Origin of the sequence: Tissierella simiarum (assembly GCF_018917865.1) — a bacterium.
GTDB classification, from domain to species: Bacteria; Bacillota; Clostridia; order Tissierellales; family Tissierellaceae; genus Tissierella_C; species Tissierella_C simiarum.
In genome coordinates, this window is the sequence record NZ_JAHLPM010000005.1 from 1 (window position 1) to 115,343 (window position 115,343).

General features: G+C 29.5%; 106 protein-coding genes and 3 riboswitches (1 of these 109 running past the window's edge). Of the genes, 83 read left to right on the forward strand and 23 right to left on the reverse strand.

The features are described from left to right. The first annotated feature begins 660 nt into the window (after positions 1 to 660). The 4 genes from KQI42_RS07130 to KQI42_RS07145 all read left to right on the forward strand — a co-directional run bounded on the left by KQI42_RS07130 (position 661) and on the right by KQI42_RS07145 (position 2,357). Entirely contained in the window at positions 661 to 1,191 is a 531-nt protein-coding gene (locus tag KQI42_RS07130) for a hypothetical protein (protein ID WP_216518239.1), read from the forward strand. Beyond that, positions 1,166 to 1,399, forward strand: a complete 234-nt coding sequence (locus KQI42_RS07135; protein WP_216518241.1) for a hypothetical protein — start codon at positions 1,166 to 1,168, stop codon at positions 1,397 to 1,399. The genes KQI42_RS07130 and KQI42_RS07135 overlap by 26 nt, the downstream gene beginning before the upstream one ends. Next, positions 1,396 to 1,836, forward strand: coding sequence for a protein-export chaperone SecB (locus KQI42_RS07140; RefSeq protein WP_216518243.1), 441 nt, complete (start codon positions 1,396 to 1,398; stop codon positions 1,834 to 1,836). Before KQI42_RS07135 ends, KQI42_RS07140 begins: the two co-directional genes overlap by 4 nt. A 230-nt stretch (positions 1,837 to 2,066) precedes the next feature. Then, on the forward strand, positions 2,067 to 2,357 hold the full coding sequence (locus KQI42_RS07145) for a hypothetical protein (protein ID WP_216518245.1): 291 nt from the start codon (positions 2,067 to 2,069) through the stop codon (positions 2,355 to 2,357). A 258-nt stretch (positions 2,358 to 2,615) separates the two neighbouring features. Here KQI42_RS07145 and KQI42_RS07150 read toward each other — a convergent pair whose 3' ends face one another. Together KQI42_RS07150 and KQI42_RS21305 are read right to left on the reverse strand one after the other, a co-directional pair. After that, positions 2,616 to 2,942: a tyrosine-type recombinase/integrase gene (locus KQI42_RS07150; RefSeq protein WP_343231671.1), complete on the reverse strand. Its 327-nt coding sequence runs from the start codon at positions 2,940 to 2,942 to the stop codon at positions 2,616 to 2,618. A gap of 619 nt (positions 2,943 to 3,561) precedes the next feature. Continuing rightward, a complete protein-coding gene (locus tag KQI42_RS21305; protein ID WP_281420353.1) occupies positions 3,562 to 3,687 on the reverse strand; it encodes a hypothetical protein in 126 nt (41 codons plus the stop codon). Positions 3,688 to 4,105: 418 nt separating this feature from the next. Here KQI42_RS21305 and KQI42_RS07155 point away from each other — a divergent pair, with 418 nt between their 5' ends. The 6 genes from KQI42_RS07155 (at position 4,106) to KQI42_RS07180 (ending at position 9,941) form a co-directional block, all read left to right on the forward strand. After that, positions 4,106 to 5,083 (forward strand): LCP family protein, encoded by a 978-nt coding sequence (locus KQI42_RS07155; protein ID WP_216518250.1) that lies wholly within the window; start codon positions 4,106 to 4,108, stop codon positions 5,081 to 5,083. Between the two features lie 26 nt (positions 5,084 to 5,109). After that, on the forward strand, positions 5,110 to 6,006 hold the full coding sequence (locus tag KQI42_RS07160) for a GDSL-type esterase/lipase family protein (protein ID WP_216518252.1): 897 nt from the start codon (positions 5,110 to 5,112) through the stop codon (positions 6,004 to 6,006). A gap of 15 nt (positions 6,007 to 6,021) precedes the next feature. Then, on the forward strand, positions 6,022 to 6,513 hold the full coding sequence (locus KQI42_RS07165) for a DUF4358 domain-containing protein (RefSeq protein WP_216518255.1): 492 nt from the start codon (positions 6,022 to 6,024) through the stop codon (positions 6,511 to 6,513). A gap of 186 nt (positions 6,514 to 6,699) precedes the next feature. Beyond that, positions 6,700 to 7,956, forward strand: coding sequence for an MBOAT family O-acyltransferase (locus KQI42_RS07170; protein WP_216518257.1), 1,257 nt, complete (start codon positions 6,700 to 6,702; stop codon positions 7,954 to 7,956). A gap of 18 nt (positions 7,957 to 7,974) precedes the next feature. Next, on the forward strand, positions 7,975 to 9,120 hold the full coding sequence (locus KQI42_RS07175) for a DHHW family protein (RefSeq protein WP_216518259.1): 1,146 nt from the start codon (positions 7,975 to 7,977) through the stop codon (positions 9,118 to 9,120). 95 nt (positions 9,121 to 9,215) lie between these two features. After that, positions 9,216 to 9,941 carry an HAD family hydrolase gene (locus tag KQI42_RS07180; RefSeq protein ID WP_216518261.1) on the forward strand — a complete coding sequence of 242 codons (726 nt, stop codon included), beginning with the start codon at positions 9,216 to 9,218 and terminating at the stop codon, positions 9,939 to 9,941. Between the two features lie 18 nt (positions 9,942 to 9,959). On the opposite strand, the gene KQI42_RS07185 is transcribed toward KQI42_RS07180, so the two are convergent. After that, the gene (locus tag KQI42_RS07185) at positions 9,960 to 10,565 is read right to left on the reverse strand and encodes a DUF502 domain-containing protein (protein ID WP_216518263.1); all 606 of its coding nucleotides are present in this window, start codon (positions 10,563 to 10,565) and stop codon (positions 9,960 to 9,962) included. A gap of 196 nt (positions 10,566 to 10,761) precedes the next feature. On the opposite strand from KQI42_RS07185, the gene KQI42_RS07190 reads away from it, so the two are divergent. The 9 genes from KQI42_RS07190 (at position 10,762) to KQI42_RS07230 (ending at position 20,287) form a co-directional block, all read left to right on the forward strand. Beyond that, on the forward strand, positions 10,762 to 11,829 hold the full coding sequence (locus KQI42_RS07190) for a GerMN domain-containing protein (protein ID WP_216518265.1): 1,068 nt from the start codon (positions 10,762 to 10,764) through the stop codon (positions 11,827 to 11,829). A gap of 324 nt (positions 11,830 to 12,153) precedes the next feature. Continuing rightward, positions 12,154 to 12,756: a tryptophan synthase subunit alpha gene (locus KQI42_RS07195; protein WP_343231672.1), complete on the forward strand. Its 603-nt coding sequence runs from the start codon at positions 12,154 to 12,156 to the stop codon at positions 12,754 to 12,756. 310 nt (positions 12,757 to 13,066) lie between these two features. Then, entirely contained in the window at positions 13,067 to 14,809 is a 1,743-nt protein-coding gene (gene prdR, locus KQI42_RS07200) for a sigma-54 dependent transcriptional regulator PrdR (protein WP_216518269.1), read from the forward strand. A 275-nt stretch (positions 14,810 to 15,084) separates the two neighbouring features. Then, positions 15,085 to 16,365, forward strand: a complete 1,281-nt coding sequence (gene prdC, locus KQI42_RS07205) for a proline reductase-associated electron transfer protein PrdC (RefSeq protein ID WP_343231666.1) — start codon at positions 15,085 to 15,087, stop codon at positions 16,363 to 16,365. An 11-nt stretch (positions 16,366 to 16,376) separates the two neighbouring features. Next, positions 16,377 to 18,263 (forward strand): D-proline reductase (dithiol) proprotein PrdA, encoded by a 1,887-nt coding sequence (gene prdA / locus KQI42_RS07210; protein ID WP_216518274.1) that lies wholly within the window; start codon positions 16,377 to 16,379, stop codon positions 18,261 to 18,263. A gap of 3 nt (positions 18,264 to 18,266) precedes the next feature. Further along, positions 18,267 to 18,521: a CBO2463/CBO2479 domain-containing protein gene (locus tag KQI42_RS07215; RefSeq protein ID WP_216518277.1), complete on the forward strand. Its 255-nt coding sequence runs from the start codon at positions 18,267 to 18,269 to the stop codon at positions 18,519 to 18,521. Between the two features lie 15 nt (positions 18,522 to 18,536). Continuing rightward, positions 18,537 to 18,989, forward strand: coding sequence for a glycine/sarcosine/betaine reductase selenoprotein B family protein (locus tag KQI42_RS21945; RefSeq protein ID WP_216518279.1), 453 nt, complete (start codon positions 18,537 to 18,539; stop codon positions 18,987 to 18,989). Between the two features lie 27 nt (positions 18,990 to 19,016). Next, positions 19,017 to 19,262 (forward strand): hypothetical protein, encoded by a 246-nt coding sequence (locus KQI42_RS21950; protein WP_216518281.1) that lies wholly within the window; start codon positions 19,017 to 19,019, stop codon positions 19,260 to 19,262. A 14-nt stretch (positions 19,263 to 19,276) separates the two neighbouring features. After that, entirely contained in the window at positions 19,277 to 20,287 is a 1,011-nt protein-coding gene (locus tag KQI42_RS07230) for a proline racemase family protein (protein ID WP_216518283.1), read from the forward strand. A gap of 7 nt (positions 20,288 to 20,294) precedes the next feature. On the opposite strand, the gene KQI42_RS07235 is transcribed toward KQI42_RS07230, so the two are convergent. Continuing rightward, on the reverse strand, positions 20,295 to 22,361 hold the full coding sequence (locus KQI42_RS07235) for an ATP-dependent helicase (RefSeq protein WP_216518286.1): 2,067 nt from the start codon (positions 22,359 to 22,361) through the stop codon (positions 20,295 to 20,297). A 251-nt stretch (positions 22,362 to 22,612) separates the two neighbouring features. Here KQI42_RS07235 and KQI42_RS07240 point away from each other — a divergent pair, with 251 nt between their 5' ends. The 21 genes from KQI42_RS07240 to KQI42_RS07340 all read left to right on the forward strand — a co-directional run bounded on the left by KQI42_RS07240 (position 22,613) and on the right by KQI42_RS07340 (position 43,704). Beyond that, the gene (locus KQI42_RS07240; protein WP_246566252.1) at positions 22,613 to 23,818 is read left to right on the forward strand and encodes a S8/S53 family peptidase; all 1,206 of its coding nucleotides are present in this window, start codon (positions 22,613 to 22,615) and stop codon (positions 23,816 to 23,818) included. A gap of 180 nt (positions 23,819 to 23,998) precedes the next feature. Beyond that, positions 23,999 to 24,400, forward strand: a complete 402-nt coding sequence (locus KQI42_RS07245) for a GntR family transcriptional regulator (protein WP_216518290.1) — start codon at positions 23,999 to 24,001, stop codon at positions 24,398 to 24,400. Beyond that, a complete protein-coding gene (locus KQI42_RS07250; protein ID WP_216518293.1) occupies positions 24,384 to 25,280 on the forward strand; it encodes an ABC transporter ATP-binding protein in 897 nt (298 codons plus the stop codon). The genes KQI42_RS07245 and KQI42_RS07250 overlap by 17 nt, the downstream gene beginning before the upstream one ends. Then, a complete protein-coding gene (locus KQI42_RS07255; RefSeq protein ID WP_216518295.1) occupies positions 25,255 to 26,295 on the forward strand; it encodes an ABC transporter permease subunit in 1,041 nt (346 codons plus the stop codon). Before KQI42_RS07250 ends, KQI42_RS07255 begins: the two co-directional genes overlap by 26 nt. A gap of 119 nt (positions 26,296 to 26,414) precedes the next feature. Continuing rightward, on the forward strand, positions 26,415 to 26,972 hold the full coding sequence (locus tag KQI42_RS07260) for a phosphatase PAP2 family protein (RefSeq protein WP_216518297.1): 558 nt from the start codon (positions 26,415 to 26,417) through the stop codon (positions 26,970 to 26,972). A gap of 62 nt (positions 26,973 to 27,034) precedes the next feature. Next, on the forward strand, positions 27,035 to 27,847 hold the full coding sequence (locus tag KQI42_RS07265) for a nitroreductase family protein (RefSeq protein ID WP_216518299.1): 813 nt from the start codon (positions 27,035 to 27,037) through the stop codon (positions 27,845 to 27,847). A gap of 115 nt (positions 27,848 to 27,962) precedes the next feature. Continuing rightward, positions 27,963 to 30,152 carry a heavy metal translocating P-type ATPase gene (locus tag KQI42_RS07270; RefSeq protein WP_216518301.1) on the forward strand — a complete coding sequence of 730 codons (2,190 nt, stop codon included), beginning with the start codon at positions 27,963 to 27,965 and terminating at the stop codon, positions 30,150 to 30,152. 182 nt (positions 30,153 to 30,334) lie between these two features. Further along, positions 30,335 to 31,288: a tetratricopeptide repeat protein gene (locus KQI42_RS07275; RefSeq protein ID WP_216518303.1), complete on the forward strand. Its 954-nt coding sequence runs from the start codon at positions 30,335 to 30,337 to the stop codon at positions 31,286 to 31,288. A 47-nt stretch (positions 31,289 to 31,335) separates the two neighbouring features. Continuing rightward, positions 31,336 to 32,097, forward strand: a complete 762-nt coding sequence (map, locus tag KQI42_RS07280; protein ID WP_216518305.1) for a type I methionyl aminopeptidase — start codon at positions 31,336 to 31,338, stop codon at positions 32,095 to 32,097. Positions 32,098 to 32,230: 133 nt separating this feature from the next. Beyond that, positions 32,231 to 33,520 carry an alkaline phosphatase family protein gene (locus tag KQI42_RS07285; protein ID WP_216518307.1) on the forward strand — a complete coding sequence of 430 codons (1,290 nt, stop codon included), beginning with the start codon at positions 32,231 to 32,233 and terminating at the stop codon, positions 33,518 to 33,520. Positions 33,521 to 33,559: 39 nt separating this feature from the next. Further along, a complete protein-coding gene (locus KQI42_RS07290; RefSeq protein WP_216518309.1) occupies positions 33,560 to 35,137 on the forward strand; it encodes a glycosyl hydrolase family 18 protein in 1,578 nt (525 codons plus the stop codon). After that, positions 35,134 to 35,766 carry a response regulator transcription factor gene (locus tag KQI42_RS07295; protein ID WP_216518312.1) on the forward strand — a complete coding sequence of 211 codons (633 nt, stop codon included), beginning with the start codon at positions 35,134 to 35,136 and terminating at the stop codon, positions 35,764 to 35,766. The genes KQI42_RS07290 and KQI42_RS07295 overlap by 4 nt, the downstream gene beginning before the upstream one ends. Positions 35,767 to 35,918: 152 nt before the next feature. Further along, positions 35,919 to 37,088: a sensor histidine kinase gene (locus KQI42_RS07300; protein ID WP_216518314.1), complete on the forward strand. Its 1,170-nt coding sequence runs from the start codon at positions 35,919 to 35,921 to the stop codon at positions 37,086 to 37,088. A gap of 50 nt (positions 37,089 to 37,138) precedes the next feature. Next, complete coding sequence (locus KQI42_RS07305; protein ID WP_216518316.1) at positions 37,139 to 37,573, forward strand: GNAT family N-acetyltransferase; 435 nt, start codon at positions 37,139 to 37,141, stop codon at positions 37,571 to 37,573. Positions 37,574 to 37,754: 181 nt separating this feature from the next. Beyond that, positions 37,755 to 38,411: a pentapeptide repeat-containing protein gene (locus KQI42_RS07310; protein ID WP_216518318.1), complete on the forward strand. Its 657-nt coding sequence runs from the start codon at positions 37,755 to 37,757 to the stop codon at positions 38,409 to 38,411. 95 nt (positions 38,412 to 38,506) lie between these two features. Then, positions 38,507 to 38,917: a GNAT family N-acetyltransferase gene (locus KQI42_RS07315; protein WP_246566230.1), complete on the forward strand. Its 411-nt coding sequence runs from the start codon at positions 38,507 to 38,509 to the stop codon at positions 38,915 to 38,917. Positions 38,918 to 39,243: 326 nt separating this feature from the next. Next, a complete protein-coding gene (locus tag KQI42_RS07320; RefSeq protein ID WP_216518320.1) occupies positions 39,244 to 39,945 on the forward strand; it encodes a response regulator transcription factor in 702 nt (233 codons plus the stop codon). Beyond that, positions 39,935 to 41,011, forward strand: coding sequence for a sensor histidine kinase (locus KQI42_RS07325; protein WP_216518322.1), 1,077 nt, complete (start codon positions 39,935 to 39,937; stop codon positions 41,009 to 41,011). Before KQI42_RS07320 ends, KQI42_RS07325 begins: the two co-directional genes overlap by 11 nt. A gap of 112 nt (positions 41,012 to 41,123) precedes the next feature. Next, positions 41,124 to 42,104, forward strand: a complete 981-nt coding sequence (locus KQI42_RS07330) for an ABC transporter ATP-binding protein (RefSeq protein ID WP_216518324.1) — start codon at positions 41,124 to 41,126, stop codon at positions 42,102 to 42,104. Next, entirely contained in the window at positions 42,101 to 42,901 is an 801-nt protein-coding gene (locus KQI42_RS07335) for an ABC transporter permease (RefSeq protein ID WP_216518326.1), read from the forward strand. The genes KQI42_RS07330 and KQI42_RS07335 overlap by 4 nt, the downstream gene beginning before the upstream one ends. A 2-nt stretch (positions 42,902 to 42,903) precedes the next feature. Then, positions 42,904 to 43,704 carry an ABC transporter permease gene (locus KQI42_RS07340; protein WP_216518329.1) on the forward strand — a complete coding sequence of 267 codons (801 nt, stop codon included), beginning with the start codon at positions 42,904 to 42,906 and terminating at the stop codon, positions 43,702 to 43,704. 103 nt (positions 43,705 to 43,807) lie between these two features. Here KQI42_RS07340 and KQI42_RS07345 read toward each other — a convergent pair whose 3' ends face one another. Both KQI42_RS07345 and KQI42_RS07350 read right to left on the reverse strand, forming a co-directional pair. Beyond that, on the reverse strand, positions 43,808 to 44,182 hold the full coding sequence (locus KQI42_RS07345) for a DUF1667 domain-containing protein (protein WP_216518330.1): 375 nt from the start codon (positions 44,180 to 44,182) through the stop codon (positions 43,808 to 43,810). A 79-nt stretch (positions 44,183 to 44,261) separates the two neighbouring features. Next, positions 44,262 to 45,563, reverse strand: a complete 1,302-nt coding sequence (locus tag KQI42_RS07350; protein WP_216518331.1) for a Na+/H+ antiporter family protein — start codon at positions 45,561 to 45,563, stop codon at positions 44,262 to 44,264. 442 nt (positions 45,564 to 46,005) lie between these two features. Here KQI42_RS07350 and KQI42_RS07355 point away from each other — a divergent pair, with 442 nt between their 5' ends. The 3 genes from KQI42_RS07355 to KQI42_RS07365 all read left to right on the forward strand — a co-directional run bounded on the left by KQI42_RS07355 (position 46,006) and on the right by KQI42_RS07365 (position 49,611). After that, positions 46,006 to 47,382, forward strand: coding sequence for an MATE family efflux transporter (locus tag KQI42_RS07355; RefSeq protein ID WP_216518333.1), 1,377 nt, complete (start codon positions 46,006 to 46,008; stop codon positions 47,380 to 47,382). 225 nt (positions 47,383 to 47,607) lie between these two features. Beyond that, complete coding sequence (locus KQI42_RS07360; protein ID WP_216518335.1) at positions 47,608 to 48,225, forward strand: GNAT family N-acetyltransferase; 618 nt, start codon at positions 47,608 to 47,610, stop codon at positions 48,223 to 48,225. Positions 48,226 to 48,579: 354 nt separating this feature from the next. Further along, a complete protein-coding gene (locus KQI42_RS07365; RefSeq protein ID WP_216518337.1) occupies positions 48,580 to 49,611 on the forward strand; it encodes a class I SAM-dependent methyltransferase in 1,032 nt (343 codons plus the stop codon). 44 nt (positions 49,612 to 49,655) lie between these two features. On the opposite strand, the gene KQI42_RS07370 is transcribed toward KQI42_RS07365, so the two are convergent. Beyond that, entirely contained in the window at positions 49,656 to 50,213 is a 558-nt protein-coding gene (locus KQI42_RS07370) for a hypothetical protein (RefSeq protein ID WP_216518339.1), read from the reverse strand. A 236-nt stretch (positions 50,214 to 50,449) separates the two neighbouring features. Between KQI42_RS07370 and KQI42_RS07375 the strand changes: the two genes are divergently transcribed. The 3 genes from KQI42_RS07375 to KQI42_RS07385 all read left to right on the forward strand — a co-directional run bounded on the left by KQI42_RS07375 (position 50,450) and on the right by KQI42_RS07385 (position 52,459). After that, complete coding sequence (locus tag KQI42_RS07375) at positions 50,450 to 50,959, forward strand: nitroreductase family protein (protein ID WP_216518341.1); 510 nt, start codon at positions 50,450 to 50,452, stop codon at positions 50,957 to 50,959. 61 nt (positions 50,960 to 51,020) lie between these two features. Further along, positions 51,021 to 51,656 (forward strand): signal peptidase I, encoded by a 636-nt coding sequence (gene lepB / locus KQI42_RS07380; protein ID WP_216518360.1) that lies wholly within the window; start codon positions 51,021 to 51,023, stop codon positions 51,654 to 51,656. A gap of 197 nt (positions 51,657 to 51,853) precedes the next feature. Further along, entirely contained in the window at positions 51,854 to 52,459 is a 606-nt protein-coding gene (locus KQI42_RS07385; RefSeq protein ID WP_246566253.1) for a peptidylprolyl isomerase, read from the forward strand. Positions 52,460 to 52,536: 77 nt separating this feature from the next. On the opposite strand, the gene splB is transcribed toward KQI42_RS07385, so the two are convergent. Beyond that, positions 52,537 to 53,577 carry a spore photoproduct lyase gene (gene splB / locus KQI42_RS07390; protein WP_246566231.1) on the reverse strand — a complete coding sequence of 347 codons (1,041 nt, stop codon included), beginning with the start codon at positions 53,575 to 53,577 and terminating at the stop codon, positions 52,537 to 52,539. Between the two features lie 106 nt (positions 53,578 to 53,683). Further along, positions 53,684 to 55,150, reverse strand: a complete 1,467-nt coding sequence (gene pdxR, locus KQI42_RS07395; protein WP_216518364.1) for a MocR-like pyridoxine biosynthesis transcription factor PdxR — start codon at positions 55,148 to 55,150, stop codon at positions 53,684 to 53,686. Positions 55,151 to 55,312: 162 nt separating this feature from the next. Between pdxR and KQI42_RS07400 the strand changes: the two genes are divergently transcribed. Continuing rightward, positions 55,313 to 56,449 carry an aminotransferase class I/II-fold pyridoxal phosphate-dependent enzyme gene (locus tag KQI42_RS07400; protein ID WP_246566233.1) on the forward strand — a complete coding sequence of 379 codons (1,137 nt, stop codon included), beginning with the start codon at positions 55,313 to 55,315 and terminating at the stop codon, positions 56,447 to 56,449. A gap of 231 nt (positions 56,450 to 56,680) precedes the next feature. Continuing rightward, the gene (locus KQI42_RS07405; protein ID WP_216518366.1) at positions 56,681 to 57,442 is read left to right on the forward strand and encodes a hypothetical protein; all 762 of its coding nucleotides are present in this window, start codon (positions 56,681 to 56,683) and stop codon (positions 57,440 to 57,442) included. Positions 57,443 to 57,544: 102 nt separating this feature from the next. Here the strand turns inward: KQI42_RS07405 and KQI42_RS07410 are convergent, their stop codons facing one another. Together KQI42_RS07410 and KQI42_RS07415 are read right to left on the reverse strand one after the other, a co-directional pair. Then, positions 57,545 to 58,351 carry an ABC transporter permease gene (locus tag KQI42_RS07410; protein ID WP_216518368.1) on the reverse strand — a complete coding sequence of 269 codons (807 nt, stop codon included), beginning with the start codon at positions 58,349 to 58,351 and terminating at the stop codon, positions 57,545 to 57,547. After that, on the reverse strand, positions 58,344 to 59,123 hold the full coding sequence (locus KQI42_RS07415; protein ID WP_216518371.1) for an ABC transporter ATP-binding protein: 780 nt from the start codon (positions 59,121 to 59,123) through the stop codon (positions 58,344 to 58,346). Before KQI42_RS07415 ends, KQI42_RS07410 begins: the two co-directional genes overlap by 8 nt. An 818-nt stretch (positions 59,124 to 59,941) precedes the next feature. On the opposite strand from KQI42_RS07415, the gene KQI42_RS07420 reads away from it, so the two are divergent. The 3 genes from KQI42_RS07420 to abc-f all read left to right on the forward strand — a co-directional run bounded on the left by KQI42_RS07420 (position 59,942) and on the right by abc-f (position 63,341). Beyond that, positions 59,942 to 60,517, forward strand: a complete 576-nt coding sequence (locus tag KQI42_RS07420) for a thymidine kinase (RefSeq protein ID WP_216518373.1) — start codon at positions 59,942 to 59,944, stop codon at positions 60,515 to 60,517. Positions 60,518 to 60,543: 26 nt separating this feature from the next. Further along, entirely contained in the window at positions 60,544 to 61,374 is an 831-nt protein-coding gene (gene nudC / locus KQI42_RS07425) for an NAD(+) diphosphatase (protein WP_216518375.1), read from the forward strand. A gap of 314 nt (positions 61,375 to 61,688) precedes the next feature. Continuing rightward, positions 61,689 to 63,341, forward strand: coding sequence for a ribosomal protection-like ABC-F family protein (abc-f, locus tag KQI42_RS07430; RefSeq protein WP_216518377.1), 1,653 nt, complete (start codon positions 61,689 to 61,691; stop codon positions 63,339 to 63,341). A gap of 101 nt (positions 63,342 to 63,442) precedes the next feature. Here abc-f and KQI42_RS07435 read toward each other — a convergent pair whose 3' ends face one another. From KQI42_RS07435 to rodA (KQI42_RS07460), 6 genes are all read right to left on the reverse strand, one after another. After that, complete coding sequence (locus tag KQI42_RS07435; protein ID WP_216518380.1) at positions 63,443 to 64,678, reverse strand: S41 family peptidase; 1,236 nt, start codon at positions 64,676 to 64,678, stop codon at positions 63,443 to 63,445. 18 nt (positions 64,679 to 64,696) lie between these two features. Further along, the gene (locus KQI42_RS07440) at positions 64,697 to 65,845 is read right to left on the reverse strand and encodes a DUF4097 family beta strand repeat-containing protein (RefSeq protein WP_216518383.1); all 1,149 of its coding nucleotides are present in this window, start codon (positions 65,843 to 65,845) and stop codon (positions 64,697 to 64,699) included. A gap of 10 nt (positions 65,846 to 65,855) precedes the next feature. Further along, positions 65,856 to 66,440 carry a DUF1700 domain-containing protein gene (locus tag KQI42_RS07445; protein ID WP_216518385.1) on the reverse strand — a complete coding sequence of 195 codons (585 nt, stop codon included), beginning with the start codon at positions 66,438 to 66,440 and terminating at the stop codon, positions 65,856 to 65,858. Further along, positions 66,433 to 66,753 (reverse strand): PadR family transcriptional regulator, encoded by a 321-nt coding sequence (locus KQI42_RS07450; RefSeq protein ID WP_216518387.1) that lies wholly within the window; start codon positions 66,751 to 66,753, stop codon positions 66,433 to 66,435. The genes KQI42_RS07445 and KQI42_RS07450 overlap by 8 nt, the downstream gene beginning before the upstream one ends. A 97-nt stretch (positions 66,754 to 66,850) precedes the next feature. Then, the gene (gene rodA, locus KQI42_RS07455; protein WP_216518389.1) at positions 66,851 to 67,957 is read right to left on the reverse strand and encodes a rod shape-determining protein RodA; all 1,107 of its coding nucleotides are present in this window, start codon (positions 67,955 to 67,957) and stop codon (positions 66,851 to 66,853) included. Positions 67,958 to 68,043: 86 nt separating this feature from the next. Next, complete coding sequence (rodA, locus tag KQI42_RS07460; protein WP_216518391.1) at positions 68,044 to 69,150, reverse strand: rod shape-determining protein RodA; 1,107 nt, start codon at positions 69,148 to 69,150, stop codon at positions 68,044 to 68,046. 136 nt (positions 69,151 to 69,286) lie between these two features. Between rodA (KQI42_RS07460) and KQI42_RS07465 the strand changes: the two genes are divergently transcribed. From KQI42_RS07465 to KQI42_RS07545, 17 genes are all read left to right on the forward strand, one after another. Next, entirely contained in the window at positions 69,287 to 70,117 is an 831-nt protein-coding gene (locus tag KQI42_RS07465; protein ID WP_216518393.1) for a deoxyribonuclease IV, read from the forward strand. 260 nt (positions 70,118 to 70,377) lie between these two features. Continuing rightward, positions 70,378 to 72,945 (forward strand): GH39 family glycosyl hydrolase, encoded by a 2,568-nt coding sequence (locus KQI42_RS07470; RefSeq protein WP_246566235.1) that lies wholly within the window; start codon positions 70,378 to 70,380, stop codon positions 72,943 to 72,945. Positions 72,946 to 73,136: 191 nt separating this feature from the next. Continuing rightward, entirely contained in the window at positions 73,137 to 77,171 is a 4,035-nt protein-coding gene (locus tag KQI42_RS07475) for a collagen binding domain-containing protein (protein ID WP_216518395.1), read from the forward strand. Positions 77,172 to 77,271: 100 nt separating this feature from the next. Then, positions 77,272 to 77,970, forward strand: a complete 699-nt coding sequence (locus KQI42_RS07480) for a class D sortase (RefSeq protein ID WP_216518397.1) — start codon at positions 77,272 to 77,274, stop codon at positions 77,968 to 77,970. A gap of 106 nt (positions 77,971 to 78,076) precedes the next feature. Beyond that, positions 78,077 to 78,162, forward strand: a riboswitch (cyclic di-GMP riboswitch). Positions 78,163 to 78,175: 13 nt separating this feature from the next. Beyond that, the gene (locus KQI42_RS07485) at positions 78,176 to 78,976 is read left to right on the forward strand and encodes a transglutaminase-like domain-containing protein (RefSeq protein ID WP_216518399.1); all 801 of its coding nucleotides are present in this window, start codon (positions 78,176 to 78,178) and stop codon (positions 78,974 to 78,976) included. 146 nt (positions 78,977 to 79,122) lie between these two features. After that, the gene (gene queG / locus KQI42_RS07490) at positions 79,123 to 80,253 is read left to right on the forward strand and encodes a tRNA epoxyqueuosine(34) reductase QueG (RefSeq protein WP_216518401.1); all 1,131 of its coding nucleotides are present in this window, start codon (positions 79,123 to 79,125) and stop codon (positions 80,251 to 80,253) included. Between the two features lie 61 nt (positions 80,254 to 80,314). Continuing rightward, positions 80,315 to 81,502: a glycine C-acetyltransferase gene (locus KQI42_RS07495; protein WP_216518403.1), complete on the forward strand. Its 1,188-nt coding sequence runs from the start codon at positions 80,315 to 80,317 to the stop codon at positions 81,500 to 81,502. 86 nt (positions 81,503 to 81,588) lie between these two features. Then, positions 81,589 to 81,870, forward strand: coding sequence for a DUF503 domain-containing protein (locus tag KQI42_RS07500; protein ID WP_216518405.1), 282 nt, complete (start codon positions 81,589 to 81,591; stop codon positions 81,868 to 81,870). 17 nt (positions 81,871 to 81,887) lie between these two features. After that, positions 81,888 to 82,526, forward strand: coding sequence for an endonuclease III (gene nth / locus KQI42_RS07505; RefSeq protein WP_216518614.1), 639 nt, complete (start codon positions 81,888 to 81,890; stop codon positions 82,524 to 82,526). A gap of 21 nt (positions 82,527 to 82,547) precedes the next feature. Beyond that, the gene (locus tag KQI42_RS07510) at positions 82,548 to 84,500 is read left to right on the forward strand and encodes a cell division FtsA domain-containing protein (RefSeq protein ID WP_216518407.1); all 1,953 of its coding nucleotides are present in this window, start codon (positions 82,548 to 82,550) and stop codon (positions 84,498 to 84,500) included. Positions 84,501 to 84,539: 39 nt separating this feature from the next. Further along, on the forward strand, positions 84,540 to 85,874 hold the full coding sequence (locus KQI42_RS07515; RefSeq protein WP_216518410.1) for a VanW family protein: 1,335 nt from the start codon (positions 84,540 to 84,542) through the stop codon (positions 85,872 to 85,874). A 77-nt stretch (positions 85,875 to 85,951) separates the two neighbouring features. Then, entirely contained in the window at positions 85,952 to 86,623 is a 672-nt protein-coding gene (locus KQI42_RS07520; RefSeq protein WP_216518411.1) for a DUF2225 domain-containing protein, read from the forward strand. A 3-nt stretch (positions 86,624 to 86,626) separates the two neighbouring features. Continuing rightward, positions 86,627 to 87,124, forward strand: coding sequence for a methylated-DNA--[protein]-cysteine S-methyltransferase (locus tag KQI42_RS07525; RefSeq protein ID WP_246566237.1), 498 nt, complete (start codon positions 86,627 to 86,629; stop codon positions 87,122 to 87,124). Between the two features lie 56 nt (positions 87,125 to 87,180). Beyond that, a complete protein-coding gene (locus KQI42_RS07530; RefSeq protein WP_216518414.1) occupies positions 87,181 to 88,419 on the forward strand; it encodes a lipase family alpha/beta hydrolase in 1,239 nt (412 codons plus the stop codon). Positions 88,420 to 88,438: 19 nt separating this feature from the next. Continuing rightward, a riboswitch (cobalamin riboswitch) is annotated at positions 88,439 to 88,624 on the forward strand. A 101-nt stretch (positions 88,625 to 88,725) separates the two neighbouring features. Next, on the forward strand, positions 88,726 to 89,682 hold the full coding sequence (locus tag KQI42_RS07535) for an ABC transporter substrate-binding protein (RefSeq protein WP_216518416.1): 957 nt from the start codon (positions 88,726 to 88,728) through the stop codon (positions 89,680 to 89,682). A gap of 14 nt (positions 89,683 to 89,696) precedes the next feature. Continuing rightward, the gene (locus tag KQI42_RS07540) at positions 89,697 to 90,746 is read left to right on the forward strand and encodes a FecCD family ABC transporter permease (RefSeq protein ID WP_216518418.1); all 1,050 of its coding nucleotides are present in this window, start codon (positions 89,697 to 89,699) and stop codon (positions 90,744 to 90,746) included. Positions 90,747 to 90,762: 16 nt separating this feature from the next. Continuing rightward, positions 90,763 to 92,019 (forward strand): ABC transporter ATP-binding protein, encoded by a 1,257-nt coding sequence (locus KQI42_RS07545; protein WP_216518420.1) that lies wholly within the window; start codon positions 90,763 to 90,765, stop codon positions 92,017 to 92,019. 9 nt (positions 92,020 to 92,028) lie between these two features. Here KQI42_RS07545 and KQI42_RS07550 read toward each other — a convergent pair whose 3' ends face one another. After that, positions 92,029 to 92,703, reverse strand: coding sequence for a TetR/AcrR family transcriptional regulator (locus tag KQI42_RS07550; RefSeq protein WP_216518422.1), 675 nt, complete (start codon positions 92,701 to 92,703; stop codon positions 92,029 to 92,031). 149 nt (positions 92,704 to 92,852) lie between these two features. On the opposite strand from KQI42_RS07550, the gene KQI42_RS07555 reads away from it, so the two are divergent. The 14 genes from KQI42_RS07555 (at position 92,853) to KQI42_RS07630 (ending at position 108,864) form a co-directional block, all read left to right on the forward strand. Continuing rightward, positions 92,853 to 93,674 (forward strand): Cof-type HAD-IIB family hydrolase, encoded by an 822-nt coding sequence (locus KQI42_RS07555; RefSeq protein ID WP_216518424.1) that lies wholly within the window; start codon positions 92,853 to 92,855, stop codon positions 93,672 to 93,674. A gap of 19 nt (positions 93,675 to 93,693) precedes the next feature. Continuing rightward, positions 93,694 to 94,161, forward strand: a complete 468-nt coding sequence (locus tag KQI42_RS07560; RefSeq protein WP_216518426.1) for a tRNA (cytidine(34)-2'-O)-methyltransferase — start codon at positions 93,694 to 93,696, stop codon at positions 94,159 to 94,161. Between the two features lie 86 nt (positions 94,162 to 94,247). Further along, a complete protein-coding gene (locus tag KQI42_RS07565) occupies positions 94,248 to 95,852 on the forward strand; it encodes a Na/Pi cotransporter family protein (RefSeq protein WP_216518428.1) in 1,605 nt (534 codons plus the stop codon). Between the two features lie 112 nt (positions 95,853 to 95,964). Further along, positions 95,965 to 96,064: riboswitch (glycine riboswitch) on the forward strand. 443 nt (positions 96,065 to 96,507) lie between these two features. Beyond that, entirely contained in the window at positions 96,508 to 97,452 is a 945-nt protein-coding gene (gene trxB, locus KQI42_RS07570; RefSeq protein WP_246566239.1) for a thioredoxin-disulfide reductase, read from the forward strand. Between the two features lie 23 nt (positions 97,453 to 97,475). Further along, entirely contained in the window at positions 97,476 to 97,793 is a 318-nt protein-coding gene (gene trxA, locus KQI42_RS07575; RefSeq protein WP_216518430.1) for a thioredoxin TrxA, read from the forward strand. 78 nt (positions 97,794 to 97,871) lie between these two features. Beyond that, the gene (locus KQI42_RS07580; RefSeq protein ID WP_216518432.1) at positions 97,872 to 99,158 is read left to right on the forward strand and encodes a glycine/sarcosine/betaine reductase component B subunit; all 1,287 of its coding nucleotides are present in this window, start codon (positions 97,872 to 97,874) and stop codon (positions 99,156 to 99,158) included. A gap of 77 nt (positions 99,159 to 99,235) precedes the next feature. Further along, positions 99,236 to 99,709: a glycine/sarcosine/betaine reductase complex selenoprotein A gene (gene grdA, locus KQI42_RS07590; protein ID WP_246566241.1), complete on the forward strand. Its 474-nt coding sequence runs from the start codon at positions 99,236 to 99,238 to the stop codon at positions 99,707 to 99,709. 46 nt (positions 99,710 to 99,755) lie between these two features. Then, entirely contained in the window at positions 99,756 to 101,072 is a 1,317-nt protein-coding gene (grdB, locus tag KQI42_RS07595; protein ID WP_246566242.1) for a glycine reductase complex selenoprotein B, read from the forward strand. Between the two features lie 92 nt (positions 101,073 to 101,164). After that, entirely contained in the window at positions 101,165 to 102,703 is a 1,539-nt protein-coding gene (gene grdC / locus KQI42_RS07605) for a glycine/sarcosine/betaine reductase complex component C subunit beta (RefSeq protein ID WP_216518440.1), read from the forward strand. Positions 102,704 to 102,713: 10 nt separating this feature from the next. Beyond that, entirely contained in the window at positions 102,714 to 103,901 is a 1,188-nt protein-coding gene (gene grdD, locus KQI42_RS07610) for a glycine/sarcosine/betaine reductase complex component C subunit alpha (RefSeq protein WP_216518442.1), read from the forward strand. A gap of 249 nt (positions 103,902 to 104,150) precedes the next feature. Continuing rightward, positions 104,151 to 105,233: a BMP family lipoprotein gene (locus KQI42_RS07615; RefSeq protein WP_216518444.1), complete on the forward strand. Its 1,083-nt coding sequence runs from the start codon at positions 104,151 to 104,153 to the stop codon at positions 105,231 to 105,233. 101 nt (positions 105,234 to 105,334) lie between these two features. After that, on the forward strand, positions 105,335 to 106,843 hold the full coding sequence (locus tag KQI42_RS07620) for an ABC transporter ATP-binding protein (protein WP_216518620.1): 1,509 nt from the start codon (positions 105,335 to 105,337) through the stop codon (positions 106,841 to 106,843). Beyond that, positions 106,830 to 107,942, forward strand: a complete 1,113-nt coding sequence (locus KQI42_RS07625; RefSeq protein ID WP_216518446.1) for an ABC transporter permease — start codon at positions 106,830 to 106,832, stop codon at positions 107,940 to 107,942. Before KQI42_RS07620 ends, KQI42_RS07625 begins: the two co-directional genes overlap by 14 nt. 28 nt (positions 107,943 to 107,970) lie before the next feature. After that, positions 107,971 to 108,864 (forward strand): ABC transporter permease, encoded by an 894-nt coding sequence (locus KQI42_RS07630; RefSeq protein WP_281420375.1) that lies wholly within the window; start codon positions 107,971 to 107,973, stop codon positions 108,862 to 108,864. Positions 108,865 to 109,600: 736 nt separating this feature from the next. Here KQI42_RS07630 and KQI42_RS07635 read toward each other — a convergent pair. The 5 genes from KQI42_RS07635 to pyrR form a co-directional block, all read right to left on the reverse strand. After that, the gene (locus tag KQI42_RS07635) at positions 109,601 to 109,921 is read right to left on the reverse strand and encodes a hypothetical protein (protein ID WP_216518450.1); all 321 of its coding nucleotides are present in this window, start codon (positions 109,919 to 109,921) and stop codon (positions 109,601 to 109,603) included. A 547-nt stretch (positions 109,922 to 110,468) separates the two neighbouring features. Continuing rightward, the gene (locus KQI42_RS07640) at positions 110,469 to 110,945 is read right to left on the reverse strand and encodes a DUF1097 domain-containing protein (RefSeq protein ID WP_216518622.1); all 477 of its coding nucleotides are present in this window, start codon (positions 110,943 to 110,945) and stop codon (positions 110,469 to 110,471) included. Between the two features lie 101 nt (positions 110,946 to 111,046). Then, on the reverse strand, positions 111,047 to 112,282 hold the full coding sequence (gene preA / locus KQI42_RS07645) for an NAD-dependent dihydropyrimidine dehydrogenase subunit PreA (RefSeq protein ID WP_216518452.1): 1,236 nt from the start codon (positions 112,280 to 112,282) through the stop codon (positions 111,047 to 111,049). Further along, positions 112,282 to 113,550: an NAD(P)-dependent oxidoreductase gene (locus tag KQI42_RS07650; RefSeq protein WP_216518454.1), complete on the reverse strand. Its 1,269-nt coding sequence runs from the start codon at positions 113,548 to 113,550 to the stop codon at positions 112,282 to 112,284. Before KQI42_RS07650 ends, preA begins: the two co-directional genes overlap by 1 nt. A gap of 324 nt (positions 113,551 to 113,874) precedes the next feature. After that, the gene (gene pyrR / locus KQI42_RS07655) at positions 113,875 to 114,423 is read right to left on the reverse strand and encodes a bifunctional pyr operon transcriptional regulator/uracil phosphoribosyltransferase PyrR (RefSeq protein WP_216518456.1); all 549 of its coding nucleotides are present in this window, start codon (positions 114,421 to 114,423) and stop codon (positions 113,875 to 113,877) included. A gap of 506 nt (positions 114,424 to 114,929) precedes the next feature. Here pyrR and rpoN point away from each other — a divergent pair. Next, on the forward strand, positions 114,930 to 115,343 hold the 5' portion of the coding sequence (gene rpoN, locus KQI42_RS07660) for an RNA polymerase factor sigma-54 (protein ID WP_216518458.1). 963 nt of this gene lie beyond the right edge of the window; the window shows 414 of its 1,377 coding nt (coding positions 1-414); the start codon lies at positions 114,930 to 114,932; its stop codon lies off the right edge, out of view.

Sequence of the window (115,343 nt, forward strand, 5' to 3'; positions counted from 1 at the left end):
TTCCAGGTCTTATTAATTTATATTATAGTAACGTTTTTGTCAGACTGGAATATACTTATAGTAGGAGAAAACATCAAGCGACCTTAAATACTAAGAACACGTTTGTTCCTATTTGAAATGTAAAAATAATATTTTCCCTTCTTTCTATAGGAATTGTGTCAATTATTTATGATCACCTCTTTATAAAAAAAGACTAGGATTAATTTCCTAGTTTTTTTATTTTTTGAAACATAAGCGGGTCACAAACGAGACAATCCTGAAGTATTCTTTTAATTAAACATATGTTAATATACTAAATACGGATTATTTTAAAAAAGTTTATACACAGGACCAGAATTAATCTTCTGGTCTTTTATATTTTTTGGAATTTTAAGAGTGGGTGAAAATGTTATGTTTTGTGTAGAAATGTATAGTGCTTTTTGCTAAAAAGTATATTTTATTGCCTTTTTGGTTAAAAAAGTTCCTAAATAAGCTTAAATTTCAACTAAAAGGCTTGCGGAAATTTTGGTAATCTTATAGAATACAATATATATGTTGTGTCTTTTAAGCATAAGTAAGTTTAGATTGGGTATATGTTAAGTATAATTCGTTGTACTTTTTAAACTGCTAAGGAATAGGAAAATAATTAAATGTCAACAATTATAAGAATGGATGATAGCTATGGGGGAACACGTAAGAAAGATAATTGGATTTCATGGAACTAGAAGAGAGTTTGCTGATAGCATTCTTCAATCTGAACGATTTAAAATTTCTAAAGACGATGAAGAATGGTTGGGCCCAGGAGTTTATTTTTTTGAGAACGACATTAAACAAGCATATTATTATTGCATAAAAGCGAAAAAATTTAAATCGTGGGCTATATTAAGGAGTGACATTCAGGCAAATATAATCATGGATTTAACAGATTTAGAGACATTAGAACGTTTTGAAGAAGTGGCAGAAGCAATAAAAAATAGATACTACAAAAGATCTGACGGGAAGCCGAGAAAATTGCTTAATTCTGTTGTTTTAAACATAATATACAAGGCGGAAGAATATGATTTAGTTAGGGCTGTATTTCCAGTGCCTTCTACAAGATGCATACCAAGAACAAATATAATGCCTATGCAAGTACAATTATGTGTTAGAAATTTACAATGTATAAAAACAATTACGGAGGTGGAATATGATGAACAAAAAAGAGTACTTTGATTCAGTTTTAAATTTTATAGACAATTTGTCAGATGAAGAATTTGACGCATTGTTAATTGAATCAGGAATAGAAAAATGTCCATATGAAGATTTTAAGCAAAAATACGAAAGCAAGCCTTATCACCACGATATCAAAGCTACTAGCAGTTTGTCGATTCCTAGTTTGGAAAATTTAAATCTATTCAGTATGGAAGGTGATGCCGCATGATTAATGCTGGACAAGCAACGAGCACTTTAGCATTATATGATATATTGGTTGATAGTGTTGAATTCAAAATGAACGAAGGATGTAAGTATTTAGATGAAGAGAATTTAAGACTTGGTTTCGATTCGAAAACCTACGAATCCGAAGATGGAACTAGTTACAAAATAACCACAACCACTGTAGTTAATGATAAAGAAAACAGAGATATAAATATAAAATTAGTGATGTCTGGATATTTTGGATTTCGGGATGAGGGTGAGCTTAGTGAAGAACAAAGGGATCATTTTATAGAGAAAAACACGTTGGCTATAATATTCCCTTACATAAGAAGTTATATAACTAATTTAACAGCTCAATCAGGAGGCAAACCTATTATAATACCACCAATCAACATAAACATGTTGTTAGAGGATGCACCAGAAGAGGAAGAGGACCAATAATCACAAGAACAAAGGTCCTTTTTTCTTTTTGCTAAAAAATCATTCCGTCATTGTTCCATACAAAGATTATTTTAATCATACCAGTACAATTACTATACTCACCACACAAAACCTTTCTATAAGCCTATACAAGCCTTAAAACGGTATATCAAATATTTTACTATATTTTAGCAGGAATTATTAATTACTTATAGAAATAATAGGTAAATATGGTATTCAGGAGTGGGAAAATGGAAAGTTCAAAAAATAAATTAATAAAACTTAATAAAATAATGCTTGTTGTAACTACATTTATATCAATTGTTTCTTTATCAGTATGTTTCTATTTTCATGCAAAAGCATTTCCTCTTATTTTATTTAGATATCATAAGCAAGAATTTATTTTACTTTTATGTATATTGTTTTTATATTTTTTAGCAAAGATGTTTGAGATGAAGAAAATTAAAAAAGTAATAGCGTTAGGAATAATTTTAAGTGTGATAAATTTAATAGGGTTTAGAATTTTAACTAAAATTATGTAGATTTTTTTGGGGACTATCTGGGGACTATTTGGGGACTAAGTTGTAAAAATGGTCCCCAAAACGACATTAAATACTAAAAAATACTGAAAGACAAAAAGATAAAATGCGTTGAATTCAATATGTGTGTCCAATCTTATAAAATGCAAAAACACATTCATCCTCACTCTTAATCAGTGGGTCCAGGGTTCGAATCCCTGAAGGTGCACCAAAAGATTGAGAACCCTGTAAAATACAAGGTTCTTTTTTTATTTTTGATATTTATTTTATATAATTAAGAATGTCTAAACAGGTCTTTAATTCAATAATTATATTTTTTCTTTGAATTTGATCCAAAGGTGAAAGTCTTTTATGATTAGCAATTATAAAACTAGAAGCTAAATGAGAATACCTTCTTACCATATCAAGGCTAGTATGTCCTAAAATTTGTTGGAGCAAAAATATATCACTACCATTTATTAGATAGTTAGTAGCAAATGTATGTCTTAAAATATGAGGATGTAACCTTTCTATTTTAGTTTTTCTTCTTAGTCTAGCCAATATCATTTTTATAGAGTTATCTGACATATGTCTTTTATTCTTGTCTATAAATAGTTGTTACTAGATTATCTATAAGGCATAAAAAGGGCTAGAAAATTTAGATTTTTTTACTTCTAAAATTAGTTTAGGGTTTGCATAATAATTGAAGAAAAGACAGAAGACAATAAAAGGTCGGGGGCAAGCCCCGACTCAATCGTGATGAATTAGAAGAAATCACAGTTACAGAATATAATCACTAGTATTAAAAAGAAAAATAATAGTGAATCATCAAATCCTCTCTGAGTCATAATAAACACCTCCTATAAAATGATAAAAGATGGTTTTTAGTGGGTCTATATAAATAAATTCTTATAAAAGGTTGCAATATTAGAAACAGAAGCAGAATAAAAGTATCAATATTATGAATATGAATATTATTGATTCATCAAAACAACCACCAAAGAATCCACCACGACCTTGCTTATCAGTCATAACAACACCTCCTTAACATATTAATAAATGAGGATTAAGAAATGAGGAAGAGTTATTAGCAGAGGATTTCCTAAATCCTAATATATAGTATGAAATTATTGATGAATTGCTAATATTTAAAGTAAATTTCTCTAAAAGGAAATGAAAAATAATCAAAAAAGAAAAAATCGGGGGAAGCCCCGATCTATGTGGTGATTTAGCATCTACCAAATCCACCACAGCTACAGAATAGAATTACTAGTAGCAAGAAGAAGAATAGTAATGAATCATCCATACAAAATCCATCACCGAAAAATCCACCACGACCTTGACCATCTACCATAACAATACCTCCTATAAAAGATTTAGAATAAGAACTCTTACATTACAGCATGAATACCGCTAATAATTTGTTAAAGTTTAAGTATAAAAATAATGTGAAAAACAGGAAAACCAAGACAAATATTTTTTAAGTCTCTTTAACAGTTTATGTTGTTTAAAGAAAAGTGTTAATGTTTAAAGATATTATTTTAAAAATAAAATCAATTTTATTATAGTATCCCTAAAAAATAGTGTTTACAGAATATAATAGTAGTAGAAAGGTAAAAAAGGCTGGATTTTTTTAGTCTTTATTTTTGTATTTAATTTGTAATATTATTGTTTTTCTTTTGTAAAGTTTTTGTAACTTGTAATTTGTATAAAGGTAGTATTCTATATTTATTAGGATCATCCTACTTAGGTCTAGAACAAGGGGGATATAGATGAAATACAAAAGGAAAAATATAGTTTTAAGAATATTTGTAATTTTTATAATGGTTGTACTAGGATCTTTTACATATGTAAATGCTTATCTAAATAAAATTAATAAAGTTGATATAACAAAGGATAATGAAAAACTAGGTATAAAGGTAAAAGATAACATAGATAAAAATGAGGAAAAAAGTTCTGGAGAAGAAGTAATTAACATTGCCTTGTTTGGTGGAGATAGAAGAAAAATAAATGATGTAGTGCACTCAGATGCTATTATGATCCTTACTATTGATAATCTTCATAAAAAGATAAAATTATCTTCAATCATGAGAGACACTTATGTAAATGTATATGAACATGGTATGACTAAAATAACCCATGCTTATGGTTATGGAGGACCAGAACTTGCTATTAGAACTTTAAATGAAAATTTTAATCTAAATATTAGAGACTATGGATTTGTAGATTTTTATGGATTCAAAAACTTAGTAGATGCTTTAGGTGGTATAGATGTAGAAATAAAAAAATATGAGATAAAAGAAATGAATAAATATATAAAAGAGTTAGCAGATATAAAAGACACAAGGCCTACTTTAATTAAGAAATCTGGAATGAACCATTTAAATGGAGAGCAAGCTTTATCTTATTCAAGAATTAGAAAAGTAGGGGATGGGGATTTTGAAAGAACAGATAGACAAAGAAGAGTAATGGAAATACTGTTTGAAAAGATGAAAAATATTGAAATAAGTAAATATCCTAGTGTCATTGATGCTATCCTTCCAAATATTGAGACCAGCCTTTCTAAGATGGATATCTTGAAGTTGAGTGCATGTGTTTTAAGTTGGGATAATGAAAATATTGAACAAAGTAGATTTCCTACTGACGAATATTATAAGCAACGAAAAATAGATGGAGTTTACTATATAGTAGCTGATTTAAACGAAACAAAAAAACAAATGCATGATTTTATATACAAGGATGAATTATAATTTTTGCAACATATTGGAGGCAGAATATGAGAAGAAAAAGATGTAGAACAAGAAAAAAGATAATTACCAATAAGAAAAAATTTATATTATTTTTAACATTAGCTATAGGATCTGTATTTGTTTTGAACTATTATATAAAAGAAATATTCTATAAAAATAAGCTTTCTTTAGGAAAAAATACTTCAGTCTATGCTGAATCAAAATTAAAAAAAATTTCTTCTGAAAAGATAGAAGACGAATCAAAAAGCAAAAAAGAAAAAAGTGAAAAAGATAAGAAAGAAGAACTAGAAAAAAACAAAGAGAATATTGAGCAAAATACTACCAAAATAGAAGATAATACTGAGATAGATAAGAAAGATGCAGACAAGAAAGGTATAGATAAAAAAGATATAGATTATAAAGATATATTTTATAATGATGTATTCATAGGAGATTCAATAACAGATAGTTTATCTTTTTACGGATTCATAGAAGAAAAAAATGTAATTGCTAAACTAGGCCTTACAACAGTACAAGGGAAAGAAAAAATAGAAGAAGTTAAAAAGGTAGCTCCTACAAATATTTATATGTTATTTGGCACAAATGATATTCTTACTGGTATTGATAGTGAAAAATTTACCCATAATTATCTTCAACTAATACAGCTGCTAAAGGAAAAACTGCCAGATGTGAATATTTATGTCCAGTCTATTTTTCCTATTTCATCTAATATTAATAAAAAGAAACCTTTGTTAACCAATGATCATATAGATGAGTTCAACGAAGCTTTAATTAAGATGTGTGAGAATGAGAATATAAATTATGTAGATATAGCCAGCATATTAAAGAATGAAGATAACCCATTTGAACCAGACGGAATTCATCTAAAATATAATTTCTATAAGTTATGGTTGGATTATCTTGTAGACAATATAAAACAATAGGAGGTTTATTGAAAGATGAGTAGATTTTTTAAAAACAAAAGGAAAGTTTTTTGTATAATAATAGGTATTATATCTTTTACTTCAATTTTATTAGTAGGGTGTTCTTCTAAAAAAACAAAGGAACCTTCTATAAGTGAAATTAAAAAAAATATAGAAGATTCCGTTGATATATCTGAGATGGAGAAAAAAGATGAGGAAAGTTTAGAAAAACTATACGAGATTAAAGGTGATGAGATAGAAGATTTTATATTATATACTGCAAATTCTAATATTAAATCTAATGAACTATTGATATTAAAGGTTAAAGATGAAAAAGAAATAAGTAATATAAAAGATAAAATTTCAACAAGGATAGAAAGTCAATCCAAGAACTTTAAAGACTATCTTCCAGATGAATATTATTTAATAGAAAAACATGTACTTGAAGTTAAAGATAAATATATTATTTTTGCAATATCAGAGGAAAGTGAAAAAATAGAAGATATATTTATTAAGTCTTTTAAATAAGGGAATAGTTACTTTTTATTAAGGTGGTGGACAAGCTTGGTTTTTAGCAGTTTAATATTTATATTTGTGTTTTTGCCCTTAGTAATATTTGCATATTATATAAGTCCTAAATCTCTGAGAAATTTTGTATTTTTTATATCCAGTTTAATATTTTACGCATGGGGAGAACCAATATATATACTTATTATGATGTTTTCCACCTTCTTTGATTATTTTAATGGATTGCTTATAGAAAAGTACAGAGAAAAAAAGAAAATAACAAAATTGATATTAATAAATTCTTTAGTTATAAACTTAGGGATCCTTGTATTTTTTAAATATTTTGGATTTATATCTTCTAATTTAAACTATCTTCTTAACTTAGATTTAAAAACATTTAATTTCTCTCTTCCCTTGGGAATATCTTTTTATACATTTCAAACTTTATCCTATACTATAGATGTATATTTGGGAAATATTTTACCACAGAAAAACATTATTTCCTTTGGTACATATGTGACTATGTTTCCTCAGCTTGTAGCAGGTCCTATAGTAAGATATAGTGATATAGCATGGGAACTTGATAATAGACGGGAGAATTTTACTACCTTTGGCGAAGGTGTAGAGTTATTTATTATCGGGTTAGGCAAAAAGGTACTTTTGGCAAATAATATAGGAGTTCTTTGGAATATTATAAAATCTACACCTATTAAAGATATATCTATTGTATCTGCTTGGATTGGCATATTAGCATTTACATTCCAAATATATTTTGATTTTAGCGGGTATTCAGATATGGCAATAGGGCTAGGAAAGATTTTTGGATTTAACCTTACAAAGAATTTTAATTATCCTTACGTATCTGAGAGTATCACTGAATTTTGGAGAAGATGGCATATTTCTCTTGGAACTTGGTTTAGAGAATATGTGTATATACCTCTTGGTGGAAATAAAAGAGGGAAGTTAAAACAATATAGAAACTTATTTATAGTATGGTTTTTAACAGGATTATGGCATGGAGCAAATTGGAACTTTGTTTTATGGGGATTGTACTATTGTGTATTCTTAATTATAGAAAAAGCTTTTTTACAGAAGTGGTTAGAGAATAAACCTAAATTCATAAGCCATCTATATGTTTTATTAGTAGTAATAATAGGATGGATATTCTTTGAATTTGAAAATCTTAATGAAGGTGTAAGATTTATTGGAATTATGTTTGGCTTTGGAACTCATAAGTTTTATAATGCTAAAGATATTTACTATTTATATACTAATGGAATTTTATTTACCCTAGCAGGAATTTGTTCTACTCCATTATTAAAAAAGAAAATAGATAGATTAAAAGAAAATTTAGGTCAAAAAGGATCAATGATTTATTCATTAGTGCTTATAACACTTTTGTTTATTTCTACAGCTTATTTAGTTAATGAAAGCTACAATCCTTTCTTATATTTTAGATTTTAAATGAAGGGAGATTTTGATTTGGATCAGGACAGAAATTTATATAAATATATAGTTGGGGCATTAATGCTTATATATATTTATTCAATATTTGCACTTAATGTAATAATTCCCAATAAAGCTTTTTCAGAATCAGAAAATAGAGTATTAGAACAAAAACCTGAATTTTCTATAAGAAAAGTATTAAAAGGAAGATATACTTTAGATTATGAAAAATATATTTCAGATCAGTTTCCCTTTAGAGAATTTTTTATTGGAGTAAAGTCAGACTGTGAAAGATTAATGGGGAAGCAAGAAAATAATGGAGTATATTTAGGTAAAAATGGATATTTAATGGAAGAATTTAAAAAACCGAAATTAGAAGAATTTAAAAGAAAAATTGAAAATATTAATTCGTTTGCTGATTCAAATCTTAATACTAATACTAATATATACTTTATGTTGGTGCCAAATTCGGTAAAAATATTGGAGCAGCAACTTCCTTTATTTGCTCCTGTAGATGATGAGTTTGTTTATATAAATAAGGTTAAAGATAGTCTTCATAAAAATATAAAGTTTGTAGATATATATAATATATTAAATTCTAAGAAAGATGAATATATATACTATAAAACAGATCATCATTGGACTACAAAATCTGCATTCTATGCCTATGAAGAATTAGCAAAATACATGAAATTCACTCCATATTTAGAGAGTGACTTTCATATAAAAAGGGTCACGGACAATTTTTATGGTTCCTTGTATTCAAAGAGTGGTTTTAGACATTTAAGTCCTGACAGTATTGATATATATATTCCTAAAAGAAATGAAGATTATATAGTGAAGTTCTATGACAAAAAGAAAACCTCTAACTCTATTTATGAAATGGATAATTTAAATAAGAAAGATAAGTATACTATATTCTTTGGCGGTAATCATCCTTTAATAAAAATAAATAAAAATATTTCTAATGGAAGAAAACTACTAGTAATAAAAGATTCCTATGCAAATAATTTAATACCATTTTTAATGGGACATTTTAATGAAATATATGTAATGGATCTCAGATATTACAATGATAATTTAAGTGGTTTTTTAAAGAAACAAGAAATAGATGATATACTTATTTTATATAATGAGAAATCTTTTTTTGAAGAAGAATCTATTAATAAAATATCTTGGTAAATGATATTCAAATTTTGCTAATGGTAAAACAATAGAATTATTTATATAAAATTGGGTATAAAGCATATAATAATAAAAAAAGTAAGGATGATGTTATGAAAAATATAGTAGCTTTTTTTGATATTGATGGTACAATTTTTAGAAACTCATTGATGATTGAGCATTTCAAGAAACTAAATAAATATGAAGTTATAGATCCTGCTATTTGGTATACTAAAGTAAAAAAAGTATATGAAGAATGGGAAAAAAGATTTGGAGATTTTGAGCATTACTTGGAAACATTAGCACAAGTTTATATTGAAGAATTAAAAGGTGTAAATAAATCTTATATAGAGTTCATAGCCAGTCAAGTGATTAATATTAATGGAGACATGGTTTATAAATACTCTAGGGATCAAATTGAATGGCATAAGCAACAAAAGCATAAAGTATTTTTTATTTCCGGAAGTCCAGATTTTCTAGTTTCAAAAATGGCTGAAAAATATGATATTACTGAATATAAAGGAACCGTATATAAAGTTGATGAGAATAACAACTTTACTGGAGAAATTGTTAAAATGTGGGACTCGGAAAATAAACAAAAGGCATTAGATGAATTTATTTCAAAATATAATGTGGATTTAAAAAACAGCTATGCCTATGGGGATACTACAGGTGATTTATCTATGCTTAGAATGGTAGGAAATCCAGTAGCTATTAATCCAAATAAGAATTTACTATTATCTATAAGAAATGATGAAGATTTATTAGATAAAACTACTATAATTGTAGAGAGGAAAAATGTTATTTATAAATTAAGACCAGATGTAGGGATATTATAGAAAAAGACGAAGATTTCATTATGGTTCTTCGTCTTTTTTATCGTACTCTGGGACAACAGCTCCTGCACTTATTATTAATTTTAATCCTTCTTCTACAGTCATGTCTAGATAGATAATTTCTTTATCGGGAACAAGTATAAGCATTCCTGATGTAGGATTGGGTGTAGTAGGAATAAACACATTTATTAGCCTGGCAGCAGTTTTATCTTGCACCTCTCCCCTACATTCACCTGTTACAAATCCAATGGCATAAGTACTTTTTCTGGGGTACTCTACTAAAACTACATTACTAAATATTTGTTTATCCTTAATAGAAAAAGCTTCTACTATTTGTTTAACACTAGAATAAATTTTAGATATTAAAGGAATTCTTTGTAGTAATTCTTCTCCTTTTTTTAGCAGCTTTACTCCAACATAGTTAGACACTATAAATCCTGTTAAAAGTATTAAACCAATAGTAAAAATTAAACCTATACCAGGAAAAGAAAAGCCTAATATTGGTACAACAAATTTACCAATTAATCCATCTAGAAAAGTAAAAAACCAAAATAATATATACAGAGTTACAACAAAAGGCAAAATAGAAAATAACCCTCTAATAAATAAAGATCTAAGTTCTTTCATTCAAGTTCTCCTTAAACTAAGCTATTGATTTAAAATATTGTATTAATACTTTTATACCCATTTAATATAGAATTTATAATATAATTGTAACAGATATGTAACCCCATTTTTGTTTATATCAATTATAATTGATATGAAAGGGATTATAATCTAAATATATAAAAGATAGTAAAAGTTTGGTATAGGAGTGATATACATGAAAAAATATTTAAATTTATTATCAATAATTTTGGTAATGACATTAATATTTGTAGGATGTCAGTCTACAACACCACCAAAGAATAATGGTGGTAATGGAGGTAATGGTGGAGTCAAAGAGGAAGTTTTGACTATAAAAGATTATTATCCTTTTAAGGAAAACACAATGATGGAATATGAGGGTATAGGTAATGAATATGCAGAGCAACAAACTTTTTTTGAGTTTATTGATGGAAATAGGGCTCAAATCAAAGTAGCTAATCCTGGAACAACTTTTACAAAAGTATTAGAATATAAAGATGGATCATTGACAGAAATATTTGCTGAAGGTGAATTTTATCATATTGAGAATATGTTAAATACAACTAATGAAAATAACAATATAATATTGAAGGAACCTTTAGAAGTAGGTAATAACTGGACTGGTTCTGATGGGCGTAAAAAGGAAATTACTAGTTTAAATGCAGAAATAGAAACTCCCTATGGAAAATATAAAGCTTTGGAAGTGACTACTGAATTTGAAGAAGGAAGAGTCCAAAGAGAATACTATGCAAAAGATATAGGTCTTGTGGCTTCTATATATAAAGATGGAGAAATGGAAGTAAAGACTCTTTTAGAAGATATAAAAAATCAACCTTTAGAAATTGAAATGAAGTCCTATTATCCAATGTTTAACGATATTAAAACAGCATATGTAGAACAAAATATTGAATTCAATACTAATGATAGTATTGAAAGGATATTAGAAACAATAATGAAAAATCCACCGTCTGATAAATTAGTGCCTGTAATTTCAAAAAATACAAAGATTAATAAACTTCTTTTAGATAGAGGACCTTGGATATTAAAAGTAGATTTTTCAAAAGAGCTTTTATCCGAAATGAATGCAGGAAGTTCTATGGAAGCTGAAATATTAAAGAGTATAGTAAATACATTGGGTAAGTTATATGATACAGATAAGGTTTATATTTCTGTAGACGACGTTCCATATAGCTCTGGTCACTATTCTATAAGAGAAGGTGAATATTTTACTGTAGATGAAAGTAACGTAGAAGAATTTAAATAGATAAATAGTTTTTTTATAATAACCTCACGTTTTTTAAGCTGTATGCTGAAAACGTGAGGTTGTTTTTATTATCACAAAGCAATCAATTTAGATTTTGCCACATTGATATAGAAAAGCTTTACACGTGTATTATTATCAGTATTAAGATATAATTTCCTTAAAGAAATACATTAACTATTTGTATGATAATTAGCACTTTCAATAGCTTTCATGAATATGTGGCAAGGAGGTGAAAAGCAATGTTAGATAAATCAAAAGTAGATCTACTGCTGTTCCTTGGTTAGACCTGTTAGTGATAGGTGGAGTTGATATTTTAGAATTGGGATTCCTGTATCTAATCCATCAATGGATGGTGAAGTTATAAAGAATTCATATGGAAAGGTACTTCAATTGGGCATAAGTGAAGAAGAAATAAAAACAGCTCTTATAAGAATACGAAAGAACTATCCTGATCTTCCAATAGTCATAATGAGCTATTTTGAAGGAATAGAAAAGTATAATTTATTTAACATTAAGGAGTACTACGATGCAATACTTTGTCCTGATAGAGTATTAGAGAAGACAGCTGAAGATATTAATTTAATACAAATATATCACGAGGAAATGGATGATAAGACAATAGAAAATCTAATTAAGAATAATGATGGCTTTGCTTATGTACTAAGCGGTAAAGGTAACACTGGAAGCAGAGGAGAGATATCTTCCAATTATAAAATAACTAAGGAACGAATAAGAAGTATTTCAGATATTCCTATTCAAATAGGATTTGGAATATATAAAAGTTCCCAGATAAAAGAGCTGCTCCAATCAAAAGTTGACGGAGCAATAATTGGTAGTGAAGTTATCCGTAGAATAGATGAAGGGGATAAAAATTCACTATCTGATTATATAAAAGAATTAAAAAAGTATACTAAAAACCTATATTAAATATAGCATAAGTTAGCATTAGAAAACAATAATAATTAAAGAGAAAAGGAGCTACCTTTTCAAATGATATATTAAAGATTTGAATGTAGCTCCTTTCCTTTATTGCTCTTCTTCTTGCTTTTCGCTCTTAGCTCCTTTTGGTTTCTTAGGAGCATTTTTTTGGTTTTTTGACTTAGCCATTTTTTCCCTCCTTATATATGTAATATTCCTACATTTATAGTATTTCTAATTTTTACAATTTTAATCTTAAAATTGTTAGAAAACCTTAAATGTAGTAAACTATAGATAGAAAATACAAAGAGGTGGGTCTATGTTTTTACAATCCTATAGTGTAGCTGTAAAAGAAATTATGGATAAAGACATTTTTTTTTCTGATCATAAGGATGATATTCAAGAAGTTATGGATTATATATTTAAAAACAATAAAAAAGAAGTATTGGTTTTAAAGAATAAAGACCTAATAGGCATAGTTACTATTAAAGACCTGTATAAAATTTTAGGAAAAAATATTTCTAAACTTACAATTGAAGAGATAATGGCTAAAGAAATAATTAGCGTTACAATAGATGAAACTCTATATAGAGTAAGAAGTCTTATGATAGAAAATAAAATAGGAAGAATTCCAGTCTTCTCCAATAAAAAGTTAGTTGGAATTATTAGAGAAGAAAGCATGAGGGACTTTTTTTATAAAGGTGTAGATGAAGCTGAGGAGGCTATTCAACACATATTTGACAATATCCATGAGGCATTATGTGTATTAGACAACAAGGGAAGAGTTATTCTTTGGAATAAAAGGTCTGAGAGTTTATATGGAGTAAAAGAAGAAGAAATAAAGGGAAAATACTTAAAAGATCATTTTCCTAATGCTATAGATTTAAAAGTGTTTGATACAAAAGAAAGTGTAAAGAATTTATACCATTCACCAAAAGAGGGGTATCATGTAATTATAAGTGCTTCTCCTATTTTTATAAATGGAAAACTTCATGGTGTTGTTAGTACAGAAAAAGATATTAGTGAAATAGAAGAGCTACAAATAGAATTAAAAAAAGCTAAAGATAGGCTAGTAGAATTGCAAAAACAAATTAAGAATCAAGAAGAAGATCCCTTTGATAGAATAATTGGTCATAGCAAGAAAATTATCGGAAAAAAAGAGATTGCACGACAAATTGCAAAAACCAATGTTTCTGTTCTAATAACAGGGGAAAGTGGTACAGGCAAGGAGGAATTTGCAAAAGCAATTCATAAACATAGCGGAGTTACTGGAAATTTTGTTCCTGTAAATTGTAGTGCTATACCTAATGAATTATTTGAGAGTGAATTTTTTGGATATGAAAAGGGAGCTTTCACTGGTGCTAGGAAAGAAGGAAAGCTAGGATTTTTTGAACAAGCTAATGGTGGGACTTTATTCTTAGATGAAATTGGAGATATGCCTATTTCAATGCAAGCAAAACTACTAAGGGTTTTGCAGGATAAAAAAATAAAAAAGGTAGGCGGAGAAGCCTTTATTCCTGTTAACGTAAGAATAATATCTGCTACTAATAAGAATCTTTTAGAAATGGTAAAAGAAAATTCTTTTAGGGAAGAACTTTATTACAGAATAAATGTTATAGGCATAGAACTACCTTCTTTAAAAGAGCGAAAAGAAGATATAGTTTTATTTGTTGACCATTTCCTTAAAGAAATATGTACTGAAAATAAAAAGGTTATACCTAAAATTCATAGCGATGTAATGAATTTTTTAGTAGACTATCTCTGGAAGGGAAATATTAGAGAGTTGAAAAATGTAGTAGAATATATGGCAATTATGTGTAAAGGCGATATAATAACGAAAGAACTGATTCCTAAATATATGATAGAAGAAAGTTTAAATATTAAGCTGGAAACTCCTTCTCTGGATTTAAATCAAACTGTTGAGTTAATCGAGATAACTATGATAAAAAAAGCTTTAAAAGAAGCTGAAGGTAACAGGTTGGAAGCTTCACGACTTTTAAATATTCCAAGAACCACGCTCCATTCTAAAATGAAGAAATATAATTTATATGACTATTTATAGTCTTGAGACTATAAATAGTCATTTTGTATTTTATTGAGAAATAGAAAAGTTTTATTGTCAAAATAGATAAAAAAGTATATTTTCTATAGAAAATATTAATTATAAAAGAGTTTAATATGGAAATTATCTATAAATATTTAAATTGGAAATCAATGGGAAAGAGATGGGTGACTAAAATTAGTCAGAAAAGAAATTTAATAATGGTGCAGACTGTTAAAATACAGGTTGTTATTTTGGCATATAACTTGCATTTAAAATGTAGTGGAGGTGAAAACGTGGAAATCAAAATACCTTTAAGGCAGCATGTAGGAGGATTAAATACTCCTATTGTGGCTATAGGAGATAAAGTATATAGAGGACAGTTAATTGCTATTCCCAATGGACTAGGAGCCAATATCCATTCAAGCTTTAGTGGTAGAGTGAATAATATAGATGAAAACTATATTATTATAGAAGCAGATGAAGTTCAGCCGCCAGATTATATAAAAATTAAAGAATCTACAGATCACTTAGAGCTTATTAAAGAAGCAGGTATAGTTGGAGCAGGAGGAGCAGGTTTTCCAACTCATATTAAAATAAATACAAAGCTAGAAGATGGCTGTGTTATTATAAATGCTGCTGAATGTGAACCTATATTAAATCACAATATGATTAGAATTGAGAAAGACCCAGCTATAATAATTCGTGGACTTCGATATGTTATGAATATTACTGGAGCCAAAAAAGGATTTATTGCTATTAAACCCAAAAATACAAAACCTATGATTGAGTTAGCTAAAGAAATAAAAGAATTTGAAGACATGGAAATAAAATATCTTCCCGATGTTTATCCAGCTGGTGATGAAAGAGTAATTATTAGAGAAATATTAGGTATTAAACTTAAACCAGGTCAATTACCTTTAGAAGCTAAAGCGGTAGTATTAAATATCGAAACTATAAGAAATATTACTCTAGCTATTGAAGAAAGAAGACCAGTAATTACTAAAGATGTAACTGTGGGTGGAAGAATTAATTCTCAAGAGAAGGTGTTCCTAGATGTACCTATAGGTACTCCTGTTAAAACTTTAATTGATAAATGTAATGGATATGTAAAGCCTTATGGAGAAATAGTTTTAGGAGGCCCCTTTACTGGAAAACCAAGCGGAGAAGATTCACCTATAACTAAAACCTTAGGTGGAATATTGGTTACTATGCCTTTTCCCAATGATAATAGAAAGTTTGGAGTAATAGGATGTGAATGTGGGGCAGATATTACTAGACTAAAGGCTATAGTAGAAGGAATGGGTGGAAAAGTAGTAGGAGAAACTAATTGTAAAAGAATGGTTGAAGTTAATGGACGTTTTCGCTGTGAAGAACCGGGGGTGTGTCCTGGACAAGCAGAAAAAGTAATGTATCTAAAGAAAAATGGAGCAGAGGCTATTATAGTTGGTACCTGTGAACCTTGAACTGATACAGTGATGAATGTAGCTCCTAGGGTAGGACTACCAATGTATCATAGTACCGACCATACATTAAGAGCCTTTGGTCATAGATTATATAGAAAGAAGAAAGATTAGGAGGGGATAATGTGGCAATAACTCATGAAACTGCTATGGAACATAAAGGCTCATATGCTGTAACCTGTTGCAGGTTTGAAGAGGGCACTATAATTAGTCCATCTAATATTGAAGATCCAAATCTAATTCCAGATTTAGAGGACTCTGGATTAATTAGTATTCCAGAAAATTGTTTAAAAATAGGAGAAGTATTAGGGGCAAAACTGCTCAAAACTGTAGATGCTTTGACACCTTTAACTTCAGATTTAGTAGAAGGAATAAACAAAGAAGATGTAAAAGTTAAAGAAGAATCAGTTGAAGAATTAACTACAGTAGAAAAAAGTACAAAAAAATTAAATACAAATATATCTGCTTTGCCTTCTGTAGGAGGAAATATAAAAATTCATATAGGGGAAGGAAAGGATATAAATATTGAAATCCCTTTTCCTTTAATAGGTCAAGAAAGTAGTATTACTACACCTAATGAAGGATTCATTGAAGAAAAATCAGATGTTAAATATGAAAAAGAACCAGAAATATTAGAAAAAGAAATTCGACGTCTTACAAGAAAGCATTTTAAAATAGAGAAGGTTATTTTTGGTGAAGAAACTAAGATAGAGGGAACTACTCTTTATATTAGAGAAGATATATGTAAGGATGCTGTTGATTCTCAAAGTCTTGTAGTAGATCTGAAATTAGATATTATTACTCCAGATAAATATAATGAATATTCCAATACTATAATGGATGTTCAGCCTATAGCCGTTAAGGAAGAAGGAGAATTAGGTAATGGAATTACTAGGGTATTAGATGGAGTAATAATGATGGTTACAGGAACTGATGAGAAAGGTGTTCAAATAGGTGAATTTGGTTCATCGGAAGGTATCCTTGAAGAAAATATTATGTGGGGAAGACCTGGTTCACCAGATATGGGAGAAATTCTAATAAAGACAGATGTAACCATAAAAGAAGGAAAAAACATGGAAAGGCCTGGTCCTATGGCTGCCCATAAGGCTACAGATTTTATTACTCAAGAAATTAGGGAAGCTCTTAAAAAAGTAGATGAATCCTTGATAGTTAATAAAGATGATTTTATTCAAAAGAGAAAGTTTGGTAAGAAAAAAGTAGTTATAGTTAAAGAAATAATGGGACAGGGAGCTATGCATGATAACTACTTAATGCCTCAAGAGCCAGTAGGAGTAATTGGAGCCAAGGCAAATGTGGATTTAGGAAATGTTCCTGTTGTAGTGTCACCTTTACAAGTATTAGATGGTTGTATTCATGCTTTAACTTGTATAGGTCCTGCCTCAAAAGAGACTTCTAGACATTATTTTAGAGAACCTCTAGTTTTAGAAGCTATGAAAGATGAAGAAATAGACTTAGTTGCTGTAATATTTGTAGGGTCTCCGCAAGCTAATTCTGATAAATTTTATGTATCACAACTTCTTGGTATGACCATTGAAGCTATGGATATTGATGGAGCTATAGTGACTACTGAAGGTTTTGGAAACAATCACGTAGATTTTGCTAGTCATATAGAAGAAATAGGGAAAAGAGGAGTTTCCGTAGTAGGAATGACTTTTGCGGCTGTACAAGGTCAATTAGTTGTTGGAAATAAATATATGGATGCAATGATAGACTTAAATAAATCAAGACAAGGTATCGAGAATGAAATACTAAGCAACAATTGCCTATGTGAAGAGGACGCCATTAGAGCTTTACACTTATTAAAAGCTAAAATGTCAGGAGAAGCTATAAAAGCTGCTGAAAGAAAATATAATGTAGATGTTAAAAACAACAATATTAACCTTATAGAAAAAGAAACAAAAAGAGAAGTATCTTTAGTTCCAAATGAAACTTCCTTAAAAATGAGCAAAAAGCGAAGAGAACTTTATGAAAATAAGGGAGATGAAAAATAAGATATGGATAAGCTTAAATTTATCTCTTCTGAAAGATATTATGAAGGAATTATTATAGAAGTTACAGACGGAGGAGTAACCATAGATTTAAAGGGGAGAATGGGACAGCTTAAAGTTCCTAGAAGAATGGTGATCTGTAATAATGAACTAAAAGAGGGACAAGAAGTAGGCTTTTTGATGACTTATCCTGAGGTCATCAATGAAGAGATAAATGAAAAATATCTAAATTCAATAAATAAGGTTAAAGACGAAAAATAAAGAAGGAGGGATATTGTGAGTTTAACTGTTGTAAAAGGATTACAATCTGAAATATATGTACCTATAACTCCACCACCTGTTTGGACACCAGCAACTAAACCTTTAAATGAGATGGTTATTGCTATAGCTACTGCAGCAGGAGTCCATTTAAAATCAGATAAGAGATTTAATTTGGCTGGAGATACATCTTTTAGAACAATTCCAGGAGATATTCCTAGTAAAGAATTAATGGTTTCTCATGGTGGCTATGATAATTCTGATGTAAACAAAGATATTAACTGTATGTTTCCAATTGATAGATTAAGGGAATTAGTAGAAGAAGGTTTCATAAAAGCTGTGGCACCCCAACATATAGGTTTCATGGGTGGAGGTGGAGATGTTAAAGCTTTTATAGAAAGCACTGGACCAGAAATAGCTAGAATACTTAAAGAAGAGGGAGTAGATGGTGTAGTTATTACAGGCGGGTGAGGTACATGCCACCGCTCTGCAGTTCTAGTGCAGAGAGCGATTGAGGAAGCAGGTATACCTACTATAATTGTAGCTGCTTTACCTCCTGTAGTACGTCAAAATGGATCCCCTAGATGTACAGCTCCAATAGTACCAATGGGAGCTAATGTAGGGGAACCAAACAATATAGAAATGCAAAAAGGCATTCTAAAAGATACATTAAAGCAATTAATTGAAATAGATATGCCAGGTAAAATAATTCCACTACCTTATGAATACCATGCTAAAATTTAAAAAGGGGGATTTAAATGTTTAAAATAGACAGGTTAGAATATGTAGATACTCATACTATGGGTGAACCTACAAGAATCATAGTAGATGGAATACCCCCGATACTAGGAAACTCTATGGCAGAGAAGAAGGAATATTTAGAAGATAATTTTGATTATATTAGAAGAATGGCTATGGATGAGCCTAGGGGACATAGAGATATGTTTGGAGCTATAATAACAGATCCAATACATGAAGAAGCTCATATAGGTGTTATTTTTATGGATGGTGGCGGTTATCTTAATATGTGTGGTCACGGTACTATGGGAGTAGCCACTTTTCTTGTGGAAAGAGAATATGTTAAAGTAACAGAGCCTTATACACATTTAGTTTTAGATGCTCCAGCAGGTCTTATAGGAGTTAAAGTAAGAGTAGAGAAGGGAAAAGTTTTAGAAGTCTCTCTAACAAATGTACCATCCTTCGTATATAAAAGAGATGTTGAAGTCTATTTACCTGAAATAGGGAAGGTTTCTGTAGATATTTCTTTTGGTGGAAGTTTTTTTGCTTTGGTAAAAGCAGAAGATTTAGGGCTGAAAGTATCTTTAGAATATATAGAAGATATAATGAAATTGGGAGTACAACTTAGAGATGAAATAAATAAAGAAGTTGTAGTAACTCATCCAAACAATCCTCACATTAACAAGGTAGATTTAGTGGAAATTTATGATGAACCTACAAATTCAGATGCAGATTTGAAAAATGTTGTAGTCTTTGGTAGAAAACAATTTGATAGATCTCCTTGTGGTACAGGAACTAGCGCAAAGTTGGCAGCTTTATATGAAAAAGGACAGTTAGGACTAGAGGAAACTTTTGTATATGAAAGTATAACAGGAACTAAATTTAAAGGTAAAGTAGTAGAAGAAACAAAAATTGGGGAATATAATGGAATAATTCCTGAGGTAACAGGAAGAGCATTTATTACTAGCTATGGATACTTAGTGTATGATGAAGAAGATCCTTTTAAATACGGATTTATACTAAATAAATAGGGAGAGGCTATACTCTCCCTTCTTCTAATTCCAATAAAAATCTAGATGGGCTTACGATTTTATTTCCTACTTTATTCATACTAACTAAACTTAAGTGATATTTTGCTCTAGTCATACCTACATAAAAAAGTCTTCTTTCTTCTTCGAGTAGATCAAACTTTCCTTTTTCAAAAGCTTCAATACTTCCAATAGTGGGAAAATCACCGTCAATTAAATCAATCATATAAACTCTATCAAACTCTAGTCCTTTTGCAGAATGGACAGTAGATAAAGTAATAGAGCTCTTATTGTTTTTGGAATTTAAGCATAGATGCTGTAAATATTTTAATCTGCCTAAAAAGTCATTTAGATTTTCACTCCTATTAGCAATAAGCTTTAAATAATATAGGATAGTTTTTAAAGAATCATAAGTATATCCAAATCTCATAGAATTTTCTTTTAAGTATTTTTCATATTCTAAATCATATTCAATATAATTAATAGCTTCTCCAGGACTCATTTTAGAAAGTTTTTTAAAATCTAGTTTTAATTCTCTTAGAATTCTTTTATAAAACTCAGATAATCCAGGGAAATCTAATATTCTATCAAAAACACAAAGGCTATAGTTCAAGGTTTTAGCATAGTTAATTTGTTTTTTTGAAATATACCCTTTCTTTTTGTAATAGATATTTTCATAAATATTCATATTGCTAGTATCTTGAGCAAAGATCATGAAATTTATAATATCTTGTACTAACCAATGATTAAAAAATCTAACCTTGACATCTCTCATGTAAAAAGGAATTTTATTTCTTTCAAATAATTCAATAATTCCAATAGCGGATAAATTATTCCTAAATAATATACAAGAATTGGAGGAATCTCTGTTTTTTATTTCCTCTAATAAATATTTGTATTGATCTGCTATAGTGTCGACTTTAATAATATTTATAGGTTCAATATATTTATTTTCTGTAGAAATATTTTTATTGTAACGAAGAGCATTTTTTTTAATAAATCTATTGCAGACAGATACTATATTTCTAGAGGATCTATAATTTTGTTCCATAAGGAAAAGTTTCCCGTTAGAATAGTTTTTGTTGAAATCAAACAATCCCTTGGGATAGGCTCCTCTAAAACCGTAGATAGACTGATCATCATCAGCTACAATAAATAAGTTGTTCTTAGGATAAGCTAAAAGCTTAATTATTTCCATTTGTGCTTTTGAAGTATCTTGACCTTCATCCACTTGGATATAGTCAAATTTAGATCGATATTTTTCTAATAAATATTCATCTTTCATGAGAATTTCTAAAGCAACAGTTAGCATATCATCAAAATCGAGTAAGCTATTATCTCTCTTATATTCTTCATAAGTATTGTAAATTATCTTGAAATTATCTATATCTACTTTATTGTTTTTTAAAAATTCATCTACAGAAATTAGCATGTTTTTTATATATCCTATAGAATTTAATAATGTTTCTAATTTTTCTTCTGTAATATATTCTTTATTTATATCTAAATAAATTTTTTTAATTAAATTATACTTGTTAAGATGATGTTTATCATCTTCAATTAGAGTATATTTAATTCTCTTTATATAAGCATATTCTCTTATTAAGCTAAAGCAAAAACTATGTATAGTTGAAAAATTTATAGGGAAAGAAGAAATTTCTTCAAAATTTTTGCTAAATCTTTCTTTCATATCTTTTGCAGATGCTCTACTAAAAGTAATAGAAAGTATTCTCGCTGGGTTAACTTTGTATTTTAATATAAGATTAATGGTCTTAATAGATAAGATTTTAGTATTTTCAGATGGATAATCTATATATTTTTTCATAACTATTATATCCTGTTCAGTAATGTTGTCTGGAGTAATATTAGTTTTATATACTGGCCCGAATTTTGTTAAATAGTATAATCTATTTAATAGTACTGTAGTTTTTCCAGAACCTGGACAAGATATGGTAAGAGCAGGACCATTGCCATGTAATAATACAGACTTCTGTTGTTGGTTTAAATGTTTAAATTCCTTCTCGATTATTCTGTCTCTTAATATACAAAATTCTTTTTCTAATTTACTATTTTTCATTCAAAAACATCACCTTCCCTCTTATCGATTATATTAGATACAATTAATTTTATCAAATAAATAGAGATATCTTAAATCCCTTATTTTATTTATAATATGAAATATATTGTTATAAAAATAAAGGCATATTAGAGTAAAGTAGTAATGTAATGTTGAAAAATATCTAGTATAATAATCATGTATTAATAATAAGTTACCAGAAATATTTATACCATAGAATATTAGAGATTGGAGTGTTTAATTTGAAAAAGATGATTTTAGCTTTAGTTTTGATTTTATCTTTAGTTATGACATCATGTAGCCCTAAAGTTTCTGAAACAAATGAAACTTTTAAATCTGAAGTAAAAATTGATAGATATCCAAAAGCACCAAACTTGGATAAAGGTAAGATTGATGCTTTACCTTCATATAATAAGAATTCAGAATCTGGATGGCAGGTAGATTTAAGAGGTTGTGATTTATCAGATTTAGATGTAAGGGATAGAATGGAGGATTTACTACGTGCAGATTTTGATACGAGAACTATATGGACAAAAAAACTTCCCAAAGGGTATGATCCTGATAAAATAATGAAGTTTGGAAAGAAACCTGGTTTGAAAATAGAGAAGTTACATAAAAAAGGAATAACTGGCGAAGGTATAGGCATAGCAATTATAGATATGCCACTCTTAGTTGATCATATAGAGTATAAAGACAACCTTAAGCTATATGAAGAAATAAACTGGCCATATGATGAGGCAGAGTTACATGGTCCTGCAGTTGCTTCTATTGCTGTTGGAAAGACTGTAGGCGTTGCACCAGGAGCTGATTTATATTATATTGCAGCACCTAGTGGAGATGATAAAGATAGCGGATTTCAATATAATTTTAAATGGATGGCTCAAGCTATAGATAGAATCTTAGAGATAAATAAATCTTTACCAGAAGATAGAAAAATAAGGGTTATTTCAATGTCTATAGGATGGTTAAAAGAGAATGAAGGATATGAAGAGATTACATCATCTGTAGAAGAGGCAAAGAAACAAGGAATATTTGTAGTATCTACTGTATTAGATGAGACTTATGGATATTCATTTCACGGATTAGGAAGAGATCCTTTAAAAAACCCAGATGAGTTTTCTTCATATGAGCCAGGATCATGGTGGATTGATAATTTTTATGGTATGCCTGATAACTATTTACTAGTTCCAATGGATTCGAGAACAATGGCAAGGCAGACTGGCAAAGAAGATTACGGATTTTACAGACAAGGAGGATTAAGTTGGGCTGTTCCTTATATAGCAGGATTATATGCTTTATGTTGTCAAGTTGAACCAGATATTACACCAGATGTTTTCTGGGAGAAAGCTTTAGAAACAGGGGAAACTATTACTTTTGAGAAAGGGGATAATAAATATGAATTGGGAAAAATAGCGTCTCCTTTAGAATTAATACGAAGTTTACAGTCTGGAAATTAAGATAAAAGTAGTAGAATACTTGAAAACAAAGGTTAGAAATTAGACCTTTGTTTTTTATTACACTGATTATATTTTACTATAAAAATATTTTTAAGAGGAGTTGACAAAGACAATGCCATAGTTTATACTGAATATACCGTACTAGTACAAATAGTACACGAGGTACACGGGGGTGAAAATATGTTTAATATAGATATTTCCAGCAGCACACCTATTTATCAGCAAATAATAGATAGTGTAAAAGAAGGTATACTAAAGGGATTAATGGAGCCAGGAGAAAAATTACCTTCAGTGAGAGAGCTAGCTAAAATGATGACTCTAAATCCAAATACGATCCAAAAAGCTTATCAAGAGTTAGAAAGAGAAAAAGTAATTGTAACTTTAAGGGGAAAGGGAACTTATATTTCAGCCGATTATAAGCCAAGAAAGGATGAAAGTAAAATAATGGAAGTGAAGGATCTATTTAAAAAGGGCATAGTGGAAGCTCACTATATGGGATTTAAAAAGGAAGATATATATGGAATCATTGAAGAATTGATAAAAGAATTAGAGGGGGTGGAATCCAATGATAAAGGTAACTAATTTAGAGAAATCTTTAGGTGGAAGTAAGATATTAAATAACATAAATTTAAATATAGAAAAAGGATCAATTTATGGATTAATTGGGCCTAATGGAGCTGGAAAAACTACTTTGATTAAAACCTTAGTAGGTATTTATGAACCTGAAGCAGGAAAAGTGATGATTAATGGCGAGAGCATAAAGGAGAATACTAAAATTAAATCAAGGATTGGTTATGTTTCTGATTTTCAATATTTCTATCCTAATTTTACTGTTTCAGAAATGGCTTGGTTCTATAGAAATACTTATCCAATGTGGAATGAAGAAAAATACAATAGTTTAAAAAATATATTTAAACTCCCTAATAAAAAAATAAAAAGACTATCTAAGGGTATGAAAACTCAACTTTCTTTACTTTTAAACCTTTCAATTAGTCCAGAAGTACTTATATTAGATGAACCTACTTCAGGACTAGATCCAGTCATTAGAAGAAAGGTGCTTAATTTAATAGTTGACGAGGTTAGTATAAACAACACAACGGTTTTAACGTCTACTCATAACTTATTAGAATTAGAGCAAATATGTGATCATATAGGGATTATGTATAATGGAGAGATACTGTTAGAAGAAAATATTGATGAAATCAAATCTAAAGTAAGAAAAATTCAAGTAGTATTCAATGGCACAATACCAGAAGAAATAAAAAATCATAAGGATGTGCTTCATATAGATTATAAAGGCAAAGTATATCAATTTGTAGTTAATGATAACTTAGATGAGTTTATCGAGGAAACTAAAAAATATAATCCAATATTATTAGAAATGATAGATATGTCTTTAGAAGAAATTTTTATTTACAAAATGGGAGGTGTAGGATATGCATTTGAAGATATTACCCTTTAGAAATATCTTAATAAAAAAGGATTTTAAAATAATTAGTTGGATATGTCTATTTATTGTTTTTTCTATATTTATGACAATGACTTTAGGTATAATAAGAGAATATCGAAACTATAAATATATGGTTAATTATTTTGAGGAAGCATCTAAAGAATATAACAAAGAGGATCTGATTAAACAATCAAGAGGAAGTGTAACAGGATATTTGAAACATATGGGGCGGGGCAGCAGTCTGGCTCAAATGATAATTATACCTTTAGTGTTAAGTATATTATTATTTAGTGAAGAAAAAAGAAATAGAACTTTTGAAGCTTTATCTTCTATGCCTTTTACAAAATATGAAATATTTTTTAATAAATTAGTTCTATGTTTTATAACAATAGTTATAGCAAATTTAATCAATATAATATTTCTTTTCATAGTTAAGGGAATTAATAAAGAACTTGGAATGCTTTATTCAATGAAAGATATAATTTTTTGGAGTATAAGGTATGTGTATATAGTTTTAGCTTTTTTAAGTTTTTTTACATTACTTAGTACCATAACTGGAACAACAGCTTCTTTTGTGGTTATAAGCATAATATTTCTTGTTTTTCCTATAAGTTTTCCTTTGTTACTAAAGTTAAATCTAGGCATATGGGGAGTAAATAGTTCTATCTTAATGGAAATTGAGAAAATAGGTTTTAGATATAATATGTTTAGTATTTTTGATGTAAATAGATTAACTTTGTCTATATTTATTCCATTGACTATAGTTTTCTTTATAATATCAATAATATTGTTTTATAAAAACAAGACAGAAAGAAGTGGCGAAACCCTAGAGTTTGAAAAATTAGAAGAATTCTTTACCGTTGGTGTTACAATATGTACCAGCCTTCTATTTGGACTTCTATCATCAGACTTTAGTATAGGATTTGGCATAGATAAGTTTTATCTAGCAATTGGATATATTGTTGGAGGAGTATTAGGGTATCTTGCAGCTTATTTTAGTATAAAACTCAATAGAGTTAAAGGATAGTGGAGATTTTCTCCACTATTTTTTAATAAGCTTAGGAAAATATAGATATTATCCTTTACATAAGGGTAATAATAATTTACAATATAACATTATAAAGTAGACATAAAGGTGGTATTAGAATGAGAAAAGGACTTAAATGGTTTGATGACAAATTAATTAGCTTAATCAATGATAAAATGAAAAATAGATTTCTTGACTTATTTATGTATAGGATAACAGATTTAGGCGGAGCTATATTTTCTACTTTATTTCTGATTTCTTTGGTATTTTTTGGAAGTAAGAGGATGAAACTTATTGGATTAGAAGGATTAACTATATTAAGTATTAGTCAGATAATAGTTCATACTTTAAAAAAACTTTTGAGTCGAGAGCGACCTTATAAAATTTTAGAAAACTTAAATACATTTGGAATAAACATGAAAGACTATTCCTTTCCCTCTGGCCATACAACAGCCAGTTTTTCTATAGCCACAACCATAGCATTAAATATGCCTAAATTATCTATAGTAGCATTGTTTTTAGCTATGATAATTGGCATATCTAGAATATATCTAGCAGTTCACTATCCTACAGATGTAGCAGCAGGTATTATCTTAGGCGTTAGTACAGCTATAATAGTTCATTTATATTTATTAAACTATATTGAAAGGATAGCTGAAATAATAGGTCTTAATTAATAGATTAATTATTATAAATAGTGGTATATATGGAATAAGTTTATTGTTAGGGGGGATTAATTATGTTAATGACAAATTTTCTAAAGAATAGAAGGTCTGTAAGGGAATTTAAGAATAAAAAGGTAGATGTTAAGGTTTTAGAGAAAATTGATGAATACTTAAAAGAGCTAGAAAATCAAGAGGGGAGTAGAAGTATTTTATTTAATATATATAAAAATGGAGAAGATATTTATCGTAGCTTAAAGGGAATAGGTGGTTACTCTGGAGTAATGATAGAAAGTCCTCACTATATAGGTATAGAATTAGTAAATAATGAAGAAAGAGTTGCTATTTATAGCTCTTATTATATGGAAAAGTTAATTACTAAGTTAAACGACTTAGGAATAGCTACTTGTTGGATTAGCTTAATGGATGTGGATGATAATAAAAAGAAAGATATTCTTGGAAGTACAATTGGACAAACAAATTATCTTCTTGCTATTGGATATCCAAAACCCAAAAATCCATTTATAAATGAAGCTTTTAGTGAAAGACTTGGTATTGAAGAAATTGTATTCAATGAAGAGATAGAAAAGCCTATGGACATAGAAGAGTTGGAAGCTATGGGTTTAAGTGATTTATTTTATTATGTAAGATTTGCACCTTCTGCTTATAATAAGCAGCCTTGGAGGTTTCTAGTTGAAAGAGATAAAGTAACCTTGTTATTGGCTTATTCTAAGGAAGAAGATTTAAACTTAGCAGATGCAGGAATAATAATGTACTATTTTGAGGCTTTAGCAAGTTCTATAGGAATAAATAGTAAATGGGAATTAATTAATGGAGTTCATAAGACTAAAGAATGTCATTATAAATATATAGGAGAATTTAATTTATAAAAAAGCACTTTTAAAGTGCTTTTTTTGTTGACAAATATAAACAATGGGAATATAATATTATTGAACATATGAACAATTGCTCATATGTTCAATACAAAAAATGGGGGATAAGACTATGAAACGAATAGAATTAGAACTTAATGGTCTTAACTGCGCAGGATGTGCAGGAAAAATAGAAAGATTAACTAATGATATGGATGGAGTAGATGGTGCTACCTTAGACTTTGTAACAAAAAAATTAAAGGTAAATATAAAAGATGATAAAGAAGCAAATATCATCACTTCAGAAATAAAGAAAATTGTTAATAGGTTAGAGCCACATGTAGTTGTCGTTGACAAAACAGAGGTTGATCATCATAGACATAGTCATGATCATCACGACCATGATCATAGTCACTGTGATGGTAACTGCCATGGTCATGATCATGGTCATGGTCACGATCACAGCCACGATCATGGTGAAATTGGTAAAAAAGAGATTATAAAACTAATTATAGGTGGAATATTCTTTATATTACCATGGATACTTAAATTAGAAGGAACTACAAGATTGGCAGTTTATCTATTAAGCTATATTATAGTAGGTAGTGAAATAGTAGTTAGAGCAGTTGGTAACTTGTTTAGAGGGCAAGCTTTTGATGAACACTTTTTAATGACAGTAGCTACAATTGGAGCTTTTATAATTGGAGAATATCCTGAAGGAGTAGCGGTTATGTTGTTCTATCAAGTAGGAGAGATGTTCCAAGGAATGGCTGTTAATCATTCAAGAAAATCTATTACTTCTTTACTTGATATTAAACCAGATTATGCTAATTTAGAAAAGAACAATGAGGTAGTTATTGTAAATCCTAAAGATGTTCATATAGGAGATTATATTATTGTAAAACCTGGAGAGAAAGTACCTGTAGACGGAATTGTTGTAGAAGGAGAATCTTCTATGGACACTTCAAATATTACTGGTGAAAGTGTTCCAAGAAATGTCTATACAGGAGATACTGTTTTAAGTGGATTCGTAAATAACCAAGGGCTTTTGAAAGTTAAAGTAACAAAAGAGTTCGGAGAATCAACTGTATCTAAGATACTTGATTTAGTAGAAAATGCTTCAAGTAAAAAAGCTCCGATAGAAAATTTTATTACTAAGTTTGCTCGTTATTATACACCAGCAGTAGTGTTTATAGCGTTGATTATTGGGTTAATAATACCATTGATATTTGGATATGAATTAAGAGATTGGGCTTATAGAGCCTTTGCCTTTCTTGTAGTATCCTGTCCTTGTGCTCTAGTTATTTCAATTCCTTTAGGATTCTTTGGAGGAATAGGTGGAGCCTCAAAATCAGGAATTCTTATTAAAGGGGGAAACTATTTAGAAGCCTTGAATGATGTAGATACTGTGGTATTTGACAAGACAGGAACTATAACAAAAGGAACTTTTAAAGTAACAGAAGTAGAAAGCTATAAAGGATTTAGTAAGGAAGAAGTTTTAAAGTTAGCAGCCTACGGAGAGTCATATTCAAATCACCCAATAGGTAAATCTATTATGGAAGCTTATGGTAAGGATATTGATAAAAATATAATTAAAAATTATAAAGAGATAGCTGGAAAAGGTATTAAAGTAGAAATAAATAAAGAACAAGTTCTATTAGGTAATAAAAAATTGTTTGATGATGAAAAAATAAAAGTTAAAGAAATAGATTCTATAGGAACCGTAATTTATATAGGAAAAGATAATTCTCATATAGGAACAATTGTAGTAGCCGATGAGCTTAAAGATGGTGTAGTAGATCATATGAAAAAACTTAAAACTGTAGGGATTAAAGAAACTATAATGCTTTCAGGTGATAATAGTAAAACAGCAGAAAAAGTTGGGCAAATAGTTGGATTAGATAAGGTATATGGAAACCTATTACCTCAAGATAAAGTTAGTATCTTTGAAGAGATTATAAGTAAAAAAGGTGGTAAAGGTAAAGTTGCCTTTGTTGGAGATGGAGTAAATGATGCCCCAGTTCTTGCTAGAGCTGATATTGGTATAGCCATGGGAGGACTTGGTTCTGATGCAGCCATAGAAGCTTCTGATATAGTTATTATGACTGATGAAATTGGTAAGATTACTACTGGAATTAAAATAGCTAAAAATACGAAAAAAATAGTTACTCAAAATATTATATTAGCTTTAGGAGTAAAACTAATAGTATTAATTTTAGCTGCTATGGGTATAGCTACTATGTGGGAAGCAGTATTTGCAGATGTAGGAGTATCTATTATTGCTATATTAAACTCAATGAGAGCTTTAAAAGTAGAGGAATAAACTTATTCCTCTACTTTTTTGTAACTTATAGGAAAGTATAATTCCTTTAATATGCGATTGATATAAACGGGATTCAATGAAAGATTTTATAATTAAATTATTTTAATAGAAGCTTTTGCTTATTTTTACACATAAAATATGGTAAACTATATATGATAATTATATTAAGAGGTGGATTTATATTGAAGGGTCAGTTGAAAAGTGATGACAGAAGACATAATTATATAGTTTTAGCAGAAAACTTTTATTTAGATGATGAAATGGAGAAAGCTATTAAGTTCTATAGAAAAGCTTTAGAATTTAAAGGGGACAAGGAAGAAGATATAGAACTACTATATAATATAGCTCTTATATATGACGAAATAGACATGCCTTTAGAATCTTTGAAGACTTATGAAAGTATTATAAAAATAGATAATAATAAAGCTGGGGCTTTTTACGGTATAGCTATGATGTACGAAAGATTAGAAGAAAAAGAAAAGGCATTAGAATTTTACTTTAAAGCAACAGAAATAAATCCTACCTATGATAGAGCTTACTTTTATATCGCCAATATATTTGATGAACTTGGGAAGAAAGAAAAAGCTATTTATTATTATAACAAGGTACTAGAAATTACCCCAGATGATTATATAGCATATAATAATTTAGGATCCATATATGAGGAATTAAAAGATTATGAAAGAGCCTATGAAATGGTAAAAATAAGTATAAAATTAAATCCTAACTATTATAAATCTTTGTTCAATATGGGGGTAATATATAAAAAATTGAAGAAATATAATAAAGCTATAGAGTATTATGATAAAGCTATAGAGAAGAACAGAAGCTATTCTTATTCCTTTCTGAATAAATCAGTAATCTATATAGAACAAGGAAGGATAGAAGAATCTATAGAAGTTTTAACTAAAGGAATCGAATATAACCCTTATGCAGAAGATCTCTACTATAATAGAGCATGCTGTTATTCTAAATTAAATAAAATAGAATCTGCTATAATGGACTTAAGAAAAGCTATAGTTTTATATCCAAACATAATAGAATCAATAAAAAATGATGACGATTTTAAAAACTTATATAATAATAAAGACTTTTTAAGGTTAATTCAACAGAATACTAGGAATAATTTGAAATAGTATGATTTTTTTGTTATATATTATAATAAAGGAAGGGAAATTAATTTATGATTATACTTAAAACTCAACAAGAAATAGAAAATATGAAAAAAGCTGGAGAGCTATTAGCAAGTGTTCATAAAGAAATAGCTAAAATTATCAAGCCAGGTATATCTACTATGGAAATCGATAAATTTGTGGAAGATTATTTAAAAAAACATAATGCTTATCCTGAACAAAAAGGTTATCATGGATATGCTTATGCTACTTGTGCCTCTATTAATGATGAAATATGCCACGGATATCCTAGAAAAGAACCACTTAAGTCTGGAGATATAGTAACTATTGACATGGTAGTAAATTTGGATGGATGGTTAGCTGATTCAGCTTGGAGCTATGGGGTAGGAGAAATTTCTGAAGAGGCTAAAAAGTTATTGGAGATAACTAAGAAATCTCTTTACATAGGTATAGAGCAAGCAATTGTTGGAAATAGAATTGGAGACATTTCTCATGCAATTCAAACCTATGTAGAATCTCAAGGATTTTCTGTAGTAAGGGATTTTGTTGGTCATGGAATAGGAAAGGATATGCATGAAGATCCGCAAGTACCTCACTTTGGAAGACCTGGGAGAGGACCGAGATTAACGGAAGGTATGGTTATTACTATCGAACCAATGGTTAATGTAGGTACTTATCATTTAACTATTGATGATAATGAGTGGACAGCAAGAACTGCTGACGGAAAGTTATCAGCTCAATATGAACATACTTTAGCTATTACTAAAGATGGACCTATAGTTTTAACAGAACAAGGAAACTCCCAAGGATAGGGAGTTTTTTTGTAATGCATAGAAAATATAAATCCTTTCAACTAAAAAAGATTATGGAAGTTTTGTTATAATGGACTTTTAAAATATACGGGGAATAGATTATATAGATGACTAATCTAGGAAGGTGTGTATTATGGCAAAAATAGAAGATAAGTATTTAGTGGTCATTTCTTTTGATTCCTTAGGTAGTGAAGATTTAGAAGAACTTAAAAACTTACCTAACTTTAAGTATGTAATGAGCAATGGTGCCTTGATTACAAAAGTAAAAAGTATATATCCTACGTTAACTTATCCAATACATACTACTTTGATTACAGGAAGGTATCCAAAGGATCACGGAATAGTAAATAATACACTAATTCAGCCAGGAAGACAATCCCCCGATTGGTATTGGTATGAAAAATATATTAAAGGTGAAACTTTGCTTAAATTAGCTAAAAAAAAGGGATATAAGACTGCTTCCTTATTGTGGCCTGTGACAGCTAAAGGAAATATAGACTATAACTTACCAGAGATTTTTCCAAATAGACCTTGGAAAAAGCAAATAGTAACTTCATTAACTGCAGGTTCACCTTTAATGCTTATGAATTTACAAAGAAAGTTTGGATATATAAGAAAAGGTCTGCATCAGCCAGCTTTGGATATGTTTGCTAGTTATTCTGCTTCCTATATAATCGAAAAGCATAAACCTAACTTAACGATGATTCATTTTACTGACGTAGATATCAATAGACATATTTATGGATACAATTCAAAGGAAGCAAAAATGGCTTTAAAAAGATATGACAAAAGACTTGGTGAAATAATTACTGCTTTAAAAAAAGCGGAATTATGGAATAAGTGTACTTTAGTAGCTTTAAGTGATCATAGTCAAATAGATGTATCTAAAAGTATTAGACTAAATATTTTATTTAAGGATGTTGGACTAATAGAAGTAGATGAGAAAGGTAATATATCTAATTGGAAAGCTTACTTAAAAACTTGTGAAGGCAGTAGTTATATTTATTTAAAAGATAAAGAAGATTCTGTAGTGAAAAATAAAGTGATGAATGTATTGAAAGAATTTATGGAAAATAATAGGTCCGGTATAGAGACTATTTATTCTGCTAAAGAAGCAGAAACATTAGGAGCGGATCCCAATTGTTTTTTAATGTTAGAAGCGAAAAGGGGATACCATTTTGTGGAATTCATAGAAGGACAAATCATAGATGAGCCTAGAAATGAGTTAAAAGCTTGTCACGGGTATAGCCCGGATAAAAATAAATATGAAACAATATTCATGGCCTATGGCGTTGGAGTAAAGAAAAGTGTTATAATAGAAAATGAGCATATTATAAATGTGGCACCAACTTTAGCAAAATTTTTAGATATGGAATTTGAAGAAACTACAGGAAGGATTATAGAAGAAATATTTAATGAGTGAAATGCTACATAATACAAAAGATACAAGGGGGAAATAAAATTGAAAAAGACAGTTTTTGTTAGTTCTATAGTAGCCTCTATAATTGCATTAGGATTTCCTTCCTTTGCAAACGAGAGTTATAATTTTGTTGATTTGCCAAAGGAACACTGGGCTACAGAAGCGGCATATAAACTTGCAGAATTAAATGTTGTAAAAGGTATAGACGAAAATACTTTTGGTTTAGGCCAAGAAATTAATAAAGGTGAATTTAATAACTGGATTAATAAAGTTCTTTACAAAGATGTTGAGATAAAAGAGGTGGAAGATAAAACTATCTTAACTAGAGAAGAAATGGCTAAGATAGTAATTGAAAAGTTAGGTTATAGTGAATTAGCTAATATCATTAAAGATAATACGAATATATTTAATGATGTAAATGAAAATTATCAATATATTATGATGGTAAATGATATGGGTATTATAACAGGATCAAATAATAAGTTTAATCCTAAAAATCCTGTGACTAAGGAGCAGGCAGTAGTAGTTTTGTCAAGAATCTATGAGAGAATAAATAGTAGCATAAAGGATTTACATGGTTTTTATGCTATAAAATCTTATGAGCAAAAAGATATGATTAAAGGTTTTTCTTCTGTTGGTTTTGGATGGAGTAAATTAGAGCAGGATAAAGACGGAAAAATTATATTAAATACTAGTAAAGCAAATAATAACATATTCAGTATACCTGAAGGATATTCAGAGCCTCTTAATATAGCTGTAGATAATAAAATAAATAGTCAATTAATGGTTTTTCTAGATAATAATGAGTTAGAAGAAAAGATATTTTTTGATGAAAGTATAAGAAAAGATGTTATAAATCGAATTGTAAATAGCTTAAATAATGATGCTACTATGACCTTTAGTGGAGTGATAATAGATTTTGAAGGTATGAAAGGTGAAAAGCTTAGAGAAGGTTTTAATTTATTTTTATCTCAATTAAAGGATGAATTAATTAAAAATGAAAAATCATTGGTTGTTGCAGTTCATCCTAGAACTAAACCTGGTACTAGCTATTACGATGGATATGATTTTAAACATATTGGTGATGTTGCAGATAAGATTATACTTATGGCACATGATTATTATCCAAAAAAACTTACTAAAGAAGACCAAGATAGGGGATATACTATAACACCATTGACACCAATAAATGACATATATTATGCTTTGAAATATATAACAGATAAGAATACAGGAGTAAAAGATTTAGATAAAATTTTATTACAAATTTCTTTTGATTCTGTGCAGTGGAAGTTGAAGGATGGAAAAGTTCTAAATGACAAGCCTTATAGTCCTGCCTATGATCTAATAAGAAAAAGACTTATTGAGGATTCACAAGTAGAGAAATATTATAGTTACGGAAATCCTTATATTAAGTTTAAAAACCTTGAAGATGGAACTGATAATATTGTTTGGTATGAAAATGAACGGAGTATAAAAGAAAAGATAAATCTTTCAAAGATATTTGGTATTAAGGGTGTGTCTCTTTGGAGATTAGGGAATATACCTGATTTTCAAGATCCAGATATTGAATTAAACATATGGAATGAACTGTTAAACATGAAAGGGGAAGGTAAATGATAAAGGTTTTAATAGTAGATGACCAAAGCTTAATAAGAGAAGGTCTTACTATGATGTTGAACCTTTATGATAATGTATTCATAATTGGAGAAGCTGCTAACGGAGAAGATGCTATAAAAATTTTAGATACTCAAGAGGTCGATGTAATATTAATGGATATAAGAATGCCTATAATGGATGGAGTAGAAGCTACAAGAATAATTAAAGAAAAATATCCAAAAGTAAAAGTGCTAATACTAACAACCTTTAATGAAGATGAATATATATTTGAAGGTTTAAAAAATGGAGCAGATGGTTATTTACTTAAAGACATAGGTTCAGAAGAATTGGTTAAAGGAATACAAACGGTCTATGAAGGAAATGTACTTTTACAGCCGGAAGTAGCTAAAAAAATGGTTGGAGCTATGGGGCGGAAAAAACATGATAATAAGAATATTTTTAAAGAATTAACCAAAAGAGAATATGAAATAGCATTATTAGTAGGGCAAGGGAAAAGTAATAAAGAAATTGGACAAACTCTTTTTATAACTGAAGGAACGGTAAAGAATCATTTAACTAAGATATTAGATAAGCTAAAATTAAGAGATAGAACTCAATTAGCATTATTAGTTAAAAGTTTAGATAAATAGCTGTGTTATCACAGCTATTTTTTATATATGTTATAAATTATAGGGTTTTACAAATAGATCAAAGAATTTCTATAACAAAGTTTTACATAAAAACATTAAAAATAAAGGAAAAAATGAAATCATGTAGAAATATTCTCTAAGGTGATATAGATATGGGAAAACTTAATAAGTATAATTTTTATTCATATATAGCTTTACGAATTTTAATAGCACTGGATATCATTTATAGGTGTAGAAGCAATATAACTAATCTTTTAATCTTCCTTGGCTTGTTTTTACTTATAATAGTTAATGATAATCTAAGGATAAATTATTTTTATAAAGATGTGAAGAAATATTATTTATCCTTATTTCTATCTATGATAATAAGCATAATATTAGCCTTCAATATACATGGATATATAGATGTATACATATATATGAGTTTTTATGAATTAATTTTATATACTGAGGGAAGGATTTCCCAATTATTTGTTGGTCTAGAAATAGCATTATTTTTACTTTTACTCATATTCAGAACTATATCTGGAGAAGAAATAAGGAATATAGAGTTTTGGAAGGAAAGCTTAATAGATATTTTAATGATACTTCTTGGATTATTTTTTTATTTAATTAGTTTATTTACATATAAAGCTTTAAGAAAAGAGAAAAAAGAAGTAGAGAGATTGAACGAAGAATTAGAGCTATCTTATAATAAACTAAAGGAACAATCAGAAAAGATCGAAGAATTAACCATAACTAAAGAAAGAAATAGGGTAGCAGGAGAAATTCACGACAATCTAGGACATAGTCTTGTGGCTTTAAATATGAATTTAGATGTGATAGAAAAAATTATAGATAGAGACATTGTTAAAGCTAAACAGCTAATTAACAAATCTCATATATTAACAAAGGAAAGTATGGAGAAATTAAGGAAAGCTGTATATGCCTTAAAGGAAGAGGGTTCTAGTACTCTAATAGACTCTATAGAAAGAATGGCTGCTAATATTGAAGGTACAGGGGAAGTTAAAGTCATATTAAATGTAGATGAGAAAGTGGAAGATTTGTTGCCAGAATATAAAAATATTATATATATTTCTATAAAAGAAGCTTTAACCAATAGTATAAAGCATGGTGAAGCTAAGGAAATAAGTATAAATATAAAATTAGGGAAAAATAAAATATTTATAAGCATTGAAGATAATGGCTTAGGTTGCAATAGTTTAGTAAAGGGAAATGGTCTAATAGGTATAGAAGATAGGATAAATAAATTTGGAGGAGATGTAACTTATAGTGATAAAGATAAGAAAGGCTTTAAAATGGATTTAAGTTTACCAATATAGAGAGGGATATTTTCAAAAAGAAATTTAAATTATTATTAGGAGATGAAATTATGAATATTAGAAAATATAGGGAAGACGAAATAGAAGAATTAGTTGAATTATGGTATGATGTATCTATTAAAGCTCATAGTTTTATAAGTGATGACTATTGGAGAGCAGGAAAAAAAGATATGAGAGAAAAATATATACCTATGTCTGATACTTATGTTATAGAAAATAATGAAGAAATAATTGGATTTGTTTCCATGGTTGATGATTATTTAGCTGCTATTTTTATAGGTACTAATTATCAAAATAAAGGTTATGGAAACAAGTTATTAGATTATATAAAAATGAAAAAAGATTATATAGAACTTAGAGTATATAAAAAGAATGAAAAAACGGTTAAATTTTATTTAAAAAATGATTTTTATATACAAGAAGAATCCATAGATAAACTGACAGGAGAAGAAGAATTTTTAATGGTATGGAATAAGGAAATATAAAAAATTTGTTGAATAGAAATAATCTTTTTATAACGAATAGGAAAGTTCTACTTTTTCTTTTTTTAATGTAGGAACTTGTTCTGACCTAAATGAGTTTCAAAAAAGGCTACCTTAAAATGTTTCTTTAGAAGCCTTTTTTATATTTAGAATTGAAGATATTATGAAATTAGGAGACAATACAATGCAAAAATTAAATAATAATTGGAAAATTTTATCTCCAATAATACCAGAAGGATTAAATAATTTAGATATTTGTAATAGCTATATTGAGGACGATGACTATTTTAATATGGGGGTTATTAGTGATTGTTCTTTTGATAATCAAAAAGCAGAGCATGTGAGTTTTGAACAAATTATTTTTAAAAATGTTATATTCAATGAAATATCTTTTAAATTTCTTGAGCTTACAGATGTAAAATTTATAAATTGTGAACTATCTAATATAGATTTAAGAGGAGCAATTATTCATAGAACAGAAATGATAGATTGTAAGATGATAGGGACAAATTTAAGTGAAGGTACTTTACGTAATGTAATGTTTGATAATTGCAATTGTAGTTATGGATTTTTTAGATTTTCAGATTTAAAACAGGTGAGTTTTACAAACTGCTTATTGAACAATTCTGATTTTCAAAACTCTAATTTTAATAAAGTTAATTTTTCAAAGGTCGATTTGAAACATGCTCAAATGTCAGGAACAAAATTAAAAGATATTGATTTAAGTAATTGTGATATAGAGGGAATAGGGGTTAGAATAGAGGATTTACATGGAGCTATTATTTCACCTATGCAAGCAGTTTTCTTTTCTAAGCTATTAGGACTCGTTATTAAAGAATAAAATATAAATTATATAAATTTCAAGGAAGGTGAATATGGTGGTAAAATTATGGTATTAACTCCTTAAAATAAATTCAATATAAGGAGTGATAGTTAATGGAGAAAATAATATATAAATATGATAAAATTATAGATAAAGAAAAGATTCTAAACTTATATAACGATGCAGGTTGGACAAATTATACTAAAGATGAAGAAAGATTAATTAAGGCTATAGAAAATTCTTTAATGGTAATTTCAGCTTGGGAAGAAGATAATCTAGTAGGCTTAATAAGAATTATTGGTGACGGTGAAACTATTATTTATATTCAAGATATATTGGTTCTAGAATCTTATAAAAGAAAAGGAATTGGTTCAAATTTTCTCAGAAATATATTAGATAAATATAATCATGTAAGACAAAAAGTATTGTTAACAGACGATTCAGAGGAAACTAGAGGATTTTATGAAGCTAATGGATTTTTTTCTTGTGATAAAGGTGAACTTGTAGCTTTTGTAAAGTTTTAAATAGAATAACACCCCTATGTAATTAATTGATTACATAGGGGTTTCTTAATATGGGATACTATATATAAAATCTTTATAATGACTTAAGAAATAATTAATAAATGTTAGATAAAAATAGTTTATAATCAGAAGTAATAGAAAAAATAGATTTAATGCTAGAAAAATCTTTGAAAATATTCACAAGCCATAAAAATATAATTTAAATGGAGGCTACTTCAGATGAAATATTATACAATTTTAATAGAACATTGAAAAAATTCAAGACTATTGGTATACTGAACCCATGCTTAGGTTATATTTTAGATATTTAGAAAGGTTATGATAATATGGAAAAAGAGAAGATTTTAATTGTGGAAGATGAAAAAGAAATTGCAAACTTAATAGAAATTTATCTATCTAATGACGGTTATCGAGTATTAAAGGCATTTAACGGAAAAGATGCCTTAGATATTTTAAGTAAGGAATTAGTCCATCTTGTTATTTTAGATATTATGATGCCCGGTATTGATGGATTAGAAGTGTGCAGAAGGATTAGACAAGATAAAAATATTCCTATCTTAATGCTTAGTGCTAAATCAGAAGATATGGATAAAATCATGGGATTAAGTACAGGGGCTGATGATTATTTGACCAAACCCTTTAATCCTTTGGAATTAATGGCTAGAGTTAAATCTCAGTTAAGAAGATATTTATATTTAAATCCTAAAAGTACAGAAAATATTAGTAATGGTATTATTAATATTAATGGATTAATTATTGATGAGAAAAGTCATGAGGTAACACTATATGATAAATTAATAAACTTAACTCCAACTGAATTTGATATACTCTTACTTTTAGCCAAAAATAAAGGAACTGTTTTTAGTGCTGAAGAAATATTTAGAAGGGTTTGGAAAGAAAAATATTTTGAAGGTAATAACACTGTAATGGTTCATATTCGAAGAATTAGAGAAAAAATTGAAGATAATCCAAGAGAACCAATAATCATTAAGACAGTTTGGGGAGTGGGTTATAAGATTGAAGAATAGAGAACATAAAGGTATCAGATGGAAGATTATTTTATTATTTATATTAAGTATAGTAGCTTCTATTATAACAGTTTTTATATTGCTACTATTTGCTTTTAATTCAGCTAATTATCCTATCCCTAGAAAGATTTTAAAGGGATTAGATATGACCATTGGAAGGGCTCCTATTGTTGTTGTTACAGGGCTGATATTATTTATAATGTTTTTCTTTATATTTACGCAAAAGCGCATACGTTATTTAGAGGATATAAATATGGTGTTAAAAAAAATTGCACAAGGTAATTTAGAAGCTAAAATACCTATTGAATCTAATGATGAGTTAGGACAATTGGCTGAGAATATTAATTTTATGGCAGAACAATTAAAAACTTCTATAGAGGAGGAACGAAAGGCTGAAAAAATGAAAAATGAACTTATAACTAATGTATCTCATGACCTGCGAACACCTCTTACTTCAATTATTGGATATTTAGGCTTGGTTGCAAATGATAATTATAAGGATGAATTGACATTAAGATATTACGTCGATATTGCCTATAGTAAATCTTTAACTTTAAAAAAGTTAATTGATGAGTTATTTGAATTTACTAAGATTAGTTATGGTGGTATAAAGTTAAATTTAGAGAAAATAGACTTAGGACAATTATTAGAACAATTAGTTGAAGAATTTGTTCCCATACTGAATGAAGCTGAAATGGAATATAGGTTAACATCTTCTAAGGAAAAATTGTTTATTGAAGGAGATGGAAGTTTATTAGTAAGGGTTTTTGAAAATTTACTATCTAATGCTATACGTTATGGTAAGGAAGGAAAATATGTAGATATAAATATAAAAAGTGAAAAGGATAAGGCTGTAATCAGCATTATTAACTATGGAGAAACTATTTCAGAAATGGATTTACCCTATATTTTTGACAGATTTTACAAAGTAGATAAATCTCGTTCTCAAGATAGGGAAGGTACTGGGTTAGGTTTGGCCATTGCTAAAAACATTATTGAGCTTCATGGAGGAGAAATTGCTGTTTATAGTAAGAATGGAAGAACTGAGTTTCAAGTTAAATTATAGAATATAAATTTATTACTAAAGACATCTATATTATGATGTCTTTTTTTCTTGACTTCTTACCTTTATTTTGATAGAATTCACCTTACGTCTAAAAAAAGAAGGGGGGATTAATTTGGATATTGTAGCCAATGAACTGTCCAAAGTATATAAAATACCTAAAAGAAAAGCAGGTATAATGAATGGTTTAAAAAGTATGGTACATAGGGAATATGAAGAAATAGTGGCATTAAATAAGGTATCCTTTGAAATAGGAAAAGGAGAGCTTGTGGGATATATTGGACCTAATGGAGCTGGAAAATCTACTTCAATTAAAATACTAAGTGGTATATTAACTCCAGATTCAGGAGAGTGCAAGGTTTTAGATAAAATTCCATATAAAGATAGAATTAATTATGTAAAAAATATAGGGGTAGTGTTTGGCCAAAGAACTCAGCTATGGTGGGACTTACCAGTAATAGATTCCTTTGAATTATTAAAGGATATTTATAAGATTCGTTTTGGGGACTATGTAAAAATGAAAAAGGAGCTTATAAAGTGGCTAAATTTAGAAAGCTTTATAAATACTCCTGTAAGACAGTTGAGTCTAGGGCAAAAGATGAGATGTGAATTAGCTGCTTCATTACTCCATTCTCCTTCAATACTATTTCTTGATGAACCTACTATAGGATTAGATGCCATTTCTAAATTAGCTGTTAGAGAATTTATAAAAAAGTTAAATAAGGAAAGAGGCGTCACAGTTATTCTTACAACCCATGATATGGATGATATCGAAACTTTATGTGATAGAGTAATTGTAATAGGGAAAGGAGAAATTCTTTCTGATGGTTCTTTAAAATCTCTTAGAAATAGAGTTTCTAATGAAAGAAGATTGATTTTAGATTTTGAACAAGGCAAAAATACCTTTTCTATAGAAGGAGCTACTTTGGTAAGAGAAGAAAAAAACAGACTTATCATTGATTTCAATCCAGATATAATAACTCCAGCCAATTTAATCACTGCTTTATCCACTAAATATAAAATAAAAGATATTTTAATAGAAAATCCTCCTATTGAAGAAGTTATTGCACAGTTGTATGAGGAGTTGAAAATATGAAAGCATATTTATCTATTATTAAAATTAGATTTAATCTGTTACTTCAATATAGGATTGCTGCCTTTGCAGGCATAGTTACTCAATTTTTCTTTGGGATCATTAGAGTTATGGTTTTCTATGGATTTTATAGTTCTACCACTGGATCTGTTCCCATTGACTATAAAGTTGCTATTTCTTATATATGGTTAGGTCAAGCTATGCTTGGAATGATTCCTTGGAATGGAGATAGTGAAATTCAAGACTTAATAAGAACTGGAAATGTAACCTATGAACTTGTAAGACCTATGAATTTATATAATTATTGGCTTGCCAGGGCGTTTGCTTTAAGAGCTGCACCAACATTCCTTAAATCCATTCCTTTATTTATTATTGCATTATTATTACCAAAGGAGTACAGAATGGAATTGCCACCAAATATTCTGTCTGTCATAGGATGGATAGTAACTACTTTTGGTGCATTAATGATTTCTTGTACTATAACAAATATTATCAATATAACTACTCTCTATTCTATTTCAGGTGATGGTATACAAAGATTATTATCAGCTATTGTTACATTATTTTCTGGAATGATAGTACCTTTACCACTTTTTCCAGATAGATTAAAACAAATATTAAGTTATCTGCCTTTTAGTGGATTAGTAGATATACCAGCTAGATTTTTTACTGGGAAAATTATTTTTAATCAGTTGCCTAAATATTTTTCTTTTCAGATTATATGGGCTATCTTACTTTATGGTCTAGGTCAATGGATTTTAAATAGAAAGCTAAAAGACTTAATAGTACAAGGAGGGTAAATATGGATAGCATAAAGCTATATTTTAAATATCTTAAGCTAAATATAGAATCTCAGCTTCAATATAAAGCCTCTTTTATAATGATGTCCATAGGTCATTTTCTAATAACTTTTATAGATTTTCTTGGAATATGGGTATTGTTTCAACGGTTTGGAAGTCTTAAGGGTTTTACTTTTCCTGAAGCTGCTTTATTTTACGGAATAGTTCACATTGCTTTCTCTATTACAGAAGCTTGGACAAGAGGATTTGATACTTTTCATAAATTAGTTAGGATAGGAGATTTTGATAGAATACTTCTTAGACCGAGAACTACAGTTTTACAGATTTTAGGGCACGACTTTCAAATAATGAGGGTAGGAAGATTTGCTCAAGGTCTTGTAGTACTTATATGGGCAGTTAAAACATTAAATGTAAAATGGACTTTTGGAAAAACTTTATTATTAATTGGATCTATTATTGGGGGAAATTTTTTATTTTCTGGACTTATAGTACTTCAAGCCACTTTATCATTCTGGTCTGTACAAAGTCTAGAGATAGTAAACTCTTTTACATATGGTGGAGTAGAAGCAGCTCAGTATCCTATATCCATATATAAATCTTGGTTTAGAAAAATATTGATTTATGTAATTCCTTTAGCTACAATTAATTATTTTCCTGTAATAAGTATACTAGGAAAGACTGATTCTCTAAATTATCCTAGCTGGATGGGATGGGTATCCCCCTTCTTTGGGTTTATATTTTTTATATTATCTTTGCAAATATGGAAAATTGGGGTAAAACATTATACTTCTACTGGAAGTTAATTTGAGAAATATAGAATAAACATTATATATTCATGCAATCAATTATTGAACAAAAATAATAACTTCCTCTTTTAGGTTTACCTTTTACTGAAAGAGGAGGTTATTATTTAAGACTATTAATTTTTCTTGCAGCTATTACATCTACACCAGTATTTAGAATATTTTTAATTATAATATCTCCTTTATTGATAGGAGCAGTAACTTCTGTTTCTCTTATAATCTCCATACATTTATCGACTAAGTTTTCAGGAATAACATCACTAGTTTTAACAGGTAACCTACTCATAGGACCATTATTTAAAATAACTCTACCAGTTAAAATTCTTGAAGGCTCAATGATCTCCTTTATACCAAATTCTACGCCTCTATTACAGTTATTTCCTTCTATTTTATATCCGTAAGGTTCATTACTATCCTTAGATATAATGAGTTTACAACCAACAGGACATACTTTACAAGTTAGCCTATGTTTATCCATATTAACCACCTCTATTGCTAAAAACATTACATCTATTATATCACAATATTATAAAATGCTAAGGAAAATTCTTAGACTTCTATAATATTAAGGCAGCAATAGTTCCAAATATTATAAGAGGAATATTGTAATGTAGGAAAGTAGGCACACAAGTATCCCAGATATGATCATGTTGACTGTCAATATTAAGACCAGCCGTTGGTCCTAAAGTACTGTCTGAGGCAGGAGAACCGGCATCTCCTAAAGCTCCAGCTGTACCAACTAAAGCAATGATTGCGGCAGGACTAAATCCTAATGAAACAGCTAGAGGCACGTATATGGTAGCAATAATAGGGATAGTTCCAAAAGAAGTACCTATTCCCATAGTAATTATAAGTCCGATGAGTAACATTACAAAAGCAGCTATAATTTTGCTGCCGCCCAACATAGCACCAACAGCTTCAACTAATTGTTCAACACCGCCAGTGGCTCTGATTACAGCACCATAGCCTGAAGCTACCAACATTACAAAACCAATAAACCCCATTAGCCCTATTCCACCATTCATTAAATCATCAATATCTTTCCACTTAAAGGCACCAAAAATAAGCATTATAATAAGACCAGTTAAAGCGCCAAGTGGTAAAGACTTAGTTATTATTTGAACAACGAAAGCGGCTATAGCACCAATTAAGGCGGCGATATGTTCTTTGGTAAGACCTTCATGCTGGAAAGAGTTACTTACAATAGGCTCGTTAACATTTTTATATTCTCTCGGTTTTCTATAAGAGAAAAATACAGCTATAAATAACCCGATAATCATTCCAATGCCAGGAAGAAGCATGGATTTCCATATCATATTAGTTGTAGCATTTACTCCATTATCAATTAAAGCATCTCTAATAATATTGTGAAACATAAGACCAAAGCCTACAGGGATCATTACATAGGGAGCTTTTAATCCAAAAGTTAATGCACAAGCTGCAGCTCTTCTATCAATTTTTAACTTATTCATGATTGATAGTAATGGAGGTATTAGTATCGGTATAAATGCAATGTGAACGGGTATTAAATTTTGTGAAAAGCAAGCTATAAAAGCTAATAAAAGTACAAACATTACTCTTTTATCCTTAATTAAGTTTCCCATTTTTTTAGCTAAAATATCTGCTACACCAGTTTTACTTATAGCTATAGCTAAAGCACCTAGTAAAATATAACTTAAAGCAGTTTCAGAATTTCCACCCATTCCACCAATAAGAGTTTTCATAGTTTCTGTTAAAGACATATTCGCTAGTAATCCACCAGTTAAAGCTGCTAATATTAAAGCTAGTATTACATTTAATTTTAAAAGACACAGCACTGTCATTACAATGACAGATAATACTACTGGATTTAGTAACATAAAATCACCCCTTTATCATTTAAAATATAAGTCATATGAATTATGAACAAAAAGACACCTACCTTTATTTTGACAATATTTTAATATATTATTATTAAAATAAATTTAACTGTAGAACTATAACAAACTATGGCTATTAAATAAAAAGTTAATGATTTAAATTTTAATACGTTATCAGTCTAAAGTCAAGATGAATATTATTTCTTTACTTGAAAAAAATAGAAAAACATGTATAATATTTTAATAGTCAATAAAAGGAGTAATTTTATAAGTTATATTAAAGGAGATAACAAAGCCTTAATAAATGGTTATAGAATGAACGGAGGATATAAAGTAGATAAATAATAAATTATTATTGAAGAATGTATTCTTTTCATGTAGAATTATTTAGAGTTACTAAATAAAGTAATTTATGTTGATTAATCAATTAAGGAGAGATTGTATGACAAAGAAACCAAACTTAATAGAAGGAAACATTTCTAGTACCTTAACTAAATTGGCATTACCTATTATGGCTACCTCTTTTGTTCAGATGGCATATAATATGACAGATATGATATGGCTTGGCAGACTAAGTACAAATGCTGTAGCTGCTTCTGGAACAGCAGGATTCTTTACTTGGTTTGGGTCTGCTTTATTTATGATTCCTAAAATTGGAGCAGAAGTAGGAGTAGCTCAATCCTTTGGAAAAGATAAAATGGATGAGGCAAGAAAGTATGTTTCACACACTTTACAACTAGATATAATAATAGCATTGATATATTCTTTATTTATTATATTATTTAGACATAAACTTATAGGTTTTTTTGATTTAGGGGATCCTGAAGTAATACAAATGGCTGTAGATTATTTAGTAATTATAGCTTTTGGATTAGTTTTTTATTTTTTAAATCCTGTTTTTTCAGGGATATTCAATGGTTCAGGTAACAGTATTACTCCCTTTATAGTTAATGCTATTGGATTAGTATTAAATATGGTACTTGACCCAGTATTGATTTATGGAATAGGGCCTTTTCCTAGAATGGGTATAAAAGGAGCTGCATTAGCTACTATACTGGCTCAATTAATAGTTACTTGTATATTTATAGTTACAACTAAAAATCATAGAACTTTATTTTCTCATTTAAATATTTTTAAAACTCCTGAATTAAATTATGTAAAGAAAATATTTAAGCTTGGTTTTCCAGCTTTTATGCAAACAGGATTATTTGCTATGATTGCTATGGTTATTGCTAAGATAATAGCACAGTGGGGTCCAACACCAATTGCAGTTCAAAAAGTAGGTTCTCAGATTGAATCTATATCATGGATGACTGCAGGAGGCTTTTCTACTGCCATAAGTGCTTTCATAGGGCAAAATTATGGTGCTGGTAAATTTAAGAGAATTGAGGAAGGATATTATAAAGGATTACGAATTGTTGGTGTAATAGGAATATTTGCCACAATATTACTTATTTTTGGAGCAAAGCCTGTATTTAGGCTTTTTATACCTAATGATCCCGTAGCTTTAGAATATGGTATAATTTATTTAAAAATTCTAGGAATCTCTCAGTTTTTCATGTGTATAGAGATAGCTACAGGTGGAGCTTTTAATGGGTTAGGAAAAACTTTACCTCCAGCAGTTATAGGGATAGTTTTTAATGCTCTTAGAATACCCTCTGCTATAATACTTTCTAAATACACTTCATTAGGATTAAACGGAGTATGGTGGAGTATTAGCATAAGTAGTATTCTTAAAGGAATAGTGTTGACTGGATTATTTATATTTGCTATTAAAAAAGGTCTACAAGAAAATATATTGGACAATAGAATTGATTAAAAGTGGTTATTATTAAGTTTTTAAGTGTACTTTAAAATTTTAAAGTACACTTTTTAAATATATTAAAGAAGGATTTATATGATTAATGAAGAATATTATCTATAATGTAAAATTTTAGATAAATAATCAAGAAAAGGGTGGTAATTATGGTAAACGTTATAAATATATTTCAAGATTGTAAAGTTAGATTTATTTATTGAAAAGTACAATATAGGAGGATCAGGATTGAATAATGATAGATTATTAAAGATAATATATAAAGATGTTTATCTAAGAGAGTTATTAAAAGAAGATGTCGAAAAATATATTAGATGGAATACTATCGAAACAGAATGGACAAAGTGGGATGCACCTTGGGAAAAGATTGAATCCAAAGTAGAGAAAATTAGGGATGAATTTATGGAGATGTTCAATAAACCAAAACCTAAAGTCTCAGGGAGATTAAATATTTGCTATAAGGATGATACCTTGATTGGGAGTGTTAACGCCTATTATATAGGTAGTGATAAGCAGAATTTGGCGATTGGTATAGGAATAAGAGAAAGTAGTTATTGGGGAAAGGGATTAGGAAAACAGGCTTTCAGCCTTTGGATAGCTTATCTTTTCAATACTACTAGATTAGATAATATTTATACAGAAACATGGTCTGGAAATTTTAGGATGATTGGATTGGCACAAGACATAGGATTCTGTGAAGTTGCTGAAGAGAGAAGTATAAAAACAATAGAAGTTGATGGTAAATTATTTGATGGAATTGTTTTTAATTTAAAAAGAAATAGGTTCAAAAATAATAATGCTCAATTAATGGACAATGTAGCTGAACAATTAAGAGATTATAAATAAAATGGAAAGTAATAAAATACGATATATAAGAATCAAAAATCTTAAAATATATGTTGTAAAGACTTTACACAAGATTAGTTATAGAATAAATTAATCTAAAGAGAGATTTATTTATAATGATTTCTTACTTATTGAAAAATTATAAAATAAAAAGGGATTTTACTTTATGTGCAGAATATGTATTTGTATTGACACTAAATGATATTTTATGAAAGGAGTGGTGGTTATGAGAAAGAATACAACTAACCTTTTATCGTTGGAGGAAATTAAGATTTAGTAAATCTATTTCTTATCCATTGACGAAAGGTTTATTTGCTAGATAAATAATGAATAAATAATTGGGGGAAATAAAATATGTCAATGGAAAATAAAAAGAACTTAGGATGTAATATTTTTAATTGGATAGAAGAAAGTTTAAATCCAACAAATTGTACTTCTGAAGACTTTATTTATAATGAAATGGAGTCTCAATCAGGAAATAGCTTGCCAATAATATATCAGCCATTTGACGGAAGGAAAATTTCTCATTGGATAGATAGAGGTCTGCTTTATGATTTTCTTTATTCTACAGAGGGAGAAAATAAGAAATTGTTAGACTTTGGACCGGGAGATGGGTGGCCTTCATTAATCGTTGCACCTTACGCTAAAGAAGTAATAGGTATTGACTCTTCGACTCGTAGAATAGAAGTTTGTTCAGAAAATGCAAAGAGGCTTAGAATTACCAATGTTAAGTTTAAAAATTATGTTGTTGGAAGTAAAATACCTTTTGAAGATAATAGCTTTGATGGAGTCATGGCAGCTTCATCTGTAGAACAAACACCCAATCCAAAAGAAACTTTAAAAGAATTATATCGTGTTTTAAAACCAGAAGGAAGATTAAGAATTCATTACGAAGCATTAGGCAGATATAGAAATGGTGGAGAAAGGGATTTATGGATTGCAGACTTAAATGAGAAGTCTTGTAAACTAATATTATTTAATAGAAATATAGAGGATGAATATGTAATTCAGTATGGGTTAACTTTTGCTATGTCAAAGGAAGAACTAATGGGGAGATTATCAGCAAATGAAGGGGTTTCCTTTAACCAAATAACCATTCCTCTTTTACAGGAATTAAAATCTAAAATTACAAAAGCTCAAGTATTGAAAACCGTTCATCCTTCTGCAAAAACTATTATTTCTTGGTTAAAAGAAATAGGATTTAAAGAAGTCATTCCTTCCCATAGTGGTAGTTCAGTTGCATTTAAATTATTTAACCAATATGACAACAGTGAAAGACCTAAAGACTTACATTCTATTGATGAAGTTATAAAAAATGTTGTAAAAGTTGCAGTTCAATTAAAAGCACCAATAGAAATAGATCCTATGATTACAGCAATAAAATAGATTTTAAAAATATAAAGATTAAAGGAATAAATTAATTTATTCCTTTAATCTTCTTTAACTTTAAGAAGTTCTGTGAATTTCTTCCATTCTTTATAATAAGTATTGTCTTTATTTTTATTAACTTGTTTTTTATAGTCTTTTTCTATAGATTTGATTATAATAATAGATAACATCCAGATACCAATGGTAATAATATAAGGAGTAATTAGTTTATATATAGGCATTATAATTTTTCCTGTTCTATGTAGCAAAGATTGAGCCTCCTGTAGTCGGAAAAAAATTGAGAATATATGAAATACAGCCGAAAACTTTATTAAAACAGTAAGGATGACCTTGTAGATTTTTCCGTCTATAGAATCTCCAAGAATAAATTTCCATAAATCTGTAATCATAAAGATAGAAATGAGGAAAATTAAGATCACATAAGGGATGAAAAAGATTTCGACTTTGTTTATATACTGATTTATTTCAGGTGTGTATTCATGGGGTTGTAAAAATACTATCTCTCCCCTATATCTGATGATTTCCATAATAAGACTCGAAGCCATAAGGGATAATAACAATAGAATAATTATACCTTTAGTCATATTTCTTGACTTCACTACAATCACCCTCCCTTTTTTACTTTATATTATACAGTTATTATGCAATATTTGGAAGCAATATAAAACATTTAGCCTTTTTTAGAAAATATTATAATGAAAGTATATTTATATTGATTGCTTTACTTTTTTTATTGGTATAATTAAGATGGAAGAATAAGTATATTTTTAAAGATCTTAAAGTAGTAAATTGCAACTTAATAAATAAAAATTTATGTAAAGGAGAGATTTATCTAATGGATGTGTTAAATACGATCTTAACGAGAATAAGCATACGTAAATTTACAGGGGAACCTATTAAAGAAGAAGATTTAAACATCTTATTAAAATCAGGTTTTCAAGCACCTTCAGCTCATAATTATCAGCCTTGGCATTTTGTTGTAGTTAGAGATGAAGATGTAATTGAGAGAATAGCAGAATTTCATCCTTATGCAAAGATGTTACCTAAAGCTGGTTGTGGAATAATTGTCTGTGGTGATGAGGTAAAACAACCTAATAAAGGTTTTCTAGTAGAGGATTGTTCTGCTGCTATACAAAATATGTTGTTAGCAGCTCATGGAATAGGATTAGGAGCAGTTTGGTGTGGAATATATTCAGCTGATAAATTAGTAGATTCTGCTAAGGATGTATTAGGGTTACCTGAAAATATAATACCTATTGGGATGGTAGTTGTAGGAGTTAAGGATGAAGAAAAAGAGCCAACAGATAGGTATGATGCTAATAAAATACACTATAATAAATGGTAACATACTTTTTTAAATTTAAAAGGTACAGAGGAAAAAGAATAATGTGAGGAGAGTCATATTAATGAAGAGAAAAAACGAATTAGGAAAAATAAAAATTTTAACAAAAGGAATCCTTGAGTGGACTTTTACTTTACTTGCTTCTTTTATTATAGCAATAGTTATAAAGAACAATGTATTTGCTATGCCTGAAATAAAAGAAAGTTCTATGGAAAATACCTTCTTTGAAGGTGAAAAAGTGGTTTTAAATAGATTAAGCTATGCTTTTAAAGAACCAAAAAGAGGAGACGTAATAATTTTAAATAAATCTGAAGGAAAAAAAGGTGTATTGAATGGCATTTCCGTGGAAATAAAAGAAATGTATAAATTATTAAATGGAGAGATTTCAAGAAATCATTTACTTAAAAGAATAGTAGGTGTACCTGGAGATTTAATAGATATTAAAGATGGATACGTTTATTTAAATGGAGAGATAATTAAAGAATTTTATATAAAAGGAGAAACATCACCAAGGGATATGAAATTCCCTATAACTGTGCCTGATAATAAAGTATTTGTGTTAGGAGACAATAGAGAAGTTAGCTTAGATAGTAGAGAATTAGGATTTATTGATTATAATCAAATAGAAGGAAAAGTGGTATTTAGAATATGGCCGATAAATAAGATAGGAACAGTGTATGAAAATAAAGGAGTAAATTAAGAACTAGGTAGGAAAACTCTTACAAAGTTACTCTTAATGTGGTATCCTATAAAAGTATTGTGAGATTAGGAGAGTTAGAAATGAAAACAAGAAACAGTAAATCTATCCTATTAATACTTATTATAAGCTTTATAGTATTAGCAGTAGGATGTGAAAAGCAAGAACTAGAAGAGATAGAAGAACAAGGAGGACAAAATATGGAATTAAATCAGTTACAACCGCCAAATCAAGGAGAAGAAATAGCTGTCATTACTACTAATTATGGAGATGTTAAAATCAAATTTTTTCCAGAAATAGCACCGAAGGCTGTAGAAAATTTTAAGACTCATGCTAAAAATGGATATTATAATAAAGTTACTTTCCATAGAGTAATTAATGATTTTATGATTCAAGGAGGAGACCCAGATGGAACAGGAAGAGGCGGTGAAAGTATTTGGGGAGAACCTTTTGAAGACGAATTTGATATAAATTATCGTAACTTTAGAGGGGCATTATCTATGGCTAATGCAGGACCAAATACTAATGGCAGTCAATTCTTTATTGTGCAAAAACATAAGGTTGAAAAGGATATAATAGATCAGATGAAAGAGGCTGGGGAGGAAAAAGGATTCCCTGAAAGTGTAGTAAAAGCGTATGAGGAACTAGGAGGAACTTACTGGTTAGATGGTAAACATACAGTATTTGGTCAAGTATTTGAAGGAATGGATGTAGTAGATAAAATAGCAGAAGTAGAAGTTGATGGGAACGATAAGCCATCAGAACCTGTTGTAATGGAAGAAGTAAAAATAGTTGAATTTAAGTAAACAATATAATCAAAAGCCAGTATTTCTATAAACTATAGTTATCTGGCTTTTGATAATTTATTTAAGCAAATATTTTACTAGATAAAATATTCAATTTTAGCCTCTGGAAAGTGCTTTTCAACTGTTTGTAAGAAAAATTCTTTTAACTCGTCTATTTCGTTAGAAGTATAAATATATTTACCATATCCAAATTGACCAAACTTAAATTTTCGTTCTTCTTCATTCATCGGAAGTTTAGTATTAGGAAAAATATTTGTAATATTGGATTTAGCCCTACTAGTAAAACGATGAGTAATGAATTCAAAGGTTAAACTATCTGGAGACCAGTTCTCTGGCAAATTTTCATATAAATATTTTTCTAATAAAAGAAATAAGCTTCTATATTCGTTTTTCCAATTTTCAAATCTAAAAATAGGAGCAACTATAAACCCTATCGGATACCCAGCTTTTACAACTTTTGCTGCTGCTTCTAATCTTTCTATAAGAGAAGGGGTTCCGTGTTCAAATTTATTGATTATTTCTTGGCTATTTAGACTAAATCGAAATCTTGTATGGTTATTATGTTGGATAGTTAATAGACTATCAACGTTTGTAAACTTGGTAACAAATCTAAAGCGTCCTAGTTCTTCTTTTCCAAAAAACTCTATAGTCTTTTTTAAACTACCTGTATATTTTTCTACAGGGAGAGGATCAGATGTAGCAGCACCCTCAAATATAGTTATCTCTGGTGAACGACTTTGTATAATTTCTTTTGTAATATTTAATATTTCATCTATATTTACATAAACTCTCAAGTAAGGTTTTGGACCTAATGTAGTTGAAAGATAACAGTATTCACACATACCAGGACAGCTAGTGGCTAGTGGAAGTTGATAATGAGCTGATGGTTTACAGCTTTGAAAATCTTTACTTCTTCTAACTCCTATAACTAAGGTATTTTTTGCTTCTCTATAGGCTTCTTGAGGTGTATCTCCCTTAATACCAGTAACACGATTATGAGAAGTAGTAGGATTAATTGGAATATTCATAGATTTAAAATATCTAAAAATTTCTTTTCCTAAAGGATAATTTAAAGCTTCAGGTTCATAAAATATTTGTTTAGGCATAAAATCTGTCAAAACTATTCACCTCCAAGGCTTATTGTATCCTATTGAGAATAGTAATATTTATATTAGTTTTTATATATTTAGATTATATATAGAGAAAATAGAAAGTATTTAAAATTTACTTAATAGAACCATCATTGATAATTTCTCTTACAACTTGAGAAATTGTATATAAACCCTTTTCAATATCTTCTAAAGAAGCATAGGAATAGGAAATTCGTAAACTACAACTTGACTGAGGTTCATATATACTACCAGGATTAATCAATATGCCTCTTTCCAATGATTTGCTAAAAAGTTCATGCATATAAACTTTATCATTCAATTTTAGCCAAATATAAAATCCTCCTTTAGGGATATTCCATGTTGCAATATCAGAAAAATATTTATTTAAAGCAGAAAGTGTGACTTTTCTACGAACTTTTAACTGTTGCCTTATATATTGTAAATGTTCATCATATAAACCACTAGCAAACCATTCTGCTGCAATCCATTGAGACAATGAACTAGAACCATAATCTGTCTGCATCTTAATATCAGCTAATCGTTCAATAACAGGCTGGGGGCCAACTACCCATCCAATTCTCAATCCAGGACTTAATGATTTCGACATGCTTCCCAAATACAAAACAATTCCGTTTTTATCCATAGATTTTAATGGATAAGGTGACTGTTCATCAATCCATAAATCACGATAAACATCGTCTTCAATAATAGGCAGTCTTTCTTTTTCACATATTTCTAACAACTGTTTACGTCTTTGTATACTCATAACAATTCCAGTAGGATTATGAAAAGATGGGATTGTATATAGCAAAGCTCCATTTTTTTGCTGTTTATTATAAGCAATATTGTTTATTTGAATTCCTTCATCATCAATAGGCAATCCAGATAATCTCATATCCGCTGATTGAAACACATGAAGGGAATAGAGATAAGATGGTTCTTCTAAAAGAATAGTTGAACCTTTGCGTAGAAGACCTACAGAAATAAGTTGTAAAGCTTGCAATGCTCCAGAAACAATTAGAATGGAAGAAGGAGAAACACTAATTCCATATTTCTCTAAACGTCGACTTATTTCCTTACGAAGAAATAAAAGCCCTTTCGGCTCTTCGTAGCTTAAAGGTTTCATTTTTTCTGCTGACTTCTTAAATATTTCTTTCATCATTTCATTAGGTAAAAGTTCAGGAGATAATTCACCAGTACCAAGTCTGATAATTGAAGGATCGAATTCTGAACGATTAATTTCTTGAATAAAAAGTTGGTTAGGTTTATGAGCTCCTGCATTGACATAGGAAATCCAATCTGGGGGAAGGTTTGAAGAAAGCAAAGACCAGGTATTATTCATAACTACTGTTCCTCTACCTGATTTACCTAAGATCAGTCCCTCTGCTGCTAACTCATCTAGAGCTGTGGTAATTGTACTTCTGTTTACATTAAAGGTATTAGCTAACATTCTCTGGCTAGGTATTTTACTTCCTACAGGCCATTCTCCATTTTCTATTTTGTTCTTTATATATAAGGAAATTTGTCTATAGAGAGGCATAGGGCTTTTTTTATCAGGTTTCCATTCTATATTGGGCATAATATTTTCCTCCTAGTATCTGACTTTATATAATTATATAATTTGGTTGGTTTTATTACAAGCCAAATGGATGGCGACATTAAACTTATAATACACTATAATGAAATCAAGTTATCGTTTAAATGATTTCAATTGGTGAAATATAAAATTTGGAAGGAAAGGTTGGTAGAATTTATGAAGATGAATGATTTTAAATTAGAGGTCTATTTTAATAAGTATGAATTTACCGCACCCTATTTGCTTACACAATCTGATTGTGAGACTATGACTATTAAAGATTTACTTAAGTTTGAAAAGGGGGCAGAAGAAAAGTTTTTAGAAAGTGGACTTGGCTATACAGAAGTTCAAGGGAGTCCAGAACTAAGGGAAGAAATTGCAAGACTTTATTCTAATATAGATGTTGATGGAATTTTAGTCCATGTAGGTGCTCAAGAAGCAATTTTTAACTATATGAATGTTGTTCTTGAACCTAATGATCATGTTATTTGTCAGTTTCCTGTATACCAATCTCTTTACGAAGTTGCGAATTCCATTGGATGTGAAGTCTCTAAATGGGAATTGAAACAAAGTGAACATGGATGGACAATGGATATAGAAGAGCTAAAAGGTTTAGTAAAATCTAATACTAAACTAATTGCTATAAATACACCAAATAATCCTACAGGTTATGTTATTAGCTTAGATGAAATCAACGCAATTACTGAAATAGCTAGAAAAAATAACATACTTGTTTTCTGTGATGAAGTATATAAAGGACTCGAATATGATGGAGATAGATTACCCTGGTTTTCTGATGTATATGAAAATGCAGTATCTTTAGGAGTAATGTCTAAAGCTTATGGTCTTGCAGGTTTAAGAATTGGTTGGATTGCTACACAAAATAAGAAAATATATGATGAATTAATTCGTTTTAAACATTATACTTCTATTTGTAGTAGCAGTACTAGTGAATTTTTAGCAACAATTGCTCTTAAACATGGTGATAAAATTTTAGAAAGAAATAAAAAAATTATACAAGATAATTTAAAAATTAGTGATAGCTTTTTTGAAAGATATCCAGAATTATTTGTTAATAATCATCCACAGGCTGGTCCAATTGCTTTTCACAAGATAAATATTAATCAACCTGTTGAAGGCTTTTGTGAAGATTTAGTAACCAAAAAAGGTGTTCTTCTTTTACCAGCAAACATTTATGCTTTTAATGATAACTATTTTAGAATGGGATATGGCAGAAAAAACTTTGAGGAGAGTTTAGCAAAGTTTGAAGAATATCTTATACAAAATAGATTTGGAAAATAAAATTTATAAAACTATGAAGACTTTATTATTAAAACAGAAAGATGTTGAAAAGTTAATTACAATGAGTAGAAATTCTTCATAATAAAGGTCAAGTAGAAGAGGTAAAGGTAGCAGGAAGTGCAGTTATTATCATGGAGGGTACAATGCTATTATAATTAAACTTATATTAGTTTAATATTATAGATAATAGACTTATTAAGGACGGTTAATATTTATTATGGGGTGAATTGTATGAAAGCTAAAATTGAATCCATTATAAAAAACTACGTTAATAATTATCATAATATTCAAGATATAGAAACTAGGTGGAAAGAACCAATAGTCTCTTTTGCTAATGCAAACGATCCAATATTTTATAAACTAAAGGAAGTGGTAAGCCCTACCCATAGTTTACCTAAGGATTTTATGGAAGAAGCAGAAACTGTTATTGCTTATTTTATACCTTTTGAAAATAATGTTACTAAGAGTAATTCAGAGGGAAAGATGAGTTCTAAAATTTGGGCTACTGCTTATGTCGAAACAAATAAACTTATACTTGATTTAAATAGACATCTAAAAAATAAGTTAGAGGAAATGTCCTATCAATCGGAAATCATTCCAGCAACTCATAACTTCGATACAGAAAAACTTATTAGTGATTGGTCCCATAGGCATGTAGCATATATAACAGGATTGGGAGGATTTGGCTTAAACAATATGTTAATAACAGACAAAGGATGCTGTGGAAGGATAGGAACTGTAATTACAAACTTAAAAATTGAACCTACAGAAAGAAAGGACAAAGAATATTGTCTTTATAAGTATAATGGAAGTTGTAAAAAATGTGTTGATAGATGTGTAAATAATGCCTTAACAGTAGACGGATTTAACAGAAAAAGATGTTATGATATGTGTCTGGCTAACGCTGAGATATATGAGGATATAGGATTAGCAGACGTTTGTGGAAAGTGTTTAGCTAATATACCCTGTTCCTTTATTGATCCAATAAAATAAAAGAATCAAAAGATAATATGATGAATATAAAATAAGAGTGTTATCAATGAAGGTATAGAGATAGATAAAGATATATGGATATCCTTATCTATCTCTATTAATCTATTGTTGCCATTTTATAAATTTATCTTCTATTACTGCGATGATTTTATACATTAAAGCTGATATTAAAGCTAAAATAAATACGCTCATCATTACTAAATCCAATCTAAATACTTGACCACCATAGACAATAAGATAACCTATACCTGCTTTTGATACTAAAAATTCTCCTACAATCACACCTACCCAAGACAATCCGATATTTATTTTAAGTGTACTTATTAAGGCAGGAATTGAAGAAGGAATAACTACTTTTTTTAGAACTTGAAATTTAGAAGCACCAAAAGTTTTTAATAATCTAATCTTATCTTCGTCAACAGATTTAAAACTAATAAACATATTCATTATCGTAACAACTATAGATACTGTTATAGCCGTTACAATAATACCAGAATAACCTGCACCTACCCAAATGATTACTATTGGGGCTAAAGCAGTCTTGGGTAAACTATTTAAAACTACAAGATAAGGATCCAATACTCTTGCCCAAAAATCAGACCACCAAAGTCCTATAGCAATGATTATACCTAAAAGAGTACCTGCAAGAAATCCTACCACTGTTTCAAAGACTGAAATTCCCACATGATAGAATAGGTTTCCGTTTTTAGAGTATTCTATAAAGAGTTTCCATATACTTGAAGGATAACTGGTTAAAAAAGTATCTATCCATTTAAAGTGTGCAGCAATTTCCCATAAAAGTAGGGCAACTACTAAGATACTTATTTGAGCTAATAGAACACTTCTATTTTTTCTCTTTACATCTATTAAATACTTTTCATGTTCTTTTGAAATTCCTTTATTAGACATGGACATCTAGCTCCTTCCATATTTTATTAAAGTAATGCCTAAATTCAGGAGCTTCTCTACATTTCATAGGAGTTCTTATACCTGTAGGACAGGAAAGTTCTATGTTTATAATTTCCTTTATGCTTGCAGGTCTTTTCGTTAGTATAACCACCCTATCTGACATACTTATAGCTTCTGATATATCGTGAGTTACCAATAAGGCGGTTTTTCTTTCTTGTTTTAATATTATACCAATTTCATCAGCTATAGCTAATCTAGTTTGATAGTCCAAAGCCGAAAAAGGTTCATCCAATAGTAGTAAATCTGGTTCTAATAACAGGGTTCTAATCAATGCAACTCTTTGTCTCATACCTCCAGATAGTTGATTTGGATAACTATGCTTAAAATCTCCTAGACCATAGTTTTCTAACATTTCTTCAGCATTTTTATAAGCAAGATTATTTAATTTACCTTGAATTTCTAAACCTAATACAACATTTTCAATAATAGTTCTCCATTGGAAAAGCTGATCTTTTTGAAACATATAACCAAAATTTTTACAGGATTTTTGAATTTCTTCTCCATTAATTAATATTTTTCCTGTACTAGGTTTAATAAGACCAGCGATTATCGAAAGAAGAGTAGATTTTCCACAACCACTTGGTCCTACAATACCTACAATTTCTCCCTCATAAATATTTAAATTTATATCTTTTATAGCTTCTGTTTCCCCTTCTAGGGTGTGGTAGATCATTCCAATGTTCTTAATCTCAACTACTGTTTTTTCCTTCATTCTATCACTCCTTAACTAAAGGAACATATGATACTTTATAGTATTCTAAGCTATATGATTATGTGAAAGTCTTTAAAAATTAAATCCTCTTGAAGTATAATACTTCTAAAGAGGATTTAATTTTATAACTATTATTTTTTTGTTATATTTTTAATAGAAAATTTGGATATAAGTCTAGAAATATCTAATAATATTGGATAAACTCTAACTTGGCTAGGATAAGCTAAGTATCTTGGCTTCCAAATAGGCTCGTAGAAGACTTATACATAATGTTTCTAAAACTAAAGGCAACTACTCCATCAAAACCAATAAAATTGTTCATTGCATTTGCTATCCAAGAAAATCTGAGTAGTTTAGAATAAGTAATATTTGGTTTGAAGAAATGGAATAAAACTAAATCATATCCCATTATTAATGATACAGATAATAAGCCTAATAAAAACAGAATAAGTACTTGTATTCTAGGAATACTTCTTAAAGTAATAAGAATTTGGGCATAATCTATAGCGTATAATTCATCTTTTAATTTTAGAAAAATAATTTATGTAATTACAACAGAAAGTAAAATTTTCATAACCTTTTTGTTTCTTTTATCATTTAAAGACTTTTTTATAATACTTATCAATCTAGCCATAAAAACTCCTTTCTAAATTATTATTTAATTACAAATAATATTAGTTATGCCTTACTTTTTAGTACTAGAAATATTTTAAGGGTTTCCAATCTAATCCTATTATAATATATTTCTATATTTTAATTCAAAATATAAAAAAAGTGGTATAATATTTAAGGTTGATAATCTAAAGGGGGAATTAGTTTTGCATCAGTATAAAGGAAAGTTGATAATACATACTGGGTCTATGTTTTCAGGTAAAACTTCCAGTCTGGAAAAAGATGTTAAAAGGTTTAATATAGCAGGATATAGCACTATAGCCTTTAAACCGTCTGTTGATAATAGATATTCAAGAAATGAAATAGTGACTCATGATTTAACTTGCTTAAATGCAGTTTTAGTTAAAAATATTGATGAAATAATAGAGTATTGTAGAGAATTGAAACCAGATGTAATTGCTATAGACGAAGTCCAATTTTTAGGAGGTACTATAAAAGATATTGTTTCAGGGATTAATTACTTTTTAGAAAAAGACTTGACGGTAATACTGGCAGGTTTAGATATTGACTTTACAGGGAAGCCATTTGAAATAGTGAAAGAATTAATGCCTATTGCAGATTATTTATATAAGCATCATGCAGTATGCGTTAAATGTGGAGCTGATGGATGGGTAAGTCATAGAAAAACAAAGGATCAAGAGAGAATAAAAATAGGAGCATCAAAAGAGTATGAACCTTTATGTAGAAAATGTTTTTTAGAAGAAAAAAGAAATATAGATTAGTAGTATAAAAAACGGAGGTATATAGCATGTCAGATTATATATTATTTGAACCTTCAAAACATCCTCTATATGAAGAATATAATCAAGACTATTTATATATTTTTAAAGAGAATAAATTGATGGTTGTTAAAGACAATGAGAAATATCATGTACCTAGAAGAGATACTATTGATGAACTCAATGTAGATTTAATTAATTTTCAGTGCATAGGTGCTTATGATGGACACAATTGCTTTTGTGGAGAAATTACAGATAATATAAATAGTAACAGCATTGATTTTGTTGACTTAAGAACTTATTCAAAATATGTAGATGAAGAAACATATTTACTATCTTCAAAGGCACTTCTATTATTAAACTGGCTAAAATCTAATCAATATTGTGGTAGATGTGGCTCTAAAATGGAAAGAAAAGAAGATGGAAACGATAGAGCTATGGTTTGTCCTAATTGTGGCAATATAGTTTGGCCTAAAACTGCTCCTGCTATTATTGTGGCTGTTACAAAGGGAGATAAACTTTTACTAGCACACAATAGGCAATTTCCCGAAGGAATGTATAGTGTTTTAGCTGGTTTTGTAGAGTTAGGTGAAACTTTTGAACAATGTGTAAAAAGAGAAGTATTTGAAGAAACTGGTATAAAGGTAAAAAATATAAAATACTTTGGAAGCCAACCTTGGCCTTTCCCTAACTCCATGATGATAGGATATACAGCTGAATATTTAGAAGGAGAAATAAGAGAAGATAAAGATGAAATTATTCATGCTGATTGGTTTTCAAAAGAGGAGATACCAGGAAAGTATAGACAATCTATAAGTATAGGATCAAGACTAATAAAATGGTTTTTAGAAAATCATTAAGACAGAGTTTATACGGTATTTCTTATATTTTATTGAAATAAAATTAGATTTTTGATATTATATGAATAAACAAATAGAAAAGGATGGTATATAAGAATAATGAGAATGTAATCTTTTCATCAAGAACAAAATTTAGGAATATTTTTAGGTAGACCTTTAAATAGGTTTACTTTTGGTGCTTAAATGTTCTGGAAAGGATTACATTAATTAAATGTTTTAAAAATAAATTCAACATATTAGTTTTAACTAGTATGTTTTCGTGATTATTTAAAATATAAAAAGTAATCCTTCCAGTGTATATAGGAGGGATTTTTTTGTTAGTATTAGAAATTAAAAATTTGAAAAAATATTTTGGAGATAGGCTAATTATAAAAATTAATAACTTAAAGATATACTCTGAAGATAAGATCGGAATAGTAGGCTTAAATGGTAGTGGAAAGACTACATTATTGAATTTTATATATGGAATTACCAAGCCTGATGAAGGATATATAAAAGCATATGGTACTATCTCATATATTAAACAATTTGAGGATTTAGATGAAGCCTATGTAGATGCAAAATATTTAAGTAAATTTGAGTTAAAGAATAAGAAAGCTACCTATATGAGTGGAGGAGAAAAAACTAAGCTAAAATTAGCTCAAACGTTAAGTAAAAATAGCAAACTAATACTTGCAGATGAGCCAACCTCAAATTTAGATTTTGAATCCATAGATTTACTATATAGAGAATTCATGAAATTTGATGGAAGTTTGGTTTTGGTTTCTCATGATAGAGATTTCTTAGATAAAGTATGTAATAAAATAATAGAGATAGAAGAAGGTAATATAAAAGTATATGAAGGAAACTACTCTAAGTATAAAGAACAAAAAGAAATAGAAAGAAAAACTGAAAATCTAGAATATGAAAAATATATAACTGAAAAGAAGAAATTAGAAAAGGCAGTATTTCATATTAGTAATAAATCGAATAAGATAAGAAAAACACCAAAACGAATGGGTAATTCTGAAGCAAGGCTTCATAAAATGGGTAATCAAAATGCTAAGAAAACTTTAGATAAAACGATTAAAGCTTTAGAAACTAAGTTAGAGCGATTAGGGCAAAAAGAAAAAGCTAAGGAAATAGAAAATATAAAAGTTGATTTTTCCAAAAAAGGAGACATTTATTCTAGAATAGCTATAAATGCAGAGAATATCAATAAAAGCTTTGGAGATAAAGTTTTATTTAAAAATAGCAGTTTTCAAATTTATAATGGAAGTAAAACTGCTTTAATAGGGAATAATGGAGCAGGAAAGACTACTTTAGTAAAGATGATTTTAGAGGAAAATAAGGGAATAACCCTTTCTAAGAATGTTAAAATTGGATACTTTAGTCAGGAATTAGAGATTTTAGACAATGAAAAAACCATTATTGAAAATATTATGGATTCTAGTATTTACGATGAAACTTTTTCTAGAACCATACTTTCTAGGTTATTGTTCAATATGGAAGATATTCATAAAAAAGCTGCTGTATTAAGTGGAGGAGAAAAAGTAAAAGCATCCTTTGCAAAAATCATCTTGAGTGATTTTAATTTGCTCATTTTTGATGAGCCTACAAACTATTTAGATGTCTATTCTATTGAAGTTATAGAAAAAGCGTTACAAGAATATGAGGGGACTATTTTATTTGTTTCTCATGATAAAAAGTTTATTGAGAATATAGCTGATAATATTTTATATATAGAAAATCAAGAGATAAAAAGCTTTTTAGGTTCTTTTAAAGAATTTAAAGAAAGTAGTGAAAAAGATACTGAAATAGAAATTAGCCTTATTGAGAAGAAAGCTGTATTGGAGTATAAACTAACCGAAGTTTTAAGCAAACTATCCATAACATCTAAAGATGAAGAAAAGGAAATATTAGATGAAGAGTATAAAGGAATACTTAAAGAATTAAATAAAATTAGAGAAAGTTTGAAAACCAATTAAAACTATAAATAAAGTATAATTATATGGCAAATAGATAAAGAACATTATAGCAGGATGAAATTTTCATCCTGCTATTTAAAAATTTTTATAGGCTCTATCATTTAATTATTTATCACATATTGGATTGCATTATCTTCTTCATAATTAGCTCCAATTGTTGCATCTATTTCGATATTAGGAATAGTTTGTACTTCTTCATTTATGGTCCCGTCTCCATTCAATGCAAGAAGGCTGCTAAATCTTATTACTATTCCACTGTTAGGTAAATAGAAAAATAATGGATCTATACCAATACCATCTCCACCAGTAGTTTCACCTACTAATGTTGCAAAACCGCTATCTTTACAGAAAGCAGCAAAGCTTTCTGAAGAAGAATATACTCCTTGGTCTACTAGTAGATATATTTTGCCTTTAAAGTCTACAGGACTTACTGGTTTTAAAGTTAGCGTAAATATATTATAATGATCGAAATCTGTTTCTATTTCTTCTGGAAAGTCTTGTAAGATTTTTTTATCCAGTTTAGATATAGGAAATAGTTTCATTCCTCTTGATTTGTAAAAAGGATTTCCGTAATTACCTCTAGTAAATACATAGTTATCTACAGATATATTTATTTTAGCTAAGGGTTCTACTACATTTTTTCTCCAATAAAGATCATTTCCACCACCATTACCTCTAATATCTATTATCAGTTTGTCATAATCTTTAATTTCTTCATAAAATTTTCTTATTTCTTTTCCATCTTCCTCAACTCTTTTACCATTCATTTGATTAATTTTTAAATAGGCTAACTCGTTAGGAATTATAATATCTGAATTAAAGGCAGGATCATTAGATCCAAAATATTTTCCGTTTTCAAACTCTTTCATGTGGTTTTTATCGAAATCATACCATTCTAACACTTTCTCGTTTTTAAATACCTTAGCCCAAGGCTTATTATAGGTCTTGGAACCTTCGGAATTTGCATATACATCATAATACCATTCAAACTCTTCTTTACTTACTACATGGGTATGCCCATTATTTAATTCTTTAACGATATTACTTATTTGACCCATAAAAGTATCATTATCAGTAGTATTCTCTATCCAAGCTTTATATTCATCCTTATTTTCTAACCAGTCAATACCATTAACTCTCTCATTTACTTTAAGAAAAGGATAATTTCCTTCAATGATTTTGTATAGATATTCGAAATCTTCTAGTTTTTCTTCTTTAGTTAATTGAGCTATAGAAGTTTGAACATTAGATGTTTCTTTAGTACAGCCTGCTAAACTACTTAATATAACCAGTAAAGATAAGATAGAAATTAAATATTTTTTTAGATTATTTTTCAATGTCATCCCCCTTAAAATCTAATTTTTAGTAAAAGTAACATCACCAGAAGAAGTTTGTATTTTAATAGTTTTATCTCCTGTTCCTATTTTCCCTTTAAATGTTCTATCATTATTTTCATTTATAGTCATAGGTATATCTGATTCAAAAATTCCAGATGATGTTATTCCGTCTATTTCATAATTTACATTGTTAGATAGTTTAAAGATTATATTTCCAGAGCTTGTAGCTATGTCTATATTTCCTGATGTCTTTTTAAAGTCTAGTATAATATCTCCTGAATTACTTGTTATAGTTGAGTCTCCTAGAAAATTTCCAATTTTAATATTCCCAGAAGAAGTACCTGTTTTTAATATGGGTGAATTAAGATTATCCATATCTATATCTCCTGAGGAAGAAGTTAGATTTACTTCATCACTAAAATTAAGACCGTCCAGCTCAATTTCACCAGAAGAAGTAGCTAAAGCTAATGTTTTACCTTTAATATTTTCTATATCTATATCACCAGAGTTAGAAGTAATGTTAAAATCAATACCTTCTAAATTATTTATTTCAATTTCGCCAGTTGCAGTAGCTACATTATAATTTCCATTAAAAGTGTTTGGAACATATATCTCTAAAACCAAATTCGATTGGCTTACAGTATAAGAATTAGTTTTAGGATTTTCTAATTTTATTGATAGATCGTCTAAATTTTTTTCTACTTTTAAAGTAGGAATAACATTGGCAACAACGTCGCCGTGATAATGAACTCTTACATCATTTCTATTCTGAGGTATAAACTTAATGTCTACAAAATTAGAAGCGGCAGAGATGCTTTTGATCTCGTTTAAATTATGAATTTTTACTTCATCCATAGTTCTGGATTTTAAGTTTCTTGAGTTAATGGTAAAGATATTATTTTTTCCTCCTATAGATATAGATTCATTGCCATCTTTTATATTTATGCCTCCTATACCAATATTTACATTATTTTCTCCATCTTTTATACTTATTCCACCTTTGCCTATTTTAACACTAGCACCATCAGCATCAATATTTATTGTACCATTTCCATTAATATGTTTACTATATTTATAATTGTCATTGTATCTTAGTGATAATAATCCAATTCCAAAAGAGATTAAAGCTATTCCAGTTAAAATAGCTACAATTTTTTTTGTTGACATGTTAACCCTCCTATCTTTTAATTAAATCTAAATTCCATTGTATATATTTAATGGCACCTTTATATAGCAATTTTGTTAAATATACACATAGTAATAAACTTAAAATGCCTAAGGAAGTTAAAGCAATACCAAAGGCAATACCTGTTAATGGATGGAAGTTTATACTAATATTAAAGAATCCTAAAGGACCTATTATGGCTCCAAAAAAAGAACCTAAGCCACCTGCTAGAATTCCGATAGCTCCTCCGTAAAGACCAATTAAACCACCAACTATTCCTAAAAAAGGACCTAATACTATAACTAAGTTAAAGAAACCTAGAGCTAATACAATTAATAGTGTTCTTAAAGAATTATTAGATGAATTATTATTGCTATTATAAACTGTTTCATTTTGATAATTTTTAAAAGAACTTTTATAATTATTAGCTATATCCTGTGGATCTCCAAGTTCTTGTGAAATTTCTTCTTCGCTTTTTCCTTTAGAAAGTCCTATATCAAAATGTTCTTCATAATCATATAAAATATCCTGTAAATCATCATTAGGTAAACCTTGCAAAGCAATTTTTAATTGTTGTAAGTATTCTGCTCTATTCACTAAAATCACCTCTTATTATATTATTTACCCCATCAATAAAACTTTCCCATTCTATTTCTAGTTCATCGTATACTTCCTTGCCTTTGGAGGTTATTTTATAGTATTTTCTAGGAGGACCTTCTTGAGATTCTTGTAAATAAGTGGTCACATATCCTTCTGTACGAAACCTTCTAAGTAAGGGGTAGATAGTTCCCTCAGATATATCTATAAATTTAGAGATATGATCTACAAGTTCATAGCCGTAATAATCTCTTCTAACAAGCAAGGAAAGAACACATAGTTCTAATACACCTTTTTTAAATTGGATGTTCATAAGTTTCTCTCCTTATTATATTCTTGAGTACATTATATACTACGCTACCTTTTATTACAAGGTACTAAGAAAAAATAATAGCCGCAAATTAATGCAGCTAAAAATTTAGTCCATCTTTATGAATACATACACTTAAAGCTATTCCAATACAGACCATATTAACCAACTGAAAAGTACCTCCATAACTTAGAAAGGGAAGAGGTATACCTGTTATAGGCATTAGTCCAATAGTCATACCGATATTTTCCCATATGTGAGCTACAAACATAGCAGTAATGCCAATAACCATTAAAGAACCAAACATATCATTACTATCTTTTGCAATTTTAATTAATCTATAAAGCATAATAAAATAAAGAATAATTAAGGTTAACCCGCCTATAAGACCTAATTCTTCACCGATAACTGCAAATATAAAGTCTGTTTGTTTTTCTGGTATATAATTAAATTGAGTATATACACCTTTGAATAAACCTCTACCAAATACTTTTCCAGAGCCTATGGCTACACGACCTTGCATAGCTTGATACCCAGTATTAGGAATATCTCTTTCTGGATCTAGAAAATTTAATATTCTGTTTCTCTGATAATCTTTAAGAGAAAACCATAGTATAGGTAAACTAATTATTGCTGAAAGAAAAGCATAACCTATATACTTCCAATCCAAACCTGCTACGAATAACATAACTGCAAGAAAGAAAACTAAAACGATAGATGTACCAAAATCAGGTTGCTTTGCTATAAGAAGAATTGGTATTCCAGAAAAAAATAATATTTTAAATAGTGTTAAAGGGCGATTTAATTCATTTTTATTATTATCAATATATTTCGCCAGAAATATAATTAAACCTACTTTTGAAATCTCTGCTGGCTGAAACTTAAAACCTCCAATGGCCAACCAGCTTCGTGAACCCCATTTCTCAACACCTGTTCCAAATAGTGCAACTGCAACTAACAATAAAACTGATACTATGTAAATAGGAATATAGATTTTTCCCATAAATTCGTAGTCTAATAAAGTTAAAAACACAATAGCAATAATACCTAAAATTGTAGAAAATGCTTGTACTTTCACAGAACGAAGATTATCAAAAGTCAAAGTTGCACTCCTAATCATAAGTATTCCATAGGCACATAATAGTAATACAGTTATAAATAATACAAGGTCAAATCTTTTCAGAGACTTTTTTCTTAAATTAAACATATCTTATGCTCCTTTATTCAGTGATTAAATAGATTGTACCATATTATAGCAAAAGATGGTAAACAAAAAGCTGCAAATTAATGCAGCTAAAAGTTTAATCCATCTTTATGAATACCCACACTTAAGGCTATTCCAATACAAACCATATTAACCAACTGAAAAGTACCTCCATAGCTTAGAAATGGAAGAGGAATACCTGTTATAGGCATTAGTCCAATAGTCATACCAATATTTTCCCATATATGAAATACAAACATAGATGTCATGCCAATAACCATTAAAGAACCAAACATATCATTACTATCTTTTGCAATTTTAATTAATCTATAAAGCATAATAAAATAAAGAATAATTAAGGTTAACCCGCCTATAAGACCTAATTCTTCACCAATAACTGCAAATATAAAGTCTGTTTGTTTTTCTGGTATATAATTAAATTGAGTATATACACCTTTGAATAAACCTCTACCAAATACTTTTCCAGAGCCTATGGCTACACGACCTTGCATAGCTTGATATCCAGTATTAGAAGTATCTCTTTCTGGATCTAGAAAGTTGAATATTCTCTCTTTCTGAAATTCATCTAATTTAAACCAAAGCACTGGAAGACTTAAGATACCTACTAAAAAAGCATACCATATATATTTCCAATCAATTCCTGCAGCAAAAATCATAACAGCTATAAAAAATACAAAAACCATAGCAGTACCTGCATCAGGTTGACGTAAGATTAAAAGTACTGGAAATCCTGCAAAAGCCAATATTTTAAATAGAGTTAAAGGTTCATTTATATTTTCTTTATTTTTGTCAATAAATTTAGCTAAAGATATTATTAGCCCTATTTTTACAAATTCAGCTGGCTGAAATTTAATAGGACCAATTTTTAACCAAGACCTAGCACCCCATTGATCTTCACCAAAACCAAACAGTAAAACTGCAACTAATAATAAATTACATAGAACATAAATAGGGATATATAATTTTCCTATGAATTGATAATCTAAAAGAACTAAAGTGACAATGGCTATTACTCCTAAAACAGTAGAGATAGCCTGAGTTTTTACATGGCGTGCAGTTTCTAAACTTAAGGTCGCACTCATTATCATAACTAATCCATAGGCACACAATAATAGTACTGTTATAAACAATATAAAATCAAATCTTTTTAAAGACTTTTTCTTTAAATTAAACATATAAGTACTTCCTTTCATTATGCTAGAAATAATTATATCATACTTTTATATTTTGAAATAGTTAAAAATAGGTGATTTTGTGGTATATATAATATAAGGTATATATAACATAAATAGTAAAAAAAGGAGTGGTTAAGTGTTAGTTGGTTGTCATTTGAGTATAGCACAAGGATATAAAAAAGCAGCAGAGTGGGCTGTAGAAATAGATGCTAATGTATTTCAATTTTTTAGTAGAAATCCTAGAGGAGCATCCTCTAAAGAATTGGATTTAGAAGATGTAGAAGCCATGAAAATAATAGCAAAGCAACACAATTTTGGACCACTATTGGCTCATGCTCCATATATACTAAATTTAGCATCATATAAAGAGAGTACTTATGGTTTAGGAAAAAGGATATTGAAGGAAGATTATGAGAAACTAAACAACATATCTATTCCATATTTTAATTTTCATCCAGGAAATCATGTGGGTAAAGGAACGGAATATGGTATAGAGAGAATAGCCGAAGCTTTAAATGAAATAATTACTGGAAATGAAAATACTATGATTTTACTGGAATCCATGTCTGGAAAGGGAACAGAAGTGGGTTATACGTTTGAACAGCTTAAATCTATAATAGATAAGGTTGAATACAGCGAACTAGTAGGAATTTGTTTGGATACTTGTCATGTATATTCAGCTGGCTATGATATCGTTAATGATTTAGACGGGGTTTTAGAGAATTTTGATGATGTAATAGGTATTGATAAGTTGAAATGTATCCATTTAAACGATAGTATGATGGAATTTAATAGTAGAAAAGATAGGCATGCAAAAATAGGTGAAGGAACACTTGGATTAGAAGCTATAGAAAAAATTATAAGTCATCCTCAGTTAAAAGATTTGCCATTTTATTTAGAAACACCTAATGAATTAGATGGACATAAGGAGGAAATTAAGCTTTTAAAGAGCCTTACAGTTAAATAGAACAAGAAAAAGCCTATATGTAGGCAAAATAAGCATAGATAAAAATATAAAAATTAGCTATGTTTAGTGATTATGAAAAGCTATTTTAAGCATCATGAAGAAATAATAAAATGATATATAACTATGTATCTATATTAATTATAAATAGAGAGAATGTATTGTTAAAAATAGCCATAATTATAATAGGGAATGAGTATATAGTCAGTGATAGAATGCTATCCTGACTATATAACTGTTAGATAGAAAAGGGGAGAGACTGCTTGAAATATTTTTATGAATTGATAAAAAGTGAAGATGGACTTCCGGTAAAATCTTTTATACATAGTGTAGACAAATTTGAAATGCATTGGCATGGTGAGATAGAGATAATATTAGTGCTGCAAGGCACGATAAATATTAGAGTGGGAAACGAAAGGTTTCTTCTTGAAGAGAATGATTTAATATTAATAAATAAAAATGAAGTACATAATACTAGCAAAACAAAGGAAGATAATATGCTGTTGGTATTACAGATTAATCCAGAATATTATTCTTCTTACTATCCTAGATTTAATAAAATGATATTTAATTGTAAATCTTTTCTTTATGGAAAAGAAGAGCAGAAAAGCTTTGATATGATTAGGCACCATCTAGCCAAAATAGTATGGGAATTAAATAAAAAAAGAGAAGGATATCAGCTTATAATAGGAGCTGAAGCACACCTATTAGCAGCTTTTTTAGTTAATAATTTTGATCATACCTTTATAGAAGATGAAAAATCAGTAAGTATGAATAAAGATATTGTTAGACTTCAGAGCATAATTAACTATATAAATAGGAATATGGAAAGGAGAATAACACTTCAAGAAATAGCAGATAATGAACAACTTAGTGTTTATTATTTATCCCATTTTATCAAGAAAAATATGGGAATGTCTTTTCAGGAATATCTAAACAATATCAGACTAGATAAAACAGTAAATTTATTATTAAATAGTGATAAAACAATAACAGAAATATCTTATGAAAGTGGATTTGCCAGCACTAAATCTCTTAATAAGCTTTTTAAGGATGTGTATGATTGCTCACCTTCAGAATATAGGAAAGCGTATGGAAATATAGTTTATAATGAAAACAAAGATAGAAATGAAGATTCTAATAAGAAAAAAAGCAGAACATATTTAGATGTTGATAGAAAAGCAGCTTTTAAAAGGTTATTTAGTTATTTGAAGGGATTAGATAATGAAGTTCAAGATGAAAATACATTTTCTACTACTAAAGATGTTATATCAGTAGACGTAAGAAATGAGGGAGTTAATTACAAACCTTATTGGAAAAAATTAATTACATATAGTAGAGCAGTAGAAGGATTAAGAAAGGGATGGCAGAATCAATTTGAGGAACTACAGAATGACATAGGGTTTGAATATATAAGATTTCATAGCATTTTTTCTGATGATATGATGGTATATAACCTTAGCGAAGAAGGTCATATTATCTACAACTGGTCTTACGTAGATGAGCTTTTGGATTATTTTAAAAAAGTCAATATAAAGCCTTTTATTGAACTGGGATTTATGCCTTCTGAGATAAAAAGTCTAGATGAAACTGTATTTTGGTGGAGAGCAAATATATCTCAACCAAGAGATATTAAGTTATGGACAGATTTAGTAGTAGAATTTATTAAACATTGTATAAACAGATATGGGCTAAAAGAAGTAGAAACTTGGTATTTTGAAGTATGGAATGAGCCAGACCTAGAATACTTTTTTTGGATTGGAGGAAAAGAAGCGTATTTTAAATTTTATGAAGCGACTGCATGGGCAGTTAAATCTGTTTCCAATAAACTAAAAGTAGGAGGACCTTCTATTACTCATCAAGCTATTTCTGATAGTACTTGGCTAGAAGATTTTTTGATATATTGCAATAAAAATGATGTTCCCTTAGATTTCGTTTCCTTGCATATATATTCTGAATCCTATTCATCTAAAGAAAAAGTACAAGATATAATGCTAAGAGCAAAACAAGGAGAAAGTCAGCAGGAATTAATGGCTGAATGGAGAGAAATGCAAAGAATTTATTTTGGCAAAGATCATACTTACGATACATTAAATTCAGCTAATGATAAAATAAATAGGCTGTTATCTTATAATACTGAACTTCATATTACAGAATGGAATGCCTCATCCTATAGTAGAAACTTAATCCATGACACATGTTTTATGTCTACTTTCATTATCAGCAACATTTTAAAGTCCATAAATATAGTAGATTCTATAGGATATTGGACTTTTACTGATATAATGGAAGAGGCGAAAGCAGGTATATCTCCATTTCATGGAGGGTTTGGTTTAATTAACAATAATGGTTTGAAGAAACCGTCATATTTTGCATATTATTTTTTATCAAAGTTAGGAGAAAAAATTATAGAACAAAATGAGGAATATATAATCACTAAAAGTGGAGAAGACATTCAGATTTTAGTTTATAATCATACATATTTTGATGATTTATTCTTAAATGGAGATACTTCTGCGTTAACTAATACAGAGAGATATTTAGTATACGAAGAAAAGGCAGAAAGGGAAGTTGAAATTAATATAAATGGAATTTCAGGGAAGTATAAAATTACTAGATATCAGTTAAATAGGGAGTATGGATCAGTATTTGATGAATGGATAAAGATGGGTACTCCAGAAAATATGACTCAAGAAGAATTAAACTATCTTAAAGGAAAGGCATACCCTAAAATTACTGTAGAATATTTAAATTTAGATGAATATTATAAAGAAAAATTATACATACCAGTACACGGAATTGAGCTAATGACACTAGAGAAGAAACTATAAATAATGGTTTTATAAGATAAGATGTTAAGCTAAACGGGTTTATTTTAAAAAATAAACCCGTTTTTTATATGGAGTAATATAAAATATAGCAAAAAAGAAGATGAATATAAGCAAGATATGCATAGATATAAATGGAATAATTTACTATGATGGTATTTATAGTATTTAATGAAAAAGAAAGGAGGATTATATTGAAAATATTTCACAAGAAAATTAAATATCACAAGAAAATTAAATATAGAATAACTTTAATGATTATTCTAGCAATGCTACTTCAAATAGTAGCACCTAAGGTATTAAATTATACTTTTGCTGACGGAGGTGAACCTGGATTAGAAGAACAAATAGATCAAGAAAATCCAGATGAATCAATAGTTCCAGAAGAATCAGAGGATCAGGAAGGTGAGGTAATACCTGAAGAAGAAAATTTAGGAGAACCAGAAGAAGAAAAAAGTGAAACAACAGATGAAACACAAATAGAAGATAGTGAAAATGATGTAGAGGTTACAGATGAAGAAGGTAGCGAGGGCAATTCAGATAAATTCCCTTATATAGTTAATGTAGAAATCAAAGATCAAGATGGTAAAGATTTTGTAGGAAAAATAGAAAAGGATTCGAAAATCCGCATTGAATATAAGTTTGAAATTCCTGATGAAGAAATTGTAGATACAACCAACACTTATATACTAACGATTCCGGAGCAAATCAAAATAGAAAGTGAGATGAATCTTCAGGCAAAAGATGGTGAACGTGTAATAGCAACAGCTACTGTAACTACTGACAACAAGATAACTATTAAGTATGAAGATGAGGTTAATAATGAGGACTATCTATATGACCGTACTGGATACTTTTGGATTTACACCGAATTTGATGAAGAAAAAATAGGTAACGGTGGTGAGACAGAAATCGAATTTGATTTGGGAGGAGGTAGTAGTACTACTATCAGAATCGAATTTGAAGAAGAGGAAGAGAAAGTAGATATTAATCTAGAAAAATGGGGTCACTATAACAACGAAAATAATGAAATAACATGGACAGTTAGGGTTAAACCTGAAACAACACCTAAAGGAAAAACTATAAGTAATGTGGTTATAACAGATGTGATTCCAGAGAATCAAACTTATTTATTAGATAGTGTCCACATTTACCCTGAAGTTACAGAAGGTGAATTTTCTTTTGAAGGAAATATATTAATCTACAGGTTTAACAAAGATATTAAAGATGGAGACGAATATACAATAACTTTCAAAACAAAACCTGATATTTCTGCATTTAATAAGGAAGGAGAGCTTATTCGTTTCCATAATCAAGCAGAAGCCACATTTGGGGATGGAGGTATATCTACTTCTAATAAAGCTACAGTTGAAACAGTTGTAGACTTTGTTAACAAAAGTGGTAGATATAATGCAACGACTAATCAAATTGATTGGACTATAACAATAAATAACAACAACTTGGAAATCAGAAATGCGAAGATAGTAGATACTATTCCTGAAGGTGTAGAATTAGATGTTGATTCGATAATGCTTGATGGAACCCCTATATCTATAGGAGGAAATTTAACATATGTTAATAAAGTCTTAACATATGAATTTGATAGAACTATCATAAGACAGCATACCCTAACTTATTCAACTAATGTAGTAGATCCAGATGCTTATAACTCAAATGATCCAAAGATATATACAAATAAAGTAAAGTTAGATGGCGATGGGGTTCCAGGAGATGCTACTGATGAAGAAGGGGTAGGAGTTCCTACAAGTATAATTAGAAAAGAAGGTGCTGGATACAATCCTTCTACCCATGAAATTACATGGAAAATTATAGTTAATAGTAATAAGATCAAAATAGAAAATGCTGTAGTTACTGATGACATTCCTAAAGGTCTAGAATATGTTGAGAATTCTTTTACAGTAGATGGTATGCAAACTAATGAAGGATTTATTTATACTAAGGAAAATAATGAAAATGCTAATAGAACTGGAAGTTTCATTTATTCTTTTGGTAATATTGATAAAACAACTCATGTATTAACTTTTAAAACTAAAGTATTAGATAATAATATATGGGCACATAATAAAAACGTGTGGTTTGACAATACTGCAAAGTTAACTGGAGAAAATATAAAAGATTCCATATCAACAGGGAATCAACAAGTTAGAAGCAAAGTCATAGAAAAGACTGGAACAGGGTATGATTACATTACTAGAAAAGCAACTTGGAAAATAGTGGTTAATCAAAACAAAATGCCTATAAATAACGCTATTGTTACAGATATTATAGGCGATTATCAAAATTTCATAGTGGGGTCTGTAAAAATAGATGGAAATGAAATTACTGAGGGTATTGATGATAAACAATATAGCTTTGATGAAGAATCGAGAACTTTAACCATTAATTTAGGAAATATTAAAGATCAACACACTATAACCTTTGAAACTATAATACCTGAAGATAAGTTGGATATCTTCTATAAAAATGGAGATAAAGAATTATTAAATACTGCAACTCTAACTGGAGATGAAATTCCAGATGGAGGTGTGTCTTCTACAGGTAAAAATAGAATAAAAAATACTGTTGTTAGTAAAACAGGTAAATATGCGAAGGGCAACTCTTTTATAGATTGGGAAGTAGTTATAAATCAAAATCAACTACCTATAAAAAATGCTGTCTTAGAGGATACATTACAAGAAGGTCTTGAATTAGATACTTCATCAGTTAAGTTGATAAAATTAGTAATTGATAAAAGTGGAAAACATACAGAAGGCAATGAAGTTACATTAGACACTTCAAATGTTAAGTATAATCCAGAAACTAGAGTATTTGAATTCATCTTTACGGAAGATATAAAAGAAGCCTATATTCTGAAGTTTAGAACAGATATTGCAGATACTCATAATAATGCTTCCTTTACAAATACTATTAACTTTAAAGGAAGTAGTAGAAGTGAGACGGGTACCAGTACTAAAATAGGGGTAAGCTTCCAGACTGGTGGCGGCGGTGCAGGAGGTACCGGCAGAGGTAGCATTACCATAGTTAAGGTAGATGAAAATAACAATTTAACTAAATTAGAAGGATCTATATTTGAACTTCTTGATATGTTCAAGAATATCCTAAAAGTATCTGAGCCAACAGGAATCAACGGAGAAACTTTATTTAAGGGATTAAAATATGATACTACTTATTATATAAGAGAAAAAACTCCGCCTAAAGGCTATGCATTAAGTAATGAGATTTATGAATTCCAAGTAAAAAATGAAACAGGTAAAAAAGACATTAGATATGAATTTAAAAACACTAAAATCAAAGGAAATATTGAGTTTGTTAAATTTGGTGAGGGAGAAGAACCACTTGCAGGTGCAGAATTTAGCTTATATAACGCAGAGGATGACTCAACAAGTATAGTAACTGCAACAAGTGGAGCAGATGGTAAAGTGATATTTAATAATATTGCTTTTGGAAGCTATATTATTAAGGAAACTAAAGCACCAGAAGGATATATATTATTAGATGTGGTTTTAAAAGCCACTATAAGTGAAGATGGAGTAACGATTAAGGCAAATCCAGAAAGTATATCTAATACTAAGATAAGAGGAATCTTTGAACTAACTAAAATAGATATATCTACATCAAAACCATTATCAAATGCTAAAATAGCCATATATACAGAGGATGATGTTTTAGTAGATGAAAAGATAACAGATGAAAATGGAATTGCAAAGTTTGAGAATTTACCTTATGGTAAATATTACTTCATAGAGACAAAAGCTCCATCAGGTTATTATAGGAATAATGAAAAACATTCATTTGAAATCAAAGAAAATGGAGAAATAGTAAAAGATACTCTTAAAAATGAAAAGATGAGAGATCCAAGAGATAGAGATGAACCATCGGATCCAAAAGATCCAGATAAGCCAACGGATCCAAAGGAACCAAATAAGCCAACAGATCCGAAAAAACCAGAGAAACCACAAGAGCCAGAAGATCAAGATGATTCTATTATAGAAACTACAGAGATAGAAACACCTGTAGATGATGAAGTAGAAGTTGATCCAAATGAAATACCTTTAGGAAATGTAGATACCAAACCAAATGTAGATACTAAACCAAAAGGACCTATGGATGTACTTCCAAAAACAGGTGAGGGGAGTAAAATAGGGTTCTACGTTAGTGGCGTATTGCTAATATTAATAGGTTTCATCTTTAGAAGAAAAATGGCCTAAATAATGAAAAAGGGCAGAGAGTGTTTCTCTGTCTTTTTCCTATTGGCTTATGTAAAAGGTAGTATGATATTAATCTATGGAAACTAAGGTAGGTAAGAAAATGAAAAGAAAAATAATTTCAACATTGATTATAATATTGGGAATATCAATAATGATATATCCCAAGGCATCAGAACTATATAATGATTATCAACAGGAGAAACTCATTCAGGAATGGAAAGAAAGTATACTGAATGTAGAACAAGACTACATGGAAGATGAAAATGATGATATAAATTATGATGCAGATGAAATTGATGTAGAGACTATTAAGGAAAATTTGTTATCCAATAAAAATAAAAGAGAAGAAGAAATAGAATCTAGAAAAAGAGAAGAAGAGGCTAGAAAGCAAGAATATATTAAAAAAAATATGGAAGGAATATTAAAAATTGAAAAAATAAATTTAGACTTACCAATTTTATCTGGAGCAACACAAGGAAACTTAAAGATATCTGTAGCTAGTATAAGAAATACTGGAAAACCAGGGCAGGTAGGAAACTATGCTATAGCTGGTCATAGAAACAGAACCTATGGGAGAAACTTTAATAGGTTAGATGAAGTTGAAAAGGGAGACATTATAGAGGTGGATATTGAAAAAGGTAACTATATCTATACTGTAGTAGAGAAAATCTATGTTAAACCAGAAGAAACTTGGGTTTTAAATAGTAATAATGAGGATAGGGAAATTACCTTAGTAACATGCCATCCTATGACTAATCCAACCCATAGATTAATAGTAAAGGGAAAAATAATAGAATAGGACTTTAGGTGTAAATATTTAGAATTAGATGGGTATACGGTACTATATACAAATAAGATAAATCATTATACAATTGAAATAATTAAATATTTTATTAGGTGCTTTCCACCGATAAAGGCAAATCTAGCGAAAGCTAGAGACGCAAAACTAAAGGGCCTTACTTATGAAATAAGATGGCAGCCAGTTATCGAAAGGGGAGTTTTTTATGTTGAAACTACGTATAATGACTTTCTTGCTAGTACTTTTTTTATTATTACCTTCTACAGTAGTTTTTGGACAAGCCTCTTCTTCAAGTATCGATAAGACCAACTTAAGTAATGGATTAATAAGTACAAATTATAAACTTAAGAAAGACGTAGAAACAAAGATAATGATTAGTAAGGGAGACATAACATATACTTATGATTTAAAATCAAACAATAGTTTTCCATTGCAACTTGGAGACGGAGAATATACTGTTTCTATATTGGAGAATGTAGCAGGAAATAAATACAGACTAGTAGAAAAAGAAGATATTACTTTAAAATCAATAGATGGAAATAAAGTATTTTTGCAATCTATTCAAATTGTTAATTGGAATCAACATATGGATTCTGTTAAGAGAGCTAAGGAATTAACTAAAAACGCTAAAGATGATAAAGAAAAAGTTACTAAAATATATAATTATATTATAAATAATATTAAATATGATTCTCATAAGGCAGAAAATGTAAAGACTGATTATATACCGTCTATAGATGAAACATTGAAAACTTCACAGGGAATATGTTACGATTATGCTGCTTTATTTGCAGCAATGCTTAGAAGTGTAGATGTTCCTACAAAACTTGTCATGGGACGTAAAAATGACGTAAAAGCTTATCATGCTTGGAATCAAGTTTATTTAAAAGATACTAATGAATGGGTTACTATTGATACCACTTATGATGCTGCTATAGCGAAAAATAATAGGTCTAATTTAATGATAAAAGATGAAAAAGAATACATGATAGAAAAACAATATTAAAATATAAAAAACCCTAGAACGCTAATAAGTGTTCTAGGGTTTTAAAATTCTAATACATTCTTTTAATAGACCATTTTATTGATTTGTCAATATATATTTAAATTTAAGTGGTATAATAATATTAAATTATTTAAAGGGAGATAATTATGGATTTAAAAGAGTATATTATTCAAAAGTCTAAAGAAATAAATATAGATATTATTGGTTTTGCTGATTGTAAGCCTTTGTTAAATATCAAGGATTATCTTATTTATAAAGAAAAAGAAAATATCCAAACAGAATTCGAAGAAAAAGACATGGAGAAGAGAATAGACCCAAAGCTTACTTTACCTAGTTGCAAATCTATAATTGTCTTAGGGATTTCCTATAATGTAGATTACAATGAAAAGACAAATTATAAACTAAAAGGAAAACTATCCAAATCCACTTGGGGATTAGACTATCATATAGTATTAAAACATAAAATGGAACAGTTGGTTGAAAGAATCAAGGAAGTCACTGATTTTGAATACAAATATTTTGTAGATACAGGGCCATTAGTGGATAGAGAGTTAGCTAAGAAAGCTGGAATAGGTCATTATGGAAAAAATTGTTCTATTATAAACCAGGATTACGGCTCTTTGATATTTATAGGTTATATACTTACAGATTTAATTATTGAATCTGATGAAAAAAGCATTGAAGAAAAATGTGAAGATTGTAATCTCTGTTTAAAAGCCTGTCCTACTGGTGCATTAGAAGGATCTTATAGATTTAATCCTAAAAAATGTATATCCTATTTAACTCAAACCAAAGAGAAAATTCCTTATGAACTTAGGCCAAAGATGGGAACGAAAATATATGGATGTGATACCTGTCAATTAATATGTCCTAAAAATAAGGATGTAAGTAAATCTAGGCATATTGAATTTATTCCAACGAATAATAAGGGCTATATGGACTTGGAGGAATTGCTTCAAATATCTAATAGGGAATTTAAAGAGAAATATGGATATATGGCAGGTAGTTGGAGGGGTAAAACCATTTTAAAAAGAAATGCTATAATCGCATTAGGAAATATGAGAAATAAAGAAAGTCTACCTTTACTCATAAATTTATTAAAAGATACAAATCCTATGATTAGAGAATATACAGCTTGGGCTATATTGAATATAGATAAAGATTATGGAAAAACAATAATAGAAGAAGCTATGTATATAGAAAAGGAAGAAGAAGTAAAGAAGGAGATGGAATGTTTGTTAAAGTATTTTTTTACAAACCTATCCAATAATAAATAAAATTATGATATACTATAGATGCATGAAATGTCCTAAATATTATACATAGGGAGGTAATACTGTGGCCAATGTCCATGAATTAAAATTTTTAAAGGAAAAAATTGAAGATTTAAAAGAGCAAGGAGTATATAGAAAATTACCTGTACTAGAAAGTGCAAATCAAGCTGAAGTAATACTAAATGGGAACAAGGTTATTAACCTATCTTCTAATAATTATCTTGGATTTGCAAACCATCCAAGATTAAAAAAAGCTGCCATAGACGCTGTTGAGAAATATGGTGCTGGTGCTGGTGCTGTTAGGACTATAATTGGAAATATGTCAATTCATGAAGAACTAGAAGCATTACTTTCTAAATTCAAAAGAGAAGAAGCAGCTTTTGTTTATCAATCAGGATTTAACTGTAATGCAGGTACTATTCAAGCTGTTACTGAAGCTGGAGACATAATTATTTCTGACGAATTAAATCATGCTTCAATTATAGATGGAAGTAGACTTAGCAAAGCTAATAGAGCTATCTATAAACACTCTGATATGGACAGTTTAGAACAAGTACTTAAAGAAAGTAGAGATAAATACAGAAATATTTTAATCATAACCGACGGTGTATTCAGTATGGATGGTGATATAGCTAAACTTCCAGAAATCGTAGAATTAGCTGAAAAATATGAAGCTATGACTTATGTTGATGATGCTCATGGTTCAGGAGTCCTGGGAGAAAGTGGTAGAGGTACTGTTGATCACTTTGGCTTACATGGAAGAGTAGATTTTACTATTGGAACTTTATCAAAGGCTATAGGCGTTGTAGGAGGATATGTAGCTGGATCTAACACCATGTATGAATGGTTAAGCCATAGAGCTAGACCAGTATTATTCAGCACATCATTACCACCAGCAGCAGTAGGAGCAATAATGGAAGCGTTAACAATGCTTATGGAATCTACAGAGTATACTGATAGATTATGGGATAATGCAAAATACTTTAAAACCAAACTTGGAACATTAGGATTTAATACAGGTCATAGTGAAACTCCAATTACTCCAGTAATTATTGGAGATGAGGCTAAAACTATGGAATTTAGTAGAAAACTACTTGAAAAGGGAGTTTACGTATCAGGTATAGTATTCCCAACAGTACCAAAAGGAACTGGAAGAGTTAGATGTATGGTTACAGCTGCTCATACTAAAGAGCAATTAGATAAGGCAGTAGAAGTATTTGAACAAGTAGGAAAAGAAATGAACATACTATAATAAAAGGGGGAATATCCCCCTTTTTATTTTATCAAAAATAGTCTAAAATAGATAATTAATGCTTAATATAGTATGAGGTGATATATATGATAATTGGTGCTTGTTCTTTAAAGTTAATGATTTATGAGTCTTATTCTTTAAAGGATAAGAGACATATAATAAAGAGTATAATTGGCAAGATTCAATCTAGATTTAATGTATCTATAGCAGAAGTCGATTTAAATGATAGTTGGCAAACCTCTATTATCGGTTTTGCTTGTGTAACCAATGACACAAGTCATGCTAACCAAATCCTTTCAAATGTGATAAAATTTATAGATGGAGATAGTAGGGTAGAGATTATAAATTATAATATAGAAATATTGTAGGTGATAAAGTGAGAAAAATGTTAAGTAAAGATGAGATAAAAGAAGTTCTAGATTTATTAGAAGAACTTTATCCAGATGCTAAGGCAGAGTTAAATTATACAAATCCTTTTGAGCTTTTGATTGCAACAATTTTATCTGCTCAATGTACTGACGTACAGGTCAATAAAACCACAAGTACTTTATTTAAAGAATTAAAAAGTCCAGAAGATTATTTGGAACTTTCAGAAGAAGAACTTGGTGAAAAAATAAGAAGTTGTGGATTTTATAAAACAAAAAGTAAAAACATTTTAACTACATGTGGTCTATTGGTAGACAAATTTAATGGCAATGTACCTAATACTATGGAAGATTTAGTTACGTTACCTGGGGTAGGAAGAAAGACTGCCAATGTGGTTTTAAGTAATGCTTTTGCTACACCAGCCATAGCTGTAGATACTCATGTTTTTAGGGTTTCCAATAGAATAGGTCTAGCTAATAGTAATAATGTACTAGATACAGAAAAGGATTTAATGGATAATATAGATAGAGATATGTGGTCTAAAGCTCATCATTTATTAATATTCCATGGAAGAAGGATATGTAAGGCTAGAAAGCCTTTGTGCGAAAAATGTCCATTAACTGATTATTGTTTCTTTTTCAAAACAGAAAATAAATAATAGGATGAAAGGGTTGTTAGCATGAAGCATTGGGAAGAAACAAGAGAAGATTTAATATTTTCTCTAGATATAGGTACTAGAACTATAATAGGAATAGTTGGGGAATACACAGAAGATGAAAAATTTAAAATTCTTGCCTATACTATAAAAGAACATAATAGAAGAAATATGTATGATGGCCAAATTCATGATATTGAAGGAGTTACTAAAATAGTAAAAGAAATAAAAAAAGATTTAGAGGAAAAAATAGATGCTCCTTTAAAAAGAGTTTCTATAGCAGCAGCAGGTAGAGCTTTGAAGACTTATAAAATAAAAGTAGAACAGTTTTGTGACAGTTTATCTGAAATATCTAAAAGGACAATAGAGGCTTTAGAATTAGAAGCAGTACAAAGAGCTCAAGAAGAAATTAATGCCCAAGATTCTAATAAAAGTTTTAAATATTACAGCATAGGATATAGTGTAGTAGATTATTTTTTAGATGATAATAAAATGGAAAAATTAGAAGAACATAGAGGCGAGAAAATTGGAGTAGAATTATTAGCAACGTTTTTACCTCAAGTTGTTATAGAAAGTTTGTATTCTGTTATATCTAAAGTAGGATTAGAGGTTGGAAGTATTACATTAGAGCCAATAGCTGCTATTAATGTTGCTATCAAGGAAGAGTTGAGACTTCTTAATCTAGCTTTAGTAGACATTGGAGCAGGTACCTCAGATATCGCTATAACCAAGGATGGGCATATTATATCCTATGCTATGACCTCTACTGCAGGTGATGAAATAACCGAAAGGTTAGCAAAAGCTTATTTGTTAGATTTTAATAATAGTGAAAAATTAAAGGTAGAATTAAGTCAGAAAGATGAACATGAATTTACAGATGTGCTAGGTATATCTTATAAGATGTCTACAACAGAAATAGTAGATAATATATTCGACATCATAGAAAAAATAGCTATAGAAATAAGTGAAAGAATATTGGAATACAATGGAAAAGCCCCTAGTGCTGTATTTTTAGTAGGTGGAAGTAGCCAGATGCCTAGGTTGAAGGAAACTTTGGCTGAAAAATTAGGGATACCGAAGGAAAGAGTGGCTATAAGAGATACTACTTTTATAGAAAATATAGAAGGATTAGAAGACATAAAGGGACCGGATATGATAACTCCTATAGGTATAGCTATGGAGGGAATTCAAGATAAATATAGAAATTTTTTAAAAGTACTCTTTAATGGGGAAGAGGTAAGAATTTTTAATACTGAGAATATAAAAGTATCTGATATATTAGTTTTAACAGGTTTTAATCCAAGAAAGCTGATACCAGAAAGAGGAGAAGACTTTATATATTACATTGATGGAAAGAAAAGAATAATCAAAGGAGAAAATGGAACTTCACCTGAAATATTAGTTAACGGGAAATTAGCCAATCTAAAAACTGCTTTACAAGATAAAGACGTTGTGGCAATAGTACCAGGAATTAAAGGTAAAACAAAAATCCCATATTTATACGATTGCATAGTAAGAGATAAAATTATCTCTTTAAATAAAGAAGAAGTAAATTTAATAAGAACTATTAAAGTAAATGGAAAGGTTATTGAGGAAAACATACAACTAAAGATGGGTGATTCTATAGAAATAGAAGAAATAAAGGATATAGATTCGTTATTAAAGTACCTAGATAGAGATTATAATATTAACGATTTGCTAATAAACGGTAAAAAAATAGAAAATAACTATTGTCTAAAAAACGGAGACTTAATAACAACAAAAGAAGATAAAAAATCTATTAATCTTATTGTAAATGGAGAAGATAAGACAATAGTTTTCGATAAAGAAGAATTTATATTTGTAGATATATTTAATTATATTAATTTCGATTTATCTGCTATAAAAGGTAAGCTTGTGTTAAAGACAAATGGAAAAGAAGCAGAATATATGGAACCTTTAAAAGATGGAGATAAATTAGAAATTTATTGGGAGTAGTAGGTGATTATTTATTTTGTTTAAGTATGGAGGCAAGAGATGGAGAAAAGGAAAATAATTTTTTTAATATTGATCTTAGTCACAATCTTTGCTGGAATTTTAGGTAGCGGATTTTATATTTATAAAAATATTCTAAACATAGATACAATTTATGGAGGCGTTAAGATTGATGACTATGATGTAAGCCAGAAGACTAAGGACGAAGCCATAAGATACTTAAAAGAAAAAAAAGAACCTGCGATAGATGAAAAAACTATGAAACTAACTTATGAAGACAAGATTTATAATATAAGTTTAAGACAAATAGGTTTTTCATTTTACTATGAAGATGCAGTAGATAAGGCATATAATCTTGGTAGGGAAGGAAATGTATTAAATAGGTTAAAAGATATAAGGAAAATAAAAAACAAGGGTGTAACAATTCCCTTAGAGTCGTATTACGATAAAGATAAAATAGAGAACATAGTAAGTAATATTTCCCAAGAAATAAATAAAGAAAGTATTAATGCTGAGTTTCATTTTAACAATGGCAATATTAAAATTACAGAAGAAGTTATTGGAAGAAGAGTAGTTACAGAAAAATTAATAAAGAGTATAAATGATAATGTTTATACTTTAAATGATATTGAAATTCCAGTAGATATAGTAGCTCCTAAGGTGACAAAAGATGTTCTAGGAAGAATAAATGGTATTATTGGAGAGTTTTCTACATCATTTAAAGGAAGTAGTGCTGATAGAGTAGCGAATATAAAATTATCTTCAGAAGCTATTAGTAATAAACTTTTATTGCCTGGAGAAGAGGCTTCTTTCAATGGATTAACTGGTCCAAGGGAAAAACAATATGGTTATAAGGAAGCTAATGTAATTGTTGGAGGAGAGCTAACACCTGGAGTTGGAGGAGGAGTATGTCAATCATCTACTACTCTTTATAATGCACTATTATTAGCAGACGTTAAAATTATACAAAGGCACCCTCATTCAATACCAGCTAGTTATGTAAAATTTGGGCAAGATGCTGCTGTAGCTTATGGTTATTTAGATTTAAAATTTAGAAATGATTTTGATTTTCCAATATATCTTTATTCAAAGGTAGTGGGAGATAGGGTTTATATGTATGTATATGGTGATAGAACAGCAAAAGATTATACTGTAAAAATAGAACCTGAAATTGTTGAAATTATATCTTCAAAAGTAGAAGAAGTTGTTGATAAAAACTTAACTCCTGGTACTAAAGAGTTGTTACAAAAAGGTAGAACAGGTTATAAAGTAAAAACTTATAAAGCTATAGTTAAAAATGGAAAGGTAGTTAAAAGAGAGTTAATTACTTCAGACTATTATAAACAAAAAAATTCTATTTATAGAATTGGACCTTAATCTGCCAGCAACTACTGAAACTAATAATATAGAGTAGAAGTATTTATTTAGAATTACAATTATGGAGGGACTAAGAATTGGTTGAAGCAAAAGAATTGTATGATAAAAAGGAAAAGTGTCCAATATGTGAGAAGGAGTTTACTACAAAAAAAACAAGATCTTCTAAATTAAGACTTATAAAGAGAGACGAAGACTTTTTTAACCATTATAGTGGTGAAAATCCTATAAAATATGGAGTTTCTGTATGTCCAAACTGTGGATATGCGGCCTTGGAAAATAAATTTCATTCTATTACTAAAGAACAAGGTGAAATTATAAAAAATAACATTACTACAAAATGGAATAAAAGAAGCTACGGAGATGCGCGTAGTTTAGATGATGCCATAGAGACTTATAAATTAGCTTTGTTAATAGGAAATTTATTAAACTATAAAAAACTTGAAATAGGCACTATTTGTTTGAGTATTGGATGGTTGTATAGATTAAAAGAAGATAGAACTGAAGAAACTAGATTTTTAACTCTAGCGAGAGATCAATTTAAAGAAGCTTATTATAATGAATCCTTAGAAGGAAGTAATATGGATGAAGGAAAATTATCGTATTTAGCTGGTGAAATATCCAGACGTCTAGGAGATAAGGAGGAAGCTTTAAATTGGCTTAAACTCTCTTTATCTTCTCCTTCAACTAAACAGAATCCAGCTTTAGATAGTATGGCAAGAGAACAATGGAGAATAACGAAGGAGTTGTAAACTATGGATATCAAGTATTATGATTTTGAATCCTCTATAGGAAAGATAAATATATTTTTCGCTTCAGAAGGGATAGTTTGCCTAACTTTGCCATCAGATAGACAAGAGGATACTTTTTCTTATATTGAAAAAAGATTTGATATACCTTATAAAGTAGATAAAGAAGATTATAATTATCATGAAGAAATAAATCTTTACTTAGAAGGAAAATTAAAGAAGTTTACTTTACCTATTTTCCTAAGAGGGACAAGTTTTCAAAAAAAAGTATGGGAAGAACTTTTAAACATTCCTTATGGGGAAACTAGAACCTATAAATATATAGCAGAAAAGATTGGTTCTGCAAAAGGTTATAGAGCTGTAGGAGGAGCTTTAAATAAAAATCCCATAGCTATAATTGTACCTTGCCATAGGGTTATCGGCTCTAATGGTAAGTTAGTAGGTTTTGCTGGTGGTGTTGAGCTTAAAGATCAATTATTAAAGCTAGAGAGAGATAATATTTAATTAACAAAGATAATGATATTTGAATATTCTGGTATAAAAGTAAAAGGAGGGTTAGTATGGATTATCCTATTATTTTTATACCAGGACTTTTTGGTTCTTTAGGAGATGATGTAATAAAGGGAACAGGGAATTTTTCTTTTGGTTTGGCAGAACGTGTTTATAGACCTTTTATAGAGATATTAAATTCTATGGGATATGAAGAAGGAATAAACCTGTTTATATCTTATTACGATTGGAAGAAACCTGTTTTAGAGGCAACGGAAAAATACTTATCCCCTACTATAGAAAAAGTTAAAAGGAAAACTGGAATGAGTAAGGTAATACTTATTGGGCATAGTCTAGGTGGATTATTGGCAAGATCTTATATAGAATATTTTAGTCCATCTTCCGTCGATAAATTAATTATGATAGGTACTCCAAACTTGGGGAGTATAGATGCCTATTATTTTTGGAGTGGAGGAAAGCTGCCTTATCCAAAGGTAGAGGAAAATCTTCTGTATAATGGGTTAAAAATTGCTTTTATAATCTATTATCATTTATTTTTAAAAATAAACTATATAGAAGTTTTAAGAGATAAATTTCCTGTTACTAAAGACCTATTGCCTAGCTATGGTTATGGAAACTATTTACTTTATAAAAAAGGTGAAACTAAAAAAGAAATTCCTATAGAAGACATGACCATAAGTAACTCATTTTTAAATGGAATGGAAAAGAATCCTATAAGTCGAGATAATTTATTTATTATAAGTGGTAAAGGGGTCTATACAAATCAAAAATTTATAGTAGATAAAAACAATAAAGAAAAAATTAAATGGGCTGATGGAAAGCCTAATAATGTATATAAAACGACTTATGGAGATGGTACTGTTACAACTGTTAGCACCCTAGGGAATCTATGTAAAAATAATATAACGTTAGAAGGAAATCATATAGATATTCTATATAAGTCTAAAGATTATTTATCACATATATTATGTAAAGACATAAATGAAAAAATTGAAAGACAAGAAGTGGAGAAGATATATGTTATTTTTGGTCATAATTGCAGAAAGATAAATGTAAGAACTCCGAATCTAAACGAAGTATCAAGTGAATCTATAAATATTACTGATAGTAGGGTTCAAGCTGTTAATTTATCTTTTAATAGGTTTTGGATTATGGCTGCAGGAAATAAAAACTTAGAGATTGACTTAGATATAGAACCTATTAAAAGAGTTAAACCTCAAATATATATGGCTATTATAGATAAAGAAGGGGCTAAATTTGAATTCAATCCCTTGAAGAATAAAATCTAATTTGATATTATTATTATATAATAGAATAAAAACTATAGGTATTCCAACAAAGTTGGGATTTAATAGGGAAAGTGGTGAGACTCCACTGCAGCCCCCGCTACTGTAAATGAGTACGAAATCAACAATAAACCACTGGGAAACCGGGAAGGTGTTGATAGTAGGATGATTCATAAGTCAGGAGACCTGCCTATAATTATAACTTTCGGAGGGAGAGGTGAGATGTTTCTTGAAACTTATCCTTAATATTTAGAGGTATAAGTTTTTTTCTTTAAACAGACAGTATTAAATTACAGAGGAGGAAAAAAGATGAGAGTAAATCCAAAGAAGATTTCCTTATGTTTATCAATACTACTTATATTATCAGTTTTAGCTGGATGTAGTCAGAATAAAAATGATATTGTAAAGGAACTTGAGAAACAGGAACTAAGTCAAAACACTGAAAATTATCCTATGGAAGTTGAAGATGATTTTGGAAATAAGGTAACCATAGAAAAAGCACCTGAAAAGATTATTTCATTAGCGCCTAGCCATACAGAAATATTATTTAGTTTAGGATTAGATGCTAAAATAGCAGGAGTAACAACTTATTGTGATTATCCTGAAGAAGCTAAGACTAAAGAAATTATAGGAGATTATACAGCAATAAATTTGGAAAAAATTATTGAAATTGATCCTGACCTAGTTCTAATTTATGGCCCTGGAGATGAAGAATCTAATAATAGATTGAAAGAAGCAGGAATAACTATTTTAGGTTTTATGCCAGAATCTATTGATCAAGTAATAGATACTATTAAAAAAATAGGCGAAATTACGGAGAAAACTGAAGAAGCCAAAGAAATAACTGACAAAATGATTGAAAAAAGAGATTCTATAGCAGAGAAAGTAAAGGATAAAGACAAGGTGAAAGTATTCTATGAAATTTGGCATGACCCATTGATGGCAGCAGGTCCAGGATCTTTTATGGATGAATTAATGACCATAGCAGGTGGAGACAATATAGCAAAGGATGCTGAAGGACAATATCCACAATTCGATATAGAGCAATTAATTGAAAGAAATCCAGAAGTTTATTTAACTTCAAAAGATTCAGAAGAAAAAACAGTTGAATCAATAAAAGCTAGACCAGGTTATGAAGATATAACTGCAATTAAAGAAGGCAATATTTATATACTTGATCCAAACATTGTATCTAGACCGGGTCCAAGAATAGTAGAAGCATTGGAATTGGTAGCAAAAGCAATTCATCCAGAATTATTTAAGTAAAGTTGGAGATTTTAATGAGAAAGAAAATAAACAAAAATAGGTATGGCTTTATATTGTTCTTACTATCTATGTTATTAATACTTTCTGTTGGAGTTTTTTCTACTATAGGTACAGCAAACATAAGCGTAATTGACACTTTTAAAATAGTTGGATCTAAGATTCCAATAATTAAAAACTATATAGATATATCTTATATAGAGAAATCCTATGAAACTATTATTTGGTCCATAAGATTGCCAAGAGTTTTTTTAGGTATATTAGTTGGTGCCAGTCTTTCCATGGCTGGAGCAGCTTTTCAAGGTATGTTTAAAAATCCTATGGCAGATCCTTATGTAATAGGTATTTCTTCAGGAGCTGCTTTAGGTGCTACCATTGCCATAATAATAAAAGCTGATGTGAGTTTTTTAAATATGTCCACAATCTCTTTATTTGCATTTATTGGAGCTCTTGTTTCGGTAATGGCAGTTTATAATATTGCTAGAATAAAGAATAGGGTTCCCATAACGACTCTGCTGTTATCAGGCATAGCTGTTGGCCAGTTTTTAACAGCAATAATGTCTTTTTTAATGGTTATTTATAACAAGGATATGACAAAAATAATTTATTGGACTTTAGGCAGTTTATCTGGGAAGGGATGGGAGCCTTTACTTAAAATTTTTCTGCCAACTATAATTTCTATGATACTTATTAATTTCTTTTCGAGAGATTTAAATATAATGTTGACAGGTGAAGAATCAGCCCAAAGTTTAGGCGTAGAAGTTGAGAAGACAAAAGTATATATACTTTTGTTGGGAACTTTCATGACCTCTATGGCAGTATCTGTTAGTGGAATTATAGGGTTTGTTGGTCTTATAATACCTCATATCGTTAGGCTGATTCTCGGTCCAGATCACAGAATTTTGTTGCCCGCTTCAGCCCTCATAGGAGGAATATTTATGATTTTTACAGATACTATAGCAAGAACCATTATTTCTCCAGTAGAAATACCGGTTGGTATTATTACGGCCATATTTGGAGGACCCTTTTTTATATATTTACTAAGGACAAAAAAGAAATCCATATGATGCAGGAGTGAATATAATGTATGCTCTTAAAGTAAACGATATTGAATTTGGATATGATAGAGAGTTGGTTTTAAAAGGAATATCATTTAATATTGAAAAGGGTAAGTTTATCAGTATTATAGGTCCAAATGGATCAGGAAAATCAACTCTTTTAAAAACTTTAAATAACTTATATAAACCTACTAAGGGGAATATTTTTATTGAAGGAAACGAAATTAGTTCTTTAAAAGGAAAAGATTTAGCTAAAAGAATAGCTTTAGTTCCTCAAAATACTAATATTGATTATGACTTTACTGTAGAAGATATAGTGTTAATGGGAAGACATCCTTATAAAGGAAGATTTCAAAAAGAGAATCAAAATGATTATAGTATTATAGACGAGTCTTTAAAAATGACCAACACTTTACATCTTAAAGATAGACCTATTACAGAAATAAGTGGTGGAGAAAGACAAAGAGTTATAATAGCTAAGGCTTTAGCTCAGAGACCTACTATAATACTTTTAGATGAACCAACTAGTCATTTAGATATTAACCATCAGATAGATATTCTCAACTTGCTTAAAAATTTAAATAAAGAGAAAGGAACTACTATTATCTTAGTTATACATGATATAAATTTAGCTGCTAGATATTCGGATGAAATTATATTGTTAAATGATGGTGTAGTATTAGGTATAGGTAAGCCAGAAGAAGTAATTACTACAACTAATGTAGAAACAGCTTATAATTTAAACGTGGTAATAGATAGAAATAAGTACACTAATAGTCTTTATTTAACTCCTGTAGAAATAAAAAAGAGAATCCCTAAAAAACAAACTGAAACAGTTCATATAATATGTGGAGGAGGTACAGGAGCTGAGGTTATAAATAGGTTATATGATGAGGGATTTAATCTAACATTAGGGGTCTTAAATGTTGGAGATTCAGACTGGCAACATGGTAAGAGTTTAATGATTCCCATGGTTGAAGAAGCTCCTTTTACTGGAATAAGTGAAAAAACCTATAATAAGAATTCTGAAAAAGTAAAAGCAGCAGATATTATTGTTATATCTAGTATCCCTTTTAGCAGAGGTAATTTAAAAAATCTTATTTCAGGATATGAAGGATTAAAGTCTGGAAAGAAGGTATTTTTTATATGGGATTATCCTGATGAAAATTTTGATTATACTGATGGAAAAGCCACAAAATTAATCAATGAAATGAAGCAGACTGGTATGAAAGTAGTAAAGTCTGTTGAGGATCTTGTTAGAAGTATAAAAGAATGCACTTAACTTTAAAGATTAAATGCATTCTTTTAATAGAAAGTTATTTTCAAAAGCATAAATTATTTTCTTTATATAATCTAAAGTCTTTTTTACTATAAGCGAAATATCTTCTTTAGGATTATTTACAAGGTTATGGAGTAATCCATGATAGACTAAAACTATTAATTCCGAGAGAAAAACTAAGTTTTCATCAGACTCATTAATGTTCTCAAAAACTTGTGTTACTATATTAGTGTGTATTTCATAAATAGTCCCACCTTTAACTGAGGTTATAAAAGGAATGATATTTTCCTCCAATTCTTCTTCAAATATTAAATAATATTCTTTAATATCATGTTCTAAAGAATTGCTGTATTTATTAAAGAAAATATAATAAAATACTTTAGGATTAGAATAGGAATGAATAAGAAAACATTCTAGCATATTTAAGTACATATCTTTTGGGGTAGCTTTAGAATCAATAGACTCACTTAAATCCCTAATAAAAATATTAAAATGTTTTAGATAAGTAAAAAACATTAAATGCTCTAAGTTTTCAAAATAATTATAAATGGTTGCACTATTATATCCAGCTTTATTAGCTATTTCTCTGATTGGAATGTTTTTTATACCTTCACTATCTAATATAGAATAGGTAGCATTGATAAAACATTTCATCATTTCTCTTTGTGAGGTTATTTTCTTTTTCATCTTTATCCCTCCTATTTAGATAACATATTAATTATACCAAGAAATGTATTTGTCAAACAATAAAATGAAAATTTCATTATAAAATCTCTTTATTGACTATTTGCTAATTTATGATATATTTAATTGGGAAATTATAAGGAGGTTTAAATATGAAATATAAATTAATCGCAATTGACATGGATGGAACTTTATTAAATAGTCAAAATCAAGTATCTGAAAGAAATATGAAAGCTTTAGAGGAAGCTAAGAATAAAGGGGTACAGGTGGTTATTTCCACTGGAAGAATACTTCAATCAGCTTTACATTATTCTGAAATTCTAGATTTAAAGAATCCTATTGTTGCTTGTAATGGAGCAGTAATAATTGATGAATTTTCTAAAATATTATATGAAAAACCTTTATATAAGGAGTCTGTATTAAATATTATTAATCTAGCAGAAGAAAAAAATATATATTATCACTTTTACGATTCAGATACTTTTTATGCAAAAACCTTTAATAAAGAAGTTATGAAGTATTATGAAGCTAATAAATCTAATTTATCAAAGCAACAAATTAATTTTAAAATGCTGGATAATCCTACAGAAACAATAAAAAATAGTGATTTAAAAGTATATAAATTTGTATTTATTGATGATAATAAAGATAAGCTTGTGGAATTTAGGGATAGTTTAAATAAAATAAAAGGTATAAATGTATCAAGCTCATGGTCTAATAATATTGAAGTAATGGGAGAAAATGTATCTAAGGGAGAAGGATTAAATCAATTATGCCAGATATTAAATATCAAGCCAGAAGAAGTAATAGCAATAGGTGACAATGAAAATGATATATCTATGTTTAATTTTGCAGGATTGGCTGTAGCTATGAAAAATGGGGATGAAATAATTAGAGACCATACAAATTTTACTACCGATACAAATGATAATGATGGTGTTGCTAAAGTAATTGAAAAATTTATTTTAAAATAAAGGAGATGAAGGTTTAATTATGCCATTAAATATTGTACTTGTAGAACCAGAAATACCTCATAATACTGGTAATATTGCTAGAACTTGTGCCTTAACAGGAACTATACTACATTTAGTTAAACCTTTGGGCTTTTCTGTAGATGATAAACATTTGAAAAGAGCAGGTTTAGATTATTGGCATTTAGTAGAGATCCATTACTATGATAACTTTTTTCAAATACTAGAAAAATATCCAAACAATGATTTTTATTATGCTACAACTAAGACAAATAATGTTTATACAGATGTGAAATATAAAGATGGTTCTTTTCTAGTGTTTGGTAAAGAAACCAAAGGATTATCTAAAGAAATTCTTAGCAATAACTGGGATAAAGCTATTAGAATACCTATGAAAAAAGACATTTTAAGATCTTTAAATCTGTCTAATTCTGTTAATATTATATTGTTTGAAGCATTAAGACAATTAAATTTTCCTTCTTTAGAATAAAAAACTTTACACAGATTTAACAAAAGACTTAAAAGAATCTAGTAATATATTTATGCTTGCATAAATATAGGTTAGGAGGATTACACATGGATATAGCGTTACCAGTATTAGGAGGTTTGGGACTTTTTCTTTATGGCATGAACTTAATGGGAATGGGGCTTCAAAAAGCAGCAGGAGAAAAGCTAAAAAGATTAATTGAAGTACTTACCAACAACAGACTTATGGGGGTGCTTGTAGGTACGGTAGTTACTATGGTTATTCAAAGTAGTAGTGCTACTACAGTAATGGTTATAGGATTTGTAAATGCAGGACTTATGAATTTATACCAAGCAGTAGGAGTAATAATGGGAGCCAATGTGGGTACAACTGTAACGGCTCAACTTATTGCTTTTAATCTAACGGACTTTGCACCTTTAGCAGTAGCAATAGGAGTAGGTATTTGGATTGCTACATCTAAAAAGAGGGCTAAAAATTTAGCGGAAATTCTTATAGGTTTTGGTATATTATTTATTGGTATGGATATGATGGCAAATGGTTTGGCACCTTTGGCCAATAACCCAACATTTACTAATATAATGGTAAGTTTAAATGATCCCTTTCTAGGAATGTTAGTTGGACTAGGTCTTACAACCATTATCCAAAGCAGTAGTGCTTCTATAGGATTATTACAAGCTTTAGCTTCACAAGGACTTATTAATATAAATATTGCTTTTCCAATATTGTTTGGAGACAATATTGGAACTACAACTACAGCTTTAATATCCAGCGTTGGTGCTAATAGAACAGCTAAAAGAGCAGCAGTTATTCACTTTTTATTTAATTTAATAGGAACTATTATTTTTATGACTATTTTAAGAGTACCAATACAAGCTATAGTAACCAAGATATCACCTAATGATATTCAAAGGCAAATCGCAAATGCACATACCTTATTTAATCTAATTAATGTAGCAATTCAATTTCCTTTTGCAGGTCTTTTAGTAAAAGCTGCAGAAAAGTTGGTTTCTGGAGATAAGAAAGAAGAATTGGAAAGATCTAAATTCTTAGATACAAGAATCATTGAAACTCCTTCTATTGCATTAGGTCAGGTTACCAAGGAAGTTTTAAGAATGGGTAAGTTGGTAGAAGATAATTTAATATTGGCTGGAAAAGCTTTTATAGAAAATGAGGATGAAGATATAGAAAAGGTTCTATCCCAAGAAAAAACTATAAATAAAATGGAAAGAGATATAACTGAATATTTAGTAGAATTATCGAATGCTCCTTTAACAGATGATCAGCATAATCAAGTAAATGTTTTATTTAATATAATAAATGATGTAGAGAGGGTAGGAGATCATGCTGAAAATTTGGTTGAACTTGCTCAATATAAGATAGACAATAATTTAAATTTTACTGACGAGGCTATAGATGAACTTAATATAATGTTTGGTAAGTGTCAAGAAGTGTTTAAAAAGGCCATAGATTCTTTTGAGACTAATAGTGAAGGCAAAGCTAGAGAAGTAATGAAGTTAGAAGAAGAAGTTGACTTTTTAGAGAAACAAAATAGGGCAAACCATATTGACAGATTAAATAAATTACAATGTCAAACAGGCCCAGGAATTATATTTTTAGATGCTATAAGCAATCTTGAAAGAGTTTCAGATCACTCTTCAAACATTGCAATGTACGTATTAGATCAATATAAGTAAATCAATAAACATTATAAAAAAATTTAATATATAAAATGTGTTGTATATTTTTTCTGTATATATTATAATATGTGTGGAGTGTGAAAAAAGTATCAAAACTAAAAAGCTCTGGATGAGAAATGCGGGAGAGACCTTTTAGGCGCCGAAGGAGTAAGTTGTGGGGTTTGCCATTCTATAATGATCCTCTCAGGCAAAAGGACCGTGTTTTGACAGAACTCTGGAAAGCGAAAGCACCGAAGGAGCAATCCATACATATTAGGAGAATCTCTCAGGTAAATGAACAGAGTAAATAGGCATTTATAGCCTATTTTATTCTGTTTTTTTTATTTTAATTTTAAGTTTAATGGGTACTAATATAGTGATAGCACTATTAGAGAAGTATAATTTAAAAAATAATTTTATGTTTGATTTTTTCTATTGACTATGTTTATAATTGAATTGGTAGTATAGGTTTAATCTATAGGTATAAATATCCTAATTAACCAGTTTGAGGAAGGTTTGTTAAGAAAGTTGCAATACTTTAATTACTATAATATTAGAGTTTTAATGTATTGGTGATTTTTTAGTATTAGTCTAGGAATATTATTAATGCATTTATGGCAAAAATACCATAGTGGACTGCCATGTAATAATTATATGTAAGGGAGGAGAAAGTATGTCAGAAATTTATGATGTTATCATTATAGGAGCTGGCCCTGGTGGATTAGCAGCAGGACTATATGCAGCGAGAGCTAGAATGAAAACTCTTATTCTAGAAAAAGAAAAGGCTGGTGGACAAATCGTTACTACTGACGAGGTAGCTAATTATCCAGGTTCTGTTGAAAATGCTAGCGGACCATCTTTAATAGCTAGAATGGTTGAACAAGCAGATGAATTTGGAGCTGAAAGAAAGTTAGACACGATTAAAGAAGTTGAACTTAATGGAGAAATTAAAGTATTAAAAGGAGAAAAAGGCGAGTATAAGGCTAAATCCATTATTATTGCAACAGGTGCACGTCCAAGACCAATTGGTTGTCCAGGAGAAAAAGAATTAACTGGTAGAGGAGTTTCATATTGTGCTACTTGTGATGCTGCTTTCTTTGAAGATATGGAAGTATATGTAGTTGGTGGTGGAGATTCAGCAGTAGAAGAAGCTATGTACTTAACTAAATTTGCTAGAAAAGTTACTATTGTTCATAGAAGAGATGAATTAAGAGCAGCTAAATCAATTCAAGAAAAAGCTTTTAAGAATGAGAAAATCGATTTCTTATGGAATAGTACAATTACAGAACTTAAAGGTGATGGTATACTTGAATCCATGGTGGTTAAAAATACTGTTACTGGTGAAGAAACTGAAATCCATGCCAATGAAGATGATGGTACCTTTGGAGTATTCGTATTCGTAGGATATACACCAGAAACTAAATTGTTTGAAGGTTTAATTACTATGGAAGGTGGATACATCAAAACAGATGATGACATGAAGACAAACATCCCAGGAGTATTTGCAGCAGGAGATTGTAGAGTTAAATCTTTAAGACAAGTTGTTACAGCTACAGCGGATGGAGCTATTGCAGCAGTTCAAGCAGAGAAATACATCAACGAAGCATTTGATGTTTAAAAATAAATTTAGGAGGGATAATTATGTTAGAACTTACTAAGGAAAATTTTGAACAAGAAGTTTTACAAGCTGAAGGATATGTATTAGTGGATTATTGGGGACCAACATGTGAACCATGTAAAGCTCTAATGCCACATGTTCATGAATTAGAAAAAACTTATGGGGATAAAATTAAATTTGCTTCCCTTGATATTACTAAAGCAAGAAGACTTGCAATATCACAAAAGGTTATGGGGCTACCAGTAATTGCTATATATAAAGATGGTGAAAGAATAGATGCAGTAGTAGCAGATGAAGCTACAGCTACTAGTGTAGAAGAATTGATTAAAAAATATGCTTAAATCTTAATACGATTTTAATTCTGGGCGAAAGCCCGGAATTAAAATAGATACTTGCTAAAATAAGAGGAGGTGAATTTTATGCGTCTGGAATTAGGCCATGTGCTAATTAAAGATGTTCAATTTGGTACTGAAACCAAAATTGAAAATGGGGTGCTAACTGTTAACAAACAAGAGCTAATAGATTTAATAAAAGAAGATGAGCACCTTGCATCAGTAGACGTTGAAATTGCAAAACCTGGTGAAAGTATTAGAATAACACCTGTTAAGGACGTAGTAGAACCTAGAGTTAAGGTTGAAGGTCCAGGAGGTGTATTCCCAGGAATATTATCAAAGGTTGATGTTGTGGGATCAGGAAAAACTAATGTTTTAAAAGGTTGTGTAGTTATGACAACTGGTAAAATAGTAGGATTCCAAGAAGGTATTGTAGATATGACGGGACCTGGAGCTGAATATACTCCATTTTCCAAAACAATAAATGTAGTATTAAAATGTGATCCTGTAGAAGGATTAAAACAACATGATCATGAAAAAGCAGTAAGATTTGCAGGATTTAAAGCTGCAGCTTATTTAGCAGAAGTTGCTAAAACATTAACACCAGATACAGTAGAAGTATTTGAAGTAGACCCATTATTAGAAGGAATTAAGAAATATCCTGAACTTCCAAAAGTTGGATATGTTCAAATGCTTCAAACACAAGGGTTGCTTCATGACACATATGTATATGGAGTAGATGCTAAGCAAATTGTGCCAACTATAATGTATCCAACAGAAATTATGGATGGTGCAATTGTAAGTGGTAACTGTGTATCAGCGTGTGATAAGAATACAACCTACCATCAAATGAATAATCCAGTTATTCATGACCTTCTAGCGGCTCATGGTAAAACACTTAACTTTGTAGGAGTTATAATTACAAACGAAAACGTTTATCTAGCTGATAAAGAGAGATCATCAAACTGGACAGCTAAACTTGCTGAATACCTAGGACTTGATGGAGTTATAATTTCACAAGAAGGTTTCGGTAACCCAGATACTGACCTTATAATGAACACTAAAAAAGTAGAAGCTAAAGGTATTAAAACTGTAATAATTACTGACGAATATGCAGGAAGAGATGGTGCCAGCCAATCATTAGCTGATGCTGATCCTTCAGCTAATGCAGTAGTTACAGGTGGTAACGCTAATGAAATAATAGTATTGCCAAAGATGGACAAAGTAATTGGAACATTAGATTACATTGACATTATAGCTGGTGGATTTGATGGAAGTTTAGCAGCTGATGGTACAATCACAGTAGAAATCCAAGCTATTACAGGTGCAACTAATGAAATTGGTTTCAATAAAATGTCAGCTAGAGGATTCTAATTATATAGAATGTATGCAAAAATTTAAAATATAATACAAAATATTAAAAAATATAACAAAGGAAAGGAAGTGGAACAATGTCAATTTTTAATGAGAACACAAAAGTTATCATTATTGGTGACAGAGATGGTATACCAGGACCAGCTATGGAAGAATGTATAAAAACCACTCCTGCAGAAGTAGTATTTTCAGCAACAGAATGTTTTGTCTGAACGGCTGCAGGCGCAATGGACTTAGAAAATCAAAAAAGGGTTAAAGATTTAACTGAAAAATACGGTGCAGAAAATATGCTAGTATTAATCGGTGGTGCAGAAGCTGAATCAGCAGGATTAGCAGCTGAAACAGTAACAGCAGGAGACCCAACTTTCGCAGGTCCATTAGCAGGAGTCCAGTTAGGACTTAAAGTATATCATGCAGTAGAACCAGAATTTAAAGAATCAGTAGATGCTGATGTATACGATGAACAAATCGGTATGATGGAAATGGTTCTAGATGTTGATGAAATAATTTCAGAAGTAAAAGCTATGAGAGATGAATTCACTATATATTAATAAGAAATAAAATCCCAATAGGAAATATATGAGAGGAGGGGAACAAATGGGGAAAATTAAAGTTGTACACTATATAAATCAATTTTTCGCAGGTATCGGTGGAGAAGAAAAAGCGGACCATAGACCAGAAGCTAGAGAAGGCGCAATGGGACCTGGTTTAGCTCTTCAAGCGGGATTTAAGGATGAAGCTGAAATCGTAGCTACAGTTATATGTGGAGACGGATACTTTGGTGAAAACTTAGAAGAAGCTAAAAAGGAAGTTCTTGAATTAATTAAGAAGTATAATCCAGATCTAGTTGTAGCTGGACCAGCATTTAATGCAGGTAGATATGGTGTAGCAGCAGGTACAGTTACAGAGGCTGTACAAAACGAATTAGGTATCCCAGCTGTAACTGGTATGTATATTGAAAATCCAGGTGCAGATATGTTTAAAAAATCAGTTTATGTTGTTTCTACAAAGAATTCAGCTGCTGGTATGAGGGACGCTGTTAAGAAATTGGTACCATTAGCACTTAAAATTGCTAGAGGCGAAGAAATTGGTTCTCCAGAAGAAGAAGGCTATTTAGAAAGAGGAATTAGAAAAAATTACTTTACTGATAAGAGAGGTTCTGAAAGAGCAGTTGATATGCTTATAAAGAAACTTGCGGGAGAAGAATTTAAAACTGAGTTCCCAATGCCAAACTTCGATAGAGTAGATCCTAACCCAGCGGTGAAGGATATTACAAAAGCTACAATAGCTATTGTAACATCTGGTGGTATAGTTCCACACGGAAACCCTGATCATATCGAATCATCATCAGCTCAAAAATATGGTAAATATGATATTGAAGGTATTGATGATTTAAAAGAAGGTGAATTTGAAACAGCACACGGTGGACATGACCCAGTATATGCTAATTTAGATGCTGATAGAGTTATTCCAGTTGATGTTTTACGTGAAATGGAGAAGGAAGGGAAAATAGGAAAACTACACAGATACTATTATTCAACAGTAGGTAATGGTACTGCAGTAGCTAGTGCTAAGAAATTTGCAGAAGAATTTAGTGCAGAAATGAAAAGAGACGGCGTAGATGCAGTTATTTTAACTTCCACCTGAGGCACCTGTACACGTTGCGGTGCAACAATGGTAAAAGAAGTTGAGCGTGCTGGAATTCCAGTAGTTCACATGTGTACAGTTGTTCCTATATCATTAACAGTTGGAGCTAATAGAATAGTTCCAACAATAGCAATTCCTCATCCATTAGGAAATCCGAATTTAGAGCCTAAGGAAGAGAAAGCTTTAAGAAGAAAATTAGTTGAAAGAGCTTTAGAAGCTTTAACAACTGAAGTAACAGAACAAACTGTATTTGACGTTAAAAAGTAATTAATATAGACTTATAAATGGGTGATTTTTTATCACCCATTTATAAGCTAAACTTATATAAAATACATACCAAATATTATGGAGGTGGACATATGAATTATTCAGTAGTAAAAGGTTCAAGCTATGTACTAGTACATGCACCAGATATGGTTATTCACAATGGAACTACTCAAACAACAGAAAAATATCTAAATCCAAATTCAGAGTATTTAAAAGCTCTTCCAAACCATTTACGTAGCTATGAACAAGCAGTAAATTATATGCCAAATCAAGTGTATATTGGAAATCATAAGCCAGAAGAACTTAGAACTCTTGAACAGCCATGGTATGATAAAGATGTTCAAGATGCAAAAAGAGAAGGTAGATTTGGTGAAATCATGCCACAAGACGAATTTATAGGTTTAATTAAAATAGTGGATGTATTTGATTTAGTTCTTCTTTCCAAAGAATTCACAGCAGAAATAAAGCAAAAATTAGAAAAACATCCGTTAATTAAAGATGAACTTATAGGTAAATTAAAAGAAGGCGTAGACCAAGCAGATATCGAAAAGTTCGTTAATGAGCAAGATGCAGAAGGACTTTACAATGACAAAAAATTAGTTGGTTGCGTAAAGAGAGCACATGACGTAGATGTTAACTTAAATTCTCATGTTATACTTGAAAATCTTGTATCAAAAGCATCAGGAGTATTAGCAGCATTACATTTAATTGATAAAAATAATCTTCAACCAGAAGAAATAGAATATGTAATCGAGTGCTCTGAAGAGGCTTGTGGAGATATGAATCAAAGAGGTGGAGGAAACTTTGCCAAGTCAATAGCTGAAATGGCTGGTTTAACAAATGCTACTGGTTCCGACCTAAGAGGATTCTGTGCAGCCCCAGCTCATGCTTTGATATCAGCTGCTTCACTAGTTCAAGCAGGTACTTTTAAAAAAGTAATGGTTGTATCAGGCGGTTCAACAGCTAAATTAGGTATGAATGGTAAAGATCATGTTAAAAAGGATATGCCTATATTAGAAGACGTAGTAGGCGGATTTGCAGTAATAATCGCAGAAAATGATGGAATAAATCCAGTTCTTAGAACTGATTTAGTAGGTAGACATACTGTTGGTACAGGATCATCACCACAAGCAGTAATCACTTCCTTAGTTACAGCTCCTCTTGATAGAGGTAACTTAAAGATTACCGATATAGATAAATATTCAGTAGAAATGCAAAACCCAGATGTAACTAAACCAGCAGGAGCGGGAGACGTTCCAACAGCTAACTATAAGATGATAGCAGCTTTAGGTGTTAAGAGAGGGGAACTAGAAAGAACCGCTATTAATGATTTCATTGTAAAACATGGTATGGAAGGATGGGCACCAACCCAAGGACATATTCCTTCAGGAGCACCATATGTTGGATTTGCTAGAGAAGAAATTTTAGCAGGTAATATCAATAGAACTATGATTGTAGGAAAGGGAAGTTTATTCTTAGGTAGAATGACTAACTTATTCGATGGTGCATCAATAGTTATAGAAAAAAATACTGGAAAGGTAGATGAAGGAAAAGGTGTATCAGAAGAAGAAGTTAGAGGACTTGTAGCAGAAGCTATGAGAGATTTTGCTTCTCATCTACTTCAAGGTTAGAGGTGATAATATGTCAGATAACAATATAAAAAGCATGATCGGTAAGGTATTTAATGACATTGCCGATGCTATGCAAACTGGACAATTTGGCGAAAAGGTTCGAGTAGGTATCACTGTAGCTGGTAGTGAATTAGGCATTGACAATATAGTTAAAGGTGCTGAAATTGCTCAAGCTAGAGATAACAGTATTGAGGTAGTATTAATAGGACCTAAGGTTGAATCTAAACTTACTCAATACAATGTTGAAGGTGAAGATGCTCAACATAAGAAAATGGAAGAATTACTTGATAGTGGAGAAATAGGTGCTTGTGTAACTATGCATTACAATTTTCCAATAGGGGTGTCAACAGTTGGAAGAGTTATAACTCCAGGTCATGGTAAAGAAATGTTCATAGCTACAACAACTGGAACCTCTTCACCACATAGAGTTGAAGCTATGGTTAAAAATGGTATATACGGAATTATTGCAGCAAAAGCTATGGGAATTGAAAATCCAACTGTAGGAATATTAAATCTTGATGGTGCTAGACAAGTTGAAAGAGCTTTTAAAGATTTAATCAGTAGAGGATATGAAGTTAACTTTACAGAATCCGGAAGAGCTGATGGCGGTTCAGTAATGAGAGGTAACGATCTTTTAACTGGGCAACCAGATATAATGATAAATGATACTCTTACAGGAAACATTCTAATGAAGGTATTCTCTTCATTTACAACAGGCGGTAGCTATGAAGCACAAGGTTTTGGATATGGTCCTGGTATTGGAGAGGATTATGATAGAACCATTCTTATTCTTTCAAGAGCATCAGGTACTCCAGTAGTAGCTAATGCAATTGGCTATGCTGCATCTTTAGTTAGAGGCAATGTAACAAAAATTGCTAAGGAAGAGTTCGAGAAAGCTAATAAAGCTGGATTAAAAGATATATTGAAAGGTTTAACTAAAGACAATAAAAAAGCTGAAGTGAAAGAAGAAGAAACTGTAGAAGCTCCACCAGCTGAAACTGTAACAGGTACAATTAATGGAATTGATATTATGGAATTAGAAGATGCTGTTAAAGTATTATGGAAAAATGGTATCTATGCTGAATCTGGAATGGGATGTACAGGTCCAATAGTAATGGTAAACGAAGCTAAGTTAAATGAAGCTACTAAAGTACTAGCAAAATCAGGTTATGCTGTTGGTGAAGCAGATCCTTGTTAAAAACACTCTAGGCTCCAAGGGAACTTGGAGTGTTTTTTTGTAAAGTATAAGTTAAAATTCTTTAAAAAAGTCTCCTTGACTTAAGATGTTCCTATAGGAGCCTTTTTTATTGTAAATTCTTTGTAAATCATATATAATAACCTTGTACCCAAAAGTTTAAGGGAACATATATGGATTTCAAAGGACATATAAGTAATATAAAATTACTTATACTATATTAATATTTAATCATTGAAAGGGGAGTTTAATTTGAAGAAAAAATTATTATCGTTACTACTAATTACTGTATTGGTTTTTAGTTTAGTTGGTTGTGGTAAAAAAGCAGAAACACCAGTTGATACAACAGATGAAGGCACAGAAGCACCTGAAACAGAAACAGCTGAGGAAATTAAAGTTGCAATGGTTACAGACGAAGGTGGAGTACACGACCAATCTTTTAATCAATCAGCATGGGAAGGTTTACAACAAGCTGAGAAAGATTTAGGAGTTAAAGTATCCTATAAAGAATCTCAACAAGATGCTGACTTTGCGCCAAACTTTGAATCATTACTTGATGAAGGAAATGATTTAATTTGGGGTATTGGTTTTAAATTAAGTGATGCTGTAATGGATGCTGCAACAGCTAATCCAGAGCAATTATATGCTATCGTTGACTCTTCTTACGGAGATAATACTCCAGAAAATGTAGTAGGGGTTATGTTCAAAGCAGAGCAGCCATCTTTCTTAGTAGGTTATATTGCAGGTAAAATGACTAAGACTGATACGGTCGGTTTTGTTGGCGGTATAGCTGGAGATATTATTTGGGGATTTGACTATGGTTATCAAGCAGGAGTTCAATATGCAGCTAAGGAATTAGGTAAAGAAATTAAAGTATTAAATCAATATGCAGAGTCTTTCTCAGATGTAGCAAAGGGTAAAGCTATAGCTACTCAAATGTATCAACAAGGGGCAGATATAGTATTTCATGCTTCAGGAGACGTAGGAAATGGAGTTATAGAAGCAGCTAAAGAGCAAGATAAATGGGCAATAGGTGTAGATAGAGACCAAAATGATTTAGCGCCAGATAATGTACTAACATCAGCCATAAAACGTGTGGACTTAGGAGTTTACTATGTAACTGAAGAGCTTAAAAAAGGAGACTTCCCTGGAGGAAAAACAATTACTTATGGTTTGGAAGATGGAGCAGTTGATATTGCACCAACATCTAACAAACATGTTCCAGAGGAAATTCTTAAAAGTGTAGAAGATTTAAAAGAAAAGATAATAAACGGAGAGATTAAAGTTCCTTATAATGAAGAAACTTATAATGAATATTTAGAAACAATAAAATAGTTAATATAAGCAGCTCAGGCAGAAGTCTGAGCTGCTTAAGGCTATAAAAGATAGGAGGAGCCCTATTGAACAATATTGATTTTAATACTAAAGTGATTGAAATGAAAAATATTACAAAAAAGTTTGGAGATTTTACTGCAAATGATAGTATAGATTTAACAGTTCATAAGGGAGAGGTCCATGCACTATTGGGAGAAAATGGGGCTGGGAAAACTACATTGATGAATGTTCTTTATGGATTGTATGAGCCAACTTTTGGCGAAATCTATATAAATGGAAATAGAATAGAAATTAAAAATCCAAATGTAGCTATAAAAAATGGAATTGGAATGGTACATCAACATTTTATGTTAGTTGAAACTTTTACAGTAGTGGAAAACATTATATTAGGAATGGAAACCACTAAAAGTATGGGAATTATAGATATGAAAAAAGCTACAAAAGAGGTAGAGGAAATATCTAAAAAATATGGTCTTCATGTAGATCCTCATGTTAAAATTCAAGATATATCTGTAGGAATGCAGCAAAGGGTAGAAATATTAAAAGCTCTTTATAGAGGAGCAGACGTGTTGATCTTGGACGAGCCTACGGCTGTATTAACACCACAGGAAATAGAAGAAATAATTCAAATTATGAAGAATTTAACAAAACAAGGAAAGACAATAATAATAATTACTCATAAATTAAAAGAAATAAAACAATCAGCAGATTATTGTACAATTATTAGACGAGGAAAGAAAATAGATACAGTAAAAGTAGATGAAGTGACAGAAGAAGATTTGGCATCTATGATGGTAGGAAGGGAAGTAAGTTTTAAAGTAGATAAAAAAGATGCCGACGTAGGAGAAACTATATTAAACTTGGACAATTTAGTAATCAAAGATAATAGAAACTTAAAAGCGGTAAAAGAACTATCTTTAGAACTTAAAAGAGGGGAAATATTAGGAATTGCAGGAGTAGATGGAAATGGTCAATCTGAGCTAATAGAAGGAATAACAGGATTAAGACCAATAGAGAGCGGTACAGTAAAATTAAATAACGAGAATATTACTAACTTAACACCAAAAGAAATTATCGAAAAAAGATTAAGTAATATACCAGAAGATAGACAAAAAAGAGGATTAGTATTAGACTTTACTGTAGGCGAAAACATAATATTAGAAAATTACCATAAAGAACCTTTTTCCAGCAAAGGTAGGTTGAATCATAAAAAAATTAGTGAATATTCAAAAGAACTAATTGAAAAGTTTGATATTAGACCAAGAAATGATAAGCAAATGGCAAGAAATCTATCAGGAGGGAATCAACAAAAGATTATACTTGCCAGAGAAATTTCTAATAATCCAGATGTTTTAATAGCAGCTCAACCGACAAGAGGTTTAGATGTAGGGGCTATAGAGTATGTCCATAAATATTTAATTGAACAAAGAGATAAAGGGAAAGCAGTACTTTTAATATCCTTTGAATTAGATGAAATTATGAATTTATCTGATAGAATAGCAGTCATTTTTGATGGGAAAATAGTGGATATATTAGATGCGAAAAATGCCGATGAAAAAACATTAGGATATTTAATGGCTGGTGGAGGTGTAAAGAATGAAACAAAATAAATTTATGATAACTTTGATATCCATAATGTTTGGTCTAATAATAGGAGGGGTAGTCCTTTTAATAGCAGGATTTAATCCAATAGAAGCTTATGGAATAATGCTCAAAGGTGTATTTGGTAACCCTAAATATATATCATGGACCATAATAAGATCTACTCCACTTATATTAACTGGTATGTCCGTAGCATTTGCTTTTAGAACTGGTTTATTTAATATAGGTGCAGAAGGCCAGTTTATAATAGGAAGTTTAGTAGCCACTTTAGTAGGATATTTCTTTAAGTTACCTCCAGTGATTCATCCTATTGTAGCTATTTTGGCAGGTTGTTTAGCTGCAGCCCTTTGGGCAGGAATAGCAGGATTATTAAAATCAAAATTTGGAATTAATGAAGTTATTACTACTATAATGTTAAATTGGACTGCCTTATACTTTAGTAATTATGTAGTATTCTGGGACAAGTTCAAAAGACCAAATAGAGATGCTTCTCAAAAGATATTAGAAAGTGCTAGTATCAATATACTTGGTAAATGGAAGACTTCAGAAGCAGGAAAAGCTTTCCTAAAGACTAATACTTTTTTAAAAGATCTTTTAAATCCACCGCTTAACTATGGTTTTATAATTGCAATCTTAGTTGCTATTCTAATATTATATATACTGAAACACACTACACTAGGATATCAATTAAAAGCAGTAGGACATAATAAATATGCTGCAGAATACGGTGGTATAAATATTAAGAAAAATATAATTGTATCTATGATGATAGCTGGAGCATTGTCTGGACTAGCAGGTGCGACACAGGTACTGGGGGTATCTAGAGAAACCGCTATATTAGCAGCTATGGAAGGTTATGGTTTTGATGGTATAGCAGTTTCTTTAATTGCAGGCAACAATCCTATTGCATGTATACCAGCAGCTTTATTGTTCGGAGGATTAAAATATGGTGGAGGTAAATTACAATCAACTATAGGTGCTCCACTAGAAGTTATTAATATAACTATAGGTGTTATAGTGTTCTTTATTGCAATGCCAAAACTAATTAAAATGATGACTTCTTTTAAAGTAAGGAAGAGAGGTGAAAAAGTTGAAAGTATTAAATGATATAGGAGTAATAATTGGAATAACTTTAATGTATGCAGCTCCTCTTATCTATACCTCTTTAGGTGGTGTAATATCAGAAAATTCAGGTGTAGTTAATATTGGTCTTGAAGGAATGATGACTATTGGAGCTTTTGCAGGTGCTGCTGTAGGATACTTTACTAAAAATCCATGGTTAGGATTTTTAGCAGCCGGATTGGCAGGAGGAATGCTTGCTTTATTGCATGCAATAGCGTGTGTAACTTTTACTGCAGACCATGTCGTATCAGGAATTGCAATTAATTTTATAGGTCCAGGATTAGCATTATTTTTGTGTAAAATGTTCTTTGATGGGGCAGCTATGACTTTGCCTTTAGACTTAGATAATAAAATTCCAAGACCATTTAATGGAGTTTTTCCATCTAATTCATTTTTAAATTTAGTATTTAATCAATATGCTACAGTATATATTGCTTTTATTTTAGTTTTAATTGTCTGGTTTTTGCTATATAAAACAAGACTAGGATTAAGAATTCGTTCTGTTGGAGAACATCCGAGAGCAGCAGATACTTTAGGAATAAATGTTTATAGAGTAAAATATATAGCCGTTATACTTTCAGGAATTTTTGCAGGTTTTGGCGGAGCAGCTATGAGTTTAGCTGTAGTATCTAATTACAGAATTACTTTAATATCTGGACAAGGATTTATAGCTTTAGCAGCAATGATATTTGGTAAATGGAAACCACAGGGAGCTATGTGGGGCTGTCTATTGTTTGGTGCAGCTCAAGGATTGACAGTCTATTTAGGTGGTGCTGGTTTAGGAATATCTTCTCAAATACTGGCCATGGTTCCATATTTAATAACTTTATTAGTGTTGATGGTATTTGTAGGAGAGTCCAATGGACCAGCAGCTAACGGTTTACAATATGAAAATGATAAGAATTAAAAAAGTTTTTGGTCTTTAAAAGGCCAAAAACTTTTTTGTATTATGAATCTCTCGAGGCTGAAGTCTATTTATTAGATATAAAAATACCGTTGATTTTATAATTTTATAGAGTTATACAATCTTACATTGTTTCTTATATGGCATCAATTTAAGTTTTAGTTGTATCCTACTGATAATTATAAAAATATATTCAGCAATAGATGTACATATTTTTGCAGATATTTTAGCTTAAAAATTTTTATATAAGTACTATAAAATCGAGGGTTACATGCTTTGGTTTTTATTTAAACGATTACTTTTTTCATGTATTAATAAATTTCTTGTTAATGAATCTAATGAATATATAATTTTTTATTACTTATAAAAAACCACCTTCAATTGCATCTATTCTACAATAGGAAGTGGTTTTTCTTAATGTCTATTTTGGGGATTTAGTGGTGTAATCACAATCTGGATTTGTATGATGTATTATTCTATCATTTCCTTAATTGAATCACACTTAGTACATCATGTTTCCAATCAGCAGGAAAATGTATCAATATTTTTCCTATGGATTATCTCCTAATATAGTAGGTGTACTATTTATCACAAAATTTATTGTTGAACTTCTATTTTTATTAATAATATTATGAAAAAAATTGTAGTTTTAAAAAGTATTTATGTGAATACAAAAATTAAAAAACTTGCTAGTCTATTTTGCTATAAATTTTTACTAAACAAATATGTTAATTATATTTTAATTATCACAAACTGTATGGTATTCTATATCGTTATTTACAACTTTGCTGGACCCACATTTATTACATTTATATGTTTCTTTATTGGAATAGTATTCGATAATACATTCTCTGACATAACTATCAATAACAGGATAATGCTTTTTAGACCAACTTCTTTGATTTAAATCTACTAAATTCCAATCATGAGAACATGCAGCCATCAAAGATAAAGAACCATCTTTATCATGGTCATGTAAGTCTATAGCATATACTAAATTGCTACCAAGATTTAATAATATAAATAAACTTAATACTAATGAACACACTTTTCTTTTCATCAAATTATCCCCCTAGTATTTATTTTTATAGTTAGACTAGCAAGTTTAATAAATACTATTTATATTATTTAAAAACGTTATAAGTTCTGATACAAATTTGAAATTATAAGTAAAAGAGTAATTAATTGATTTCCTACTAGAACCTAAATTAATCATATCATAATTAAACAAGTTTTTATAGAATTTTATTCGGCTAACTTTCAACATTTTTCAATATTATTTAGAGTTATTATATCAAAAAAAGGAGAAAACTGATTTACTCTAATCATATCATATATTTATACCTAATTTTATCTAATATTATTTATAAGCAATTTTACGTTGGATTAAGTATACAAGTAAATAAATCAGAAGTATATATTTAATATAAAAGTTTTTCATATTTTTTGAATTAACAAATATGTTACTGAAAAATCATTTTAAAGATTATTATAAATTTAAATTAAATTTTTTATTAAAAACAAAAAACAATTTTTATATTATTTTATAAAAACTGTTTTCGTTGTATGTTACATAAACAAAAATTTTATTTGTATTATCTAAACATTTATTGATAGGATATTTGCTTTTCTTTTTTAGTCAGATTATAAAGCCAAATTCCTCCCATATCAGAAACATAACCTAATATGGCACCACAAAGCAATGATATAATTACTAATTTCCAGTTTCCGTCTGCTCCAAAAGTAGAAAAACTTCCACAGAATGTCCCTGGTATAAAAGATAATAGTTCAAACTTTGCTTGAGCACACATTATAAAGGAGAATACTCCTGTCATTATAGCTCCAGCTGATGAAAATGGTATGTACTTGCTTGTTATAATAATTGCCATAGCCCATAAAACACCAGTCATATTAGCAGCAACAGATTTTCTTAACCCTGAAAGCTTACCACCAGAAGCATAATAGCTTGTGCAACCTACAAATCCCACCCAAGTTAATAATCCAAATGAGGAGCCTATAAATCCCCAGATTCCTGATAAAAGTCCTACACTTATAGAAGTATATATTAATAGATTAATAACAATTCCTCCTTTTTAAATAGAGCATAAAGGTATATAGGTAATATAATACTAATATAATTTTTGAAAAAGTATAGACATGATATGCCTATACTTTTTCAACTTTATTAAAGTAATATTTCTCTTTCTTTTTCGCCTTTTTTAAATACTATGTCTCCCTTTGAAATACATTGAACAGGGCATACATTGGCACATAAATGACATCCTACACATCTTTCTTTGTCTAATACAGGTTTTCTATTTTCTTTTTCCCATTCAATTGCTTGATGCCCACCGTCATAACAAGATATGTAGCATCTTCCACATCCTACACATTTTACTTCTTCAAATTTTGGATATACAATATATCCTCTATCTAAATCTTCTGCTGGAATTATATTTTTGTTTGCTAATCCAACCATATCTTGTAATTTTTCAAATCCTTTTTCTTCCATATAACGTGATAAACCATCTATCATATCTTCTACTATTCTATATCCATATTGCATTATAGCAGTAGTTACTTGTAAATTTGTTGAACCTAATAATATAAATTCAGCAGCATCTTCCCATGTTTCTATACCGCCAATACCACTTATTGGAACATTTTTAAGATCTTCATTGGTAACTAATTCTTGTATAAATCTTAAAGCTATTGGTTTTACTGCCTTTCCTGAATATCCAGAAATTGATGATTTACCGTTTACTATTGGATATCCTATAAATTTATCAAGATCTACTCCTGTAATACTTTTAACTGTATTAATTGTAGAGATTCCTGTTGCTCCACCTTCCATAGCAGCTATTGCTGCTTCAGACATATTTCCTATATTTGGAGTCATTTTAGCAAGTACTGGAATGTCAGTTCCTCTTCTTACTGCTTGACAATATTTTTTAACTAATTCTGGACTTTGACCAACATCTGAACCCATTGCATGACTTGTCATCTGTGGGCATGAGAAGTTACATTCTATTATATCTGCTCCTGTTTCTGTAACAAGTTTTGCAAGTTCTTCCCATTCTTCTTCATTTTGTCCCATTATGGAAGCTACCAAAACTTTATGTGGATAATCTTGTTTTAATCTTCTTAAAGCATCTAAGTTTTCTTCTAATGAATGTTCTGCTATTTGTTCCATATTTTTAAATCCTAAGAAAGGAGTTCCTTCTTTTTCTAAATTAGTAAAACGTGGAGAAACTTCATTTGCTATAAAGAATCCTATAGTTTTAAATACAATACCGCCCCAGCCTTCTTCTAAAGCCTTAGCGCACATTTCATAACAATTTCCTACTGGTGAGGATGATAAGAAAAATGGATTTTCGCACTTTACTCCACAAAATTCTATTGAAAGATCTTTTCTTTTCATTATCTTGCACCTTCTTTCTTACTTGTTAAGTATTTTGCTATTTCACTTGCAGCTTCTTTACCATCTTTTATAGCATATACTACTGTTTTATCTCCTTCAACTATATCACCTGAAGCAAATACTCCTTCTACATTAGTCATGTAGTTTGAGGTTTGAATTATTCCTTTTTCGTTAATATCCACTATTTCTATTTTTTCTGCTTCCTGTCCAATTGCAAATATAACCATGTCTGCTGAAAGATCCAATTCTGAATCATCGAACATACCTATTGCTTTAAATCTAGTAACTTTGCCGTCTTGTCCAATTATTTCACTTGGTTTGAATCCAGTAAACACTGGTATGCTTAATTCTTGAGTATAAGCTAATTCTTTTCTATCTGCTGGCATTTTTTCTATAGTTCTTCTATAAACTATTTTTACGTCTTCAGCCCCTACTAATTTAGCAGTTGCAGCACAGTCCATAGCAACATCGCCGCCACCTATAACTATAACTTTTTTACCAACTTTAATATTTCCATTTGTAGTTTTAGCTTCAGCTAAGAAATCTACTCCGTTAATAACTCCTTCTAAATCTTGTCCTTTGACATTTACAGATTTACTATTTTGCATTCCTACTGCTATTAGAAAAGCTCCAAATCCTTCTTTTCTAAGATCATCTATTTTAATATCTTTACCAACCTTGCAGTTAGTTTTAAATTCAACACCTAAATTTTTTATATATTTAATTTCATTATCAACAACTGTTTGAGGAAGTCTATTTGCTGGTATTCCATAAGTTAACCATCCACCTAATAAATCTTTAGATTCAAAGACAGTTACTTTATATCCATCTAAAGCTAATTGAGCTGCAGCGGCAAGTCCACTTGGACCTGAACCTATAATTGCCACTTTTTCTTTTGTAACTTCTACAGCTTCTAGAGCTTCAAATCCTGTCAATTGTTCATAATCGGTCAAATAACGTTGAAGTTTCGCAATTTCAATTGGTTTATCTATTCCACATCTACTACATGCCCCTTCACAATATGTACTTGTAGGACATACTCTTGCACAAACTCCACCAAGAACATTGTTTTCACGAATTGTAGCCACAGCACCCTTAAAATTTCTAAAACGTAATGAACGTATAAACTTTGCAGGATCTGTCCCTGCTGGACATGCTTTGGTACATGGTGCATCATGGCATAACAAACACCTTGATGCTTCTTCAATTGCTAGAATTGGCGTAAGTACTTCTTCTCTTTCTTGTAAGTAATTTGTTTCTCTTTCCAAGACTTATTCCTCCTTTATATTTAATATTGAAAAGTTAATTGCGTTTATAGTTTAACAAAAAAATAAGCATATTTCTATATAAGAAATATGCTTAAACGACTATTTAAAACAAAATTTGCACTTGTATGATCGTATAATCAAGTTATACCAAAGATTACTCGAGATTTCGACATTTTTTTAACAATTTCTATAACATCATAACAAATGTTAAAGTTTTAACATCATTTAAAGTTATTTAAATGAGATTATTTATAGTATTTTTTTATAAAAACCTTGTACAATTTCATATAACAATATGAAAAATTTGCAATTAACCTTTCAATATTATTTATATAAAGGATGTACAAGGATTTTAACTAAATCAAGTCCATCTATTTCAGCAAGTTCAACAGAAACAGTTTCGCTTATTGAAGTAGGTATATTTTTTCCAACATAATCTGGCCTTATTGGAATTTCTCTATGGCCTCTATCTATTAAAACTGCTAATTGAATTCTACTAGGTCTTCCATTATCAAATATAGCTTCTATAGCTGCTCTTACAGTTCTTCCAGTATAAATTACATCATCTACTAGAATTATTTCTTTACCTTCAACATTTATCCCTATTTCACCATCTTTAATTAATGGACCATCAGAGAGTTCAGATAAATCATCTCTATACAATGATATATCTAGACTACATACTGAAATATCTATTCCTTCAAACTTTTTTATATTTTCTGCAATTCTTTCAGCTATTGGAACACCTCTTCTTTTAATTCCTACCAATACTATGTTTTCAGTATCTTTATTTCTTTCTAGTATTTCATGGGAGATCCTAATTATAGATCTACTAATTTTGATATCGTCCATTACTATAGCCTTTAAACCCACCTGAATTCCACCCTTCATCTATATTTTAAATAAAAAAAGTGTCTTGATCCCCAATTAAAATCAAGACATTTACATAGACTAATTCTCATCTACCTTACAATCTCTCAGGATCATTTAAAGGACTTAAATATGTAATTAATTATATATTTAACAATAGCATAAAAAAATTAGTATTTCAAGTTTTTTCTATTTTAATATTCAAATAAAGATATTTATTGATAATGTTTTTAATCTAAATTCATAAGAATTTACTTAAACATAATAAAATCAAAAGTCAAATAGTTAAACTTTTAGTTATAATAATATGATGTAAGCTTGAATCTTTCCTTATATAACTAAATATGAAAAATAGAAAAAATAGCAATAAATAGACTCTTAGCGAAAATGAAATATGAAATTTTTGTCTAAAAATAAATGATTTTGTACTTTAAAGATTAATTTGGTATAATAGAACTAAAGTATTAATAATAATTTATTAATGAAATTAATTGGTGGGAGTGAGTTTAATGAAACTCAGTTATGATTTAACTCTTGAACAAGTCCAAAAGTTAATAATGACTCCAGAATTAAGACAAGCCATTCAGCTTCTTCAATATAACAGTTTAGAATTAAATGAGTATTTAGAAAGAGAAATAGAACAAAACCCAATGTTAGAAACTGTTCATAATGATCAAGAATTTGAAAATATTGAAGAATATACAAAAGATAAAGAGATTGATTGGAAAGAATATATTGAAAAATATGATGATATAAGCTATAAGCCACAAAGAGATAGAAATATTAAAGAATATAGCTATGAAAGTTATATCAGCTATTTACCATCTTTAAAAGAACATCTAATGTTTCAATTGAATTTAATGAGATTAGAAGCTAATGAACTAAAAATTGGAGAGAACATTATTGATAATATTGACAGAAAT

Excerpts from the sequence above, each read along its gene's own strand:
- KQI42_RS07580 (WP_216518432.1), top strand. The coding sequence starts at position 97,872 with ATGCGTCTGGAATTAGGCCATGTGCTAATTAAAGATGTTCAATTTGGT.
- grdD (WP_216518442.1), top strand. The coding sequence starts at position 102,714 with ATGTCAGATAACAATATAAAAAGCATGATCGGTAAGGTATTTAATGAC.
- KQI42_RS07300 (WP_216518314.1), top strand. The coding sequence starts at position 35,919 with ATGGGAAAACTTAATAAGTATAATTTTTATTCATATATAGCTTTACGA.
- KQI42_RS07190 (WP_216518265.1), top strand. The coding sequence starts at position 10,762 with ATGAAAAAATATTTAAATTTATTATCAATAATTTTGGTAATGACATTA.
- KQI42_RS07270 (WP_216518301.1), top strand. The coding sequence starts at position 27,963 with ATGAAACGAATAGAATTAGAACTTAATGGTCTTAACTGCGCAGGATGT.
- trxB (WP_246566239.1), top strand. The coding sequence starts at position 96,508 with ATGTCAGAAATTTATGATGTTATCATTATAGGAGCTGGCCCTGGTGGA.
- trxA (WP_216518430.1), top strand. The coding sequence starts at position 97,476 with ATGTTAGAACTTACTAAGGAAAATTTTGAACAAGAAGTTTTACAAGCT.
- KQI42_RS07620 (WP_216518620.1), top strand. The coding sequence starts at position 105,335 with ATGAAAAATATTACAAAAAAGTTTGGAGATTTTACTGCAAATGATAGT.
- KQI42_RS07295 (WP_216518312.1), top strand. The coding sequence starts at position 35,134 with ATGATAAAGGTTTTAATAGTAGATGACCAAAGCTTAATAAGAGAAGGT.
- map (WP_216518305.1), top strand. The coding sequence starts at position 31,336 with ATGATTATACTTAAAACTCAACAAGAAATAGAAAATATGAAAAAAGCT.
- KQI42_RS07500 (WP_216518405.1), top strand. The coding sequence starts at position 81,589 with ATGATAATTGGTGCTTGTTCTTTAAAGTTAATGATTTATGAGTCTTAT.
- KQI42_RS07340 (WP_216518329.1), top strand. The coding sequence starts at position 42,904 with ATGGATAGCATAAAGCTATATTTTAAATATCTTAAGCTAAATATAGAA.
- KQI42_RS07565 (WP_216518428.1), top strand. The coding sequence starts at position 94,248 with ATGGATATAGCGTTACCAGTATTAGGAGGTTTGGGACTTTTTCTTTAT.
- KQI42_RS07240 (WP_246566252.1), top strand. The coding sequence starts at position 22,613 with ATGATTTTAGCTTTAGTTTTGATTTTATCTTTAGTTATGACATCATGT.
- KQI42_RS07170 (WP_216518257.1), top strand. The coding sequence starts at position 6,700 with ATGATGTTTTCCACCTTCTTTGATTATTTTAATGGATTGCTTATAGAA.
- KQI42_RS07355 (WP_216518333.1), top strand. The coding sequence starts at position 46,006 with ATGACAAAGAAACCAAACTTAATAGAAGGAAACATTTCTAGTACCTTA.
- KQI42_RS07510 (WP_216518407.1), top strand. The coding sequence starts at position 82,548 with ATGAAGCATTGGGAAGAAACAAGAGAAGATTTAATATTTTCTCTAGAT.
- pdxR (WP_216518364.1), bottom strand. The coding sequence starts at position 55,150 with ATGCCCAATATAGAATGGAAACCTGATAAAAAAAGCCCTATGCCTCTC.
- KQI42_RS07415 (WP_216518371.1), bottom strand. The coding sequence starts at position 59,123 with ATGAAGGAAAAAACAGTAGTTGAGATTAAGAACATTGGAATGATCTAC.
- KQI42_RS07145 (WP_216518245.1), top strand. The coding sequence starts at position 2,067 with ATGGAAAGTTCAAAAAATAAATTAATAAAACTTAATAAAATAATGCTT.
- KQI42_RS07410 (WP_216518368.1), bottom strand. The coding sequence starts at position 58,351 with ATGTCTAATAAAGGAATTTCAAAAGAACATGAAAAGTATTTAATAGAT.
- grdC (WP_216518440.1), top strand. The coding sequence starts at position 101,165 with ATGAATTATTCAGTAGTAAAAGGTTCAAGCTATGTACTAGTACATGCA.
- KQI42_RS07345 (WP_216518330.1), bottom strand. The coding sequence starts at position 44,182 with ATGGATAAACATAGGCTAACTTGTAAAGTATGTCCTGTTGGTTGTAAA.
- KQI42_RS07215 (WP_216518277.1), top strand. The coding sequence starts at position 18,267 with ATGGATAAGCTTAAATTTATCTCTTCTGAAAGATATTATGAAGGAATT.
- preA (WP_216518452.1), bottom strand. The coding sequence starts at position 112,282 with ATGAAAAGAAAAGATCTTTCAATAGAATTTTGTGGAGTAAAGTGCGAA.
- KQI42_RS07375 (WP_216518341.1), top strand. The coding sequence starts at position 50,450 with ATGGATGTGTTAAATACGATCTTAACGAGAATAAGCATACGTAAATTT.
- KQI42_RS07315 (WP_246566230.1), top strand. The coding sequence starts at position 38,507 with ATGGAGAAAATAATATATAAATATGATAAAATTATAGATAAAGAAAAG.
- KQI42_RS07285 (WP_216518307.1), top strand. The coding sequence starts at position 32,231 with ATGGCAAAAATAGAAGATAAGTATTTAGTGGTCATTTCTTTTGATTCC.
- KQI42_RS07365 (WP_216518337.1), top strand. The coding sequence starts at position 48,580 with ATGTCAATGGAAAATAAAAAGAACTTAGGATGTAATATTTTTAATTGG.
- KQI42_RS07635 (WP_216518450.1), bottom strand. The coding sequence starts at position 109,921 with ATGAAAAGAAAAGTGTGTTCATTAGTATTAAGTTTATTTATATTATTA.
- KQI42_RS07320 (WP_216518320.1), top strand. The coding sequence starts at position 39,244 with ATGGAAAAAGAGAAGATTTTAATTGTGGAAGATGAAAAAGAAATTGCA.
- KQI42_RS07265 (WP_216518299.1), top strand. The coding sequence starts at position 27,035 with ATGTTAATGACAAATTTTCTAAAGAATAGAAGGTCTGTAAGGGAATTT.
- KQI42_RS07255 (WP_216518295.1), top strand. The coding sequence starts at position 25,255 with ATGCATTTGAAGATATTACCCTTTAGAAATATCTTAATAAAAAAGGAT.
- KQI42_RS07135 (WP_216518241.1), top strand. The coding sequence starts at position 1,166 with ATGATGAACAAAAAAGAGTACTTTGATTCAGTTTTAAATTTTATAGAC.
- KQI42_RS07185 (WP_216518263.1), bottom strand. The coding sequence starts at position 10,565 with ATGAAAGAACTTAGATCTTTATTTATTAGAGGGTTATTTTCTATTTTG.
- KQI42_RS07560 (WP_216518426.1), top strand. The coding sequence starts at position 93,694 with ATGCCATTAAATATTGTACTTGTAGAACCAGAAATACCTCATAATACT.
- KQI42_RS07335 (WP_216518326.1), top strand. The coding sequence starts at position 42,101 with ATGAAAGCATATTTATCTATTATTAAAATTAGATTTAATCTGTTACTT.
- KQI42_RS07405 (WP_216518366.1), top strand. The coding sequence starts at position 56,681 with ATGAAAGCTAAAATTGAATCCATTATAAAAAACTACGTTAATAATTAT.
- KQI42_RS07630 (WP_281420375.1), top strand. The coding sequence starts at position 107,971 with ATGTATGCAGCTCCTCTTATCTATACCTCTTTAGGTGGTGTAATATCA.
- KQI42_RS07230 (WP_216518283.1), top strand. The coding sequence starts at position 19,277 with ATGTTTAAAATAGACAGGTTAGAATATGTAGATACTCATACTATGGGT.
- KQI42_RS07555 (WP_216518424.1), top strand. The coding sequence starts at position 92,853 with ATGAAATATAAATTAATCGCAATTGACATGGATGGAACTTTATTAAAT.
- KQI42_RS07480 (WP_216518397.1), top strand. The coding sequence starts at position 77,272 with ATGAAAAGAAAAATAATTTCAACATTGATTATAATATTGGGAATATCA.
- KQI42_RS07260 (WP_216518297.1), top strand. The coding sequence starts at position 26,415 with ATGAGAAAAGGACTTAAATGGTTTGATGACAAATTAATTAGCTTAATC.
- KQI42_RS07235 (WP_216518286.1), bottom strand. The coding sequence starts at position 22,361 with ATGAAAAATAGTAAATTAGAAAAAGAATTTTGTATATTAAGAGACAGA.
- KQI42_RS07535 (WP_216518416.1), top strand. The coding sequence starts at position 88,726 with ATGAGAGTAAATCCAAAGAAGATTTCCTTATGTTTATCAATACTACTT.
- KQI42_RS07385 (WP_246566253.1), top strand. The coding sequence starts at position 51,854 with ATGGAATTAAATCAGTTACAACCGCCAAATCAAGGAGAAGAAATAGCT.
- rodA (WP_216518389.1), bottom strand. The coding sequence starts at position 67,957 with ATGTTTAATTTAAGAAAAAAGTCTCTGAAAAGATTTGACCTTGTATTA.
- KQI42_RS07525 (WP_246566237.1), top strand. The coding sequence starts at position 86,627 with ATGGATATCAAGTATTATGATTTTGAATCCTCTATAGGAAAGATAAAT.
- KQI42_RS07165 (WP_216518255.1), top strand. The coding sequence starts at position 6,022 with ATGAGTAGATTTTTTAAAAACAAAAGGAAAGTTTTTTGTATAATAATA.
- KQI42_RS07160 (WP_216518252.1), top strand. The coding sequence starts at position 5,110 with ATGAGAAGAAAAAGATGTAGAACAAGAAAAAAGATAATTACCAATAAG.
- KQI42_RS07130 (WP_216518239.1), top strand. The coding sequence starts at position 661 with ATGGGGGAACACGTAAGAAAGATAATTGGATTTCATGGAACTAGAAGA.
- KQI42_RS07155 (WP_216518250.1), top strand. The coding sequence starts at position 4,106 with ATGAAATACAAAAGGAAAAATATAGTTTTAAGAATATTTGTAATTTTT.
- KQI42_RS07625 (WP_216518446.1), top strand. The coding sequence starts at position 106,830 with ATGAAACAAAATAAATTTATGATAACTTTGATATCCATAATGTTTGGT.
- KQI42_RS07515 (WP_216518410.1), top strand. The coding sequence starts at position 84,540 with ATGGAGAAAAGGAAAATAATTTTTTTAATATTGATCTTAGTCACAATC.
- KQI42_RS07350 (WP_216518331.1), bottom strand. The coding sequence starts at position 45,563 with ATGTTACTAAATCCAGTAGTATTATCTGTCATTGTAATGACAGTGCTG.
- prdR (WP_216518269.1), top strand. The coding sequence starts at position 13,067 with ATGTTTTTACAATCCTATAGTGTAGCTGTAAAAGAAATTATGGATAAA.
- KQI42_RS07180 (WP_216518261.1), top strand. The coding sequence starts at position 9,216 with ATGAAAAATATAGTAGCTTTTTTTGATATTGATGGTACAATTTTTAGA.
- KQI42_RS07310 (WP_216518318.1), top strand. The coding sequence starts at position 37,755 with ATGCAAAAATTAAATAATAATTGGAAAATTTTATCTCCAATAATACCA.
- lepB (WP_216518360.1), top strand. The coding sequence starts at position 51,021 with ATGAAGAGAAAAAACGAATTAGGAAAAATAAAAATTTTAACAAAAGGA.
- queG (WP_216518401.1), top strand. The coding sequence starts at position 79,123 with ATGGATTTAAAAGAGTATATTATTCAAAAGTCTAAAGAAATAAATATA.
- nth (WP_216518614.1), top strand. The coding sequence starts at position 81,888 with ATGTTAAGTAAAGATGAGATAAAAGAAGTTCTAGATTTATTAGAAGAA.
- KQI42_RS07530 (WP_216518414.1), top strand. The coding sequence starts at position 87,181 with ATGGATTATCCTATTATTTTTATACCAGGACTTTTTGGTTCTTTAGGA.
- KQI42_RS07485 (WP_216518399.1), top strand. The coding sequence starts at position 78,176 with ATGTTGAAACTACGTATAATGACTTTCTTGCTAGTACTTTTTTTATTA.
- KQI42_RS07540 (WP_216518418.1), top strand. The coding sequence starts at position 89,697 with ATGAGAAAGAAAATAAACAAAAATAGGTATGGCTTTATATTGTTCTTA.
- KQI42_RS07140 (WP_216518243.1), top strand. The coding sequence starts at position 1,396 with ATGATTAATGCTGGACAAGCAACGAGCACTTTAGCATTATATGATATA.
- KQI42_RS07545 (WP_216518420.1), top strand. The coding sequence starts at position 90,763 with ATGTATGCTCTTAAAGTAAACGATATTGAATTTGGATATGATAGAGAG.
- KQI42_RS07305 (WP_216518316.1), top strand. The coding sequence starts at position 37,139 with ATGAATATTAGAAAATATAGGGAAGACGAAATAGAAGAATTAGTTGAA.
- rodA (WP_216518391.1), bottom strand. The coding sequence starts at position 69,150 with ATGTTTAATTTAAAGAAAAAGTCTTTAAAAAGATTTGATTTTATATTG.
- KQI42_RS07245 (WP_216518290.1), top strand. The coding sequence starts at position 23,999 with ATGTTTAATATAGATATTTCCAGCAGCACACCTATTTATCAGCAAATA.
- nudC (WP_216518375.1), top strand. The coding sequence starts at position 60,544 with ATGTCAGATTATATATTATTTGAACCTTCAAAACATCCTCTATATGAA.
- KQI42_RS07440 (WP_216518383.1), bottom strand. The coding sequence starts at position 65,845 with ATGTCAACAAAAAAAATTGTAGCTATTTTAACTGGAATAGCTTTAATC.
- KQI42_RS07450 (WP_216518387.1), bottom strand. The coding sequence starts at position 66,753 with ATGAACATCCAATTTAAAAAAGGTGTATTAGAACTATGTGTTCTTTCC.
- KQI42_RS07550 (WP_216518422.1), bottom strand. The coding sequence starts at position 92,703 with ATGAAAAAGAAAATAACCTCACAAAGAGAAATGATGAAATGTTTTATC.
- KQI42_RS07250 (WP_216518293.1), top strand. The coding sequence starts at position 24,384 with ATGATAAAGGTAACTAATTTAGAGAAATCTTTAGGTGGAAGTAAGATA.
- KQI42_RS21305 (WP_281420353.1), bottom strand. The coding sequence starts at position 3,687 with ATGGTAGATGGTCAAGGTCGTGGTGGATTTTTCGGTGATGGATTTTGT.